The organism is Pseudomonas sp. VE 267-6A (genome assembly GCF_024126555.1).
In the GTDB taxonomy this organism is placed as follows: domain Bacteria; phylum Pseudomonadota; class Gammaproteobacteria; order Pseudomonadales; family Pseudomonadaceae; genus Aquipseudomonas; species Aquipseudomonas palmensis.
Genome location: NZ_JAMYBY010000018.1, coordinates 1 through 111,128, shown reverse-complemented (window position 1 = coordinate 111,128; position 111,128 = coordinate 1). Strand labels below are relative to the sequence as shown.

General features: G+C 63.0%; 114 protein-coding genes and 3 tRNA genes (1 of these 117 running past the window's edge). 38 read left to right on the top strand and 79 right to left on the bottom strand.

From position 1 onward, the window contains the following. Positions 1-560, bottom strand: partial view of a DEAD/DEAH box helicase gene (locus tag NJH59_RS20550; RefSeq protein ID WP_043864144.1) — the beginning only. It extends 769 nt beyond the left edge of the window; 560 of the gene's 1,329 nt are visible here — the first part of the coding sequence; the start codon lies at positions 558-560; its stop codon lies off the left edge, out of view. A 142-nt stretch (positions 561-702) separates the two neighbouring features. Here NJH59_RS20550 and NJH59_RS20545 point away from each other — a divergent pair, with 142 nt between their 5' ends. Next, on the top strand, positions 703-2,004 hold the full coding sequence (locus tag NJH59_RS20545) for a mechanosensitive ion channel family protein (RefSeq protein WP_043864145.1): 1,302 nt from the start codon (positions 703-705) through the stop codon (positions 2,002-2,004). Here NJH59_RS20545 and NJH59_RS20540 read toward each other — a convergent pair. From NJH59_RS20540 to NJH59_RS20520, 5 genes are all read right to left on the bottom strand, one after another. Then, positions 1,945-2,823 carry a carboxylate/amino acid/amine transporter gene (locus NJH59_RS20540; protein WP_123753015.1) on the bottom strand — a complete coding sequence of 293 codons (879 nt, stop codon included), beginning with the start codon at positions 2,821-2,823 and terminating at the stop codon, positions 1,945-1,947. The genes NJH59_RS20545 and NJH59_RS20540 overlap by 60 nt on opposite strands. A 93-nt stretch (positions 2,824-2,916) precedes the next feature. Then, a complete protein-coding gene (locus NJH59_RS20535) occupies positions 2,917-3,855 on the bottom strand; it encodes a hypothetical protein (protein ID WP_054914938.1) in 939 nt (312 codons plus the stop codon). 45 nt (positions 3,856-3,900) lie between these two features. Further along, on the bottom strand, positions 3,901-4,722 hold the full coding sequence (locus NJH59_RS20530; RefSeq protein WP_253087244.1) for a hypothetical protein: 822 nt from the start codon (positions 4,720-4,722) through the stop codon (positions 3,901-3,903). Between the two features lie 249 nt (positions 4,723-4,971). Then, positions 4,972-5,571, bottom strand: a complete 600-nt coding sequence (locus tag NJH59_RS20525) for an FMN-dependent NADH-azoreductase (RefSeq protein WP_054914940.1) — start codon at positions 5,569-5,571, stop codon at positions 4,972-4,974. Positions 5,572-5,678: 107 nt separating this feature from the next. Further along, a complete protein-coding gene (locus NJH59_RS20520; RefSeq protein ID WP_043864149.1) occupies positions 5,679-5,993 on the bottom strand; it encodes a hypothetical protein in 315 nt (104 codons plus the stop codon). A gap of 50 nt (positions 5,994-6,043) precedes the next feature. Here NJH59_RS20520 and NJH59_RS20515 point away from each other — a divergent pair, with 50 nt between their 5' ends. From NJH59_RS20515 to NJH59_RS20500, 4 genes are all read left to right on the top strand, one after another. Continuing rightward, positions 6,044-6,967, top strand: coding sequence for a LysR family transcriptional regulator (locus NJH59_RS20515; RefSeq protein WP_043864150.1), 924 nt, complete (start codon positions 6,044-6,046; stop codon positions 6,965-6,967). 12 nt (positions 6,968-6,979) lie between these two features. After that, on the top strand, positions 6,980-7,795 hold the full coding sequence (locus tag NJH59_RS20510) for an alpha/beta hydrolase (protein WP_253087243.1): 816 nt from the start codon (positions 6,980-6,982) through the stop codon (positions 7,793-7,795). Then, the gene (locus NJH59_RS20505) at positions 7,789-8,346 is read left to right on the top strand and encodes a peptidylprolyl isomerase (protein ID WP_196932143.1); all 558 of its coding nucleotides are present in this window, start codon (positions 7,789-7,791) and stop codon (positions 8,344-8,346) included. The genes NJH59_RS20510 and NJH59_RS20505 overlap by 7 nt, the downstream gene beginning before the upstream one ends. A 68-nt stretch (positions 8,347-8,414) precedes the next feature. Beyond that, positions 8,415-10,244 (top strand): ABC transporter ATP-binding protein, encoded by a 1,830-nt coding sequence (locus tag NJH59_RS20500; protein WP_196932161.1) that lies wholly within the window; start codon positions 8,415-8,417, stop codon positions 10,242-10,244. Positions 10,245-10,321: 77 nt separating this feature from the next. On the opposite strand, the gene NJH59_RS20495 is transcribed toward NJH59_RS20500, so the two are convergent. The 6 genes from NJH59_RS20495 to hrpA form a co-directional block, all read right to left on the bottom strand. Then, complete coding sequence (locus tag NJH59_RS20495) at positions 10,322-11,446, bottom strand: GNAT family N-acetyltransferase (RefSeq protein ID WP_253087242.1); 1,125 nt, start codon at positions 11,444-11,446, stop codon at positions 10,322-10,324. A gap of 94 nt (positions 11,447-11,540) precedes the next feature. Further along, positions 11,541-12,854 carry a porin gene (locus NJH59_RS20490; RefSeq protein WP_043864155.1) on the bottom strand — a complete coding sequence of 438 codons (1,314 nt, stop codon included), beginning with the start codon at positions 12,852-12,854 and terminating at the stop codon, positions 11,541-11,543. A 206-nt stretch (positions 12,855-13,060) separates the two neighbouring features. Then, positions 13,061-13,294: an anti-sigma factor gene (locus NJH59_RS20485; protein WP_253087241.1), complete on the bottom strand. Its 234-nt coding sequence runs from the start codon at positions 13,292-13,294 to the stop codon at positions 13,061-13,063. Beyond that, positions 13,288-13,896 carry a sigma-70 family RNA polymerase sigma factor gene (locus tag NJH59_RS20480; RefSeq protein ID WP_043864157.1) on the bottom strand — a complete coding sequence of 203 codons (609 nt, stop codon included), beginning with the start codon at positions 13,894-13,896 and terminating at the stop codon, positions 13,288-13,290. Before NJH59_RS20480 ends, NJH59_RS20485 begins: the two co-directional genes overlap by 7 nt. 12 nt (positions 13,897-13,908) lie before the next feature. Beyond that, the gene (locus NJH59_RS20475) at positions 13,909-15,030 is read right to left on the bottom strand and encodes a beta-ketoacyl-ACP synthase III (protein ID WP_043864158.1); all 1,122 of its coding nucleotides are present in this window, start codon (positions 15,028-15,030) and stop codon (positions 13,909-13,911) included. 194 nt (positions 15,031-15,224) lie between these two features. Then, positions 15,225-19,136, bottom strand: a complete 3,912-nt coding sequence (gene hrpA, locus NJH59_RS20470; RefSeq protein ID WP_100634637.1) for an ATP-dependent RNA helicase HrpA — start codon at positions 19,134-19,136, stop codon at positions 15,225-15,227. A 443-nt stretch (positions 19,137-19,579) separates the two neighbouring features. Between hrpA and NJH59_RS20465 the strand changes: the two genes are divergently transcribed. Together NJH59_RS20465 and NJH59_RS20460 are read left to right on the top strand one after the other, a co-directional pair. Beyond that, positions 19,580-20,944 (top strand): glutamine synthetase family protein, encoded by a 1,365-nt coding sequence (locus NJH59_RS20465; protein WP_253087240.1) that lies wholly within the window; start codon positions 19,580-19,582, stop codon positions 20,942-20,944. Between the two features lie 28 nt (positions 20,945-20,972). Next, positions 20,973-22,280: an FAD-binding oxidoreductase gene (locus NJH59_RS20460; protein ID WP_054914947.1), complete on the top strand. Its 1,308-nt coding sequence runs from the start codon at positions 20,973-20,975 to the stop codon at positions 22,278-22,280. Between the two features lie 90 nt (positions 22,281-22,370). Here the strand turns inward: NJH59_RS20460 and fadD1 are convergent, their stop codons facing one another. Together fadD1 and fadD2 are read right to left on the bottom strand one after the other, a co-directional pair. Next, positions 22,371-24,068 (bottom strand): long-chain-fatty-acid--CoA ligase FadD1, encoded by a 1,698-nt coding sequence (fadD1, locus tag NJH59_RS20455; protein ID WP_043864162.1) that lies wholly within the window; start codon positions 24,066-24,068, stop codon positions 22,371-22,373. Positions 24,069-24,351: 283 nt separating this feature from the next. Beyond that, the gene (fadD2, locus tag NJH59_RS20450; protein WP_043864163.1) at positions 24,352-26,040 is read right to left on the bottom strand and encodes a long-chain-fatty-acid--CoA ligase FadD2; all 1,689 of its coding nucleotides are present in this window, start codon (positions 26,038-26,040) and stop codon (positions 24,352-24,354) included. Positions 26,041-26,241: 201 nt separating this feature from the next. On the opposite strand from fadD2, the gene NJH59_RS20445 reads away from it, so the two are divergent. Genes NJH59_RS20445 through NJH59_RS20435 form a run of 3 tightly spaced genes read left to right on the top strand, consistent with a single transcriptional unit; the run spans position 26,242 to position 28,488 of the window. Beyond that, entirely contained in the window at positions 26,242-27,186 is a 945-nt protein-coding gene (locus tag NJH59_RS20445) for an alpha/beta hydrolase (protein WP_253087245.1), read from the top strand. A 42-nt stretch (positions 27,187-27,228) separates the two neighbouring features. Further along, positions 27,229-27,699 carry a MaoC family dehydratase gene (locus NJH59_RS20440; protein ID WP_043864165.1) on the top strand — a complete coding sequence of 157 codons (471 nt, stop codon included), beginning with the start codon at positions 27,229-27,231 and terminating at the stop codon, positions 27,697-27,699. Positions 27,700-27,708: 9 nt separating this feature from the next. Then, a complete protein-coding gene (locus NJH59_RS20435) occupies positions 27,709-28,488 on the top strand; it encodes an AraC family transcriptional regulator (RefSeq protein WP_054914949.1) in 780 nt (259 codons plus the stop codon). A 193-nt stretch (positions 28,489-28,681) separates the two neighbouring features. On the opposite strand, the gene NJH59_RS20430 is transcribed toward NJH59_RS20435, so the two are convergent. The 4 genes from NJH59_RS20430 to NJH59_RS20415 all read right to left on the bottom strand — a co-directional run bounded on the left by NJH59_RS20430 (position 28,682) and on the right by NJH59_RS20415 (position 31,021). Continuing rightward, positions 28,682-29,341 (bottom strand): LysE family translocator, encoded by a 660-nt coding sequence (locus tag NJH59_RS20430; RefSeq protein WP_078481629.1) that lies wholly within the window; start codon positions 29,339-29,341, stop codon positions 28,682-28,684. A gap of 82 nt (positions 29,342-29,423) precedes the next feature. Further along, positions 29,424-29,756 carry a type II toxin-antitoxin system HicB family antitoxin gene (locus NJH59_RS20425; protein ID WP_043864168.1) on the bottom strand — a complete coding sequence of 111 codons (333 nt, stop codon included), beginning with the start codon at positions 29,754-29,756 and terminating at the stop codon, positions 29,424-29,426. Then, a complete protein-coding gene (locus tag NJH59_RS20420; protein WP_253087239.1) occupies positions 29,753-30,007 on the bottom strand; it encodes a type II toxin-antitoxin system HicA family toxin in 255 nt (84 codons plus the stop codon). The genes NJH59_RS20425 and NJH59_RS20420 overlap by 4 nt, the downstream gene beginning before the upstream one ends. A gap of 57 nt (positions 30,008-30,064) precedes the next feature. Further along, positions 30,065-31,021, bottom strand: a complete 957-nt coding sequence (locus NJH59_RS20415; protein ID WP_210015450.1) for a threonine dehydratase — start codon at positions 31,019-31,021, stop codon at positions 30,065-30,067. 88 nt (positions 31,022-31,109) lie between these two features. Here NJH59_RS20415 and NJH59_RS20410 point away from each other — a divergent pair, with 88 nt between their 5' ends. The 3 genes from NJH59_RS20410 (at position 31,110) to ada (ending at position 34,375) form a co-directional block, all read left to right on the top strand. Next, entirely contained in the window at positions 31,110-32,435 is a 1,326-nt protein-coding gene (locus tag NJH59_RS20410) for a PLP-dependent aminotransferase family protein (RefSeq protein ID WP_253087238.1), read from the top strand. A gap of 152 nt (positions 32,436-32,587) precedes the next feature. Next, the gene (locus NJH59_RS20405) at positions 32,588-33,211 is read left to right on the top strand and encodes a DNA-3-methyladenine glycosylase (protein ID WP_229589622.1); all 624 of its coding nucleotides are present in this window, start codon (positions 32,588-32,590) and stop codon (positions 33,209-33,211) included. Positions 33,212-33,304: 93 nt separating this feature from the next. After that, positions 33,305-34,375, top strand: a complete 1,071-nt coding sequence (gene ada / locus NJH59_RS20400) for a bifunctional DNA-binding transcriptional regulator/O6-methylguanine-DNA methyltransferase Ada (protein ID WP_043864172.1) — start codon at positions 33,305-33,307, stop codon at positions 34,373-34,375. Positions 34,376-34,378: 3 nt separating this feature from the next. Here the strand turns inward: ada and NJH59_RS20395 are convergent, their stop codons facing one another. Next, the gene (locus tag NJH59_RS20395; RefSeq protein WP_043864173.1) at positions 34,379-34,636 is read right to left on the bottom strand and encodes a DUF2790 domain-containing protein; all 258 of its coding nucleotides are present in this window, start codon (positions 34,634-34,636) and stop codon (positions 34,379-34,381) included. Positions 34,637-34,918: 282 nt separating this feature from the next. On the opposite strand from NJH59_RS20395, the gene NJH59_RS20390 reads away from it, so the two are divergent. Next, positions 34,919-35,371, top strand: a complete 453-nt coding sequence (locus NJH59_RS20390; protein ID WP_043864174.1) for a GNAT family N-acetyltransferase — start codon at positions 34,919-34,921, stop codon at positions 35,369-35,371. Here the strand turns inward: NJH59_RS20390 and def are convergent. The 3 genes from def to NJH59_RS20375 all read right to left on the bottom strand — a co-directional run bounded on the left by def (position 35,323) and on the right by NJH59_RS20375 (position 37,194). After that, complete coding sequence (gene def, locus NJH59_RS20385; protein WP_043864175.1) at positions 35,323-35,862, bottom strand: peptide deformylase; 540 nt, start codon at positions 35,860-35,862, stop codon at positions 35,323-35,325. The genes NJH59_RS20390 and def overlap by 49 nt on opposite strands. Continuing rightward, positions 35,852-36,835 (bottom strand): YihY/virulence factor BrkB family protein, encoded by a 984-nt coding sequence (locus NJH59_RS20380; protein WP_043864176.1) that lies wholly within the window; start codon positions 36,833-36,835, stop codon positions 35,852-35,854. Before NJH59_RS20380 ends, def begins: the two co-directional genes overlap by 11 nt. A 167-nt stretch (positions 36,836-37,002) precedes the next feature. Continuing rightward, on the bottom strand, positions 37,003-37,194 hold the full coding sequence (locus NJH59_RS20375; protein ID WP_043864177.1) for a CsbD family protein: 192 nt from the start codon (positions 37,192-37,194) through the stop codon (positions 37,003-37,005). 242 nt (positions 37,195-37,436) lie between these two features. On the opposite strand from NJH59_RS20375, the gene NJH59_RS20370 reads away from it, so the two are divergent. Beyond that, entirely contained in the window at positions 37,437-38,921 is a 1,485-nt protein-coding gene (locus NJH59_RS20370) for a nitrous oxide reductase family maturation protein NosD (protein WP_253087237.1), read from the top strand. A 132-nt stretch (positions 38,922-39,053) separates the two neighbouring features. After that, positions 39,054-39,437: a hypothetical protein gene (locus tag NJH59_RS20365; protein WP_043864179.1), complete on the top strand. Its 384-nt coding sequence runs from the start codon at positions 39,054-39,056 to the stop codon at positions 39,435-39,437. Here NJH59_RS20365 and NJH59_RS20360 read toward each other — a convergent pair whose 3' ends face one another. Then, the gene (locus NJH59_RS20360; protein ID WP_043864180.1) at positions 39,438-40,274 is read right to left on the bottom strand and encodes a S1-like domain-containing RNA-binding protein; all 837 of its coding nucleotides are present in this window, start codon (positions 40,272-40,274) and stop codon (positions 39,438-39,440) included. Positions 40,275-40,379: 105 nt separating this feature from the next. On the opposite strand from NJH59_RS20360, the gene NJH59_RS20355 reads away from it, so the two are divergent. Continuing rightward, positions 40,380-41,246, top strand: a complete 867-nt coding sequence (locus NJH59_RS20355; RefSeq protein ID WP_253087236.1) for a DUF6279 family lipoprotein — start codon at positions 40,380-40,382, stop codon at positions 41,244-41,246. 76 nt (positions 41,247-41,322) lie between these two features. Here the strand turns inward: NJH59_RS20355 and aceK are convergent, their stop codons facing one another. Continuing rightward, positions 41,323-43,044, bottom strand: coding sequence for a bifunctional isocitrate dehydrogenase kinase/phosphatase (aceK, locus tag NJH59_RS20350; protein ID WP_043864182.1), 1,722 nt, complete (start codon positions 43,042-43,044; stop codon positions 41,323-41,325). Between the two features lie 245 nt (positions 43,045-43,289). Here aceK and NJH59_RS20345 point away from each other — a divergent pair, with 245 nt between their 5' ends. Beyond that, positions 43,290-44,195, top strand: a complete 906-nt coding sequence (locus NJH59_RS20345) for a DMT family transporter (protein ID WP_054914956.1) — start codon at positions 43,290-43,292, stop codon at positions 44,193-44,195. On the opposite strand, the gene NJH59_RS20340 is transcribed toward NJH59_RS20345, so the two are convergent. From NJH59_RS20340 to cysK, 3 genes are all read right to left on the bottom strand, one after another. Continuing rightward, complete coding sequence (locus NJH59_RS20340) at positions 44,177-45,076, bottom strand: DMT family transporter (RefSeq protein ID WP_123752997.1); 900 nt, start codon at positions 45,074-45,076, stop codon at positions 44,177-44,179. The genes NJH59_RS20345 and NJH59_RS20340 overlap by 19 nt on opposite strands. A 372-nt stretch (positions 45,077-45,448) precedes the next feature. After that, a complete protein-coding gene (locus NJH59_RS20335; protein WP_043864185.1) occupies positions 45,449-46,384 on the bottom strand; it encodes an aspartyl/asparaginyl beta-hydroxylase domain-containing protein in 936 nt (311 codons plus the stop codon). Positions 46,385-46,555: 171 nt separating this feature from the next. Beyond that, complete coding sequence (cysK, locus tag NJH59_RS20330) at positions 46,556-47,530, bottom strand: cysteine synthase A (RefSeq protein ID WP_043864186.1); 975 nt, start codon at positions 47,528-47,530, stop codon at positions 46,556-46,558. Positions 47,531-47,660: 130 nt separating this feature from the next. On the opposite strand from cysK, the gene NJH59_RS20325 reads away from it, so the two are divergent. The 3 genes from NJH59_RS20325 to NJH59_RS20315 all read left to right on the top strand — a co-directional run bounded on the left by NJH59_RS20325 (position 47,661) and on the right by NJH59_RS20315 (position 50,955). Continuing rightward, on the top strand, positions 47,661-48,734 hold the full coding sequence (locus tag NJH59_RS20325; RefSeq protein WP_054914958.1) for a DUF748 domain-containing protein: 1,074 nt from the start codon (positions 47,661-47,663) through the stop codon (positions 48,732-48,734). A 178-nt stretch (positions 48,735-48,912) separates the two neighbouring features. Beyond that, the gene (locus NJH59_RS20320) at positions 48,913-49,758 is read left to right on the top strand and encodes a MoxR family ATPase (RefSeq protein ID WP_043864188.1); all 846 of its coding nucleotides are present in this window, start codon (positions 48,913-48,915) and stop codon (positions 49,756-49,758) included. Positions 49,759-49,776: 18 nt separating this feature from the next. Next, positions 49,777-50,955 (top strand): VWA domain-containing protein, encoded by a 1,179-nt coding sequence (locus NJH59_RS20315; protein WP_253087235.1) that lies wholly within the window; start codon positions 49,777-49,779, stop codon positions 50,953-50,955. Between the two features lie 40 nt (positions 50,956-50,995). Here the strand turns inward: NJH59_RS20315 and NJH59_RS20310 are convergent, their stop codons facing one another. The 6 genes from NJH59_RS20310 to NJH59_RS20285 are packed head-to-tail and all read right to left on the bottom strand — an operon-like array spanning position 50,996 to position 55,228. Then, positions 50,996-51,916, bottom strand: coding sequence for a biotin-dependent carboxyltransferase family protein (locus NJH59_RS20310; protein ID WP_253087234.1), 921 nt, complete (start codon positions 51,914-51,916; stop codon positions 50,996-50,998). Further along, positions 51,913-52,608, bottom strand: coding sequence for a 5-oxoprolinase subunit PxpB (pxpB, locus tag NJH59_RS20305; protein ID WP_253087233.1), 696 nt, complete (start codon positions 52,606-52,608; stop codon positions 51,913-51,915). Before pxpB ends, NJH59_RS20310 begins: the two co-directional genes overlap by 4 nt. Then, positions 52,605-53,357 carry a 5-oxoprolinase subunit PxpA gene (locus NJH59_RS20300; RefSeq protein WP_043864192.1) on the bottom strand — a complete coding sequence of 251 codons (753 nt, stop codon included), beginning with the start codon at positions 53,355-53,357 and terminating at the stop codon, positions 52,605-52,607. The genes pxpB and NJH59_RS20300 overlap by 4 nt, the downstream gene beginning before the upstream one ends. Positions 53,358-53,401: 44 nt before the next feature. Beyond that, positions 53,402-53,923 carry a DUF2937 family protein gene (locus NJH59_RS20295; RefSeq protein WP_054914961.1) on the bottom strand — a complete coding sequence of 174 codons (522 nt, stop codon included), beginning with the start codon at positions 53,921-53,923 and terminating at the stop codon, positions 53,402-53,404. Positions 53,924-53,935: 12 nt separating this feature from the next. Continuing rightward, complete coding sequence (locus tag NJH59_RS20290; RefSeq protein WP_043864194.1) at positions 53,936-54,712, bottom strand: class II glutamine amidotransferase; 777 nt, start codon at positions 54,710-54,712, stop codon at positions 53,936-53,938. 24 nt (positions 54,713-54,736) lie between these two features. Then, positions 54,737-55,228 (bottom strand): MFS transporter, encoded by a 492-nt coding sequence (locus NJH59_RS20285; protein WP_100634621.1) that lies wholly within the window; start codon positions 55,226-55,228, stop codon positions 54,737-54,739. A gap of 84 nt (positions 55,229-55,312) precedes the next feature. Between NJH59_RS20285 and NJH59_RS20280 the strand changes: the two genes are divergently transcribed. Next, entirely contained in the window at positions 55,313-57,364 is a 2,052-nt protein-coding gene (locus NJH59_RS20280) for a S9 family peptidase (protein WP_100634618.1), read from the top strand. 136 nt (positions 57,365-57,500) lie between these two features. Then, the gene (locus tag NJH59_RS20275) at positions 57,501-57,974 is read left to right on the top strand and encodes a cyclic nucleotide-binding domain-containing protein (protein ID WP_043864197.1); all 474 of its coding nucleotides are present in this window, start codon (positions 57,501-57,503) and stop codon (positions 57,972-57,974) included. Here NJH59_RS20275 and NJH59_RS20270 read toward each other — a convergent pair. Next, positions 57,971-58,249: a hypothetical protein gene (locus NJH59_RS20270; RefSeq protein ID WP_043864198.1), complete on the bottom strand. Its 279-nt coding sequence runs from the start codon at positions 58,247-58,249 to the stop codon at positions 57,971-57,973. The genes NJH59_RS20275 and NJH59_RS20270 overlap by 4 nt on opposite strands. 126 nt (positions 58,250-58,375) lie before the next feature. Here NJH59_RS20270 and NJH59_RS20265 point away from each other — a divergent pair, with 126 nt between their 5' ends. From NJH59_RS20265 to NJH59_RS20255, 3 genes are all read left to right on the top strand, one after another. Continuing rightward, positions 58,376-58,750, top strand: coding sequence for a YajD family HNH nuclease (locus tag NJH59_RS20265; protein ID WP_043864199.1), 375 nt, complete (start codon positions 58,376-58,378; stop codon positions 58,748-58,750). 65 nt (positions 58,751-58,815) lie between these two features. After that, complete coding sequence (locus NJH59_RS20260; RefSeq protein WP_043864200.1) at positions 58,816-59,286, top strand: RNA methyltransferase; 471 nt, start codon at positions 58,816-58,818, stop codon at positions 59,284-59,286. A 66-nt stretch (positions 59,287-59,352) separates the two neighbouring features. Beyond that, positions 59,353-59,718 (top strand): DUF2892 domain-containing protein, encoded by a 366-nt coding sequence (locus NJH59_RS20255; RefSeq protein WP_043864201.1) that lies wholly within the window; start codon positions 59,353-59,355, stop codon positions 59,716-59,718. Here the strand turns inward: NJH59_RS20255 and NJH59_RS20250 are convergent. Together NJH59_RS20250 and NJH59_RS20245 are read right to left on the bottom strand one after the other, a co-directional pair. Next, a complete protein-coding gene (locus NJH59_RS20250; protein WP_043864202.1) occupies positions 59,715-60,935 on the bottom strand; it encodes a hypothetical protein in 1,221 nt (406 codons plus the stop codon). The two genes, NJH59_RS20255 and NJH59_RS20250, sit on opposite strands and share 4 nt — an antisense overlap. 23 nt (positions 60,936-60,958) lie before the next feature. Next, positions 60,959-61,405 (bottom strand): YcgN family cysteine cluster protein, encoded by a 447-nt coding sequence (locus NJH59_RS20245; protein ID WP_043864203.1) that lies wholly within the window; start codon positions 61,403-61,405, stop codon positions 60,959-60,961. Between the two features lie 152 nt (positions 61,406-61,557). Between NJH59_RS20245 and NJH59_RS20240 the strand changes: the two genes are divergently transcribed. Further along, a complete protein-coding gene (locus tag NJH59_RS20240) occupies positions 61,558-62,151 on the top strand; it encodes a nitroreductase family protein (protein WP_043864204.1) in 594 nt (197 codons plus the stop codon). A gap of 100 nt (positions 62,152-62,251) precedes the next feature. Here the strand turns inward: NJH59_RS20240 and NJH59_RS20235 are convergent, their stop codons facing one another. The 5 genes from NJH59_RS20235 to NJH59_RS20215 all read right to left on the bottom strand — a co-directional run bounded on the left by NJH59_RS20235 (position 62,252) and on the right by NJH59_RS20215 (position 66,983). Then, the gene (locus tag NJH59_RS20235; RefSeq protein ID WP_043864205.1) at positions 62,252-63,184 is read right to left on the bottom strand and encodes a D-2-hydroxyacid dehydrogenase; all 933 of its coding nucleotides are present in this window, start codon (positions 63,182-63,184) and stop codon (positions 62,252-62,254) included. Positions 63,185-63,262: 78 nt separating this feature from the next. Continuing rightward, positions 63,263-63,556, bottom strand: coding sequence for a YcgL domain-containing protein (locus NJH59_RS20230; protein WP_043864206.1), 294 nt, complete (start codon positions 63,554-63,556; stop codon positions 63,263-63,265). Then, complete coding sequence (gene rnd / locus NJH59_RS20225) at positions 63,553-64,686, bottom strand: ribonuclease D (protein WP_043864207.1); 1,134 nt, start codon at positions 64,684-64,686, stop codon at positions 63,553-63,555. Before rnd ends, NJH59_RS20230 begins: the two co-directional genes overlap by 4 nt. Before the next feature lie 97 nt (positions 64,687-64,783). Further along, positions 64,784-66,418, bottom strand: coding sequence for a phosphoethanolamine transferase (locus NJH59_RS20220; protein ID WP_078481643.1), 1,635 nt, complete (start codon positions 66,416-66,418; stop codon positions 64,784-64,786). Positions 66,419-66,617: 199 nt separating this feature from the next. After that, positions 66,618-66,983: a 5-carboxymethyl-2-hydroxymuconate Delta-isomerase gene (locus NJH59_RS20215; RefSeq protein ID WP_058541519.1), complete on the bottom strand. Its 366-nt coding sequence runs from the start codon at positions 66,981-66,983 to the stop codon at positions 66,618-66,620. Positions 66,984-67,097: 114 nt separating this feature from the next. On the opposite strand from NJH59_RS20215, the gene NJH59_RS20210 reads away from it, so the two are divergent. Continuing rightward, positions 67,098-67,325: a YdcH family protein gene (locus NJH59_RS20210; RefSeq protein ID WP_043864210.1), complete on the top strand. Its 228-nt coding sequence runs from the start codon at positions 67,098-67,100 to the stop codon at positions 67,323-67,325. Positions 67,326-67,488: 163 nt separating this feature from the next. On the opposite strand, the gene NJH59_RS20205 is transcribed toward NJH59_RS20210, so the two are convergent. The 9 genes from NJH59_RS20205 to dapA form a co-directional block, all read right to left on the bottom strand. Further along, the gene (locus NJH59_RS20205; protein WP_043864211.1) at positions 67,489-67,680 is read right to left on the bottom strand and encodes a YhfL family protein; all 192 of its coding nucleotides are present in this window, start codon (positions 67,678-67,680) and stop codon (positions 67,489-67,491) included. A 188-nt stretch (positions 67,681-67,868) separates the two neighbouring features. Beyond that, entirely contained in the window at positions 67,869-69,134 is a 1,266-nt protein-coding gene (locus NJH59_RS20200) for a PLP-dependent aspartate aminotransferase family protein (RefSeq protein ID WP_253087232.1), read from the bottom strand. An 80-nt stretch (positions 69,135-69,214) separates the two neighbouring features. Next, positions 69,215-70,432: a YcaO-like family protein gene (locus NJH59_RS20195; RefSeq protein WP_054914966.1), complete on the bottom strand. Its 1,218-nt coding sequence runs from the start codon at positions 70,430-70,432 to the stop codon at positions 69,215-69,217. Positions 70,433-70,496: 64 nt separating this feature from the next. After that, complete coding sequence (locus tag NJH59_RS25535) at positions 70,497-70,622, bottom strand: hypothetical protein (RefSeq protein WP_254996984.1); 126 nt, start codon at positions 70,620-70,622, stop codon at positions 70,497-70,499. A gap of 249 nt (positions 70,623-70,871) precedes the next feature. Further along, positions 70,872-70,961, bottom strand: a tRNA-Ser gene (locus NJH59_RS20190). Positions 70,962-71,053: 92 nt separating this feature from the next. After that, positions 71,054-71,764 carry a phosphoribosylaminoimidazolesuccinocarboxamide synthase gene (purC, locus tag NJH59_RS20185; protein WP_010223163.1) on the bottom strand — a complete coding sequence of 237 codons (711 nt, stop codon included), beginning with the start codon at positions 71,762-71,764 and terminating at the stop codon, positions 71,054-71,056. A 30-nt stretch (positions 71,765-71,794) separates the two neighbouring features. Next, the gene (locus NJH59_RS20180) at positions 71,795-72,553 is read right to left on the bottom strand and encodes an MBL fold metallo-hydrolase (RefSeq protein ID WP_043864220.1); all 759 of its coding nucleotides are present in this window, start codon (positions 72,551-72,553) and stop codon (positions 71,795-71,797) included. Further along, on the bottom strand, positions 72,554-73,669 hold the full coding sequence (gene bamC / locus NJH59_RS20175; protein ID WP_213607179.1) for an outer membrane protein assembly factor BamC: 1,116 nt from the start codon (positions 73,667-73,669) through the stop codon (positions 72,554-72,556). A 17-nt stretch (positions 73,670-73,686) separates the two neighbouring features. Then, positions 73,687-74,565, bottom strand: coding sequence for a 4-hydroxy-tetrahydrodipicolinate synthase (gene dapA, locus NJH59_RS20170; protein WP_043864222.1), 879 nt, complete (start codon positions 74,563-74,565; stop codon positions 73,687-73,689). A gap of 260 nt (positions 74,566-74,825) precedes the next feature. Here dapA and NJH59_RS20165 point away from each other — a divergent pair, with 260 nt between their 5' ends. After that, positions 74,826-75,386, top strand: coding sequence for a glycine cleavage system protein R (locus NJH59_RS20165; RefSeq protein ID WP_043864223.1), 561 nt, complete (start codon positions 74,826-74,828; stop codon positions 75,384-75,386). A gap of 11 nt (positions 75,387-75,397) precedes the next feature. Next, positions 75,398-75,871 carry a peroxiredoxin gene (locus tag NJH59_RS20160; protein ID WP_043864224.1) on the top strand — a complete coding sequence of 158 codons (474 nt, stop codon included), beginning with the start codon at positions 75,398-75,400 and terminating at the stop codon, positions 75,869-75,871. A gap of 30 nt (positions 75,872-75,901) precedes the next feature. On the opposite strand, the gene NJH59_RS20155 is transcribed toward NJH59_RS20160, so the two are convergent. Together NJH59_RS20155 and NJH59_RS20150 are read right to left on the bottom strand one after the other, a co-directional pair. Further along, positions 75,902-76,972 carry an AI-2E family transporter gene (locus NJH59_RS20155; RefSeq protein ID WP_043864225.1) on the bottom strand — a complete coding sequence of 357 codons (1,071 nt, stop codon included), beginning with the start codon at positions 76,970-76,972 and terminating at the stop codon, positions 75,902-75,904. Positions 76,973-76,995: 23 nt separating this feature from the next. Further along, positions 76,996-77,235: a sulfurtransferase TusA family protein gene (locus NJH59_RS20150; RefSeq protein ID WP_253087231.1), complete on the bottom strand. Its 240-nt coding sequence runs from the start codon at positions 77,233-77,235 to the stop codon at positions 76,996-76,998. A 128-nt stretch (positions 77,236-77,363) separates the two neighbouring features. Between NJH59_RS20150 and NJH59_RS20145 the strand changes: the two genes are divergently transcribed. Then, the gene (locus tag NJH59_RS20145; RefSeq protein WP_253087230.1) at positions 77,364-78,797 is read left to right on the top strand and encodes a M48 family metalloprotease; all 1,434 of its coding nucleotides are present in this window, start codon (positions 77,364-77,366) and stop codon (positions 78,795-78,797) included. 82 nt (positions 78,798-78,879) lie between these two features. Here NJH59_RS20145 and nadA read toward each other — a convergent pair whose 3' ends face one another. From nadA to NJH59_RS20115, 6 genes are all read right to left on the bottom strand, one after another. Next, the gene (nadA, locus tag NJH59_RS20140; protein ID WP_253087229.1) at positions 78,880-79,938 is read right to left on the bottom strand and encodes a quinolinate synthase NadA; all 1,059 of its coding nucleotides are present in this window, start codon (positions 79,936-79,938) and stop codon (positions 78,880-78,882) included. A gap of 209 nt (positions 79,939-80,147) precedes the next feature. After that, entirely contained in the window at positions 80,148-81,638 is a 1,491-nt protein-coding gene (locus tag NJH59_RS20135; RefSeq protein ID WP_058541515.1) for a YdgA family protein, read from the bottom strand. 40 nt (positions 81,639-81,678) lie between these two features. Further along, entirely contained in the window at positions 81,679-82,548 is an 870-nt protein-coding gene (locus NJH59_RS20130) for an oxaloacetate decarboxylase (protein WP_043864299.1), read from the bottom strand. Between the two features lie 216 nt (positions 82,549-82,764). After that, positions 82,765-83,583: a methyltransferase domain-containing protein gene (locus tag NJH59_RS20125; RefSeq protein WP_043864230.1), complete on the bottom strand. Its 819-nt coding sequence runs from the start codon at positions 83,581-83,583 to the stop codon at positions 82,765-82,767. 26 nt (positions 83,584-83,609) lie between these two features. Continuing rightward, entirely contained in the window at positions 83,610-83,972 is a 363-nt protein-coding gene (locus tag NJH59_RS20120) for a DUF1641 domain-containing protein (protein WP_078480035.1), read from the bottom strand. Between the two features lie 26 nt (positions 83,973-83,998). After that, positions 83,999-85,189, bottom strand: coding sequence for an FAD/NAD(P)-binding oxidoreductase (locus NJH59_RS20115; protein ID WP_058541512.1), 1,191 nt, complete (start codon positions 85,187-85,189; stop codon positions 83,999-84,001). Between the two features lie 1,054 nt (positions 85,190-86,243). Between NJH59_RS20115 and mgtA the strand changes: the two genes are divergently transcribed. Together mgtA and NJH59_RS20105 are read left to right on the top strand one after the other, a co-directional pair. After that, positions 86,244-88,955, top strand: a complete 2,712-nt coding sequence (gene mgtA, locus NJH59_RS20110; protein ID WP_253087228.1) for a magnesium-translocating P-type ATPase — start codon at positions 86,244-86,246, stop codon at positions 88,953-88,955. A gap of 25 nt (positions 88,956-88,980) precedes the next feature. Next, positions 88,981-89,331 carry a DUF2493 domain-containing protein gene (locus NJH59_RS20105; RefSeq protein WP_043864234.1) on the top strand — a complete coding sequence of 117 codons (351 nt, stop codon included), beginning with the start codon at positions 88,981-88,983 and terminating at the stop codon, positions 89,329-89,331. Between the two features lie 158 nt (positions 89,332-89,489). On the opposite strand, the gene NJH59_RS20100 is transcribed toward NJH59_RS20105, so the two are convergent. The 18 genes from NJH59_RS20100 to NJH59_RS20015 form a co-directional block, all read right to left on the bottom strand. Further along, positions 89,490-89,565, bottom strand: a tRNA-Lys gene (locus NJH59_RS20100). Between the two features lie 61 nt (positions 89,566-89,626). Next, positions 89,627-90,301 (bottom strand): 7-cyano-7-deazaguanine synthase QueC, encoded by a 675-nt coding sequence (gene queC, locus NJH59_RS20095; protein ID WP_123752985.1) that lies wholly within the window; start codon positions 90,299-90,301, stop codon positions 89,627-89,629. A gap of 15 nt (positions 90,302-90,316) precedes the next feature. Then, complete coding sequence (gene queE, locus NJH59_RS20090; protein WP_043864236.1) at positions 90,317-90,964, bottom strand: 7-carboxy-7-deazaguanine synthase QueE; 648 nt, start codon at positions 90,962-90,964, stop codon at positions 90,317-90,319. Between the two features lie 158 nt (positions 90,965-91,122). Continuing rightward, on the bottom strand, positions 91,123-91,935 hold the full coding sequence (gene ybgF, locus NJH59_RS20085; protein WP_054914972.1) for a tol-pal system protein YbgF: 813 nt from the start codon (positions 91,933-91,935) through the stop codon (positions 91,123-91,125). A gap of 6 nt (positions 91,936-91,941) precedes the next feature. After that, complete coding sequence (gene pal, locus NJH59_RS20080) at positions 91,942-92,439, bottom strand: peptidoglycan-associated lipoprotein Pal (RefSeq protein WP_042121796.1); 498 nt, start codon at positions 92,437-92,439, stop codon at positions 91,942-91,944. 52 nt (positions 92,440-92,491) lie between these two features. Beyond that, positions 92,492-93,742 (bottom strand): Tol-Pal system beta propeller repeat protein TolB, encoded by a 1,251-nt coding sequence (tolB, locus tag NJH59_RS20075; protein WP_236171536.1) that lies wholly within the window; start codon positions 93,740-93,742, stop codon positions 92,492-92,494. A 47-nt stretch (positions 93,743-93,789) separates the two neighbouring features. After that, positions 93,790-94,875 carry a cell envelope integrity protein TolA gene (gene tolA, locus NJH59_RS20070; RefSeq protein WP_043864239.1) on the bottom strand — a complete coding sequence of 362 codons (1,086 nt, stop codon included), beginning with the start codon at positions 94,873-94,875 and terminating at the stop codon, positions 93,790-93,792. Then, positions 94,875-95,327 (bottom strand): protein TolR, encoded by a 453-nt coding sequence (gene tolR, locus NJH59_RS20065; RefSeq protein ID WP_043864240.1) that lies wholly within the window; start codon positions 95,325-95,327, stop codon positions 94,875-94,877. The genes tolA and tolR overlap by 1 nt, the downstream gene beginning before the upstream one ends. A gap of 14 nt (positions 95,328-95,341) precedes the next feature. Further along, entirely contained in the window at positions 95,342-96,037 is a 696-nt protein-coding gene (gene tolQ, locus NJH59_RS20060) for a protein TolQ (protein ID WP_043864241.1), read from the bottom strand. A 2-nt stretch (positions 96,038-96,039) separates the two neighbouring features. Next, positions 96,040-96,495 carry a tol-pal system-associated acyl-CoA thioesterase gene (ybgC, locus tag NJH59_RS20055; protein WP_043864242.1) on the bottom strand — a complete coding sequence of 152 codons (456 nt, stop codon included), beginning with the start codon at positions 96,493-96,495 and terminating at the stop codon, positions 96,040-96,042. A gap of 125 nt (positions 96,496-96,620) precedes the next feature. Continuing rightward, the gene (gene ruvB, locus NJH59_RS20050; protein WP_043864243.1) at positions 96,621-97,676 is read right to left on the bottom strand and encodes a Holliday junction branch migration DNA helicase RuvB; all 1,056 of its coding nucleotides are present in this window, start codon (positions 97,674-97,676) and stop codon (positions 96,621-96,623) included. After that, positions 97,677-98,285: a Holliday junction branch migration protein RuvA gene (gene ruvA, locus NJH59_RS20045; protein ID WP_043864300.1), complete on the bottom strand. Its 609-nt coding sequence runs from the start codon at positions 98,283-98,285 to the stop codon at positions 97,677-97,679. A 108-nt stretch (positions 98,286-98,393) separates the two neighbouring features. Beyond that, on the bottom strand, positions 98,394-98,918 hold the full coding sequence (ruvC, locus tag NJH59_RS20040; protein ID WP_043864244.1) for a crossover junction endodeoxyribonuclease RuvC: 525 nt from the start codon (positions 98,916-98,918) through the stop codon (positions 98,394-98,396). A 116-nt stretch (positions 98,919-99,034) separates the two neighbouring features. Then, complete coding sequence (locus NJH59_RS20035) at positions 99,035-99,781, bottom strand: YebC/PmpR family DNA-binding transcriptional regulator (RefSeq protein WP_043864245.1); 747 nt, start codon at positions 99,779-99,781, stop codon at positions 99,035-99,037. 122 nt (positions 99,782-99,903) lie between these two features. Then, complete coding sequence (gene aspS, locus NJH59_RS20030; RefSeq protein ID WP_043864301.1) at positions 99,904-101,679, bottom strand: aspartate--tRNA ligase; 1,776 nt, start codon at positions 101,677-101,679, stop codon at positions 99,904-99,906. Between the two features lie 96 nt (positions 101,680-101,775). Continuing rightward, complete coding sequence (locus tag NJH59_RS20025) at positions 101,776-101,997, bottom strand: FmdB family zinc ribbon protein (RefSeq protein WP_043864246.1); 222 nt, start codon at positions 101,995-101,997, stop codon at positions 101,776-101,778. A 110-nt stretch (positions 101,998-102,107) separates the two neighbouring features. Next, positions 102,108-102,437, bottom strand: coding sequence for a ribbon-helix-helix domain-containing protein (locus NJH59_RS20020; protein WP_054914974.1), 330 nt, complete (start codon positions 102,435-102,437; stop codon positions 102,108-102,110). A 274-nt stretch (positions 102,438-102,711) separates the two neighbouring features. Continuing rightward, positions 102,712-103,182, bottom strand: coding sequence for a Dps family protein (locus tag NJH59_RS20015; RefSeq protein ID WP_043864248.1), 471 nt, complete (start codon positions 103,180-103,182; stop codon positions 102,712-102,714). A gap of 303 nt (positions 103,183-103,485) precedes the next feature. Between NJH59_RS20015 and NJH59_RS25530 the strand changes: the two genes are divergently transcribed. Continuing rightward, positions 103,486-104,073, top strand: coding sequence for a cold-shock protein (locus NJH59_RS25530; protein WP_043864302.1), 588 nt, complete (start codon positions 103,486-103,488; stop codon positions 104,071-104,073). A 122-nt stretch (positions 104,074-104,195) separates the two neighbouring features. Here the strand turns inward: NJH59_RS25530 and NJH59_RS20005 are convergent, their stop codons facing one another. Both NJH59_RS20005 and NJH59_RS20000 read right to left on the bottom strand, forming a co-directional pair. After that, positions 104,196-104,402, bottom strand: coding sequence for a SlyX family protein (locus NJH59_RS20005; RefSeq protein WP_043864249.1), 207 nt, complete (start codon positions 104,400-104,402; stop codon positions 104,196-104,198). A gap of 3 nt (positions 104,403-104,405) precedes the next feature. Then, complete coding sequence (locus tag NJH59_RS20000; protein ID WP_043864250.1) at positions 104,406-104,831, bottom strand: HIT domain-containing protein; 426 nt, start codon at positions 104,829-104,831, stop codon at positions 104,406-104,408. Between the two features lie 771 nt (positions 104,832-105,602). Here NJH59_RS20000 and NJH59_RS19995 point away from each other — a divergent pair. The 3 genes from NJH59_RS19995 (at position 105,603) to NJH59_RS19985 (ending at position 109,727) form a co-directional block, all read left to right on the top strand. Then, positions 105,603-106,877, top strand: coding sequence for an OprD family porin (locus NJH59_RS19995; RefSeq protein ID WP_043864251.1), 1,275 nt, complete (start codon positions 105,603-105,605; stop codon positions 106,875-106,877). A gap of 166 nt (positions 106,878-107,043) precedes the next feature. Next, on the top strand, positions 107,044-108,759 hold the full coding sequence (locus NJH59_RS19990) for a proline--tRNA ligase (RefSeq protein WP_043864252.1): 1,716 nt from the start codon (positions 107,044-107,046) through the stop codon (positions 108,757-108,759). Positions 108,760-108,779: 20 nt separating this feature from the next. Further along, positions 108,780-109,727 (top strand): hypothetical protein, encoded by a 948-nt coding sequence (locus NJH59_RS19985; protein WP_253087227.1) that lies wholly within the window; start codon positions 108,780-108,782, stop codon positions 109,725-109,727. Positions 109,728-109,772: 45 nt separating this feature from the next. On the opposite strand, the gene dinB is transcribed toward NJH59_RS19985, so the two are convergent. After that, positions 109,773-110,837 carry a DNA polymerase IV gene (dinB, locus tag NJH59_RS19980; RefSeq protein WP_043864254.1) on the bottom strand — a complete coding sequence of 355 codons (1,065 nt, stop codon included), beginning with the start codon at positions 110,835-110,837 and terminating at the stop codon, positions 109,773-109,775. 213 nt (positions 110,838-111,050) lie between these two features. On the opposite strand from dinB, the gene NJH59_RS19975 reads away from it, so the two are divergent. After that, positions 111,051-111,127: transfer RNA gene (locus NJH59_RS19975), tRNA-Met, on the top strand. Position 111,128 lies beyond the last annotated feature (1 nt).

Below are 111,128 nucleotides of genomic sequence, written 5' to 3'. Positions count from 1 at the left end.
CCAGTGGTAGCCGAGAACAGCAGGGTCTGCTCGCGGTTCGCGCACTCGTTGCACAGACGCTCGACGTCTTCGGAAAAGCCCATGTCGAGCATGCGGTCGGCTTCGTCCAGCACCACCGCCTGCACATGTTCAAGGTGCAGGTTGCCGGCATTGAGGTGCTCGAGCATGCGCCCCGGGGTGCCGACCAGGATGTCCGGCACCTTGCGCAGCATGGCGGCCTGTTCCTTGAAGTCTTCACCACCGGTGATCATGCCGGCCTTGATGTAGGTGAACTGGGCGAAACGCTCGATTTCCTTGAGGGTCTGCTGGGCCAGCTCGCGGGTCGGCAGCAGCACCAGGGCACGGATCTCGACACGGCTCTGCTTCAGGTCCACCAGGCGGTTGAGCACGGGCAGCATGAAGGCGGCGGTCTTGCCGCTACCGGTTTTCGCCGTCACCCGCAGGTCACGCCCTTGCAGCGCCAGGGGGATGGCCGCCGCCTGCACAGGCGTGGGCTCGACAAAGTTCAGTGCGGCCACGGCTTTGAGCAGGCGTTCGTGCAGGGCGAATTGGGAAAACACGGGTGTACCTCGGGCAAGTGCAGAAATTCAGCCATATAGGGTAACGTTTTCCGGCGCTCACGCCGAATTTCTTTTGGCATTGTCACGACTTTCCGCGTTCTAATTGCACTTCCACTCTTTTTGCGGACACCTTTACTAAGGCATGGATATTCAATTGTTCTGGCAAAACGCCCTGGATCTGTGGGGCACCCTCGATCAGCACCCGCTGCTGCACGCCGGCCTGGGCCTGGCGGTACTGCTGCTGGCCGCCCTGGTACTGGGGCGTGTGGCACGCTTCATGATCCTGCACGCCGTCCGGCTGCTGAGCCGCCAGCCAGCCCTGCACTGGCTCAACGACCTGCTGCACAACAAGGTTTTCCAGCGCCTGGCGCAGATGGTGCCCTCGCTGGTGGTGCAGTTCGGCCTCAAGCTGGTGCCGGAGCTCAGCGCCACCAGCCAGCATTTTCTGGGCAACGTGGCGCTGGCGTTCACCATTCTGTTCCTGGTGCTGGCCATCAGTGCACTGCTCGATGCCCTGCTCGATATCTATGCCCGCACCGAACATGCGCGTACCCGTTCGATCAAGGGCTATGTGCAACTGGCCAAGATGGTGCTGTTCGTGTTCGGCGCGATCATCATCGTCGCCACCCTGATCGACCGCTCGCCGTTGTTGCTGCTGTCGGGCCTGGGTGCGATGTCGGCGGTGATCCTGCTGGTGTACAAGGACACCCTGCTGTCGTTCGTGGCCAGCGTGCAACTGACCAGCAACGACATGCTGCGCGTCGGCGACTGGATCGAGATGCCCCAGGTGGGCGCCGACGGCGACGTGGTGGACATCACCCTGCACACGGTCAAGGTGCAGAACTTCGACAAGACCATTGTCTCGATCCCCACCTGGCGCTTGATGTCCGAATCGTTCAAGAACTGGCGTGGCATGCAGCAGGCCGGCGGTCGGCGCATCAAGCGCAGCCTGTTCATCGATGCTGGCGGCGTGCGCTTTCTGACCGATGAAGAAGAGCAACGCCTGGGCAAGGTGCGCCTGCTCACCGACTACATGACCCGCAAGCGCAGCGAACTGCAGGCCTGGAACGAAGCCCAGGGCCCTGTGGCAGCACTGTCGGCCAACCGCCGGCGCATGACCAACATCGGCACCTTCCGCGCCTATGCCCTGGCGTACCTGAAAAGCCACCCGGACATCCAGCCGAACATGACCTGCATGGTGCGTCAGATGCAGACCACCGCCCAGGGCGTGCCCCTGGAAATCTACTGCTTCACCCGCACCACCGCCTGGGCCGATTATGAACGTATCCAGGGCGATATCTTCGACTACCTGCTGGCCGTGATGCCCGAGTTCGGTCTGGGCCTGTACCAGCAACCCAGCGGCAGCGACCTGCGCGCCGGGCTGCTACCGGCCGGTGCCGTTCGCGAGCAACGGGCGTTGAGCACCGAGTCGGCTGAGCCATAGCGAGGCCAGTATCACCGCACCACCGATGAACAGCCGGCCCAGCGGCTCGTGCTGGTTCCAGATCAGCAGGTTGAGCAACAGCCCGACCGGCACATGCAGGTTGTTCATCACCGCCAGGGTGCCGCCTGAAACCAGGCAGGCGCCCTTGTTCCACCAGTACAGCCCCAGCGCCGTCGGGCAAAATCCCAGAAACAGCAGCACCAGCCACTGCACGTCGGTGCTGGGCAGATGCTGCGCGTTGCCGAACAGCAGGAAGGCCGGCAGCACCACCAGCAGGGCGCCCAGGTAGAAGTAGCCGAAGCGTCGGTAGTGCGGCAGGTCACTGGGGTAACGGGCAACCAGGTGCTTGTACAGCACCTGACCGGCGGCATAGGTGAAGTTGGCCAGTTGCAGCAGCACAAAGCCCATGAAGAAGTCCGGGCTGATGCGGTCGAAGCGAATCACCGCTGCGCCCCCCACCGCCACCAGTGCGGCCACCAGTGCCCACGGGTTGAAGCGCCGGTTCAGGGCATCCTCGATCAGGGTCACGTGCAAGGGTGTAAGAATGGTGAACAGCAGCACTTCGGGCACGCTCAGCACACGAAAGCTCAAATACAGGCACACATAGGTGATGCCGAACTGCAACGCGCCGATCAGCAGCATGGCCCGCATGAAGCGCGGCTCGACCTTGCGCCAGCGGGTCAACGGCAAAAACACCAGGCCGGCCAGCAGTACCCGCGCCAGCACCGCGAAGTAGCTGTCGACATGCCCGGCCAGGTATTCGCCGATCAGGCTGAAGGAAAACGCCTGGATCAGCGCGACGATCAATAAGTAGCCCATGTATGCCCCCTGATATGCAGGCGGCGACCTTAGCGGTTGACCAACGGGCCGGCAACCGCTTTTGAAACGCCTGCACTCAAGGTGCCAGCAGGCTCAACGGGTCTGATCGGCCGTGATGAACTGGAAGCGTGCGGGGGTGGCGCCAGAGGGCAAGGTCACCGCGATGATCGGCACCAGGATGCCCGTCTGGCTGAAGAAGTCCCGCTGATCCGCCTGCGCCCCCGCCCTTCCGCTCGCGCTCCCGCCAATATAGAAGAAGGCTTCCATCGGCAATTGCCGACCGATGTTCTGCGGCCACAGGGCCATGCGCACTTCGTTCTGGATGCCGCCAAGGTTGGCGCCGGGCAGGTTTCTGGCACGCAGGCTCTGATAGAACGCGATGGCGCCTTCTTTGTTGAGTTCATCGCGAACATTGAAGCCGCACTGGCGTGCATTGATCCGGTTGGCGTTGTAATGCGCCAGCCATTGTTCGGCTGTACCGATGCCCTGCGCCCTGCACTCGCGACTCACCGTGGGATAACCGACATTCTGCCCGCACCCCTGCGATTCTCGCCTGTTGGAATCGGCGTCCACAGGAAACGAGCACAACACACGGGGCTTGTATTGATTGTTGGCGTACAAGATAGGCACGAAGATGAAGCCGTTAGTGTACCCATAGGCCAACCGACTGAACGCAGAGTCGGCGCGCAGGTAGGAGAACGACACGCCCGAGGCGGTAGGGTTCGGGTTCCACGAATGAAACGCCGGGCTGTTCTGCGTAGCGCGCATGAGGATGCCGCTGCACAGAAAGGCCGGCGCGCTGGAGGCGTTACAGTTCTGTCGGGTGTCGCGGTAACGTTCCTGCAGGTGGCGTGCAACCGTGGCTCCGGAAACAGCCGCCGTACCTGCACGGGACTGCAACGCAGCGGCCTGGACCGTTGGCGGCACCGAGCTTGCCTGCGCAACCTCGTCATTGGCAGGCTGCACCGGCGCCCGGTTGGCGCAGGCTGTCATCAGGCTGATCAACAGCAACAGTGTGAACGTGTTCAACATGGTGCCTCCCTGCGCTCGCGCCGGCTTTGAACCCTTGCTTGCGGGTCACGCCTTGCTTGGCGGGCGTTTCGCAGGTTTGTCAGGCACTTTCGCAGGTGCCTCTGACGCTTTTGCAGGTTTTTTCACCGGCACTTTCGCAGGGCCCTCAGGCGCCTTCGCAGATGCCGGGGGCACCTCCAGGCTCGGGATATAAAGCAGCCTGGAAAACTGCCAGTCCGAGCCCGTAACCGCTTCAAGCGCATAATTGAGCCACACTTGCTTGCCTCTGTTCTGCTGAAACCAGCTCAGTGGAATTTCAAACTGGGCAGTACCACCCGTCATGGGTTTCCACCCCAGGTCCTCATGCCCTGTCATGGTGAAACCTCTTAGACGAACCTTGTGTGAAGGTTGCCATTGGGGATAGGTAATCTGGACCCAGCGAGAACCGCGATCAAGTCTTGGCCGGGTCAATGGATCTAAACTTTGGCGTTCCACCGAAAAGTAACGACTCTGCGAAACCACCCAGGGTCCGCCATCCCTGCTCAGCGCGAAATTCACCTGTGCCGTTTGGCCGGAACTGCTGTACATCAGCGCTTTTGGACAAGAAGAGTACAGCGCTTCCGGCGGGTTACTGATGGGTTGCACGGGCAAATCGAAAATGATACCGGAAGGTTCGACAATTCTTACCCTGACCCTGTCACCGGGGTACATACCGGCTGATATAAGCGTCCTGACTGACAAAAAATCCGTATTGCTGCCGCAGTTGAAGATCGCCGATATCTTGAAATACTTTCTCGACGGGTCTTTGGGGTAATCGGGATGTGGAATCGAACAGTCGATCGTCGGGGCATCCCAGGCATATAGTTTGGACCCTACTTTAGCAGGCATAGGTACGCATCCTTATATCCGCGAGGCAAGTTACAAACTTTCACTGCGGAAAGTCTGTCCGTCACCTGTATATAAACAGATAGGAATTCAAGCGCGCACCTGACAAAACTGTCAGTTCTCTATAAACAATCAACCTGGCAATGACAAGTTTTATAACCACCCACAAAAAAGCCCGGTCAAACCAGTGTCTGACCGGGCAGGTACACCCAAAGGAGCAAAGGTGTCAGGCGGGGGGAAAATCGGTACGGCTCAAGCTACCGCAGCCAGCAGCGCCTTGGCCTGGTTCAGGCCTTTTTCGTGGAAGTCGCCGCCCATGTTCAGGCCCTCGGCGTGAATGAACGTCACCTCGTGAATGCCGATGAAGGCCATCACCTGGCGCAGGTAGGGCTCCTGATGGTCGCTACCGGCCCCGGCGTGGATACCGCCGCGGGCCGTCAGCACATAGGCGCGCTTGCCGGTCAGCAAGCCCTGCGGGCCGGTGGGGGTGTATTTGAAGGTGACGCCGGCACGCAGCACATGGTCGAGCCAGGCCTTCAGCGTACTGGGGATGGTGAAGTTGTACATCGGCGCCGCCAGCACCAGTACATCGGCGGCCAGCACTTCGTCGGTCAGTTCGTTGGAACGTGCCAGTGCCTGCACTTCTTCGGCGCTGCGCTGGGCTTCGGGCTTCATCCAGCCACCCAGCAGATGGCTGTCCAGGTGGGGTACCGGGTTCAATGCCAGGTCGCGCACGCTGATCTGGTCGGCCGGGTTGGCCGCCTGCCACTGGCTGATGAAATCACGGGTCAGCTGACGAGACACGGAGTCCTGCAGGCGGGCGCTGCTTTCGATGATCAGTACGCGGGACATGGGTTGCCTCCATCGGCAAGTTCGCTAAGTCGATGGAGGCAAGATTAGAGATTGACCTATCGATAAAAAAGCGTAAAAACTGGGTTAAATCTATCAGTTAACCTGTTTTATTGCGGTTTGCAGTCCAGCGCGATGCGCAGCTTGAGGATTTCGCGGTTGAATTTGGCCGTCACGTCGACGCTCTTTTTCGCCGGTACCTGTATGCGCCGTACCCTGGGGGCCTCCGGGCCGTTGCGGAAGGTGACCTTGCACGTCGCTGCCACATCGCCGTAGTTGTTCAGGCTGATCGAGCCGATGTCACGGTCGGTGTCGTAGGTGGTGTAGTCAAGCTTCACCCCGTCGGTGTTCTTGGTCACGTCGATGGGGTAGGCCAGGGCCGTCAGCGGCAGCAGGGCCAGCAGTGCAACACAGATTTTCTTCATAACGGCGCTCTCCATGAAAGTGCGCCAGCTTAGGACAACAGGAGCCGAAGATGAAAGCGCCGCGCGTTACCCTGGATCAGTGGCGGACTCTGCAGGCGGTGGTCGACCACGGCGGCTTTGCCCAGGCCGCCGAAGCCCTGCACCGCTCCCAATCGTCGGTGAGCTATACCGTGGCCCGCATGCAGGACCAGCTCGGCGTGCCGTTGCTGCGCATCGACGGGCGCAAGGCGGTGCTCACCGATGCCGGCAGCGTGCTGCTGCGCCGCTCGCGCCAGTTGGTCAAGCAGGCCAGCCAGCTCGAAGACCTCGCCCATCACATGGAGCAGGGTTGGGAAGCCGAGGTGCGCCTGGTGGTCGATGCCGCCTACCCCAATGCCCGACTGGTACGTGCCCTGAGTGCGTTCATGCCGCAAAGTCGCGGCTGCCGGGTGCGCCTGCGCGAGGAGGTGCTGTCAGGGGTCGAGGAAGTGCTGCACGAAGGGGTGGCGGACCTTGCCATCAGCGGCTTCAGCATCCCCGGCTACCTGGGCACCGAATTGAGCGCGGTGGAGTTCGTGGCCGTTGCACACCCCGAGCACAGCCTGCACCGCCTGGGCCGCGAGCTCAGTTTCCAGGACCTGGAGAGCCAGTTGCAGGTGGTGATCCGCGACTCTGGCCGGGCACAACCGCGGGATGTGGGCTGGCTGGGCGCCGAACAGCGCTGGACGGTCGGCAGCCTGGCCACCGCCGCCACCTTCGTCAGCAGCGGCCTGGGCTTTGCCTGGCTGCCACGCCACCTGATCGAGCGCGAACTGCGCGAAGGCGTGCTCAAGCCACTGCCGCTGGACCAGGGTGGCAGCCGTCACCCGCTGTTCTACCTTTACTCGAACAAGGACAAACCCCTGGGCCCGGCCACGCAGATCCTCATCGAGTTGCTGCGCAACTTCGACACTGCGCCGCTGGACGTGCCCTTCGCCGCCCCCGCCCAAGCCTGACAGGTAACGCCCATGGCCTATTTCGAACATGAAGGTTGCACCCTGCATTACGAGGAATATGGCCAGGGCGAGCCCCTGGTACTGCTGCACGGCCTGGGCTCGAGCTGCCAGGACTGGGAATACCAGGTACCGGAGCTGGCCCGTCAGTACCGCGTGATCCTGCTCGATGTGCGCGGCCACGGGCGCTCCGACAAGCCTCGCGAGCGCTACAGCATCGCCGGCTTCAGCGCCGACCTGCTGGCCCTGCTGGAGCACCTGAACACCGGCCCGGTGCACCTGGCTGGCCTGTCGATGGGCGGCATGATCGGCTTCCAGTTTGCCGTCGACCATCCCCACCGGTTGCGCAGCCTGTGCATCGTCAACAGCGCACCCGAGCTCAAGCTGCGCAGCCGCGACGATTACTGGCAATGGTTCAAGCGCTGGAGCCTGGCCCGCCTGCTGAGCCTGGAGACCATCGGCAAAGGCCTGGCCGCACGCCTGTTTCCCAAGCCGGAGCAGGCCGAGTTGCGACGCAAGATGGCCGAGCGCTGGGCGCGCAACGACAAGCGTGCGTACCTGGCCAGCTTCGATGCCATCGTCGGCTGGGGGGTACAGGAACGCCTGGGCCAGATCCGCTGTCCTACGCTGGTCATCAGCGCCGACCACGATTACACCCCGATACAGCTCAAGCAGCGCTACGTCGCGCTTATTCCTCAAGCTCGACTGGCGGTCATCGACGATTCACGGCACGCTACACCGCTGGATCAACCCCGGCTGTTCAACCAGACCCTGCTGCAGTTTCTGGCAACGGCTTCAACCACTTCTCAAGGATCATTGAGTTCATGCTGAAAAAACTTCTGCTTGGCGCCTGCTCGGTCGTCTTCGCCACCAGCCTGATGGCTGCCGAAAAAGCCCCGCACGTACTGCTCGACACCAGCTTCGGCCAGATCGAAGTGGAACTGGACCCGGTCAAGGCGCCCATCTCGACCAAGAACTTCCTCGAGTATGTCGACAGCGGCTTCTACACCAACACCATCTTCCACCGCGTGATCCCGGGCTTCATGGTCCAGGGCGGCGGCTTCACCGCGCAGATGCAACAGAAGTCGACCAAGGACCCGATCCGCAACGAGGCCAGCAACGGCCTGCACAACACCCGCGGCACCCTGTCGATGGCCCGCACATCCAACCCGAACTCGGCCACCAGCCAGTTCTTCATCAACGTGGCCGACAACGCCTTCCTCGATCCGGGCCGCGATGCCGGCTACGCCGTGTTCGCCAAGGTGGTCAAGGGTATGGACGTGGTCGACCAGATCGTCAACTCGCCGACCACGCGCAAGAACGGCATGGCCGATGTACCGGCCGATCCCGTACTGATCAAGTCCGCCAAACGCATTGACTGAGCCCGTGTTCACAGGGACGTGAACCACGACCGGCCCGGTCGAGTCAGACAGGAGTTAGAGTTTTGAGGTTGTATCGCTATTTCGAAAAGCTGATCGATATCTTTCGCGAAGCACCGACCGCATCGCCGCCGGGCAAGGTCCTGCCGTTCTATTTCTACTACCTGCGCCAGGTGTGGCCCAGCTTTGCCGCACTGCTGGTGGTGGGGCTGGTGGCTTCGCTCATCGAAGTGGCGCTGTTCAGTTACCTGAGCCGCATCATCGACCTGGCCCAGGGCACGCCAAACCCCGATTTCTTCAGCGATCACGCCAGCGAGCTGATCTGGATGGTGGTGGTCACGCTGCTGCTGCGCCCGCTGTTCTTCGGCCTGCACGACCTGCTGGTGCACCAGACCATCAGCCCGGGCATGACCAGCATGATCCGCTGGCAGAACCACACCCATGTGCTCAAGCAGAGCCTCAATTTCTTCCAGAGCGATTTTGCCGGGCGCATCGCCCAGCGCATCATGCAGACCGGCAACTCGCTGCGCGATTCGGCCGTGCAGGCGGTGGACGCCCTGTGGCACGTGCTGATCTACGCGATCAGCTCGCTGGTGCTGTTCGCCGAGGCCGACTGGCGCCTGATGCTGCCCCTGACCGTCTGGATCTTCGCCTACATCGGCGCACTGTGCTATTTCGTGCCCAGGGTCAAGGAGCGCTCGGTGGTGTCATCGGATGCGCGCTCCAAGCTGATGGGCCGCATTGTCGATGGCTACACCAACATCGCCACCCTCAAGCTGTTCGCCCACACCGACTTCGAGCGCCAGTACGCCCGCGAAGCGATTCGCGAGCAGACCGAAAAGACCCAGCTGGCCTCGCGGGTGATCACCAGCATGGATGTGGTCATCACCAGCCTCAACGGGCTGCTGATCGTCACCACCACCGGCCTGGCGCTGTGGCTGTGGAGCCAGTCGCTGATCACCGTGGGCGCCATCGCCCTGGCCACCGGCCTGGTGATCCGCATCGTCAACATGTCGGGCTGGATCATGTGGGTGGTCAACGGCATCTTCGAGAACATCGGCATGGTGCAGGATGGCCTCAAGACCATCGCCCAGCCGGTCACCGTCACCGATCCGCCAGATGCTCCGGCGCTCAAGGTCGATCGCGGCGCGGTGCGCTTCGACAACGTCGACTTTCATTACGGTCAGGGCAGCCGGATCATCAGCAACCTGACCCTGGACATTCGCCCCGGCGAGAAGATCGGCCTGATCGGCCCCTCGGGCGCCGGCAAGTCCACCCTGGTCAACCTGCTGCTGCGCCTGTACGACCTGGAAAGTGGCCGTATCCTGATCGACGGCCAGGACATTGCCCAGGTGAGCCAGGCCAGCCTGCGCGCACAGATCGGCATGATCACCCAGGACACCTCGCTGCTGCACCGCTCGATTCGCGACAACCTGCTGTATGGCCGGCCGGATGCGACAGAAGAGGAGTTGTGGGAGGCGGTGCGCCGGGCGCGGGCCGATGAGTTCATCCCTCAGCTGTCCGATGCCCAGGGGCGCACCGGTTTCGATGCGCATGTGGGCGAGCGTGGCGTGAAACTGTCCGGCGGCCAGCGCCAGCGCATCGCGATTGCGCGGGTGCTGCTCAAGAATGCGCCGATCCTGATCATGGACGAAGCCACTTCGGCGCTGGATTCGGAAGTGGAGGCAGCCATCCAGGAGAGCCTGGAGACCCTGATGCAGGGCAAGACGGTGATCGCCATTGCGCACCGCCTGTCGACCATCGCGCGGATGGACCGGCTGGTGGTGCTGGAGCAGGGGCGGATTGCCGAGATGGGCACCCATGCCGAACTGCTGGCGCACCAGGGGCTGTACGCACGGCTGTGGCATCACCAGACGGGTGGGTTTGTCGGGGTCGATTGAACACCGCGGCGACGGTATCGCGGGTCAAGCCCGCTCCCACAGGGATTTCACTGCGCCTGCGAGAGCGGGCTTGGCGTTCAGACTTGCCTGAAGGGCAGCGCCGTACGCGCCTCCTCGGCATACCCCAGCACCCCCACCCGCTCCTGCGCCAGAAAGTCCTGCACGGCCGCCTTCAACCCCGGATGCAGCAGGTAATGCCAGGACCGCGTGATCACCGGTTCGAACCCGCGAATCAGCTTGTGCTCGCCCTGCGCCCCGGCATCGAAACGCTGCAACCCTTCGGCAATGGCAACGTCCATGCCCTGATAGAAGCACGTCTCGAAATGCAACCGGTCGAACTCCGCCAGGCAGCCCCAGTAGCGCCCATACAGGCTGTCACCGCCCACCAGGCTGAACGCCATCGCCACCGCCCGCCCGCCCTGATGCGCCATCACCACGCGGATCGACGCGGGCATGCGTTCGGCCAGCAGGCTGAAAAACGCCCGGGTAAGGTACGGGGCACGGCGGCGCACGGCGTAGGTGTTGGCATAGCATGCGTACACGAAATCCCACTGCGCCTCACTCAGCTCATGGCCGTGGTACCACTGAAACTCGATACCCTGCCCCGCCACCTGCTCGCGTTCCTTGCGCATCTGCTTGCGCTTGCGCGAACTGAGGCTGTCGAGAAAATCCTGGAAGTCCCGATAACCCTGGTTGCGCCAGTGAAACTGACACCCCAGGCGCTCCATCCAGCCCGCACGCCCACGCAATACTTCGTCGCTGGCCGGGTCGGTGAAGTTCACGTGCAGGCCCGACAGCCCCTGTTCGAGCAGGGCATCGCTGACGCCGTCGATCAGCTCACCCGCCGCCTGCGCATCACCCAGCAGGCGCGCGCCGCTGACCGGTGAAAACGGCACCGCACACAGCAGCTTGGGGTAGTAGTCGATACCGGCGCGGTCGCAGGCGTCGGCCCAGCCGTGATCGAACACGTACTCGCCGAACGAATGGGTCTTCACGTAGGCCGGCATGGCCGCCCGTACCTGGCCCTGAGTGTCGGTCAGGACCTGGTGGGCCGGCGCCCAACCGGTGCGCGGGGTGACGCTGGCGCTGTCTTCCAGGCTGCGCAGGAAGGCTTGGCGCAGGAACGGCTGGGCATCCGGCACCAGGGCATCCCAGGTGGCGGCGTCGATATCGGCAAGGTGCGGCAGAATTGAGATGGGCATGCGCGCAGTCTGCCCCCTCGTGCGAGCAAAAAAAAGCCCCGCAGGTGCGGGGCGAAGATCTAACGGATGAAGGAGTGTGTTGCAGGGGTAACGCTTAGAACACGTACTGCGCGCGCATCACGAAACCGTCGCCGCTGTCGTCGCCGGCAGCGTTCTGCGCGTTGTCGGTCTTGGCCTTGACGTACACGCCGCTGAGCTTGATCGACTCGTTGGCGTACCAGTTCACACCCAGGTTGTGCACTTTGGCTTCCACGTCACCGATGTCGGCAAATGCGCCGTTGTTGTCGTCGACGCTCAGGTGGTCGTAGCGGTAGAACACTTCCCACGCACCAATCTGCTTGTTGGAAGGCTTGATGCTGTCGAACTTGCCGAGTTTGTAGCCACGCGCTTCACCGGTGATGGTGTAGGCCACCTGGCCGTAGTAACCCTTGGCCTTGATGTCGGAGAAGGCCGAGTCGTCTGCCTGAACATCACGCTTGATGTACTCGCCCTGCACCGAGAACGGGCCCAGCGCGTAGGCGGCTTCCAGGCCCCAGGCCTTGTCGGTGTCGTAGGCACCGGCCGGGGTGGTGGCGTTGCCGCCCAGCACCAGGCGGTTGCCGTTGTTGCCGGCGTCCTGGCCACCGTCGGTGCTCACCCCACGCATGCCCAGGCGGCTGCGGATACGGCCGTCGAACGCGGTGTCGGAAAGGTCGCGCTGGGCGTAGTTCAGGCCAACGTGCAGTACGTTGCCGGCCTCGTGCATCGGTGCGAACACACCGCGCAGGTTGAACTGCTTGGAGCTGTCGCCGTCCTTGTCCTGGTTGGTGGCGTCCTTGGCGAACAGGCCGGCCGAACCGTACAGCGAGTCACCGGCGTTACCCGATGCCTGGATACCGAAGCCGCCGTTGTGCGAGTTGGTCCAGTCCACCAGGTCGTAGGCAGCGGTTCGCTCCTGGGCAGTCACCCACTTGGAGCTGGTGGCTTTTTCCAGGCCGAACTCGGGGTCGAAGCGACCGACCTTGATCGATACCGGCTTGAAGCCGTTGTAGGCCAGCGACGCTTCGTCGAAGTAACCGTCTTCGGAACGGTTGTCGCCACCGGAGTTATGCGAGAAGTCGTAGGCGATCTGGTAGGCCCAGTCGGTGTACATCACACCGCCCAGTTCCAGGTAGGCACGGCGGAAGTAGCCCGCATCGGCGGTATCGCCGTTCTTGGTGTAGAAACCGTCGAAGCGGCTGTAGTCGGCCTGGACCCGGCCACCCAGCTTGAAGCTGAATTCCTTGTCAGCGGTAGCGACCTCCAGGCCACCCTTGGTCTTGACTACGATATCGGCGCCGTCAGTAGTCACGGTGCCCGCGAAAGCCTGGGCGGTAACGGCCATTGCCAAGGCGCTGGCTGCGAAACCTGCGAAGTGCTTACGGATCATCGAAGGAACTCCCCTACGTTCATAACGTTTATGGTCTTGATTACGTTGAAAAAACACGCGGCTCAGGCCACTTGTGCTGGGGACGAATCTTGGCGGGGGGTTATTTCAGATCAGTGGCTGTTAGATAAATATTTAGTGACAGGGGAACTTTTTACTTCGAATGTGAATAAGACAATCAGCCCCGTTGCAGGGCTGGTTGCGGGGTTTCAGCGCGTTGCCCGGCGCTCGGCGGCCAGCCGCGCCGCAAGGGCATCGGCCCCCTCAACAGGCGCCGGCGGCAGCGCCTTGAGGGTTGCCTGGGCCAGGCGCAACTGCTTGATGAAGCGACGACAATTGCGACAGAACAGCAGGTGCTGGCGCGTCATCAGGCGCTCGCCCAGGGTCAGTTGCCCGTCCAGGTAATCACTGGAGCAGGCGACCAGTTGCTTGCAGTTCAGCATTGGCCGGTGTCCTCGAAATGTTCCAGGGTCGCGAAGACCTTGAGGCGTGCACGGTGCAGCAGCACACGTACATTGGAGAGCGACAGGTCGAGCAGATTACAGATTTCCACCAGTTCGAGGCCCTGGCGCTCACGCAACAACAGCACACTGCTCTGCAGTTGCGACAGGCTGAGCAGGGTGTGCTCCAGGCATTCGCGCAACTGCTCCTGGCTGAGCAGGGCCTCGGGGCTGTCTTCGTGCCATGCCGAAGGCGCCAGCAGCCAGTGACCGTCGCTGGCAAAACGCGCGTCGTCGATGCTGCCATGGGGGGCCGGCAGGTCGTCGAGCAGCACCTCGCGGCGGTTTTGCCGGTAACGGGTCTTGGCCGTATTGGCGGTGATGGTCAGCAGCCAGGTCTTGAGGCTGGAGCGGCGCTGGAAGCCCGCCAGACCGCGTACCGCCGCCAGCCAGGCATCCTGCACCACCTCGTCGGCGCCACGTTCGCCGACGATGGCATAGGCCACCGCGCGCATGGCGCCCTGGCAGGTCTGAACCAGTTCGGCGAACGCGCGCTGCTCTCCCGCCAGCAGGCGGTCGAGCAAACGCTGTTCGTCAGCCGTCACTGGCGTGGGCGATCAACGTTTGCGCAGGATCACGCTGCCGATCGAGTAGCCGGCACCGAACGAACTGAGCACCCCGAGGGCACCCTTGGGCAGGTCGTCCTGATGCTTGTGCAGCGCGATCACCGAGCCGGCCGAACTGGTGTTGGCGTAGGTATCTAGAATCACCGGGGCCTCCTCGACCAGCGCGTCGCGGCCCAGCAGCTTCTTGACGATCAGGTGGTTCATGCTCAGGTTGGCCTGGTGCAGCCAGAAGCGCTTGACGTCACTGACGTTGAGGTTGTTTTCGCTCAGGTGCTGGCCGATCAGCTCGGCCACCATCGGGCACACCTCGCGGAACACCTTGCGGCCTTCCTGCACGAACAGCTTGTCCGGCGCACCGATACCCTCTTCCGCCGCGCGGTTGAGGAAGCCGAAGTTGTTGCGGATGTTGTTGGAGAACTGGGTCAGCAGCTTGGTGCTGACGATATCGAACTGGTGCGCAGAGGTAGCGAGGTCGGCACGTTCGACCAGCACCGCCGTGGCGGCGTCGCCGAAGATGAAGTGGCTGTCACGGTCACGGAAGTTCAGGTGGCCGGTGCAGATCTCGGGGCTGATCACCAGCACCGAACGGGCCTGCCCCAGTTGCACGCTGTTGCAGGCGACCTGAATGCCGAAGGTCGCCGACGAACACGCCACGTTCATGTCGAAACCGAAACCGGCGATGCCCAAAGCCTGCTGCACTTCGATGGCGATGGCCGGGTAAGGGCGCTGCAGGTTGGAGCAGGCGACGATGACCGCGTCGACATCGGCTGCGGTGCGCCCGGCACGCGCCAGGGCCTGTTCGGCGGCTGCCACGCCCATCTGGCAGAGGATCGACGGCTCGTCGTTGCTACGCTCCGGCAGGCGCGGCTTCATGCGCTGCGGATCGAGGATGCCGGCCTTGTCCATCACGAAGCGGCTCTTGATGCCCGAGGCCTTCTCGATGAACGCAGCGCTCGACTCGGCCAGTGCCTGCACTTCGCCCCGTTCGATGGCAGCGGCATTGTCGGCGTTGAACTGCTGCACATAGGTGTTGAAAGACTCGACCAGCTCTTCGTTGGAAATGCTGTTGGCCGGGGTGTACAGGCCGGTGCCGCTGATGACGACGTTATGCACGGTCGTTCCTCTGTTCGGGGCCGCTGCCTGCCGGGCAACGGCCTGTTCTGTCGGTCAAATGGCACGAAAGTACCAATTAATACAGGCAATGCACCCGGCAAGCGGGGCAGTACGCTGTGCTGCATTCTGTAGCTACCGTGGCAGGTACCTGACACGGTAGCGAAGTTCGCCAAGTGTGCCACAAGTTCCGGGGATTAGGCTTCCACCAGACTCCATTGCTTGGCCAGGCGCTTGTCGGAAATCGGTACCTTGGTACCCAACTGCTGGGCAAACAGCGACACGCGGTATTCCTCGATCCACCAGCGGTACAGCACCAGTTGCTCGTCGCGCTTGCCCTCCTGGGCATGCTTGTCGGCACGCGCCTTGTACTGTGCCCACAGACCGCTCAGCTCGCCGCTCCACACGCGGTCCTTCTGCACCTGCGAACCGAGTTTTTCCAGACGCAGCTCCACTGCCTTGAGGTAGCGCGGCAGTTCCTTGAGCCAGATGCCCGGGGTTTCCCGCACAAAACCCGGGTACACCAGGTTGGCCAGTTGCTGCTTGATGTCGTTGAGCGCCACGGCCTGGGCCAGGTCGATCTTGCCCTTGAAGCGCTTCTGCAGACCGTGCCAGAGCTTGAGTATCTCGAGGGTCAGGCGGGCCAGGCGCTCGGCGTGATCGGCCCAGTGGCCGCGCTTGCGTTCGGCCAGCGAAGCAAGCCCGGCACCGTCGCGCGGCAGGCTGCTCTCGCCGTCGAGGATGCAGGTGTCCAGGCTGGCCAGCAGGATGTCCTCGACCAGCGCATCGACACGCCCCAGCTCGCGGTACAGCAGGCCCAGTTCGGTCAGCCCCGGCAGCTTGCCGCGCAGGAACTTCGCCGGCTCGGCCAGTTGCTGCAGCAGCAGCCGCTGCAAGGCTCGGCGGTGCTGGAACTCGGCTTCGGCCTGGGTCGAGAAGCGCCCTTCCTTGACCGTACCGCCCTCTTCCACCAGCGCCGGGTACACCGTCATAGACAGCCCGGCGATCTTCTGCTGGGCGGTCTGGGCCACCTCGGCAAACACCTTGGCTTGCACCGGCTGCTGGGCCTTGGCCGATTGCGGCACGGCCAGCGCGGCCTGGCTGGCAGCAACGAAGCGCGCCGTCAGCTCGGTCAGGTCGCGGCCTTCACCCAGGAACTTGCCCTGGGCATCGACCACTTCGATGTTCATGCGCAAATGGCCTTCCACCTGCGCAGCCGCCTCGGCCCAGGCCTCGTCGCTGACCCGCGCACCGGTCATGCGCAGCAGTTCGCGGCCCAGCGCCTGGGGCAGCGAGCCGTCGGCGAAGGTCATGCGCTGCAAGGCGGCCTTGACGAAGTCGGGCACCGGCACGAAGTTCTTGCGCAAGGCCTTGGGCAGGTTGCGTACCAGCGCAATGCACTTGGCTTCCAGCAACCCCGGCACCAGCCATTCCAGGCGCTCGCCCGGCAGGCTGGGCAGCAGCGGCGCCGGCACCCTCACGGTAACGCCGTCGCGGGGGTGGTTGGGTTCGAAGTGATAGCTCAGCGCCAGGCTCAGGTCGCCGATGCGCAGGGTATCGGGGTACTGCGTGGCGGTGACTTCACTGGCCTCGCGGGCCAGCACGTCCTCCTCGCGCATGATCAGCAACTGCGGGTCTTTCTGGCTGGTGACGCGGTACCAGCTGTCGAAGGTCGCGGTCTGGTGGATCTCGGCCGGCAGGCGCGCCTCGTAGTAGGCGTACAGGGTCTCTTCATCAGCCAGGATGTCGCGCCGGCGGGCCTTGGCCTCCAGCTCGTCGAGCTGCTCGAGCAGGCGCGTGTTGGCCGCCAGGCACTTGGCCCGCGACTGGATCTCACCGCCCACCAGGGCCTGACGGATAAACAGCTCGCGCGAGGCCTGCGGGTCGATCGGCCCGTAGTGCACCGGGCGCCGGCCAACCACGATCATGCCGTACAGCGTGACCTGCTCGAAGGCCACCACCTGGCCGCGCTTCTTCTCCCAGTGCGGTTCGAAGTGGTTCTTCTTGATCAGGTGCCCGGCCAGCGGCTCGATCCAGTCCGGCTCGATCTTGGCCACCATGCGCGCATACAGCTTGGTGGTCTCGACCAGTTCGGCGGTCATCAGCCATTGCGGGCGTTTCTTGCCCAGGCCCGAGGACGGGTGTACCCAGAAGCGCCGCTGGCGCGCGCCCAGGTAGTCGCCGTCCTCGGTCTTCTGGCCGATCTGGCTGAGCAGCCCGGACAGAATCGCCTTGTGCAGGCGCGGGTAGTCGGCCGGCTCCTTGTTGATGCTCAACTGCAGGTCGCGGCAGATCAGGCTCAGTTGCCGGTGTGCATCGCGCCATTCGCGCAGACGCAGGTAATTCAGGAAATTCTTGCGGCACCAGTTGCGCAGTGGGCTGGCCGTCAGGGCCTGACGCTGTTCTTCGAACCCACGCCACAGGTTGACCAGCGCGGCGAAGTCCGAGTCGCTGTCCTTCCACTGCGCATGGGCCTGGTCGGCAGCCTGCTGGCGCTCGGGTGGACGCTCGCGGGGGTCCTGCACCGACAGTGCACTGGCCACGATCAGCAGTTCCTGCAGGCTGCCCTGCTTGGCGCCTTCGAGCAGCATGCGGCCCAGACGCGGGTCCACCGGCAGGCGCGCCAGCTGGCGGCCCAGCGGGGTCAGCTGGTTCTCGCGATTGACTGCCGAGAGCTCCTGCAGCAGGTTGAAGCCGTCGCTGATTGCCTTGCCATCCGGCGGCTCGATGAACGGGAAGGCGTCGATCTCGCCCAGGCGCAGGTGCAGCATCTGCAGGATCACCGCAGCCAGGTTGGTGCGCAGGATCTCGGGGTCGGTAAAGGCGGGCCGACCATTGAAGTCGTCCTCGCTGTACAGGCGCACGCAGATGCCCGGTTCGACCCGCCCGCAACGGCCCTTGCGCTGGTTGGCACTGGCCTGGGACACCGCCTCGATGGGCAGGCGCTGCACCTTGGCACGGTAGCTGTAGCGGCTGATGCGAGCCGTGCCGCTGTCGATCACGTAGCGAATGCCCGGTACGGTCAGCGAGGTTTCCGCAACGTTGGTGGCCAGCACCACGCGCCGCCCCGGATGGGACTGGAAGATCTTCTGCTGCTCGGCCGGCGACAGCCGTGCATACAACGGCAGGATTTCGGTGTGGCGTAGCTGTGCCTTGCGCAGCATCTCGGCGGCATCGCGAATTTCGCGCTCGCCGGGCAGGAACACCAGCACGTCGCCCGGGCCCTTGCCGATGCTGCGCTCATGGGCGGCAATCTCGTCGAGGGTGGCCAGGATCGCCTGGTCGACGGTCAGATCGTCCTCGACGCGGTTGCCCTCCTCGTCCTGCTCGCTGGTCAGCGGCCGGTACCAGGTCTCGACCGGGTAGGTACGCCCGGACACCTCGATGATCGGCGCATCGTTGAAGTGCCTGGAAAAGCGCTCCAGGTCGATGGTCGCGGAGGTGATGATGACCTTGAGGTCGGGGCGCCGCGGCAGCAGGGTCTTGAGGTAGCCGAGCAGGAAGTCGATGTTCAGGCTGCGTTCGTGGGCTTCGTCGACGATGATCGTGTCGTAGCGTTCCAGAAAGCGGTCGTGCTGGGTTTCGGCCAGCAGGATGCCGTCGGTCATCAGCTTGACCAGGGTGTTGGCATCGCTCTGGTCTTCGAAGCGCACCTGGTAGCCGACCAGCGCGCCCAGCGGCGTACCCAGCTCTTCGGCCACGCGGGTGGCCACGCTGCGCGCGGCAATCCGGCGCGGCTGGGTGTGGGCGATCTGGCCATGCTGGCCGCGGCCCAGTTCCAGGCAGATCTTGGGCAACTGGGTGGTCTTGCCCGAGCCGGTTTCGCCCGCGATGATCAGCACCTGGTGGGCGGCCAGCACCTTCTTGATTTCGTCACGCTTGGCCGCGATCGGCAGGCTGTCGTCGTAGCGGATGCGCGGCACGCTGGCCTTGCGCGCGGCGACCTGATCGCAGGAGGCCTGTACCCGGGCGGCCCACTGGGCCAGCTTGGCCTCGTCGGGGCGCTTGCGCAGGTCATGCAGTTGCCGACGCAGGCGATGACGCTCGGCGATCATGGCATGGTCAAGGTTTTTCAGCAGTTGCTCGATGGCGGCGTTCTGGTCAGTCATGACGTCTTTTTAATAATGCAGGTGAGCCTGCTTTCACATGATCGGCGTAGTTTGGTCGGGGATTGTCGCAGATTTGCCCTGCCACGGCACGGTTCGCCATGCAGGGCCATTGTTTAGCCATTGATTAACTGAAGGTATACAAAGGCCGATTTAATGAACCTTCCCACGCGTGGGAGTATCCGTGCATGACTTTGCCAGCGTGTACGCCCCGCCCCCTGATGCGCCCTTCGTTCCCGAAGGTGCGGGCGCGCCCCGGTGAAAATCCGCTGTTCAATAGCATCCTCGCGTTCTGGGCCTTGTGGCATTGCCGCCATGCCCGCCCACCAGATACCGCCCTCGCACCCCACTGATACCGCTGGCCCGGTTGCGGCCACCCTGTCGACCGATCGACGTGCCCACTGGCGCGCGATCCTGTACGCCGCCACGGCGTAAGCGAGTGCACCATGCAGTTTGCCCCTGTTTCCGAGGCCGAGGATTTCCTGGCCGCCAACCCCGATATCGAGATGATCGAGTTGTTCATCCTCGACGCCAACGGCATGCCCCGCGGCAAGCTGCTGCACCGCGAGGAGTTGCTGGCCGTGTACGAAAGCGGGCGGCCGCTGCCCAGCACCATCCTCGGCCTGACCCTCAATGGCGACGATGTGGAGAACTCGGGGCTGGTATGGGACGTGGGCGATATCGACTGCCGCGCATACCCGCTGGCCGGCAGCCTGGTGCGCATGCCGTGGCGGCAGATCCCCACGGCGGCAGTGCAGGTGAGCATGCACCCCAGCGAAGGCCTGCCGGCCACCGTCGCCGATCCACGCCAACTACTGGCCAAGGTGGTCGACGCGCTCAAGGCCGATGGCTATGAGCCGGTAATGGCCTGCGAGCTGGAGTTCTACCTGCTCGACCAGAAGCGCGATCACCTGGGCCACCCGCAACCGGCACTGGATACCGACGGCGGTCGCCCCCGCGCCACCCAGGTATACGGCCTGCGCGAGCTGGAGCAGATCGAACCGTTTCTGGCCGACCTGTACAGCGCCTGCAAGGCCCAGGGCATCCCTGCGCGTACCGCGATTTCCGAATACGCCCCCGGCCAGGTGGAGATCACCCTGGAGCACGGCGACGCCTTGCTGGCCATGGACCAGGCGGTGCGCTACAAGCGCCTGGTCAAGGGCGTGGCACACAAGCACGGCATGCAGGCCTGCTTCATGGCCAAGCCGTTCGAGCACCTGGCCGGCACCGGCATGCACATGCACGTGAGCCTGGCCGACGCCGCCGGCCACAACCTGTACGCCAGCGAAGACAAGGCCGGCACGCCCCTGCTGCGCCAGTCGGTGGGCGGCATGTTGGCCATGCTGCTCGACTCGCTGCTGCTGTTCTGCCCCAACGCCAACTCCTATCGCCGCTTCCAGGCCAACAGCTATGCACCGCTGGCGCCGACCTGGGGTGTGGACAACCGTACCGTGAGCCTGCGCGTGCCCGGCGGGCCGGCCAATACCCGACATATCGAACACCGCATCTGCGGCGCCGATGCCAACCCGTACCTGGCAGCCGCAGCCATTCTGGCCAGCATCCACCATGGCATCCGCCAGCAACTGGACCCCGGCGCCCCGGTGCAGGGCAACGGCTACGCCCAGGCCAAGACGCTGCTGCCCACCGACTGGCTGACCTCGCTGACCGCGCTGGAGCGCTCCAGCTGGGCGCGCGAAGCGTTCGGCGAGGCCTTCCTCGGGGTGTACCTGGCGGTCAAGCGCGCCGAGTACCGCCAGTTCATGGCCGAGGTCGGCGAGCAGGACTGGCGCTGGTACCTGACCCAGGCCTGAGCCCCCTTATTCTTCAAGGAACACACCCATGAATGCAGCCCTCAACCACGGCACCGCCCAGCGCAGCGCCTCCTACTACACCGCCAGCCTGAACGACACCACCCAGTACCCGACCCTGCAGGGCACGGTCGAGGTCGACGTGGTGATCATCGGTGGCGGCTTCACCGGCGTGGCCAGCGCGGTGGAACTGGCCGAGCGCGGCCTGAAGGTGGCCATCGTCGAAACCAACCGTATCGGCTGGGGCGCCAGCGGGCGCAACGGCGGCCAGGTCACCGGCAGCCTGTCGGGTGACGAGGCCATGCGCAAACAGATGCGCAAGCGCCTGGGCGATGACGTGGACGATTTCATCTGGCAACTGCGCTTTCGCGGCCACGACATCATCCAGCAACGGGTCGAACGCTATGCCATCGACTGCGACCTCAAGCACGGTCACCTGCACGCGGCCATGAAGCCTGCGCACATGACCGAACTGCAGGCCTTCGCCGACGAAGCCCAGCGGCGCGGCATGGGCGAGCAGGTGCAGATGCTCGACCGCGAGGCGGTGCGCCAGCACCTGGACAGCCCGTTGTACCTGGGCGCGCTGAAGAACCTGCGCAACCTGCACCTGCACCCGCTCAACCTGTGCCTGGGCGAGGCGCGGGCGGCGCACCAGCTGGGGGCGCTGATCTTCGAAAACTCCGAAGTGCTGGAGATCGTGCATGGCGACAAACCTGCGGTTGTCACGGCCAAGGGCCGGGTCAACGCACGCCAGGTGATGCTGGCCGGCGACGTGTACCACAAGCTGGAAAAGCCCCAGCTCAAGGGCAAGATCTTCCCGGCCATGGGCGGCATCGTGACCACCACCCCACTGGGCGAGCTGGCCCGCAAGCTCAACCCGCAGGACCTGGCGGTGTACGACTGCCGCTTCGTGCTCGACTATTACCGCATGACCGCAGACGGGCGCCTGCTGTTCGGTGGCGGGGCCAATTATTCGGGACGTGATTCGCGGGATATCGCGGGGGAGCTGCGCCCGTGCATCGAGGCAACCTTTCCGGCGCTCAAGGGCGTGCCGATCGAGTTCCAGTGGAGCTGCGCGATGGGCATCGTGGTCAACCGCATTCCGCAGTTGGGCAAGCTGTCGGACAACGTGTGGTACTGCCAGGGGTATTCGGGGCATGGCATTGCCACCAGCCACATCATGGGCGAGATCATGGCCGAAGCGATCACCGGCACATTGAGCCGATTCGATACCTTTGCCGGCTGCAGCCACATCAAGGTGCCGATGGGCGATGTGCTAGGCAACCCATTGCTGGCGGCGGGGATGTGGTACTACCAGATGCTTGAGAAACTGCGTTGAAAACATCGCGGGTCAAGCCCGCTCCCACAGGGATCACTACTGTCCTTGTGGGAGCGGGCTTGACCCGCGATGAGGCCCGAAGGTTAAACCTCAGGCGATCTTCTTGAGGCCCAGCTTCTTCAACTCCTCATCGCGCAACTCGCGCCGCAGGATCTTGCCCACGTTGGTGGTCGGCAAGGCATCGCGGAACTCGATCAGACGCGGCACCTTGTACGCCGTGACATTGGCGCGCATGTGCTCCATCACCTGGTCCTTGGTCAGGGTCACACCCGGCCGCGCCACGATGAAGATCTTGATCAGTTCGCCCGATTTCTCGTCCGGCACGCCAATGGCGGCGCACTGCAACACGCCCGGCAGGGTCGCCAGCACGTCTTCGAGTTCGTTCGGGTAAACGTTGAAGCCGGACACCAGAATCATGTCCTTCTTGCGGTCGACGATGCGCATGTAGCCATCGGTCTGGATCACCGCGATATCACCGGTCTTGAGCCAGCCGTCGGCATCCAGGATCTCGGTGGTCGCCTCTTCGCGCTGCCAGTAGCCCTTCATCACCTGCGGGCCCTTGATGCACAGCTCGCCGATCTCGCCCAGCGCCAGCTCCTTGCCATTGTCGTCGATCACCTTGCACAGGGTCGACGGCAGCGGAATGCCGATGGTACCGATCTGGTTGTGCTCGGCCGGGTTGACCGCCGCCACCGGGCTGGTCTCGGTCATGCCGTAGCCTTCGCAGATGGAGCAACCGGTGACGCTCTTCCAGCGTTCGGCCACCGCCACCTGCAGGGCCATGCCGCCCGACAGGGTGAGCTTGAGCCCCGAGAAGTCCATCTTGCGGAAGGTCTCGTTGTTGCACAGGGCCACGAACAGGGTATTCAGGCCGACGAAGCCGGTGAACTTCCACTTGGACAGTTCCTTGACCATCGCCGGCAGGTCGCGCGGGTTGCTGATCAGGATGTTGTGGCTGCCGATCAGCATCATCGCCATGCAATGGAAGGTGAAGGCATAGATGTGGTACAGCGGCAGCGGCGTGATCAGGACCTCGCAGCCCTCGCCCAGGTTCGAGCCCATCAGCGCACGGCATTGCAGCATGTTGGCCACCAGGTTGCGGTGGGTCAGCATCGCACCCTTGGCCACACCCGTGGTGCCACCGGTGTACTGCAGCACGGCGACATCGCCGCTGTCGGGGCTGACTTCGTTGACCGCCTTGCCCTGCCCCTTGGCCAGCGCATCGTTGAACTTGACGGCCTTGGGCAGGTGGTAGGCCGGCACCATCTTTTTCACGTACTTGATCACACTATTGATCAGCAGACGCTTGAGCGGTGGCAGCAGGTCGGCCACTTCGGTGACAATGATGTGCTTGACCTGGGTCTTGGGAACGACCTTTTCGGCCAGGTGGGCCATGTTGGCCAGGCACACCAGCGCCTTGGCACCGGAATCGTTGAACTGGTGTTCCAGCTCCCGCGCGGTGTACAGCGGGTTGGTGTTGACCACGATGAGCCCGGCGCGCATCGCACCGAAGACGGCCACGGGGTATTGCAATACGTTTGGCAGTTGTACCGCGATGCGGTCACCGGGCTGCAGGTCGGTATGCTGCTGCAGGTAGGCGGCAAACGCCCCCGACAGCTCATACAGCTCGCCATAGGTGAGGGTCTTGCCCAGGTTGCTGAACGCCGGCTTGTCGGCGAAACGCTGGCAGGACTGCTTCAATACCGCTTGAATGTTCGGATACTCATCAGGATTGATTTGCGAGGCAACCCCGGCTGGGTACTTATCCTTCCAAAAGTGTTCGATCATGGAAGCCCACTCCTCCAGCAACAGCGAAATCTTCTCCGCAGTCGACGCGATTATTATTGATATGTGATGACGGATTGCTACAAACCGAAGCATCAGAAGCGCGCCGAGAGTAGCAGCTTTGCCAGAGGGCGCCTAGAGCCAAAGTGGGCCGCAAAGTCACATAAATGACTAACGAATACCCAGTAGTCATTTTTAGAGTAAAGGGTCTATTCAGCAAAAGCTTCGCCGGCAAGGCCGGCTCCTACACGGCAAAGTAGGAGCCAGCCTGGCCGGCGAATGGCTTTCAGGCGATATCGCGCAATTCCCGGCGCAGGATCTTGCCCACCGGGGTCATCGGCAGCGAATCGCGCAGCACGATCTGCTTGGGCACCTTGTAGCCGGTGAAGTTGGCCTTGCAGTAGGCCTTGAGCTCCTCGACGCTCACGCCGCCATCGCGTGGCACCACGAACAGTTTCACCGCCTCGCCGGAACGCTCGTCCGGCACTCCGATGGCCGCGCAGTTGGCCACCTTGGGGTGCGCCATCACCACGTCCTCGATCTCGTTGGGGTACACGTTGAAGCCCGACACGATGATCATGTCCTTCTTGCGGTCGACGATGCGCGTGAAGCCGTCCGGGTCGATCACTGCAATATCGCCGGTCTTGAGCCAGCCCTGCGCATCGAGCACCTCGGCGGTGGCGTCCGGACGCTGCCAGTAGCCCTTCATCACCTGCGGCCCCTTGATGCACAGCTCGCCGCGCTCGCCCAGGGCCAGCTCGTTGCCGTCATCATCGATCACCTTGTACGCGGTATCGGGCAGCGGTATGCCGACCGTACCCAGGCGCGCCTGCTGGCCGTAGGGGTTGGTGCTGGCCACCGGCGAGGTTTCGGTCAGGCCATAGCCTTCGACGATGCGACACCCCGTGATGCTCTCCCAGCGCTCGGCAGTGGCCTTGACCAGCGCCGTGCCGCCGGAGTTGGTGACCTTCAGCGAGGAGAAGTCCAGGTTCTTGAAATCCGGATTTTCCATCAGTGCCACGAACAGCGTGTTCAGGCCCAGCAATGCCGAGAAGCGCCACTTTTTCAGCTCTTTGACAAAGCCCGGTATGTCGCGCGGGTTGGTGATCAGCACGTTGTGATTGCCGGTGACCATCATGCACATGCAGTTCGCGGTGAAGGCATAGATGTGATACAGCGGCAGCGGCGCGATCATCACCTCCTGGCCTTCCTTGATCATTCTCTGCCCGTCCGGCCCCAACTGCGAAAAGCACGCCAGCACCTGCAGCATGTTGGCCACCAGGTTGCCGTGGGTGAGCATCGCGCCCTTGGGCAGGCCGGTGGTGCCGCCGGTGTACTGCAGCACCGCCACGTCATCGAGCGTCACTTGCACCGGCTTGAGCGCATGGCCACGGCCCTGGCGCATCACCTGCCGGAACGGCACCGCCTGGGGCAGATGATACGCCGGCACCATCTTCTTGACCCGCGCCACCACGGTGTTCACCAGCCAGCCCTTGGCCAGCGGCAGCAGGTCGCCCATCTTCGCCTCGATCAGCACCTCGATGCCGGTATCGGGCAGCACCTCCTGTACCAGCTTGCCGAACATGTTCAGGTACACCAGGGCACGGGCGCCGGAGTCCTTGAACTGGTGGCGCATCTCGCGCGCGGTGTACAGCGGGTTGGTGTTGACCACGATCAGCCCGGCTCGCATCGCGCCGAACACGGCAATCGGGTACTGCAGCACGTTGGGCATCTGCACCGCGATGCGATCACCCGGCACCAGGTCGGTGTGCTGTTGCAGGTAGCCGGCAAAGGCCGCGGACTGGCGATCCAGATCGGCGTAGGTCAGGGTGACGCCCAGGTTGGTGAACGCCGGGCGGTCGGCGAAGCGCTTGCAGGAGCGCTCGAACACCTCCAGCACCGACTTGTAGACAGTCAGGTCGATATGTGAGGGCACGCCCGCGGGGCGCTTGTCATTCCAGAAGTCAGCTTGCATTTATTCTTGTCCTCATTCCTGAGCCTGTGGGCTGCCTGCATGCAGAAAATCGCATCGTGTGCCGACGTTAGCAGTTAAGCCGCAGGGGGCAAACATGCCAAGACCTGTCATTAACATTCTGAATCTTGTTGCCATCATCCGTTCAATTACACAAATGGGCTATACACTTGCAGGATCAGCCACTTGCGCAAGGGAACCGCCATGAACCACGACGTGTTCTGGCTGCCGGCCAGCAACCATTGCAGCCTGCATGTGTATCAATGGCTGCCCGCCGCGCCGATCCGGGCCGTGGTGCTGCTGGCCCATGGCATGGCCGAGCATGCCGGGCGCTACCAGCGCCTCGGGCAGGCCCTGAGCGCTGCCGGCTTCGCGCTGTATGCCCACGACCAGCGCGGCCACGGGTGCACCGCCGAACACGGCACCCTGGGGCTGTTCGCAAGCCACCAGGGCTGGGACAGCGTGGTCAACGACCTGGCCAGCCTGGCCCAGCACATCGGCCAGCAGCACCCGGGCGCCCCGCTGTTCCTGTTCGGCCACAGCATGGGCAGCTACATCGTCCAGGCCTACCTGCTGCACCACAGCGCCAGCCTGCAGGGGGCGGTGCTCAGCGGCTCCAACTTCCAGCCACCGGCGCTGTACCGCGCGGCCTGCGTGATCGCCCGCCTCGAAGCCTGGCGCCAGGGCCCGCTGGGACGCAGCGCCCTGATCGACTGGCTGTCGTTCGGTTCGTTCAACAAGGCGTTCAAGCCCAACCGCACGGCCTTCGACTGGCTCAGCCGCGACAGCGCCGAGGTCGACGCCTACGTGGCCGACCCGCTGTGCGGGTTTCGCTGCACCAACCGCCTGTGGGTCGACCTGCTGATGGGCCTGGAACACATCAGCCAGCCGCGGCACCTGGCACAGATCGATCCCAACCTGCCGATCCTGGTGATGGGCGGCGAATGTGATCCGGTGAGCGCCGGCAAGCGTCTGAAGGATCTGGTCGGCGCCCTGCGCCTTGCCGGCAATCAGCGCGTGCAATTGCAGCTCTACCCGCAGGCACGCCATGAACTGCTCAACGAAACCAACCGTGACGAGGTGACGGCGGCGCTCATCGCCTGGCTCGAGCAGGCGCTGACCCAGGGCCGCCCGGCCCGCAGCGAGTGATACAGTACGCACCTTGTCCGAACCTTGAAGGAAACAGCCTGCATGACCCAGGTCACCAACACGCCTTACGAAGCCCTCGAAGTGGGCCAGACCGCCAGCTTCAGCAAGACGGTCGAAGAACGCGACATCCAGCTGTTCGCCGCGATGTCCGGTGACCACAACCCGGTGCACCTGGATGCCGAATTCGCGGCCAGGAGCATGTTCAAGGAACGCATTGCCCACGGCATGTTCAGCGGCGCGCTGATCAGTGCCGCAGTGGCCTGCGAACTGCCCGGCCCCGGCACCATCTACCTGGGCCAGCAGATGAGCTTCCAGAAGCCGGTGAAGATCGGCGACACCCTGACCGTGCGCCTGGAAATCCTCGAGAAGCTGCCCAAGTTCCGCGTGCGCATTGCCACCCGCGTGTTCAACCAGCACGACGAACTGGTGGTGGACGGCGAAGCCGAGATCCTCGCCCCGCGCAAGCAGCAGAGCGTCGACCTGGTGAGCCCGCCGCCGATCACCATCGGCTGATAGCGGCCCATGGCGCTGGTTACCGAGCACCTGCAGGCGGGCGGCCTGGTCGAGGCCTACTGGGTCAGGGCCAGCGCCGCCAGCTTTCCGCGTCATGCCCATGACGAGTATGTGCTGGGCGTTAACCTGAGCGGTTGCGAGCAGATCTGGCTGGACGGACGTGAGCTGCAGGCGGCGCCGGGTCAGGTGACCCTGTACAACCCGCTGGCGGTGCAGGCCTCCACCTTCGACCCGGCAGGCGTGGAGTACATCAGCCTGCACATGGCGCCCGAGGCGATAGCCCGGTTGGTCAGCCAGAACAACCTGAACAGCCCGCTGTTCGAGCAAGGCGTGTTCGACCAGCCTGCGCTGTGCCAGGCGATCGTGGCCTTCGCCCGTGCGCCGGCACACTCCGGCCATCAGGAGGAAGCCTTGTTGGCCCTGCTGGCGCAATGGCTGGAGCAGTCGCCCGGCAGGCCCGGCGAATACAGCCACGCATTGGCCCAGGCGCTGCAGTTCATGCGCCAGCACCTGGGGCACAAGCTTGAGCTGGACGAGCTTGCGCAGGTGGCCGGGTTGAGCAAGTACCACTTCGTGCGCAGCTTCAAGAAGGCCACAGGGCTGGCACCCCTGCAGTACCACATGCAACTGCGCCTGATCGAGGCACGCCGTTGCCTGCGCGCCGGCCTGCACCCGCTGGACGTGGCCCAGCTTCTGGGCTTCTACGACCAGAGCCATTTCATCAACAGTTTTCGCCGGGTAATGGGCGCCACGCCCCATCATTACTGGCAGGCGTTCAAGCCTTCATAAGCAAAAGAGCTGCTGGCGCAGCCCTGACCGGTCAATGCGGCAAAAAGCCTGCCGTCCCGTCCTTGGAACGTTTTGCCGTGCGCTTTTCCTTGGCGGTTTTGGCGGGTTTCTTCTTGACCGATTTTTTCGCATCCAGACCTTTCATGACAGGCCCTCCGCTGAGCGCGACACCTGCTTGCCGGTGACCGACTGATTATAGACCCGCCCCGGCGACCGGCGCGGCGAGGATGAATTCGCGATAGCCCGATACGATCACGTACACCGCGAAATAGCAGAAGATGCCCGCCGAGGCCAGGTACGACCAGGTCAGCAGACGGTCGCCCAGCAGGCGCCCGCCGTGGCTGGCCAAGGTGCACAGCGACGCGCACCACAGCAGCCCGGCAATGAAGAACCCGCTGAGAAACAACCCGGCCTCGAGCATGCCGCCTGCGCCGGAGCGCGAGATCAGCACCCCGCCGACCGCGGCAAACCACAGGATCGCGCTGGGCGAAGACATGGCCAGAAAGATGCCGCGCAGAAACTCGCGCCAGGGCGATTCGCGCACCACCTGCTGGCTGGTGTCCATATGCGCATTGCCGCGCCAGGCGGCCAGCAGCATCTTCAGTGCAAACCACACCAGCAAAAGCGAACCGCCCACCCACAACACCCAGCGCACGCTGGTGAACTGCAGCAGCACGGTCATGCCGAGCAATGCCGCCACGGCATAGATCAGATCCCCCACACAGGTGCCCAGCCCCAGCCAGAAGCCCTGCAGAAAGCCGCGCTGCATGGCCAGGGTGATCATGGCGATATTGGCCACGCCGATATCCAGGCACAACGACAGGCTGAGAAGAAATCCGTTGGAAAATGGCATGAACGCTCGACTACCGACGATGAAGGGCAGGCGCCATTAGACTCAGTGATGGAGGGTGTTGTATTGGAAGAAATTGCCGTGCTCAGGCCCGCGCGGCCCGCTCGAAGACCTCATCGGCCCATTGATTGAGACTCTTGCCTGCAGCCTGCGCCGCGATGCTGGCAGCGGCGTGCACCTCTGGCCGGATACGCAGCATCACCTTGCCAGAAGCCGGTTTCTCGGGAGCGATGCCCTGTTCAGCACAATCGGCCAGGTAGTCTTCAAGCGCCAGGCTAAACGCTTCATGCAGCGCACTCACGGAGCTTGCGTGAAAACTGATGATGTCTCGAACCCCGAGTACCCGCCCGACGAAGATATCGTCGCGTGCGTCGTATTCGACACGGGCCGAATAGCCCTTGTAAGTCATGCTGCTCATACCTGAACTCCTGCCCGCGAGAGAAATTCACGAGCTTCTTCAACCTGATATCGCTTGGCCTCTTTGCCTGGGTGCGGGCGGTGGCAGCGCCACTGCTGATCGCCCAGCACCAGCTTGAGCCTTGAGCCCTCACGCTCGATGACCCGCCCCCCAAGATGGAGAACCAGCGCTTCAATATCGGAGAAGCCCACAGAAGAAAGGGTCGGTATCCGAAAAATGGCATCGAGGGTCTTTCGATATCGATTGTTCATCGGAAAATGCTATCAAAATAAGATAGCATTTTTTCCAAAGGAGTCATTCAGGATCTTTCAGTGACCCGCCAGCACCTGCGCATACCGCTCCCGGTCGATATTGGCGCCACTGAGCACCACTGCCACCTTGCGCCCCTGCTGATGCTCGCGCTCCTGCAACAACGCCGCCAGCCCCGCCGCACCGGCACCTTCGGCGGTGTTGTGCGTGTCTTCGTGGAAGATGCGCATGGCGTTGGCGATTTCAGGGTCGCTGACGCGCACCACCCGCGCCGCGCCCTGGCGGATGATCTCGAACGCCTCGGGCAAGGGCATGCGGCATGCCATGCCGTCGGCGAAGGTGTTGGCGGTTTCGGTGGTGACGATGCGGTTCTGCTCGAAACTCGAGGCAAAGGCATCGGCCTCGGTGGACACCACCCCGACGATCTCGGTGTGCAGCCCCAGCAGGTCACGGGTACGAATCAGCCCGCAGATGCCCGAGCCCATGCCGATCGGCACGTACACGCAGTCCAGCGCCGGTACGGCCTCGAACAGCTCCAGCGCGTAGGTGGCCACGCCGCGGATCAGGTCCGGGTGGAACGGCGGCACGCTTTCATAGCCGTGCACCTGCGCCAGTCGCGCCGCCTCGGCCCGCGCCAGGTCGAAATCGGCGCCATGCTCCACCAGTTGCGCACCCAGCGCGCGCATGGCGGCATTCTTTTCTCGCGAGTTGCCCTCGGGCACCACGATGATGATCGGCAACCCGGCACTGCGCGCCGCCAGCGCCAGGCTCTGCCCGTGGTTGCCACGGGTGGCGGTGACCAGCCCGCGCACCGTGGGTGAGCGCGCCAGCAGCGCCTGCACGTACAGCAGCCCGCCGCGAACCTTGAAGGCACCGGTGGGCGCGTGATTCTCGTGCTTGACCCACACCTGGCAGCCCACGCGTTCGGCCAGGCGTGGCCAGGCGTACTGGGGCGTGGCAGGAACGCGGGTGTGTACCAGGCGGGCAGCGTCGCGCAGGGCGGACAGGTCGAACATGAGGCACCTCGATGGCCAGGGGAATTGACCTGATCCTAGTCGCGCCGCATTGTATGGGTGAACCCTTATATTGCATGGCCAACAATAAATGTGGACCCCCACCCTAGGCGACACCTCCCTGCCCCGCTACCTCGAACTGGTCGAGGCGATTGCGCGGGCGATCGAAAGCGGCGAGCTGAAAGTGGGCGAGCGCCTGCCGCCGCAGCGGCGCCTGGCCTGGAACCTGGGCCTGAACCCCAGCACCACCCAGCAGGCGTACCGCGAGGCAGCGGCCCGGCACCTGGTGTCCGGTGAGGTAGGGCGCGGCACCTACGTGCTGGCGGGCAGCAAGGAAGCCACGCTGTTCCGCCTCAAGCAACCCGGCCAGCAAGCGACGCAGATCGACCTGTCGACCAATGTGCCGGTGGCCGACGACAGCAACCCCGACCTGGCGCATGCCTTGCGCCATCTGCTGGAACAAGGCCCTGCCGGCCAGCTCGAGCATTACCTGGGTGCCGAACAGTTGCTGCGCGGGCGCCTTCAGGGCGCCGCCTGGCTGCGCCGGCGCGGCCTGCAACTGGACGAGCGCCAGGTGCTGCTGTGCGGCGGTGCCCAGCTGGGGTTGTTCAACGTGCTGCTTTCGCTGTGCCAGCCAGGAGACGCCGTGATGGTCGAGGCCTTGACCGCACCCGGCATCAAGGCGGCCTGTCGACAATTGCGCCTGCCGTTGCACGAGGTTGCGCTGGACGGCCAGGGCATCCAGCCCGACGACCTGGACCGTGTCGCACGTGCCACCGGCGCGCGGGTCGTGGTGCTGACGCCGACCCTGCAGAACCCCACCGGCGCCTGCATGGGAGCAGCGCGCCAGGCCGCCATTGCCGCAGTGATCGAGCGCCATGCCCTGATCTTGATCGAGGATGATGTCTACGGTGCCCTGGCCGATACCCCGGCGCTGCTGGCACAGGTGGGCGGGCGCGGCGTGCTGGTCACCAGCCTGTCGAAGAGCGTCGCGGCCGGTTTGCGCCTGGGCTGGATCGTCGGCAGCGCCGAGTTGCTGGCGCGCATCGACCCGCATGCCCAGGCAACACACTGGCCGGTGTCGCCGCTGGACCTGGAGATCGCCTGCCGCTGGATCGATGACGGCACCGCGGCGCGACGCGTGGCCTGGCAGCGTGAAGAAGTGGGTCAGCGCTGGCGGATGGCCAGGCGGATACTGGGCAAGGCATTGGTGGGGGATGTGCCTTCGCCGCATGTCTGGGTCAACGGTGTGCACGCCACAGCGTGCCGTGATGCCGGCGTGGCAGTGGTGCCAGCCGAGGTGTTCGCGGTGCGCCAGGGCGACCGGGCAGCGGTGCGCATCAGCCTGTCGGCGGCGCAGAGCCGGGTGCAGTTGAAGCAGGCGCTGGAAAGGGTGGCGGCAGTGGTTTCAGGGTGAGCGGGCCGCCCCTTCGCCGGCAAGGCCGGCTCCTGCAGAGAACGCGGTACCGGTGCCGGCGAAGAGGCCCTCCAATTCAATCGCAACATCCGGAGTGAAACCCCAGTCACCTTTTCTACACTGAACCTGCTCCCTTACCCACGGAAACCGGCATGAACCCGCTGTTCTATACCCAGGCCTGCGCCCACCTGGCCAGCCTCGACCCGAAGTGGGCCGCGCATATCGAGCGCATCGGCCCATGCCTGCACCAAACGCTGCCCACCCGCGACCCGTATCAGGCGCTGGTCAGGTCGATTGCCTACCAGCAATTGCACGCCAGGGCCGCCGAAGCGATCCTGCGGCGGTTCCTGGCGCTGTACCCCGGGCAGGCCTTCCCCACCCCCGAGCAACTGCTGGCCACCGCGCCCGAGCAACTGCGTGCCTGCGGGTTTTCCGCGAGCAAGCTGGCCACTATCCAGGGCATCGCCCAGGCTCGCCTCGACGGCCTGGTACCCGACCATGAGCTGGCCCGCCGTCTCGACGAAACCAGCCTGATCGAGCGCCTGACGCAACTGCGCGGGGTTGGACGCTGGACCGTGGAGATGCTGCTGATCTACACCCTTGAACACATGGACACCCTGCCCGCCGATGACTTCGGCGTGCGCGAAGGCTACCGTCGCCTGTTCGCCCTGCCCGCCCAGCCCACGCGCAAACAGATGCTGGAACTGGGCGCCCCGTGGAGCCCGTATCGCACCGTGGCCGCCTGGTACCTGTGGCGCGTACCCGCCACCGGATGAAACCCGGGCGAATTCCACCGCAAGACCCGGAGTGCCGCCCCGCACGGCACCACCTACCCTCACCACATCGCCCTCAGCCAAGAGCCACTCGCCATGCCCCGCACACCTTCGATCGATGTCAACGACCCACGCTGGCAAGCCGTGCTAGCCCGCGACGCCGCGGCGGATGATGATTTCGTCTATGGGGTTCGCACCACCGGGGTCTACTGCCGCGCCTCCAGCCCGTCACGGTTGCCGCGCCCGGAGAACGTCGAGTTCTTCGACACTGCCGCCCAGGCCGAGGCCGCCGGCTATCGCCCCAGCCGGCACTACGCCGCCGACCCGCGCCAACTGGCCGAGCAGCATGCCACCCAGGTCACCCGGGCCTGCCAGCTGATCGAAACGGCCGAGGTCGAGCCCAGCCTCAAGCAAGTGGCCGCCCATGTCGGCATGAGCCCGTATCACTTCCACCGGGTGTTCAAGGCCGCGACCGGCCTCACCCCCAAGGCCTACGCCAATGCCAGACGCGCGCACAAGGTACGCCGGCAGCTTGAGCAGCCGGGCTCGATCACCGACGCCCTGTACAAGGCTGGCTACAACTCCAACAGCCGTTTCTACGAAGACAGCAACGCCCGGCTGGGCATGACCCCGGCCGCCTATCGCGCGGGCGGCGCCAATGCCTCGATCCGCTTTGCCATTGCCCAGTGCTCACTCGGCGCGCTGTTGGTGGCCCAAAGCGAGCGCGGAGTGTGCGCCATCCTGCTCGGCGACGACCCCGAGGCGTTGCTGCACGACCTGCAGGACAAGTTTCCCAAGGCCGAACTGATTGGCGCCGACGCCGAATTCGAGCAGTGGGTGGCCAAGGTGGTGGGGTTCATAGAAGCGCCCGCCCTGGGCCTGGACCTGCCACTGGACCTGCGCGGCACGGCCTTCCAGGAGCGGGTGTGGCAGGCGTTGCGCAGCATCCCGGCAGGCAGCACCGCCAGCTACGCCGAGATCGCCCAGCGCATTGGCGCGCCCAGGGCAGTCAGGGCGGTGGCCCAGGCGTGCGCCGCCAACAGCCTGGCGGTGGCAGTGCCCTGTCATCGGGTCGTACGCAGTGATGGCAACCTGTCCGGCTACCGCTGGGGCGTGGAGCGCAAGCAGGCGCTCCTGGCCCGGGAACAACAGCCCAGTGACCTGTAATGATCAGCCCTGGCTGCAGCCGTCGCCCATGGCGCGGTATTCGATGGTGTGGCGCTGGCCCTGATGGTCTTCATAGGTCATGGTGGCCGGCACCACTTCGCAGACATTGGGCAGGGTCGAGAGGCTTATCACCCGGGCGATGTCCAGGTTGGTCGAATAGTCATATTGCTCGACCACCGGCTGCGCAGCAGCGGTCTTGACCTCGTCCGCTAGGGCGAACGAAGAGACACCCACCAATACAAGTGCAAGTAAGGTTTTCATGGTATTAGGCCTGCAAAGCAATCAAACGAAGTGTTTGACTTCATCAGCCGAGTTGGCGCGGAGAAGTTGTCATATCAACGAATGGACATAACACGAAGTACCGATCCCGTTACGCTTCTAGTTGCTGGGATGGGTCAAGTTTATAAGGTTGCGAAGGTGGTTGAAGCCCGAAGCCGGACATTCACTGTTACCGCCTCGGTAACAATAACCGCACGGCAAGCCCTCGACAGCCTACCCAAGCCCGTGTAAAAGCCCGTGCCAGAGCCCTTGCTGGAAACCGCCGTGAGTGAAATACGCTACAGCCTGCTAAGCGCTGCCGAGCGCCCTTTGCTGAACAAATTCTATCGCGCCGAAGGTACGGCCATGCGTGCCAGTGCCAAGGGCGAGGCCTGGGTGGCGCGTGCGGGTGAGCTTGTCGCCGCAGTGAACATGAGCGCGGTACCCGAGGGGTTCTGGCTGACCGGCTTGCTGGTGGCACCCGCCTGGCGCGGCCGGCGCATTGCACGACAACTGATCGAGCATGCCTGCGCCGGCAAGCCGGGCACGGTGTGGCTGTTCTGCCACCCGGACCTGCTGGCCTTCTACCAGCCACTGGGGTTCAGCCCTGCCGGCGCACTGCCGCTGCAGCTCAATGAGCGTCTGGCGCGCTATCAGCGCAGCAAATCGTTGATCGCGTTGGCGCGGGATCAGTCGTCGCTGGCCGGGTCCAGCCCCGGGAACAGCACCTCGGTATAACCGAACTTGCTGAAGTCATGAATGCGCGAGGGGTACAGGCGACCGATCAGGTGATCGCATTCGTGCTGCACCACCCGCGCATGAAAACCCTCTGCCGAGCGCTCGATGGGCTGGCCCTGCGGGTCGACCCCGCTGTAGCGAATGTGCCGGTAGCGGCTGACCACGCCGCGCAGGCCGGGCACCGACAGGCAGCCCTCCCAGCCATCCTCGACCTCGGTGCCCACCGGGGTGATCACCGGGTTGAGCAGAATGGTCTGTGGCACGGGCTCGGCATCCGGGTAGCGCTCGCTACGCTCGAAGCCGAAGATCACCAGTTGCAGGTCGACCCCGATCTGCGGCGCCGCCAGCCCCACGCCGCCCACGTGCTGCATGGTGTCGAACATGTCGGCAATCAGCTGCTCCAGCTCGGCAGTGCCGAACAGGCGGGCCGGTACGGGCGGTGCAACGCGCAACAGGCGCTCGTCGCCCATCTTCAGGATGTCACGAATCATGCGGGGCTCGGCTCACGGGTTCAGGCGCGGAATCGGACGGGATGGAGTGATCGCGCCCCAACCCGGAAACATGCTTTTTATCATGTTCCGGCGCATCGTCGTCGGGCATTTCCTTCTCGCCAGGGTCCTTGCCTTCGGCCGACATGTGCTCGATCACCGCATTCATCTCCGCCCCCAGCAGCAATACTGCGGCAGAAATATAGAAGTACAGCAACAGCACGATGATCGCACCGATGCTGCCGTACATCGCGTTGTAGTCGGCAAACGTCTTGACGTAGTAGCCAAACCCCAGCGACGCGATGATCCACACCACCACCGCCAGTACCGAGCCGGGGGTGATGAAGCGAAATTCCTGCTCCACATCGGGCATCACGTAATAGATCAATGCCACCGCCACCATCATCAGGATGATGATGGCCGGCCAGCGCAGGATGGTCCACAGCGTGACGATGAACTCCTGCATGCCTACCTGCGAGGCGATCCATTCCATCACCTGCGGGCCGAGCACCATCAAGGCGGCGGCGGCCAGCAGCATGCCGGCGATTCCGACGGTATACAGCACCGAGAGCGGGATGCGCTTCCACACCGGGCGCCCTTCCACCACGTCATAGGCGGCGTTCATCGCGCTCATCATCAGGCGCACGCCCGCCGACGCGGTCCACAGGGCGATCACGATACCTACCGAGAGCAGCCCGCCCTTGGATTGCTGCAACTGGTCGATCACCGGGTTGACCTGCTCCAGCGCCTGGGGCGGCAACACCAGTTCCGACTGCAGGCGCAGCCAGGTGAAGAAGTCGGGCAGATGCAGGAACCCGATCAGGGCGATCAGGAACAGCAGGAAGGGGAACAGCGAAAACAGCATCTGGTAGGCCAGGGCCGACGCATAGGTGGACATCTCGTCATCGAGAAACTCGCTTACCGTGCGCACCAGAACACGATGCAACGGCAGGCCGTGCAAGTTGGGGAAAATCATAGCGTCTCCTTTCGCCGCTCCACTGTCATAGGCAGTAATCCAAGCGTTGGGGGGGTGTTTTACCTGACGGTAGTCTAGTAGACCACGTCTGTGAGGTTACGATTGATTGCCACAGACAGCAGAACGGCCACCCGAAGATGGCCGTTATCGGCTACACGCGCAGCCGGTCAGGGCTTTTTCACAGCATCCTTGACCGCATCCTTGGCCTTGCCCACTGCCTGCTGGGTTTCGCCCTTGACTTCCTGGGCCTTGCCCTCGGCGCGCAGTTTATCGTTATCGGTCACCTTGCCCACGCCTTGCTTGATGTTGCCTACCGCTTCGTTGGCCAAGCCTTTTGCTTTGTCCGAAGTGCTGCTCATGGCATTTCTCCTGAAAGGGAACAGATAGCTGTCAGTGTCGACAGTCAGTGGACCCGCCCGCTTCTGCGAGAGTTTCAAATATTTTTGGGCGGTGTGTATTCCCACAATGGATAAACAGCGGGCGAATATCGCACCCAATCGTGCCTGGCCTGCGCCAGGGGCTGTCGGCTTTGCCTAGAATCGGGCACCAGCGCCCTGCAGCCCGGGCGCGATAAAAACAACAGACACAGCGATCACTACCCATGCGTATCTCCCCCTTGCTGGCAGCCCTGCTGCTGGCCGTACCTGCCCATGCCCTGCACGCAGCACCTGCCGTACAGCCCGCCGCCCTGACCACCCTGGTGGTCGATCGCTATGCCGACGACGAGCAGCCCGGCAGCCTGCGCTGGGCCATCGAGCGCAACAACCAGGCGCCCGGCACCTACCGGATCGAGATCCGCCCGGTCGGCCAGCCGCCCTACGTGATCAAGCCCGCTTCGGCCCTGCCGCCGATTCTCGGCCCGGTCAGCCTCGAAGGTGCGGCCTGGAAGCGCAGCGGCGAGTACATCGCCATCGACGGTTCGGCCTATATCGTCGGCAACGGCACGCGCGCATGCCCTGGCGCCGTGCCCGGACAGTTCGGCACCAATGTGCGCACCACCACCGGCCCGGGGCTGGTGATACGCGATACCCAGGGCGTGGAGATTTCCGGCCTGGATGTGCGTAATTTCTGCATCGGCATCCTGGTCAACCGCGCCAGCCACACCGTCATCCAGGACAACCGCATCACCGCCAACAAGGGTGGCGCCGGCATCATGCTGACCGGCGACGACGGCCAGGGCAATTCGACCGCCACCACCACGGTGAACAACAAGGTGCTGCGCAACCAGCTGGTGGACAACGGCGACGGCCTGGAGCTGACCCGCGGCGCGGCGTTCAACCTGGTGGCCGACAACCTGTTTCGCTCCACCCCGGCCAACGCGGAGCCCTCCCAGGGCATCGAGATCCTGTGGGGCAATGACAACACGGTGGTGCGCAACCGCTTCGAGGACTATTCCGACGGCCTGCAGATCAACTGGGGCCAGCGCAATTACCTGGGGGCCAACACCTTTACCGGCAACTCCATTGGCGTGAGCGTCAGCGGTGCGGGCAACATCCTCGATGGCAACCTGATCCACGGCAACCGCATCGGCGTGGCGCTGCGCCCGGAGCCGACCTCCACCAGCAACCGCCTGACCGCCAACCGCATCTGGAACAACAGCCAGGATATCCGGCGCTGCGAAGCGGGCGGTTCGTGCGTGCCCGATCAGCGCACCGGTGCCATCGTGTTTTCGGTGCCGGCGCTGGAGCATGCGATCTATGTGGGTTCGCGCGGCATCGGTGTCGACCCGTCGGGCACCAACCGGGCGATCATCTGCACCGACAAGGCCGCACCGCAGGGTTGCCAGCCGGTACCCAATCACGATCAGGCGGCCCCGCTGCTCAAGGCAGTCAAAGGTGACCGCTTGCTGGGCCAGGTGAGTGGCGAGCCCGACAGCCTGTTGCGGGTGGAGGTGTTCGGCAATGCTGACTCAAAGGCCAGTGAAGCGGAGCAGTATCTGGGCGAAGTGATGGTGGCGACGGATGCCAAGGGTCAGGCGCAGTTCGAGTATGTATTGCCGCAAGCAGATGGGCTGCAGGCGTTCACCGCGACGGTCACCCGGACCGACGGGGCCACCTCGGAGTTGAGCAAGGCGCTGGCGCGCTGAGGACCGCGGGGCGGCCATTCGTCGGCAGGGATTGTCTGCGAATGGTCGGCCCTGTCAGCAGGCCCCGCTTTAGTTTTCAGCGCAATCCCAGCACAATGGCCGACCTTTCAAGCGTCACCCGTAGGAACCTGCATGAAACTCGACAAACCCACCGCCATCGCCCGTCGCAACCAGGCGCTGGAACGCCCTGTGCTCAACAGCGACAACACCCTGTTTGCCGTGCTCGATACCAAGCGCAGCCTGTGGTGGTTCGATGTGCCGGTGAAGCTGGTGCTGCCCAAGAGCGTGGCCGACTGGGTCAACCTACTGCTCTACACCCCGGAGACCGACCAGTTGCAGCACCTCAAGGTGCCGGTCAACTTCCTGCGTGCGCACCTGGAGAAGATGGAAGTACGCAAGCCGGGCAAGCGTCGCTCGACCATCAGTCTGGCGCTGAGCGCCGACCGCGACTCGCTGCTGCAGGACTTGCGTCCGGGCGGCGAAAACCTGAGCTTTGCCGCCTTCGTGCAGGTCTGATCAGACCAGTTCGATGCGGTCGGCGTGAATCACGATGCGCCCGTCCTTGTACAGGGCGCCGATCGCTTTCTTGAAATTGCCCTTGCTCACCCCGAACAGGTCGCTGATCACCTGCGGGTCGCTCTTGTCGCTGACCGGCAGCACGCCGTTGGCGGCCTTGAGCTTGTCGAGGATCTTGTCGTTCAGCGTGCTGGCCAGGGCCTGGCCGACCGGCTGCAGGCTCAGGGCGATCTTGCCGTCGCTGCGCAGCTCCTTGATGTAGCCCTTCTCCTGCTTGCCCGAACGCAAGAACTTGAACACTTCGTTCTTGTGGATCAGGCCCCAGTGCTTGTTGTTGATGATGGCCTTGAACCCCATCGGGGTTTCCTCGACCACCAGCAGGTCGACTTCCTGGCCCACGCTGTAGTTGGCCGGCAGCTTGTCGAGGTAGCGGTCCAGGCGCGCGGTGGCGGTGATGCGCCGGGTGCGCTTGTCGAGGTAGGCATGCACCACGCAGTACTCGCCCGCCTTCATCTGGCGTTTTTCTTCGGAGTACGGCATCAACAGGTCCTTGGGCAGGCCCCAGTCGAGGAAGATGCCGATGCTGTTGATTTCCACCACCTTGAGGCTGGCGAACTCGCCCACCTGCAGTTTGGTCTTCTCGGTGGTGGCGATCAGCTTGTCTTCGCTGTCGAGGTAGACGAAGACGTTGAGCCAGTCCTCGACCTCGGTGGGCGTGTCCTTGGGGATGTAACGGTTGGGCAGCAGGATCTCGCCGTCCGCCCCGCCGTCCAGGTACAGACCGAAATCCGTGTGCTTGACCACTTGCAAAGTGTTGTAACGCCCAACTAAAGCCATTTGCTGAAATCCTCGTTGCGAGGCTGGCATTCTACACGCTACGGGAACCGCCAGGCGCGCCGTTGTTCTATAAACACAAGCACGCCCCTGCAAGGATATGCACCCATGGATGCCTGCCTGTCCACGTTGTTTCGCTGCCTTTCGCTGCTGGTGCTGTCGACGCTGCTGGTCGGCTGCAACCGCATGGACCTCGCCTACCGCAACCTCGATGTACTGGTGCCCTGGTCTCTGAGCGATTACCTGAGCATGAATCGCCAGCAGAAAGGCTGGCTGGACGAACGACTCAAGGCGCACCTGGCATGGCATTGTCGTACACAGCTGCCGGGCTATCTGACATGGCTGGGCGATATTCGACAGATGGTCGCGCACAACGAGGTCACCGACGCGCAGCTAAGGCTGCGCACCGAGCAGGCCAAGCAGGCCATCGCCGAGGTGGCCGACCAGATCATGCCGTCGGCCACGCAGCTGCTGCGCGGCATGGACGACGAACAGGTCAGCGACATGCGCGAGGCGTTTGCCGAAGACATTCGCGAGCGCGAGGCCAAGTATGTGAAGACGCCGCTGGCCAGGCAGATCGAGCAGCGCCAGCAGCGCATGGAAAAACGCCTGACGCCATGGCTGGGCGAACTGAACCCGCAGCAGCGCCTGCGCGTGGCGCAGTGGTCACAGGCGTTGGGCGAACAGAACCGTCAGTGGATCGCCAACCGCGCACACTGGCAGGCGCAGTTCAGCGCGGCGATGGAGCAACGGCGCAGCGAGGCATTCGAACCAAGGCTGGAACAACTGCTCAAGCAGCGCGAAAGCCTGTGGACGCCGGAGTACCGAATGGCCTACCAGCGTACCGAACAGGAGGCGCGCAGCCTGCTGGTGGACCTGATGGCGCAGAGCAGCGAGCAGCAACGTCAGCACCTGCAGGGCAGGCTGGCCAAGGTGCAGCAGGACTTCAGCAAGCTCAAGTGCCTGCAATCCTGAACCGATTCGCCGGCAAGGCCGGCTCCTACAGGCGCGACGCGCTTCCCCTTGGCGCCGGCAAGGCCGGCGAAGCTGCTCAGTTCTCCCGGCACTTGCGCCGGTACGGGAACACATCGATCACCTTCCCCTCCCGTATCGCCGCCTGCAGCCCCTTCCAGTAATCGGCGTCATACAACTCGCCATGCAGCTGGCTGAACAGCCGCCGCTGACCGATGTCGGCAAACAGAAACGGCGGGAACTCCTCGGGGAACACGTCCAGCGGCCCTATCGAGTACCACGGCTCGCTGGCCATCTCGTCCTCGGGGAAACGCGGCGGCGGGATATAGCGGAAGTTGGCTTCGGTCAGAAAGCAGATCTCGTCATAGTCATAGAACACCACCCGCCCATGCCGGGTAACGCCAAAGTTCTTCAGCAGCATGTCGCCGGGGAAGATGTTCGCCGCCGCCAGTTGCTTGATCGCCAGCCCGTAGTCCTCCAGCGCCTCGCGCACCTGGGCCTCGTTGGCGTTTTCCAGGTACAGGTTCAGCGGGGTCATGCGCCGCTCGGTCCAGCAGTGGCGGATAAGCACCGTGTCGCCCTCCACCACCACGGTCGACGGCGCCACTTCCAGCAGCTCGGCCAGGCACTCGGGCTCGAACTTGCCCAGCGGGAAGCGAAAGTCGGCGAACTCCTGGGTATCGGCCATGCGCCCCACGCGGTCGACGCTCTTTACCAGGCGGTACTTCTCGATGACCGTGGCGCGGTCGACACTCTTGGACGGCGAGAAGCGGTCCTTGATGATCTTGAACACGGTGTTGAAGCCCGGCAGGGTGAACACGCTCATGACCATGCCGCGCACGCCGGGGGCCATGATGAAGCGGTCATCGGTACTGGCCAGATGATTGATCAGCGCCCGGTAGAACTCGGACTTGCCGTGCTTGTAGAAACCGATGGAGGTGTACAGCTCGGCGATGTGCTTGCCCGGCAGGATGCGCTTGAGAAAGCCCACGAACTCGGCCGGCACCGGCACATCGACCATGAAGTACGAGCGAGTGAACGAGAAGATGATCGACACATCGGCTTCATCGGTGATCAGCGCATCGATTTCGATGCCGTGGCCTTCGTGGTGCAGCAGCGGAATCACCAGCGGCCACTGTTCATCGTGGGTGAACAGCCGGCCCACCAGGTAGGCCCCCTTGTTGCGATAGAGCACCGAGGAAAACAGCTCCACCTGCAGTTGCGGGTCCTTGCACACCCAATCGGGCAGGTTCTCGCGCAACTGCGCCTCCAGGCGCGCCAGGTCGCCGGGCAGGTCGGCGAAGGGCACCGCGAAGGCGTAGTCGGCGAAAACCTGCGCGAGCATCTCGCCCAGCCCGCCCTGGGGGCGGTAGGTGCGGGTCTGCGCTGCGCGCTCATGGGCGCGCAGTGCCGGGCGCGTGGTATGGATGAACATGCAGCCGTCGCTGATCAGGTCATGGCTGAACAGGCTGCAGAAAATCGAGTTGTACCAGGTTTCGGAAAGCTCATCGTCCAGCCGCGGGTCGATCAGGCTGATGTAGGCGCTCTTGACCAGCGGCCAGAACGTCGCATCCAGCAGAACCTCGGGCTCGAAAGCGCCGGCCAGCCAGCCGCTGACCTCGCTGACCTTTTCCTCGTAGAGATTGATACGTGCCGCCGAGGCCGTCTGGATCTGCTGCCATTGCGCGAGCTCGAAGCGTTGGCGTGCCCCGTCGGTGATCTGGCGAAAGTGCTCACGGTAGCTGTCGAAGCCATCGAGAATCATCCGGGCGATGGCGGCGGCCGGCCATTGTTGGGGCATGGGTAAGACCTCTGCGGGAATTTCAAAGACCTGAGCTTAGCCAGTCACGCAAGGCTGCGATAGCCTACTTAGGAACCGTTTCGCGCCCTTCGCCGGCAAGGCCGGCTCCTACAGATACCGCCCCCACAGCAGGAGCCAGCGGTGCTGGCGAAAGCGCCCGAATTGACACCGCAAGAAAGCGAGAGAGCCCACCCTGGCTTTTACCGTAAACTCCCGCCCCTGCCCCTGTTACCCGGAGAACCCCCGTGAGCCCCATCGCCATCACCCGACTGTTGATTCTCGCTGCCGTGTGGGGGGCCAGTTTTCTGTTCATGCGCATCATTGCGCCGGTGCTGGGCACCCTGCCCACCGCCTTCTTTCGCGTCTCAATCGCCTGCGCCGGGTTGCTGGTGATTCTCGCCCTGCTGCGCGTGCGCTGGGACTTCCAGGGCAAACTCAAGGCCTGCCTGTTTCTGGGCATGATCAACTCGGGAATACCCGCAACGCTCTACTCGGTGGCCGCACAGGTGCTGCCCGCCGGCTACTCGGCGATCTTCAACGCCACCACGCCGCTGATGGGCGTGCTGATCGGCGCGCTGTTCTTTCGCGAGGCCATGACCCTGCCCAAGCTGGGCGGCATCTTCCTGGGCCTGTTCGGGGTCGGGATTCTCAGTGGCGCGGGGCCGGTGGCCTTCGACGCCAGGCTCATGCAGGGCGCCCTCTCGTGTCTGGCGGCCACCACCTGCTATGGCTTCTCGGGGTATCTGGCGCGGCGCTGGCTCGACCAGCAGGGCGGCCTGGACAGTCGCCTGTCGGCGCTGGGCAGCATGATGGGCGCCACCTTGCTGTTGCTGCCGCTGTTCGGCTTCAGCGTGATCACCCAGCCACCTGCCAGCTGGGGCGGCTGGCAGGTGTGGTTGTCGCTGCTGGGGCTGGGCCTGTTGTGCACCGCCTTCGCCTACATCCTGTACTTTCGCCTGATCAGCGAAATCGGCCCGGTAAAATCCACCACCGTGACCTTCATGATCCCGGCCTTCGGCGTGCTGTGGGGCGCGTGGCTGCTGGACGAGCCCCTGTCGATGGCGCACCTGTATGGCGGGCTGCTGATTGCCGTGGCCTTGTGGCTGGTGCTCAAGCCGGCCCGCCAGGCCCGTCAGCTGGCCAGCGACTGATCCACCGTGTCAGGCTTGGTCGCGGGCTTGCGGAACACGAACAGCAGGCCCACCACGATCAAGCCCATGCCCAGCAGGCTCAAGGCCGCCAGGCGATTGCCGAAGATCAGGTAGTCCATCACCGCCGTCACCGCCGGCACCAGGTAGAACAGGCTGGTGACATTGACCAGGTTGCCCTTGGCGATCAGCCGGTACAGCAGCAAGGTCGCCAGCAACGACACCACCAGGCCCATCCACAGCACCGAGAACACAAAGCTGGTATTGGGGTTGACCGCCAGCGGCTGGAACGGTGCAAACAGCGCGCACATCAGCAGCCCCGCCAGGTACTGCAAGGGCAGCGTGCCCACCGGGTTGCTGGTGATGCGCTTCTGCATGATCGAGCCGAACGTCATGCTGGCCAGCGCCAGCAGCGCGAACAGCATGCCCGCCAGCGAGATGCCGCCCAGGCCGATGCCCTGGTACACCACCATCACCAGCCCGATCAGCCCCAGGCTCAGGCCGAACAGCCGGCTGAACGAACGCTTGCGCTCCATCAGCACCACCGTGAGGATAGGCTGCACGCCCATCACGGTGGCCATGATGCCGGGCGTCACCTTCAGGTCCAGCGCCAGCAGGTAGAAGATCTGGTAGGCACCGAGCAGCACGCAGCCGGTGGCGATGGCTTGCAGCAACGGGCCGCGACCGCGTGGCCAGTGCAGGCGCAGCAACGGGCCGAGCAGCAGCAGGCCGACAAAGGCAATCGCAAAGCGGATCAGCAGAAAGGCAAAGGGCGAGGCCTGCGCCAGGCCGAGCTTGGAGACGATGGCGCCGCTGCTCCAGAGCAGGACGAACAGGCTGGTGGTGGCCGCCGAGGCCACGGATTGTTTCGAGATAACTGACATGAAATGCCACCTGTATTCGGGCAAGTAAGCCGAACGGTCGAGCTGCGCGGTGCAGCCGGCCGTATTCAGTAGGGTTCAGGTGTGGTGGGGGCGCAGCCAGTGGCCGCTCAGCCCAGCACTACAACCACGCCGGGTGGTGCGACAACGCACGCCACGGGGCTACTGACAGGTGGTGGGTAGTGACTGATCATGACCGGCTGCTGGGACCCACGCACGACCACGACCGCGTCGGGCGCGGTAGCGAATACGGTGGTGGGGCGGGAAGCTGGCATGTGCAGGTCTTCGGTGAGGTGAACTGTGGGTGAATATAGCCACACTCGCGACACGGTGCAAGGCCCGCCCCGGCAGGGGCCAACCTTGCACCGAGTGTGGTCAGAACAGCCAGCGGTACAGCAGGTAAGCAACCAGCACCGCCAGCACCGGGCGCAGCACGCGGTAGGCCTTGGGGTTGGCGCGCTTGAAGGTCTTGACCCGGCTGCTGATCACGGTACTGAAGCGTTTGCTCCAGGCATACGCCTGGTTGATGCCGCCCACGCGCTCGTCGTCGGTGTTCTGCGGCGCGGTGGCCCGGCCCAGGAAGGCACTGACCTTGCGGTTGATGCGGGTCATCAGCGGGCTGGTCAGCGGTCGCTCGATATCGCAGAACAGGATCACCCGGGTGGTCTCGGTTTCGTTCTTCACCCAGTGCACGTAGGTTTCATCGAACATCACGTCTTCGCCATCGCGCCAGGCGTAAACCTGGCCGTCGACATAGATGCGGCAGTCGTCCGAGTTCGGCGTGGACAGCCCCAGGTGATAGCGCAGCGAACCGCCGAATGGGTCGCGGTGCGGGTTCAGGTGGCTGCCACCCGGCAGCAGGGCGAACATCGCGCCCTTGACGTTGGGGATGCTGTTGACCAGCTCGACGGTGCGGGGGCACAGCGCCTCGGCCGATGGCAGCGCCTTGTCGTACCACTTCAGGTAGAAGCGCTTCCAACCCTTCTTGAAGAACGAACCGAAGCCGGCATCGTTGTCTTTTTCGGCGGCTCGGATGTAGCCCTCGTCGAACAGGTGCATGGCCTCCTCGCGGATCACCTGCCAGTTGTCCTTGAGCACGTCCAGCTCGGGGAAGCGGCTACGGTCCAGGTAGGGCTTGGAAGGCACCCCCGAAAACAGGTACATAAGGGCGTTATAGGGGGCGAACAGCGCCGAATGGTTGACGAACTGGCGCAACACGGGCAAACGCGCCTTGCCGCGCAGGTGCACGTACAGGGTGCTGCCGAAGAACAGCAGCAGTACACCTGCCTTGGCGACAAAGGAAAAGGTCATGCAACACTCCTTGAATTTCGATCAGGCCATCGCTGCCGGATAATCGGACATGATAAACCGATCCGGCCCCGGTAAAAACAACCGGGGCCGGACATTCAGTGTTGGCAATTGTGCAACAACGCAGTGCGCCGAACATTGAGGCGGATCAGCCTCGGTGGAGCCTGGCGGTGGTTACTGCTGGTTTTCCTGCTCGGTGAACAGGTCGCTGAAGAGCATGCTCGACAGGTAGCGCTCGCCCGAATCGGGCAGGATCACCACGATGGTCTTGCCCTGCATTTCCGGCTTTTCGGCCAGGCGTACCGCCACGGCCATCGCCGCGCCACAGGAGATACCGCACAGGATGCCCTCCTCCTGCATCAGTCGCAGGGCCATGGCCTTGGACTCCTCGTCGCTGGCCAGCTCGACCTGGTCGACCATCGACAGGTCCAGGTTGTTGGGTACGAAACCTGCGCCGATGCCCTGGATCTTGTGCGGGTTGGGCTTGATTTCCTGGCCGGCCAGGGCCTGGGTGATCACCGGAGACACCAGCGGCTCGACCGCCACCGACAGAATCGGCTTGCCCTGGGTGTTCTTGATGTAGCGCGACACACCGGTGATGGTGCCGCCGGTGCCCACGCCGGCAACCAGCACGTCGACCCCGCCGTCGGTGTCGTTCCAGATTTCCGGACCGGTGGTCTTCTCGTGAATGGCCGGGTTGGCCGGGTTGTCGAACTGCGCCGGCATGAAGTAGGTGGCCGGGTCGCTGGCTACGATTTCGGCGGCCTTCTCGATCGCGCCCTTCATGCCCTTGGCAGGCTCGGTCAGCACCAGCTCGGCACCCAGCGCCTTGAGTACCTTGCGCCGCTCGATGCTCATCGAGGCCGGCATGGTCAGCATCAGCTTGTAGCCGCGCGCAGCGGCCACGAAGGCCAGGCCGATACCGGTGTTGCCCGAGGTCGGCTCGACGATGGTCATGCCCGGCTTGAGCCGGCCGCTGCTTTCGGCGTCCCAGATCATGTTCGCGCCGATCCGGCACTTGACCGAATAGCCGGGGTTGCGCCCCTCGATCTTGGCCAGGATGGTCACGCCCCGCGGGGCGATGCGGTTGATCTGCACCAGCGGCGTGTTGCCGATGGAGTGCGCGTTGTCAGCGAAGATACGGCTCATGGCTTGGGTCCTTTTGGCACCGTGCGAAAACTTCAAGGGTATGCCTGCCCCTGCGGTGCGTCCACCCCGAACGAACCGATGCGCCCGTGCGGCGGTCAACCGATCATCCTCAATCACGGAACCCACGCCGATGAAACGCCGCTACCGCTGGCCCCTGTGGGGGCTGCTGGGCATTGCACTGTTGCTGCTGGCCCTGCACCTGACGCTGCCGATCCTGGTACGCAACTACTTGAACGAAAAGCTCGCCGACATGGGCGACTACCGCGGCCAGGTCACCGATGTCGACCTGGCCCTGTGGCGGGGTGCCTACAAGATCAACGGCCTGACCATCGTCAAGACCACGGGCAAGGTGCCGGTGCCGTTTCTGGAGGCGCCGCTGATCGACCTGTCGGTGAGCTGGCATTCACTGTGGTACGACCATGCCGTGGTGGCCGAAGTGACCTTCCTGCGCCCGAAACTGAACTTCGTCGATGGCGGCAACACCCAGGCGTCGCAGACCGGTAAGGGCACCGACTGGCGCGCGCAGCTGAGCAAGCTGCTGCCGATCACCCTCAACGAGCTGCGCATAGACGACGGCACCCTGACCTTTCGCAACTTCAATTCCAAACCGCCGGTCAGCCTTGAAGCGACCCAGCTCAACGCCAGCGTCTACAACCTGACCAACGTGGTGGACGTCGAAGGCAAGCGCGACGCCCGCTTCGAGGGCAAGGCCCGGCTGCTGGGCGACGCGCGGGTGGAAAGCACGGCCACCTTCGACCCGCTGAGCAACTTCGAGGACTTCCAGTTCCGCCTGCGCGCCACCGGCATCCAGCTGCGCCAGATGAACGACTTTGCCAGCGCTTACGGCAAGTTCGACTTCAATGCCGGGCACGGCGACGTGGTGATCGAGGCCGAGGCGAACAAGGGCCAGCTCAAGGGCTACATCAAGCCGTTGTTGCGCGATGTCGAAGTGTTCAACTGGCAGCAGGACGTGGAGAACAAGGACAAGGGGTTTCTGCGCTCGATCTGGGAAGCCCTGGTGGGCGGTACCGAAACGGTGCTCAAGAACCAGCGCAAGAACCAGTTCGCCACGCGCGTGGAACTTAGCGGCAGCGTGCATCACAGCGATATCAGCGCGTTCGAGGCGTTTTTGCAGATTCTGCGCAACGGCTTCGTGCAGGCATTCAATGCGCGGTATGAACAGGGGCCGCCGAAAGCTGACTGATCCATGGCGGTACTGGCCCTTTCGCTGGCAAGCCAGCGACTAGGCCAGGCCTGCCACCCCGGTTCCATGACCAATCATCCACAGACTGAATACCCCGTCCGCGTTCACAGCCACGCAAGCCCCGCGTTATAGTCGTCGCATGATAGTCACCGCATGACCATTTTTTGAGGATCGGTACATGAAGTTCGAAGGCACCAGCGCATACGTCGCCACAGATGACCTGAAACTGGCCGTCAACGCGGCGATCACCCTGGAGCGCCCGCTGCTGGTCAAGGGCGAACCCGGCACCGGCAAGACCATGCTCGCCGAGCAACTGGCCGAAGCCTTCGGTGCCAAGCTGATCACCTGGCACATCAAGTCCACCACCAAGGCCCACCAGGGCCTCTACGAGTACGATGCGGTCAGCCGCCTGCGCGACTCGCAGCTGGGCGTGGACAAGGTGCACGACGTGCGCAACTACCTGAAAAAGGGCAAGTTGTGGGAGGCCTTCGAAGCCGAGGAGCGGGTCATCCTGCTGATCGACGAAATCGACAAGGCCGACATCGAGTTCCCCAACGACCTGCTGCAGGAACTCGACAAGATGGAGTTCTACGTCTACGAGATCGACGAGACCATCAAGGCCAAACAGCGTCCGATCATCATCATTACCTCCAACAACGAGAAGGAACTGCCCGACGCCTTCCTGCGCCGCTGCTTCTTCCACTACATCGCCTTCCCCGATCGCGCCACGCTGCAGCAGATCGTCGACGTGCACTACCCCAACATCAAGCAGGACCTGGTCAGCGAGGCGCTGGACGTGTTCTTCGACGTGCGCAAGGTGCCGGGCCTGAAGAAAAAACCCTCCACCTCCGAGCTGGTCGACTGGCTCAAGCTGCTGATGGCCGACAACATCGGCGAAGCGGTATTGCGCGAGCGCGACCCGACCAAGGCCATCCCGCCGCTGGCCGGTGCACTGGTCAAGAACGAGCAGGACGTGCAGTTGCTGGAGCGCCTGGCGTTCATGAGCCGGCGCGGCAACCGCTGAGCCAACGGGGTCATTGCCATGCTGCTGAACCTGTTCAATGAAATGCGCGCGGCCAAGGTGCCGGTGTCGGTACGCGAGTTGCTCGACCTGCTCAATGCCTTGAAGCAGCGGGTGACCTTCGCCGACATGGACGAGTTCTACTATTTGGCGCGCGCCATCCTGGTCAAGGACGAGCGCCACTTCGACAAGTTCGACCGGGCCTTCTCGGCCTACTTCAAGGGCCTTGAAAACCTCGACCACCACCTGGAGGCGCTGATCCCCGAAGACTGGCTGCGCAAGGAATTCGAGCGTTCCCTGACGGATGAAGAGCGTGCGCAGATCCAGTCTCTGGGCGGTCTGGACAAGCTGATCGAAGCGTTCAAGAAACGCCTGGAAGAACAGAAGGAACGCCATGCCGGCGGCAACAAATGGATCGGCACCGGCGGTACCAGCCCGTTCGGCTCGGGCGGCTTCAACCCCGAGGGCATTCGCGTGGGCGATGCCGGCAAGCGCCAGGGCAAGGCGGTCAAGGTATGGGACCAGCGCGAGTACAAGAACCTCGACGACGGGGTGGAACTGGGCACGCGCAACATCAAGCTGGCCTTGCGCCGGCTGCGCAAGTTCGCCCGTCAGGGCGCGGCCGAAGAGCTGGATATCGACGGCACCATCGACCACACCGCGCGCGATGCCGGGCTGCTCAACATCCAGATGCGTCCGGAGCGGCGCAACAGCGTGAAGTTGCTGCTGCTGTTCGACATCGGCGGTTCGATGGACGCCCACGTGAAGATCTGCGAAGAGCTGTTTTCGGCCTGCAAGACCGAGTTCAAGCACCTGGAGTACTACTACTTCCACAACTTCGTGTACGAGTCGGTGTGGAAGAACAACCTGCGCCGCACCTCCGAGCGCACCTCGACCATGGACCTGCTGCACAAGTACGGCGCCGACTACAAGGTGGTGTTCGTTGGCGATGCGGCCATGGCGCCCTACGAGATCACCCAGCCCGGTGGCAGCGTGGAGCACTGGAACGAGGAAGCCGGGTATGTGTGGATGCGCCGCTTCATGGAGAAGTACAAGAAGCTGATCTGGATAAACCCCTACCCCAAGGACACCTGGGGCTATACCGCTTCGACCAACATCGTGCGCGAGCTGGTCGAGGACCGGATGTTCCCGCTGACCTTGCGCGGGCTGGAGGAAGGGATGCGGTTTCTCTCCAAGTAGCGGTGAACCCTTCGCCGGCCTTGCCGGCGAAGAGGCCCTGTCAGTCGGCAAACCTCTGCAGATAAACCTGCTGCTCTCGCCATGCCATCTCCTGCACCACGGCCCGCAACCGCACCACACGCCCCGGCAGCAACTGCGCCAGGCCGGCCAGCGCCAGCGGGGTCAGCGCCCCCAATCGCGGATAGCCGCCAATCGTCTGCCGATCATTGAGCAACACGATCGGCTGCCCATCCGGCGGTACCTGCACCGCGCCCAGCGGTATCCCCTCCGAGATCATCGGCTGCCCCTGATACTGCAACGCCGGGCCCAGCAGGCGCATGCCCATGCGGTCGGCGCGGGTGTCCAGGGTCCAGTCGCGGTTGAAGGCATCGAACAGGCTCTGCCCGGCAAACTCGCCGATCTGCGCCCCCATCACCAGGTCCAGCACGGTGCAGGTGCCAGGCACGGGTCGAAGCCCTTCGGGCACCTCACGCACACCCGGCGCGTTGCCGGCGTAGCCCAGGCACTCGCCTCGGGCCAATGCCCTGCCCAGTCCCGTCAGCCCGCCCAGCTCCTCGCGCACCACCGTAGCGCAACTGCCCAGCACCTGCGGCGCAGCGAATCCCCCTGGCGCCGCCAGGTAGGCCCGCACACCCTGCAGCGGCTGGGTGAACTGCAGGCGCTGCCCCTTGGCCATCACGAAACTGCGCCACGGCGCCAGCGGCTGGTCGTCGAGCCGTGCGCCCAGGTCAGCACCGGCCAGTGCCAGGCAGCACGCCTGCTCGGCCACCAGCGTCAGCCCGCCCAGGGTGATCTCCACCACCGCCGCCTGCGGTGCATTGCCCAGCAGCCAGTTGGCCCAGCGCATCGATACCCAGTCCAGACCACCGCCCTGGGTCACGCCCAGGTGGCGCACGCCAAAGCGCCCGGAATCCTGCAACAGGCACAGCGGCGTGCTGGCCTCGATCAGCAAGCGGCTCACGGCGACACCTGCAGGGGCGTGTCGTTGCCGCCGAGTGCAAGGAATTCGGCACGCTCCACCGCCACGAAGCGCACCCGGTCGCCCGGCTGCAGCAGGCTGTAGCCCTCGCGCTGGCGATCGAACAGGCGGCTGGGGGTACGCCCGATCAGGTTCCAGCCCCCGGGCGACACCGCCGGGTAGGCCGCCGTCTGGCGCTCGGCGATGCCCACACTGCCGGCTGCCACGCGCTTGCGCGGGGTGGCCAGGCGCGGCGCGGCCAGCGCCTCCTCGACCAGCCCCATGAACGCGAAACCCGGGGCGAAGCCCAGGGCGAACACCTGGTACTCGCGCGCGCTGTGGCGGCGGATCACCCCCGCCACGCAATCGCCGCTGCGCTGCGCCAGCAAGGCCAGCTCGGGCCCGACGCTGGGGTCGTACCACACCGGAATGTCGTGGCGCTGCCCTGCCCCGCCCTCGTCGGGGCGAAGACCTTCGAGCGCCTGCGCGATACGCTCGCGGGCCTGGGTGGGCGACAGGTCGAAATGCACCATCACGGTGGTGTACGACGGCACCAGATCGATCAGCTGCGCCGCAAAGGCTGCGCGCAGACGCTGGGTGGCAGCGAGCATCCAGGGCATGTTGGACTCATCGATCGCATCGAACAGGCGCACCATCAGGCAATCGACAGCAACCACCTCGACGCGCCACTTCATGGCGCCGCCTGCGCATCGAGAGCCTGACGAATCTGCCGCACCGCAGCCACCGAGCTGGCATTGTCGCCATGCACACACAGCGTATGAGCCTGCAGGCGCAGTGCGCTGCCATCACTGGCAACCAGCGGCTCGCCCCGTGCCAGGCGCAGGGCCTGCTCGACGATCAGGGCCGGGTCGTGGTGCACGGCACCGGGCAGGCGCCGCGACAGCAGGCGTCCGGCGGGGTCGTAGGCACGGTCGGCAAAGGCCTCGAACCACAACGTGACGCCATATTCGTCACCCAGTGCCTGGGCCGCGCGATTGTCGGCCGTGGCCATCAGCATCAGCGGCAGGCTGCGGTCGTAGGCGGCCACCGCCTCGATCACCGCACGCAGCTTGCCCGGCTCGGCCATCATGTCGTTGTACAGCGCCCCGTGGGGTTTGACGTAGGCCACCTGGGTCTTCTGGGTACGGCAGATACCGTCCAGCGCGCCGATCTGGTAATGCAGCAGGTCGCGAATCTCTTCATTGCTGCAGGCCATCGAGCGGCGCCCGAAACCGGCCAGGTCCTGGTACGCCGGGTGCGCCCCCACCAGCACGCCCCCGGCCACGGCCAGCGCCACGGTGGTGCGCATGATGCCCGGGTCGCCAGCATGAAAACCGCAGGCGATGTTGGCGCAATCGATAAAGGGCATCACTTCGGCATCCAGCCCCATGCTCCAGCTGCCGAAACTTTCACCCATGTCGCAATTGAGTAGCAGGCGGCTCACGCGCGTTGCTCCTGTGTCGGGTGGGGGGGCGGCCCGGAGGCCGTCTAGCGCCAGCTCGGCTCCACCGGCTTGCGCCGACCGCCGAGGATCGCCCAGCCGATCAGCATCAGCAGGCTCTCGATCACCAGTGCCAGCAGCATGGCGCTGGCCAGGCCCCAGGCCATCGCCTCGGGCGCCAGCAGGATCTGGTAGCTGTAGCCCTTGAGGGTTTCCTCGCGCAAGGCCGGGTCGGCCGCCACCAGTACGTGCCAGGTGCGTACCAGCCACGGGCGCTGCAGGGTCTGCCACTCTTCTTCGAGCAGGCGATTGCGCGCCACCAGGCTGTCGATGCTGTCGGCATCGCTGTTGAACACCGGATCGTCGCTGGCACGGTAGTGACGTACCAGCGCCTGCAGGTCGCCATTGAAAAAGCGCTGCGCGGTCTGGTTGAAGCCCTTGAGACCCTCGCGCGATTCGAGCAGGTGCGCCTCGACCCGCTGGGTGTAATCGTTGATCAGCCCGGGGATCTGCACACCGACCAGCAGGCCGAAGGTAAACAACAGCAAACGCAGGTAACTTCTGAACATGAAGGCTGATCCTTAGCTGGCCTGACCCTGGGCAATGCATTCACCGCGCCGCCACAGGCCCCACTGGCCAGGCTCGTAGCGGTGCCAGATCTCGTCCTCGGTCAAGGCCTCGGTGGCAATGACGGTGACCACGTCGTTGGGCGTGGTCTCGGCCTGGAAGTCGACGATCATGTCCACGTCCTTGAGCCGCGCCGGGCCGAACGGTGCACGCCGGGTGATGTGTACCAGCTTGGTCGAACAGAAGCAGAACAGCCAGTCGCCATCGCTGAGCAGGCAGTTGAACACGCCCTTGCCACGGAACTCGGCGCAGGCCTGCACCAGCACCGGGATCAGCTCCTCGACCTCGACCGGTTCGGGGAATGCCTCGCGGATGCGGTTGAGCAGGTCGCAGAAGGCGGCCTCGCTGTCGGTATCGCCCACCGGGCGGTAGAAGGTGCGTTGCCCCTGGAAGTCGCCCAGCTGGCCGTTGTGTGCGAAGCACCAGTTGCGCCCCCACAGTTCGCGCACGAACGGGTGGGTGTTGGACAGGCACACCTTGCCCACGTTGGCCTGGCGAATGTGGCCGATGACCACCTCGCTCTTGATCGGATAACGCTGCACCAGGTTGGCGACTTCCGACTCGCAGCTGGCCGCCGGGTCCTGGAACAGGCGCAGGCCACGGCCTTCATAGAAGCCGATGCCCCAGCCGTCACGGTGCGGCCCGGTACGTCCGCCACGCTGCATCAGCCCGGTGAAGCTGAACACGATATCGGTAGGGACATTGGCGCTCATGCCCAGTAATTCACACATGCAGGGGTCGCTCCAGGGCGGATCTTACAAACGCGGTTCGAGGCGCTCGCGGCTGCCGCCGGCGGGTGCTTCAGGGGGTTCGCTGCGGTAGCGGTCACGGCTGTCGGCGGCGAACGGCTGGTCGTCCAGCGGCTCGTCGGCATCGCGCCTGGCGGCGGCTTCGGCAGCGGCGCGGCGGGCCTTGGCACGGCGCTCCAGCGGCCAGCGCAGCAGCACGAACACGGCATACAGGATGAACGCGATCATGCCGTACATGGCCAGGTCGGACGCGGCGCGCAGCACGTTGTTGCCGACCTTGAAGGCCAGGTCCAGGGCAGTGATGGCAATGGCCGGGGCAAACTTCTCCTTCACCGGGTCGATGATGGTCGGGGTCAGCAGCAGCACTGCCATGATCACCCGCAGCGGCTCGCGCAACCAGCGCCACATCCACGCGGTCAGGCGAAAGCCCACCAGCAGGCAACCCAGGGCGGCCAGGGCATAGAGTCCCCAGGCGAGCAGATAATCGTTCTCGGTCATGGCGTCCGTGGCAAGCTAGGCAAATAGATGCTTATGATAACGACTTTTCAGCGCGCAGGCGCGCCCCAGCAAAGAGAACCCCGCATGTCCGCAGCTGCCAACGCCCCCCAAGCCCCGATCGCCCGCCAGGATGCCGGCACCGATCCCTATGCCTGGTTGCAGGCCCGGGACACCCCCGAGGTGCTGGCCTACCTGAACGCGGAAAACGCCTATCAGGAGGCGCAACTGGCCGACCAGGCCGGGTTGCGCGAGCAGCTGTTCGAAGAGATCCGTGGCCGCATTCTCGAAACCGACCTGTCGCTGGCCTCGCCCTGGGGCCCCTACCTTTACTACACCCGCACCACCGCCGGCGACGAGTACCCGCGTCATTACCGCTGCCCACGCCCGGCCGACGATTCGCCGACGGTCGATGAAAGCCGCGAAGAGCTGCTGCTGGACCCCAACCTGCTGGCCGCCGGCGGCTTCCTCAGCCTGGGCGCCTTCAACATCAGCCCCGACCACCAGCGCCTGGCCTACAGCCTGGATACCAGCGGCGACGAGGTCTACACCCTGTACGTCAAGGACCTGGCCAGCGGCGCGGTCGAGCAGCTGCCGTTCGAAGACTGCGACGGCAGCATGACCTGGGCCAACGACAGCCAGACGCTGTTCTTCGCCGAACTGGACGACACCCACCGCCCGCACCGGCTGATGCGTCATCGCCTGGGCACCCAAGGGGCGGTGCAGGTGTTCGAGGAGGCCGACGGTCGCTTCTTCCTGCACTGCTACCGCGCCAGCTCCGAGCGCCAGCTGATCCTGCTGCTCAACAGCAAGACCACCAGCGAGGCCTGGGTACTGGATGCGCACACCCCGGAACAGGCGTTCACCTGCCTGGCACCACGGGTCGAAGGCCATGAGTACTACCCTGACCATGGCCAGTTGAACGGCCACTGGCACTGGTTCATCCGCAGCAACCAGCAAGGCATCAATTTCGCCCTGTTCCACGGCCCGGCCGACACCCTGCCAACCCACGAGCAGTGGCAGGTACTTGTGCCGCACCGCGACACCGTGATGCTCGAGGGGCTGACCCTGAACGCCAGCGCCCTGACCCTGAGCCTGCGCGAGGGCGGCCTGCCGATCATCGAGGTGCGCCCCCACGGCCTGCCCGCCTACCGCGTCGAGCTGCCGGATGCAGCCTACAGCCTGTACGTGCAGGACAGCCTGGAGTTCGACAGCCCACGCATCCGCCTGCGCTACGAGGCGCTGAACCGCCCTGCGCAGGTACGCCAGCTGACGCTTGCCGATGGTCAGCAGCAGGTGCTCAAGCAGACCCCGGTGCTCGGCCCGTTCGACCCCGACGCCTACGTCAGCCAGCGCCTGTGGGCCACCGCCGGCGACGGCACGCAGGTACCGATCAGCCTGGTTCAGCGCCGTGAGGACCTCGGCAAGCCGGTGCCGCTGTACCTGTACGGCTACGGTGCCTACGGCGAAAGCCTGGACCCGTGGTTTTCCCATGCGCGCCTGAGCCTGCTGGAGCGCGGCGTGGCCTTCGCCATTGCCCACGTGCGCGGCGGCGGCGAACTGGGCGAGGCCTGGTACCGGGCCGGCAAGCAGGAGCACAAGCCCAACACCTTCAGCGACTTCATCGCCTGCGCCGAACACCTGATCGCCACCGGCGTGACCGATGCCGAGCACCTGGCGATCAGTGGCGGCAGTGCCGGCGGGCTGCTGATCGGCGCGGTGCTCAACCAGCGTCCCGAGCTGTTCAAGGCGGCGATTGCCGAGGTGCCGTTCGTCGACGTGCTCAACACCATGCTCGACCCCGATCTGCCGCTGACTGTCACCGAGTATGACGAGTGGGGCAACCCGCAGGAGCCCGAGGTGTATGCGCGCATCAAGGCGTATGCGCCCTACGAGAACGTGAAGGCCCAGGCCTACCCTGCCCTGCTGGTGGTGGCCGGTTACAATGACAGCCGCGTGCAGTACTGGGAGGCGGCCAAGTGGGTGGCCAAGCTGCGCGTGCACAAGACCGATGACAACCTGCTGCTGCTCAAGACCGAGCTGGGCGCCGGGCATGGCGGCATGAGCGGGCGCTACCAGGGGCTCAAGGACGTGGCACTGGAGTACGCGTTCGTATTTAAAGTGCTGGGCCTGGTGTAATTCAGGATTTCTGTTGTCTGAATCAGCAATTCGCCGGTAACGCCGGCTCCTGCAAGCTATGCACTGGCCATTGCAGGAGCCGGCCTTGCCGGCGAAAACCAGACACCACAAACCTCCAAGAAAAAGACCAACCGCGATGCCCGACCCGACCTCCCTGAACAACGAAATTCGCGACATGCTCATGGACTGCGGCCTGTTCGACCAACTGCTGCCGCCTGACTTTCAGACCGCTGCCGGCTACTTCAGCATCAGCACCATCGCCCAGGGCGAGGAAATCTTCCACGAAGGCGATGCCGGCACCTTCATGTGCATCATCCACGCGGGCCAGGTATCGGTACGCAAGACCGACCCCGACGAGCATCAGGTGGAGATCGCCACCCTGCGCAAGGGCCGCGCCTTTGGCGAGATGGCCGTGCTGGACGGCGAACGCCGATCGGCCAGCTGCGTGGCCGCCAGCGACTGTCAACTGCTCAACCTGGGCAAGGACTCACTGGAAAAAATGCTCAACGAAACGCCCAAGGTGGCCGCCAAGATCATCCGCGCCCTGGCCGTGGCACTGTCGCGTCGCCTGCGCATGCTCGACGGCCAGCGTCTCTCGCAGCAGGTCTAGCCCTCGCGCGGTTTGTCCTTGCCGGCATCCGGCGCAAGCCCTGGCAGCGGCTGGTCCTTCGGCGGGCTGGGCAAGGGAATCGGCGGCAACAGCGGCGCACCCGACGAGCCTTGCCCTGCACGGGGGATGGTCGACGGGGCCACCTGCGGGTAAGGGGTGGGCGTGGGCGTACCCGGTGCACCCGGTACCGGTGCGAGGGTGCGTGGCTGCAGGTCCGCAGCCTGGGCCTGGCCGAGCCAGGCAATCAACAGCAGGGCAATGCTCGCATGGCGCATGGGGCGGGCTCCTGGAGAGTGCTGCCTACAGGCTACGCGCAAGCGCTGCGGTTTGCCTGTCCGAAATGCCCGTCATGGCGCTAAACTTCACGGCATAACCGTAACAAGCCCGAGAAAGGTACAACCATGAGTTCGGCAACCTCTTCCGCCGCCGCCACCGCGCGGCTGGACCGCATCCTCGCCGATGCCAAGCGCGACAAGGAAATGGGCTACCGCGACAAGGCCCTGCGCATGTACCCCCACGTGTGCGGCCGCTGCGCCCGCGAATTCGCCGGCAAGCGCCTGAGCGAACTGACCGTGCACCACCGCGACCACAACCACGACAACAACCCCCAGGACGGTTCGAACTGGGAACTGCTGTGCCTGTACTGCCACGACAACGAGCACTCGCGCTACACCGACCAGCAGTACTTCAGCGAAGGCTCCACCGCCAGCCCAAGCATCGCCAAGGCCACCCATAACCCGTTCGCCGGGCTGGCCGGGCTGCTCAAGAAAGACTGACCCTGCGCCCCACCCGTGCCGGCAAGCCCGTATAATCGCGTCTTTTTTCTCAAGGGCCCCGGCACGTGGCGAACAAACGGTACAGCTGCATTGGTCTGTTCAACCCCAAATCAGCGGAGAACGTCGGTTCGGTGATGCGTGCGGCGGGTTGCTATGGCGTGAACTCGGTGTTCTACACCGGCAAGCGCTACGAGCGCGCCCGCGACTTCGTCACCGACACCAAGCGGGTGCACTACGACATCCCGCTGATCGGCATCGACGACCTGCAGAAGATCATCCCGCTGGGCTGCACACCGGTTGCCGTCGAACTGGTCGAGGGCGCCCGCCCGCTGCCCGAATACACTCACCCCGACCGCGCGATCTACATCTTCGGCCCTGAAGACGGCTCGCTGGATGCCGACGTGCGCGCCTGGTGCGAAGAGACCATCTACATCCCGACCAATGGCTGCATGAACCTCGCTGCCACCGTCAACGTGGTGCTCTACGACCGCATGGCCAAGGGCCTGAACACCCGCTCCGGGCCCAAATTCAAGTAATCCGCGGGAACGTCCTGGCGGCCCTGGCGGTCTGCTGACTATCCATGCCCCCACAGGAGTACGACCATGTCCCAGAACAAGACCCTGACCCTGGCCACACCGTTTCAGAGCAAGACCGAACACAACGTGCAAGGCTGGGAGCGCGCTGGCTCCCTGGCCACGGGTGTGGTGATGGTCGGCAAGGGACTGCGTCGCGGCGGTTTCTTCGGCCTGATCCAGATCGCCATCGGCGGCGTGGCGCTGGCCCGGGGCATCACCGGACACAGTTCGGCCAAGAGCCTGATCGAGCGCGGGCGCCGCGACCTGGATCAGATCCGCAGCAAGATCGAACGCACCGGTGAAGAGCTCAGCGTGCTGAAGGCCAATGCGCAAGCGGCCACCCACAGCGCCACGGTCACCGGCAACGATTCGCTCAAAAGCCCCAAGGCCTAACGCAACAGCTTGGTGTCCAGCACCTCGGAGCCACGTCCCAGCACGTTTTCACTGAGCTGGATGAACTCCGCAGTGCTGACGCTGTTGAGGCGCATCAGGCCCTGGGTCACGTCGTCCAGCGAACGCTGGTTATGCGTGTGCAGGCGGATCTCGCGGTCCAGCGCCTGCAGCAGCAACACCGCACGGGCCACCCCCGCATCGGTGATCTGCTCGCCGCGCAGCGTGGTGACCTTTTCGCCCTGCCTGGCCAACCGGGCCTGCACCGCCTGGTAGCGGTCCTCGGTGATGCCGCCGGCACGGCGCAGCAGTTCGATGCCGTAGTATTCGGCCAGCCCCTCGCCAATCCAGTCACTGCGCTCCTGGTCGTTGACCTGGGCGAACACCCGCACCAGTTCGCGCAACAACGGGCTGCTGCCGTTCTCGTTGACCAACGGGCGATTGCTGTTGAGGTAGATCGAGTGGTAGCCGGCCCGGGTGCCGCGCCACAACTGGTCGCGGGCGCCCACCAGCAGCAGCTTGGGCGGGTTGCGCGGGAACACGCTCTGCAGCTGTGGCCACACGAAGGTCAGCAGGGTCAGGGTGTCCATGCGCCGCAGGCCCTGGCCCTGGGGCCCGGCGACGGTGACCTCGGTCTCGCCCAGACGGGTGCGCCGGCTGCCCAGGTTGCCGGCGAGCATCCAGCCGGTAGGTCGGTCGAACAACCGCGAAGGGTTGTCGATGCGGAAACGCTGCTTGCCAATCCGCGGCCAGGGCGTTTCGACACTCTTCCAGTCGCCCGGCAACTCGAACACCAGGCGCGCGACCAGCTCGGTGCCGTCCTGCTGGTCGAGGCGCGCGGCAGGCACCAGGTCATCGCCCCGGAACAAGGCCCATTGCGCAGTGATGCGGCTGTCGTAGCCGGCGTTCTTCAGGGCATGGTTAAGCTGTACCCGGTAGCTCAGGCTGGACACTCCCGCCCCCGGCTGCCACAGGCCACGGCGTGCTCCGGCCTGCAACTGCCAGGCGCCATCGGCCTTGAAATCGCTGTAGACGGCTTCCTTGCCCAGGTCGAAATCCAGGCTGCGCACCGCTGCGCCGTCGGCCAGGGTCAGGCGCACCTCGGCCTGCCCGCTCTGGGGCAGCAGGCGCACGTGGTAATCCAGATCGACCTTCTTCGCCCAGGCGCCATGGCTCGCCAGCAACAGCGCAGCCCCCAGCAAACAGCGACGTATCTCCATTCACATCCCCTTGCGCCGCAGCCTCAGCCGGCGCGGAAAATCAGATAGTCTTCCCAATCGTCTTCGGCCACGCTGTCTTCACTGAGCATGCGGCCAGACCACGAAATGCGTTGCTTGTGCACCTGCTCGCGATCGCCACTGACCAGGTGATGCCAGCTGGGCAGGTCCTTGCCCTCGCTGACCAGCCGATAGCCACAGGTGGGCGGCAGCCACTTGAACTGGTCGGCCTTGCCCGGGGTGAGCTGGATGCAGTCGGGTACCGAGGCAAAGCGGTTGGGGTAATCGCTGCACTGGCAGGTCTTGAGGTCGAGCAGCTTGCAGGCAATGCTGGTGTAGTAGACGCTGTTGTCGTCTTCGTCCTCGAGCTTTTGCAGGCAGCACAGGCCGCACCCATCGCACAGCGACTCCCACTCCTGGCGATCGAGCTGATCGAGGGGCTTGCTGATCCAGAAGGGTTGGGTGGCAGGCATGGTGCGTTTTGTCCTGTTTCAATTCAAGTGCGCGCGCGTGGCGGCGCCAGTCTAGGGCGTGTGGCCGGGCTTTGCCAGACCGCTTGTCAGGGCTGGCGCCACGCAGTAGTTTGACAGGCTGTGTGTTTTCCCACCCTGTCAGGAACCCCTCCATGAGTGCCAACCCTCGCGTTGCCGACTATGCCATTGCCGAGCAGTTCATCCAGCGCTGGTCGCCCCGGGCGTTTACCGCCGAACCGATTGCCGAAGACACCCTGCTGAGCTTCTTCGAAGCGGCGCGCTGGGCCCCCTCGGCCTACAACTCGCAGCCGTGGCGCTTTCTGTTCGCGCGCCGTGACACGCCGAACTGGGAGCGCTTCCTGGGCCTGCTCAACGAATTCAACCGCAGCTGGGCCCAGCACGCCTCGGCGCTGGTGCTGGTGATTTCCAAGACCACCTTTACCGCCCCTGGCGCCAGCGAAGAAACCCCGGCGCTGTGGCACACCTTCGACACCGGCTCGGCCTGGGGCCACCTGGCGTTGCAGGCCAGCATCAGTGGCTGGCATACCCACGGCATGGCCGGGTTCGACCAGGCGCTGGCGCGCAAGGAGCTGAAGATTCCGGACGGCTATGAACTGCATGCGATGGTCGCCATCGGCAAGCTGGGCGACAAGGCCAGCCTGGCCGAGTACCTGCAGGCCCGCGAAGTTCCAAGCCCGCGCAAGCCGTTGAGCGAGCTGGCGGCCGAGGGTGATTTCAGCCTGTAGGGCTGAAGTTCGCGGCGCCCCGTTCGCCGGCAAGGCCGGCTCCTGCAGGCATCTCCTGTAGGCGCCGGCCTTGCCAACGACGGCTGCGACGCGGTTTCAGTCAGTAGCCCCGCTCGAAATCCACCTCGCCACGCAACGCCTGCCCCGCCTCGTATGCCCGCAGATTCTCCACGAACAAACGCACCATCGCCGTCGGCGAGGTCGGCGCCGAGCTGTGCCCGGTCAGCAGCAGGCCCCAGGCGGTCCAGAACGGATGACGCTGCGGCAGCGGCTCCTGGCGGCATACATCGATCACCGCGCCCGCCAGGTGCCCCAGCTTCAGCGCCTCGACCAGGTCGGCATCGACCACCGACACCCCACGCCCGGCATTGATGAACAGCGCCTGGGGGTTGAACCTGGCGAACAGCGCGGCGTTGTACAGGTCGTGGGTGGCAGGCGTGTCGGGCAGCAGGTTGACCACATAATCCACCTCGCCCACCAACCGTCCCAGCTCATCCAGGCCGGCCACCTCGACAAACGGCGCCTGTACGCGGGCCTGGCTGGCCACGCCATACAAGGTGACACCGAAGGGCAGCAGGAACTCGGCAACCTGCTGGCCGATGTCACCGGTGCCCACGATCAGCACGCGCCGCCCTTCCAGGCTGCGCCCCAGGCGCCCGTCCCACTTGCGTTCCACCTGGCTGAGCACGCGCGCGAGCACCTCGCGCTCATGGCCGAGCATGTAGGTGAGCACGTACTCGGCCATCACCTGGCCAAAGATGCCCACCGCCCGCGTCAGGCGATAGCCACGCGGCAAGCCGTCGACCAACAGCGGGGTGATGCCGGCCCAGGTCGACTGCACCCAGGCAGGGCCGTGGCCCTGACGCAGCAGGGTGGCCAGCAGATCGGGCTGGCCGAGCCACACCGGGCACTCTGCTGCCAGCTTCGACAGTTCGGCAGAGTCGCCGCTGGTCACTACCTCGAGGTCCGGTGCCATCTCGCGCAGCAGGCGAGCGTAAAGGGCATGATCCTGTTCAACGATCAGAACGCGCATGTTTTGGATAACCTTGGCATAAACCACGGCGCTGGCCCGCTCACTGCGCGGGCCGCGCCATGCAAGACAGAAAAAAGCTCAGACCGGGTCGTTGCGCCGCAACAGCTCTTCGGGAAGATGCTCGATGTACTCGTCTTCAAGTGGCGGCATCTGCAGGTGGTAGCCCTGCTTCTCCAGATTGGCCAGCACCTGGGTGATGTCTTCGCGGGCCAGTTGGCGTTCGGGGGTCAACACCAGGTCGAAGGCATGCACCGGCTTGCCAAAGGCCGGCAGCAGCCCCTCGGGCACGCGCTCCAGGCCATCGGCCTTGAGCACGTAGAGGTACATTTCATTCTTGCGCGGGCTCTTGTAGATCGAGCAGATACGTTTCATGGCTGGTCTCCGGTGCCGGCCAGGCAATCGAGCAGCGCCTGGCCCATCCGCTCGCGGCGCCAGCCGCGCAACGAATCAGGCAGTTGATAGGGCCCGTTGGGGTAGCCGCTCTTGAGCAGCGCCTCGAGGGTTTTCTTTCGCAGCATCAGTTCGGGCGCGATGCCCAGGCGCTCGCCTTCGGCCTGGCCGATGGCACGCAGCTGCTTGAGCAGCGCCGAAGCCTCGATCGGCAAGGGCTCGGGCAGGGCCGGCGGCCACTCGCTGGGCGGCACGCTGGCGGCCTTCTTGATCAGCTCGAGCAGGAACTCGCCATCCTGGCGAATGGTGCGCGGGTGCATGTCTTCGATCTTGGCCAGGGCCGACAGATTGTCGGGCTGGGTACGGGCCAGAGGCCACAGCGATTGCTCGCGCAGCACCCGGTTGCGCGGCAGGTTGCGCGCACGCGCCTCGCGTTCGCGCCAGGCGCACAGCTCGCGCAGCACCGCCAGTTGCGCACGCGACAGCTTCCAGGCCAGCTTGGCATCACGGTACAGCTCGTAGGGGTCGGTTTCGCGGCGCAGTTGGGCTACCAGCTCGGCGCCGTCTTCCAGCACCCAGGCATTCTTGTCTTCGGACAGCTGCGGGCGCAGGCGCTCGTAGACTTCGGCCAGGTGCACGGCATCTTCGGCGGCGTAGCTGACCTGGGTTTCCGACAGCGGGCGCTGCAGCCAGTCCGAACGGGTCTCGCCCTTGGGCAGCTCGATGCCGAGTACTTCCTGCACCAGTCGCGAGTAGCCCATGGAGAACCCGAGATTCAGGTAGCCGGCGGCCAGTTGGGTGTCGAACAGCGGCGCCGGCAGGCTGCCGGTCAGGCGCATCAGCACTTCGAGATCTTCGCTGCAGGCATGCAGCACCTTGGTCACGGCGCTGTCTTCGAGCAGCTCGGCCAGCGGCTGCCAGTCGCCGATCAGCAACGGATCGATCAGAAAGGCACGCTGCCCGTCGCCGACCTGGATCAAACCGGCGATGGGGTAAAACGTGTCAACCCGCATGAATTCGGTATCAAGCGCTACATAAGGCAACTGCCGCCACTGTCGGCAGTGCTCGGCCAGGCTGCGGTCGTCGCAAATCCAGTGAATATCGATGGCCACAAGGCTCTCCCACGAACAATGGCGCGCAGTATATACGGCGCAGGCCACCGCCGGGAAACCGCTCGACCGCCGTTCCCTCGCCAGCCTGCGCACGCGGTCAGTGTGTAGCGACCACCGGACGGCAACTGGCGAACATGTCCAGTTGCGGGTCGTACACCGAGGTGTGCACCCGCAGCAGGCCGAGCATTGAATGGAACAGGTTGTCCTGGCTCAGCGGCTGGTTGCGCGAGCGCTGCAGACAGTCGGTATCGACGGCATAGTCCTTGCGATAGCCATCGGAAAACCACGCCAGCATCGGTATGTGCTTCTGCTGCTCGGGAGCGAGCATGTAGGGCGTGCCGTGCAGGAACAGGTTGTACTCACCCAGCGACTCGCCATGGTCGGACAGGTACAGCATGGCGGTGTCGACCTTGTCCTGGCGGCTGCGCAGGACGTCGATCAGCGTGGCCAGCACGTGGTCGGTGTACACCAGGGTGTTGTCGTAGCCATTGATGATGCTCTGGCGGTCGCACTTGTCCAGGGCATTGCTGCGGCACACCGGGGTGAAACGCTCGTAGGCCTTGGGGTAGCGCTTGAAGTACTCCGGCCCGTGGCTGCCCATCTGGTGCAGTACCAGCACGGTGTCCTGCTGCAGGTTGTCGAGCATCGCCTCCAGCCCCTTCAACAGGATTTCGTCGTGGCATTCGCTGTCGGCGCACAGGGCCGGGTCCTTGAGGTTGCTGACATCCTCGAACGCCACGCGATCGCAGGTGCCCTTGCAGCCGGACTGGTTGTCGCGCCAGTGCACCGCGATGCCGGCACGCTGCAGCACGTCGAGCAGGCCCTCCTGGTTCCTGGCCTTGCTGGCGTCATACTGCTTGCGGGTGAAGGTGGAGAACATGCAGGGTACCGACACCGCCGTTTCGGTGCCGCACGAATGCACGTCGCTGAAGGCCACCAGCCCCGCCTCCTTGCTCAGCTGAGGCGTGGTATCGCGGTCGTAACCGAGCAGGCCGAAGTTCTGTGCGCGGGCGCTCTCGCCCACCACCAGCACGGTCAACGACTTGCGGGCCTGGGGCGTTACCGCCAGCGGGCGCACGGCATCTTCGCCAATGCGGCGCAACGGTACATGCGCGCTGCCTAGCTGCTCGCTGACATAGGCTACTGCGGCGCCGACATAGTTGCTGGGCACGACCATCAGGTGCAGTTCATGGTGATTGCGAAACAACGAGGAAAGCCCCTGGTAATTGAGCAATGCCACCGCGCCCAGTACTGTTGCGCTGGCCGTACCGACCACCAACTTGCTCAACAACTCGCGGGGGAAGGTGCGATAAAGAATCGGGGTTTTATATAAAAGAATACTCGGCACTACGCCCAGTAACAGGATATAGCCGGCCAACGTGAACGAGAGCAGATCACGCACTTCGGTGGCATTGGTTTCCATGGTATTGCGCAACATGCCCACATCGATCAGCACGCCGTAGCGATTCATGAAGTAGGCCACCCCCGCGCTGACAAGGAACAACCCCGCCAGCACCGGCTTGAACACGGGCCGGAAGGCCACCAGGGTCAGCACCAGGTTGAACGCGCAGAACACCAGCACGGCAAACGCCAGGCGCAGCACCAGGCCCGGGGCATCCCCCGGCACGATACTGAAAACATGCTGCCACAGTACCGCGTTGAAACCGATCAACAGGTACAGGCTGGCAATCAACGTTACCCATTCGGCACGCAGGGGTTTTAACTTGAACATGGCGCTTCGCTTCTTGAAAGTCCGGGACGATGTCATTGCAACATCAATTAAAAACAAGGCGGACTGTAGGCAGGGTGCCATCAATTTTTCGTGAAAAAGACGCCAACAAATAATTGCACTTTATTGAGCGAAGGGCAGAACACTTCTTGTTCAGCCTTTATTCAGGAGCAGGGCCTGTCGCCCTGCTCCCGAACAGCGGTCAGGCGGGCAACAGTACCTTGGCGTAGCTGTCGCGGTCCATGTCGACCAGCTCGACGCTCAACTGAAGCTCGCGACCGCTCACCTCGACCACCGCATCCTTGAGCACCTCGAGCAGGCTGCCCGAGAGCTGCTTCTTGACCTCCGGGGAGCGGCCGCTGAGCAGCGACAGCCGCACACAGACAAATGCCCGCTCGACCGGGGCCACGCCCACACGAAAATGTTCGAAGGCGCGCGCGCGACTCTTGATATCCAGTTCCTGGGCGAACTGACCACTGCCGACCAGCGCGTGATTCAGGCGCAGCAGAACCTTGTCGACTTCAAGCTCGCGCAGGTTGGCGCTGTATTCCAGGTGCAGATGGGGCATGACTCGGGCGTCCGTCGGGGGAAATGATTCGACAGACTACCCCATCTGCGGGTGGCGGCAAACGCGTCTATCCTGAAGGTTCATGCCCACCAACCTATCAGCAGAGGTGAAGAGATGCCGGTCAAACACGATTTGCTTGCAGACCTGAATCTGACCAGGGAAGCCTTCGACGAAAAAAAGAAAACCGACCCGCGGCTCAGTACGTTGCACGAGAAGTACAACGCGATCGACGCCCAAGTGGTCGAGGCAGAAAGCGGCAGCGCCACGGACGATCAGGTGACGGAACTGCGCAAGAAACGGCTGCTGACCAAGGATGAGATCGTCGACCATCTCAAAGCCTAGGCGTTGTACCGCTTGCCATGCTGGATAAATCTTGGTTGACCACAACAGTTAATATCATTTTGATATCAACTTTTTGCCAGGTAATTGGCAAGCCAAAAAAAACCCCGACACTTGGCGTGTCGGGGTTTCTTGATCAGGCCGCAATGGCCTGATCACGCCAAACTTACTGCTGCTGCGGCAGTTTGTCGATTGGACCGCAGCCACCAATAACCTTGGAGATGGAAACCGAAGGGTGGAACAGGTAATCGTACGAGCAGTTCTTTGGCTGGTTGTACACTTGGCCAGTGCAACCGGACAGCAGGGCAACACCCGAAACAACAGCGATTGCGACCGATGCCTTGATAAACTTTTTCATTCTAAATCCCTTAAATTACGATTCGCCGTCTTACTGATGGCGCGGCGATTGTAGGGAGGTCAGCACAATAAATCAAAAGATTTGTTACACCTTTCAAAGTCTTATGGAACGTTCGTGCTAGTTGCCCGGGCAGGGCCTGCGAATCGACTTCGACGGTCATTCTGATTTTCGGCTCAGATTCTCGAGCTTCACACCAGCGACACTTCGCCTGCTGCCGAGGCTTGGGTGAGCATGGCAAGGCGCAGTGCGCGCCTGATGTCTGCATTGATATCGTCGGTGTCTTCCAGCCCCACAGAGATCCGGACCAACCCGCGAGGTACGCCCATTCGCTCCAGGTCGGTGCCGCCTGCTCGGGCAAAACTACCGTAGTGATAACACAGGGATTCAATGTTCCCGAAGGTGGTACCTGTTCGTATCAATTGCAGTTGACTAACAAAGATTGTGCCCGCTTCCTGCGAAGGCAACACAATGGCAATAAGACCTGTATGCAATGACGGATCAATGCCGTTGGCCTGTGCGCTCCTGGTCGACCATACGGCACGCCATTGCAACGTGGGAAACTCCTGATTCAACATGGCAATGACAGCAAGTGCATTGTCGGCATGCTTTTTCAATCTGAGCGCAAGTGTTCTCAAACCACGCACCGTAAGCCAGGCCGAAAACGGGTCGAGGATCAGCCCGGCACTTTCCCTGTGAGACTTCAATGCCTTGAACAGATCCGGGTCATTGGTACTTACCATCCCGCCCATTACATCACCGTGCCCATTGATATGCTTGGTGGTGGAATACAAGGTCACTGCCGCCCCCAGCGACAACGGCTTCTGGCAAAGTGGCGTTAGAAAGGTATTGTCGACAACCAGAAGAACGGCGTTCTTCATGCAAAGTTTCGCCAGTTCCGCAATATTGATGTCCAGAAAAGCCGGGTTGGTGGGTGCCTCGATAAAGATCATTCTGGTGTCGGGCCGCAGGGCCGCCTGAAACGCCGCCGTTTCGTACGCTTCAATGACCGACAGCGTCATGCCACGCTGACGTGTTTCATCCTCAAGCTGTTCGATCACTTCATAGAACAGGCCGCGGGGCACGATGACGTGGTCACCTGCGCCCAGCAGCGCACGAAAGACCAGCAGGCAGGCGGTCATTCCGCTGTTGACTGCCAGACTGTAGGCGCAGTGTTCGATGGCACGAAACTTCGCCTCCAGGACGGAAACGGTGGGGTTGGCGTAGCGCTGGTAGGCAAAGTTTTCCCCCTCTGCATTGCCGAGCATGTCCCTCCCCGCTTCAACGGAGTCCAACAGTGCCGCGGAATTGCAGATCAGTGCGGGCACTGGAAACTGATCCAGGCCCGCCTCATGTTGCCCCAGGTGGATCGCGCGGGTAGCAGCGCCGAGTGGCGAAGACAGCAGATAATCACGGCGCTGCCGTTCACGCGGGCTCACGTTTTTGGTTGGGCTCATGAATGGCCTGATTCCGAAAGAGAGGGCTGATCCAGCCCGTTGATGATGACCTGCCCCTGGCGACCTGAGGGTGGTGCCGTTTACTCGTACTTGTAGCAAGGCACCACTTTTCCACCCAGCGAGACGATGGAGAACCTTTCCATTTTCGGCATGACGGCACAGGCCAGGCTCACTTGGGCCGCGCTGCAATGCAGCTCCTTTACCCAGATGGGATGATCCGCCTTGAAGCACTCGTGCTTCAGGTGCAGCAAATGTTGATCCAGTGGCATTCTGTCCGGGTCGCGTGGCATGGGGGCAGATGTCATCCTGGCGCGCTGCGTCGAATCAAACGCCAGGCGCAGGCACCGCAGCAGCCGTGGGTGCCGTGCCAGGTTGTTCCTTGAACCTGTCCATTCCCGGGTGACCTCTTCCAGGCCTTCGGCGACTTTGTATTGCTGCACCAGCTCCTTGATGGCGCGTGCTGCGGCGTGGCTCGGGTACAGCGAACAGCCACCGCCAACCACATGCACATCGGCGATTGTCTTGTCTGGGCAATAGGCAATGAAAACGGGATAGGGTATCTGGCTGGTGGCGTCGAACACTTCGATCGAGGCCCCGATGGCACCTTGCGCATCGCGCAAGGTTTGCAGCAATGCTTGCGGCATCGAGGCGTGAGCGATCTTTCTTATGGGTGTTTTGCACTCGTAAAAGAAGTGCTGTGCAATAAAGCGGCCGATACCGTGGCGCTCTATGACTTCGCTCGCGGCATGTATCGCCGCCTCGGCGAACCCGTAGCCTGCTGCCACACCCGTACCACAGGAATATCGGCGCGCAGCGCCATAGTCGGTATCATCGCCAGCGATGGCTTCATTGGCATACTGATGATTGATCAGGAATGACGGGTAGTGCAGATCAGCGCCGCCTGATGCTTCATGCGCCGCAAAGTGGATGACAGCCATCTGTGCAGTCTTCGAATGACGAAGCATCTGCACCGGCAGTACGTCCTGCAGGGCCGGTTGGGAAACAACCGAATCAAAACACTGCAAGGCGCTATGGGAGCGTAGTTGAAGTGGCCCCATGCTATGTTCATACGCTTCATACTTGGCGCCGATGCGCGCCTCTGCTTCATACCCTTTTCCGCAGCCGACAGACTCCATGTCACGGCTGTCAAAGGGGAATTCAAGCGTGGCCACAGTGCTGGACAGCGGGCTACCGTAACGGTTCAGGGTTACCTGTATTCCTTCGTTGATAAAGTGCTGATCTATCACACTTTCTGCATCTTGCAATGACAACGTTCGTTCGGGAGCAATCATGTTCATCGGCTGGAATTTCCATATACGCTGAAAGAAAAATGAGGCGCAGCAAGCGCCTCATTCATTTTCATCACTCAGCCAGTACAGCAGCTTCTTCTGGCGTGAACTCTTCTTCCAGCTTGACGCTATCCACTTCGTCTTCAGCAGGTTGGTCGACCTTGAACTCGTTGATATACATGCAGCAGTACTTACCCATGGAAATATCCTTTTCATGATGGATTCATGTGCGCACTTGTTTTCAGGTGCAGGTCGAGAGTAATACCGGCCACTTTCACTGCCCATAGGAAAAGTCCTGACTCCAGGCGTGAATACGTGGTTTATGGGGTGTTACTTGAGTGCCAGAATGCGCCGAAACAGGGAACAGTGTTTCCTACGCACAATTGCTGTGCGCACGCGAAAAGCAAAAAGCCCCTGAAACCGTAGGTTTCAGGGGCTCTTGCATGTATGGCGGAGAGATAGGGATTTGAACCCTAGGTACTGTTGCCAGTACAACGGATTTCGAATCCGTCCCGTTCGGCCACTCCGGCATCTCTCCAGTGGCGCGCATGATACCAGCAGTTTTCCCAAACGCAAAGCTTCTTGTGAAAAAAATTCGCGTGGTATCAGGCGCTTGCGTCAGTCACGCGCTTACAGCGGCACGCCCAGACGCTTGGCAACTTCTTCGTAGGCTTCGATCACGTCGCCCAGCCCCTGACGGAAGCGGTCCTTGTCCATCTTCTTGCGGGTTTCCTTGTCCCACAGGCGGCAACCATCCGGGCTGAACTCGTCACCCAGCACGATCTCGCCATGGAACACGCCGAACTCGAGCTTGAAGTCCACCAGCAGCAGACCAGCGTCGTCGAACAGCTTGCTCAGCACTTCGTTGACCTTCAACGACAGCGCCTTCATTTTCACCAGCTGCTCGGCGGTGCCCCAGCCGAACGCAACCACGTGGGATTCATTGATGAACGGGTCGCCCTTCTCGTCGTTCTTGAGGAACAGCTCGAACGTCGACGGCTCCAGCTTGATGCCCTCCTCCACGCCCAGGCGCTTGACCAGGCTGCCGGCTGCGTAGTTGCGCACCACGCACTCGACCGGAATCATGTCGAGCTTCTTGACCAGGCATTCGTTGTCGCCCAGCAGCTTGTCGAACTGGGTTGGAATGCCGGCTTCTTCAAGCTTCTGCATGATGAAGGCGTTGAACTTGTTGTTCACCATGCCCTTGCGGTCGAGCTGTTCGATACGCTTGCCGTCGAACGCCGAGGTGTCGTTGCGAAACAGCAGGATCAAGCGGTCGGCGTCGTCGGTCTTGTACACCGACTTGGCTTTGCCGCGGTAGAGTTCTTCACGTTTTTCCATGATGGGCTCCGCTTGCTAAATTGAAATGGGCTAGGCGATTTCGCGCCAGTCGAGCCCGTAATCCTGATTCGCCACTTGCAGCCAGTCCGGGTCACACCCGAGGGCGTCGACGAAACATTGCCGGGCCAGCTGTGGCAGGTTGTTCTTGCTGCTGAGGTGGGCCAGCACCAGGTGCTGCAGGTTCTGCCAGCCCAACTCCGACACCAGGCGCGCGGCCTGGTGGTTGTTCAAATGTCCGTAGTCGCCACCCACGCGCTGCTTGAGGAACATCGGGTAATGCCCGCGGCCCAGCATGTCGCGACAATGGTTGGCTTCGATCAGCAAGGCGTCCAGGCCCTGATAGCTGTCGAGCAGGGCCGCGTCGTACGAGCCCAGGTCGGTCAGCACGCCAAACCGGCGGCGGCCATCGCTGAACACATACTGCAAGGGCTCCAGCGCATCGTGGCTGACGCCAACGGCGGCAATGCTCAATGCACCCAGCTGCAGGGTATCGCCAGCTGCCAGGAAGCCGCTGGGCTCCACGGGCTTGCGCATCCCGCGCAAGGTGCCACGACTGAGGTACACCGGCACATTGTAGCGCCGCGCCAGCAAACCCACCCCATGCACGTGGTCGGCATGCTCGTGGGTCACCAGCACCGCGCTCAACTGCGCCGCCGACACGCCGAGCAGCGCCAGACGCCGCTCGGTTTCGCGCAGGGAGAACCCGCAATCGACCAGTACGCAGGTACTGCCACTGACAATCAGCGTGCCATTTCCCTGGCTGCCACTTCCGAGTACGGCGAAGCGCACTTAACCCAGGTTGTCCTGGATGACGCTCAGCACGCGACGGGCCACATCGGCCGGGGCCACGGTGTTGATGTTCTTCTCGACCGTCACCTGCACGCTGTCACCCACCTTGCTCAGGCGTACCTGATAGCGCTCGGCGCGGGCTTCACGCTCTTCCTTGCTCGGCGCGCTGCCGAACAGGCGGCTGAAGAAACCAGGCTCCTGGTCCTTGGCCTCGGCTTTTTCGGCAAGGTTGATGTAGTACAGGCCCAGGCTGCGGTTGATATCCTCAACCCGCCATTCGCCCTGTTCCAGGGCACGGCCGACGCTGGACCACGCGCGATCGAGGTCGGCGCCCAGGTTCAGTACCGGGTTGCCGCTGCCGTCTTCGCTCAGGCTGACACGGCTCGGGGTATCGAAGTCACGGGCCGCCAGCAGCGATACCGAACCGCCCTTCTCGGCGCTGCGGGTCATGCTGGCAAGCATTTCGTCGACCAGTGCAGCGTCCACACCGGTGTTCTCGGCGCGTGCCGGAAAGTCCTGTTCGGTGGCGCTGCCGGCAGCACGCTCGACGGTCACCACATAGACTTCACTGGTATTGCGCTGTACGCCCGGCTCGATGCGAACCCGGGCACGGATTTCATTGTTGCTGCTGCCTGCAACACCGCCCAGGCGCTGGGCCATGGACGCCGACAACTCGTCGAAACGCTGCCAGGTGGTGCTGAACTCGCCGGTCTGCGGGCGCTCTTCGGCGATGCGGAAGCCGTTGTCCTCGAAGAACTGGTGGGCCACCGGCCACACCTCGGCCGGGGCGCGCTGGGCCAGGACCCAACGCGAAGCGCCGCTCTTCTGCAGGCTGAAATCGCTGATGTCGGCACCTGCCGCCAACGGCTGTGGACGCGGCACTTCGAACTCGCCCTTGACGTTGTCGTCGGCGACGTTGCGCGGAATCGGCAGCAGCGGGTCAAGACGCTTGACGTTGCTGACATCCGGCGGCAGCTGCATCGGCGGCTTTTGAGTGGCCTCCAGATAATCGCTGCCCCGGTCACGGAAGTAACCCTCTTCGCCCCAGAGCCAGCCACAACCACTGGTGCTGGAGATGATCAAGGCAAGGGCGGAAAGACCAGCCAATCGCTTCATGCGGTGTACGTCCTCAATTAAAACTTCAGGCCGCACTGGCGCATGGCCTGGCGTACCGTATCGTGACAGGATTCGCTCAGCCAGGTCAGCGGCAGGCGGATGCCTTTGTGCATCAGGCCCATTTCGACCAAAGCCCACTTCACCGGAATCGGGTTGGCTTCGACGAACAGGTCCTTGTGCAGGGGCATCAGTTTTTCGTTGATGGCGCGGGCCTCGTCGGCCTTGCCTTCGAGTGCGGCGTTGCACAGGTCGGCCATTTCGCGCGGGGCGACGTTGGCGGTCACCGAGATGTTGCCTTTACCGCCCAGCAGGATCAGTTCGACGGCGGTCGGATCATCGCCGGACAGCACGATGAAATCCTTGCTCACGCCATCCAGGATCGCCTTGGCACGCTTGAGGTCGCCGGTGGCTTCCTTGATGCCGATGATGTTCGGCACGCTCGAGAGACGAATCACGGTCTCGGCCTGCATGTCACAGGCGGTACGGCCGGGCACGTTGTAGAGGATCTGCGGGATGTCGACGGCTTCGGCAATGTGCTTGAAGTGCTGGTACAGGCCTTCCTGGGTCGGCTTGTTGTAGTAAGGCACCACCAGCAGGCAGGCGTCGGCACCGGCGTCCTTGGCATTGCGGGTCAGGTGCACCGCTTCGCTGGTGGAGTTGGCACCCGTACCGGCGATCACCGGAATACGGCCGTTGACCTGCTTGACCACGGCCTTGATGACTTCGATGTGCTCATTGACATCCAGGGTCGCCGATTCGCCGGTGGTACCGACCGCAACGATGGCGTGGGTGCCGTTTTCCAGGTGGAAGTCCACGAGTTTGCTGAGGCTGTCCCAGTCAAGACGCCCTTGTGCATCCATGGGTGTGACCAATGCCACCATACTGCCCGCAATCATGAAGCTGCTCCTGCCGGAAAAAGAGAGCGGTAATGGTACTGGCGCCACAGGGCTTGCACAAGCGAAGCAGGCGGCAGGAGCATTCCCCTCGGCGACCATTTTCGCTACCCTTCTCTCTTTGATCGGTACACAGCGGCCCGCCGGGCTGCCGACAACGCGCCCCGACAGTGCCCGAGCCCTCGATCCTGAGCCACGGAACCACGCCGACAAGCCTATTTGCCCCGTCACGTACCGACCGCTCATCGCTTTAGGAATGCTGCATGTCCACCCCCACCGTTCGCGAACAATTCCTTGTCATCAGTGCCCTGGGCGCAAACCCCATGGAACTGACCAACATTCTGTGCCGGGCCAGCAACGACAATCGCTGCTCGGTCGTCACCTCGCGCCTGACCCGCCACGGCGAGTGCAGCGCACTGGTGCTGCAGGTCACCGGTAGCTGGGACGCCCTGGCGCGTTTCGAAGCGGCGCTGCCGACCCTGGCCAAGAAGCACACCTTCACCGTGAATGTGGTGCGTAGCGCCGAACTCGAAGTGCGCCCGCTGTCGCTGCCCTACGTCGCCTATGTCAGTGCCGCGTACCGCCCCGACATCATCAACGAGCTGTGCCAGTTCTTCATCGACCACAACGTCGAGCTGGAGAACCTGACCTGCGACACCTATCAGGCACCACAGACCGGCGGCACCATGCTCAACGCCACGTTCACCGTGACCCTGCCGGCCGGAACCCAGATCAGCTGGCTGCGTGACCAGTTCCTGGACTTCTCCGACGCCCTGAACCTGGATGCGCTGATCGAACCGTGGCGCCCACAGAACCCCATGTAAGGAAACCCGCAATGGCCGTAGCACTCGACCAACCCGTCGCCGATTTCGAGGCGCAAGCCACCGGCGCCAAGACCGTCAGCCTGAGCGGCCTGAAGGGTCGCCAAGTGGTGATCTACTTCTACCCCAAGGACAGCACCCCGGGCTGCACCACCGAAGGCCAGGGCTTTCGCGACCAGTACGCGGCGTTCCAGGCGGCCAACACCGAGGTGTTCGGCGTATCGCGTGACGGGCTCAAGTCCCACGAGAACTTCAAGGCCAAGCAGGGCTTCCCGTTCGAGCTGATCAGCGACAAGGACGAAGCCCTGTGCCAGCTGTTCGACGTGATCAAGCTCAAGAAGCTGTACGGCAAGGAATACATGGGTGTGGACCGCAGCACCTTCCTGATCGACAGCGAGGGTGTGCTGCGCAAGGAATGGCGCGGCGTGAAGGTGCCCGGGCATGTGGAAGCGGTGCTGGCGCAGGCGCAAGCATTGAACAAGGGCTGAAGCGCTTCGCCGGCGAAGCGTGCGCCGCGGCTAGAGCAGCGGCGCCACCACCGGCTCACGCCGCGGCCAGGCGTCGAGCACCGCCTTGAACAGCGTAGCCAGCGGGATCGCGAAGAAGATCCCCCAGAAGCCCCACAATCCGCCAAACAGCAGTACTGCGCAGATGATCGCCACCGGGTGCAGGCTGACCGCTTCGGAGAACAGCAGCGGCACCAGCACGTTGCCGTCCAGCGCCTGGATGATCGCGTACACCGCCATCAGGTAGATGAACTGGTCGCCCCAGCCCCACTGGAACAGGGCAATCAGGGTCACCGGTACGGTTACCACCACCGCCCCCACATACGGCACCACCACCGACAACCCCACCAGCAGCGCAAGCAGCGCCGCATAATTCAGGCCCAGTGCGATGAACGCGATGTAGGTGGCCACGCCGCAGATCAGGATCTCGATGCCCTTGCCGCGAATGTAGTTGGCGATCTGGCGGTTCATCTCCTCGGCCACGCGGGTCATCAGGGCCCGCTCGCGCGGCAGGTAGCCGCTGACCCAGCGCGCGATCTGCTCGCGGTCCTTGAGAAAGAAGAACACCAGGATCGGCACCAGCACCAGGTAGATCATGATGTTGACCAGCAACGGCAGGCTCGACAGCGAGAAGGTCAGCGCCCATTGACCGAACTTGCCGATCTCGCCGCGCATCGCCTCGATGGCCTGCAGCACCTGCTCATCCGAGACCAGATGCGGGTAGCGCTCCGGCAGCAGCAACAGCAGCGACTGCCACTTGCCAAGCATGCCCGGCAGTTCGTTGAACAGGGTGATCAACTGGTGCCAGAGCAACGGCACCAGCACCAGCAGGAACACCGCCAGCGCGCTCAAGAACAGCAGGAACACCAGCCCCACCGCCACCTTGCTGGGCACCCGCAGGCGCTCCAGCGCATTGACCAGGCCCTGCATCAGGAACGCCAGCACCATGCCCGCCAGCACCGGCGCCAGCATGCCGCCCAGGGTCAGTATCGCGGTGAACCCCAGAAACAGCAGGACCGCCAGCACCACCGCTTCTTCATCCGAGAAATAGCGGTGCAGCCAGCCACGAAGCACTTTGAACATCGGTGATCCTTAAAGAGAAAGGTTCAGGCTTTCTTGAGCCAGTAGGTGTAGACCCCGGCGTCGGCCTGCTCATGCAGCAGCGTATGACCGGCCAGGCGGGCAAAAGTGCGGAAGTCGCGCTGCGAGCCGGCATCGGTGGCCACCACCTTGAGTACTGCACCACTGCCCAGGCGGTTGAGCTCCATCTTGGCCTTGAGCAACGGCAAGGGGCAATTCAGGCCGCTGGTATCCAGTTCGGCGTCGCAGGGTACGGCATCGGTCATCGGGCTTCTCCAGGCAGGTACATGCCCACGGCAGGTAGCGGCATGCACAGACCTCGTAGGATACCGCCACTGGTCGTCAACGTGTGAGCCGGCTACAGTAAGGTTCTTTGTCGACCCGAGCTTCGTGCATGAATTTTCTGCGCCCTACCCTGCTGACGCTGGCTTGCCTGCTGGCTCTACCGAGCCATGCCGACGACCTGCCGTCACTCGGCGACGCCAGCTCGGCCATCGTTTCCCCGCAACAGGAACACCAACTGGGCCGCGCCTGGTTGAGCCTGCTGCGCGGCAACGTGCGCCAGTTGTCGGACCCCCAGCTCAAGGACTACGTCGAAACCAGCGTCTACCGCCTTGCCGAAACCAGCCAGCTGCAGGACCGGCGCCTGGAGTTCATCCTGATCGACAGCAAGGAGCTCAACGCCTTCGCCGCCCCTGGCGGGATCGTGGGGGTCAACGGCGGCCTGTTCCTGAACGCCCAGACCGAGGGCGAGTACGCCTCGGTGCTGGCCCACGAACTGGCGCACTTGTCGCAACGCCACTTCGCCCGCGGCGTGGAAGCCCAGCAACGCATGCAACTGCCGATGATGGGCGCCCTGCTGGTGGGCATCATTGCCGCCGCTGCCGGGGCCGGCGATGCCGGCATCGCGGCGATTGCCGGCACCCAGGCCGCCGCCATCCAGGAACAACGGCGCTTCTCGCGCCAGAACGAACAGGAAGCCGACCGCATCGGCATCCTCAACCTGGAAAAGGCCGGCTACGATCCACGCAACATGCCGACCATGTTCGAACGGCTGATGCGCCAGTACCAGTACAGCGCCAAGCCACCGGAATTTCTGCTGACTCACCCGGTTACCGAGTCGCGGGTCGCCGACACCCGCAACCGTGCCGAACAGGCCCCCAAGGGCGGTGTGGACGACAGCCTGCGCTACCAGTTGATTCGTGCACGCCTGCAACTGACCTACGAAGGCACGCCGGGCCTGGGTGCCAAGCGCTTCCGCGCCCTGCTGGACGAAAACCCCAACCTGGATGCGGCGCGTTACGGCCTGGCACTGGCGCAGATCAAGGGCGGCCAGCTCAACGAGGCCCGCGAGAGCCTCAAGCCCTTGCTCGCCAAGGCACCCAACGACATCACCTACAACCTTGCGCAGATCGACCTGGACGTCACCAACAACCGCCTGGCCGATGCCCAGCAACGGATGGAGAAGATGCGATCCCTGTACCCGGGCAACTACCCGCTGCAGCAGTCACGCATCGACCTGCTGCTCAAGCAGAACCGCCCGGCCGAGGCAGAGAAGGCGCTGGATGCGCTGCTCAAGAATCGGCCGCAAGACCCGGATGTCTGGTATGAGGTGGCGGAGGTTCGCGGCCTGTCGGGCAACACAATCGGCCTGCACCAGGCTCGCGCCGAGTACTTTGCCCTGGTGGGCGACTTCGACCAGGCCTTGCAGCAGCTCGACTACGCCAAGCAGCGGGCGGGCAACAACTTTGTGCTGTCGTCGAAGATCGATGCCCGTCAGCGCGAGCTGATGGAACAGCAGCGGATGGTCAAGGACATGATGCGCTGACACGCATCAAGGTAGCGCGCACACCATATCGCAGGTCAGCCCCGCCCCCTTGTGGGAGCGGGCTCGACCCGCGACGCTGCTTTCAGGCGTTGCCGGAGAGCTTGAGTCGCGCCGCCTGGGTGAAGTCCAGCATGCGCTTGAGTGGCTTGAGTGCCTGCGGGATAAGCGCCGGCTCGACGAAGATCTCGTTGCTGCCCTCGCGCAGGCACTGCAAGGTGCGCTCAAGCGTGTTCATCGCCATCCACGGGCAGTGCGCGCAACTGCGGCACGCCGCGCCGTTGCCGGCAGTGGGCGCCTCGACAAAGACCTTGTCCGGGCACAGCTGCTGCATCTTGTAGAAAATGCCGCGGTCGGTGGCCACGATGAAGGTCTTGTTCGGCATGCGCTGCGCAGCCGCAATCAGCTGGCTGGTGGAACCCACCGCATCGGCCAGGTCGATCACCGCCTCTGGCGACTCGGGGTGCACCAGGATCGCCGCGTCCGGGTACAGCGCCTTCATGTCCAGCAACTGACGCGACTTGAACTCCTCGTGAACGATGCAGGCACCGTCCCACAGCAACATGTCGGCGCCGGTGTTCTTCTGGATGTAACGGCCCAGGTGCTGGTCAGGCCCCCAGATGATGGTCTCGCCGTTGTCCATCAGGCTTTCGACGATCTCCAGCGCACAGCTGGAGGTCACCACCCAGTCGGCCCGCGCCTTGACCGCCGCCGACGTGTTGGCATACACCACAACGGTGCGCTCGGGGTACTTGTCGCAGAACGCCGAAAAGTCCTCCACCGGGCAACCCAGGTCGAGCGAGCAGGTAGCCTCCAGGGTCGGCATCAGCACGCGCTTTTCGGGGTTGAGGATCTTCGCCGTCTCACCCATGAAGCGTACACCGGCCACCACCACGGTCTTGGCCGGATGCTGGTTGCCGAAACGGGCCATCTCCAGCGAGTCGGACACGCAACCGCCGGTCTCCTCGGCCAGGGCCTGGATCACCGGATCACAGTAGAAGTGGGCCACCAGCACGGCGTCCTGAGCCTTGAGCTCGGCGGCGATGGCGGCACGGTAGTCAGCCTCTTGCTCGGGCGTCAGCGGCTTGGGCTGCTTGGCGTCGAGGTGGGCCTGGACCAGAAGGCGTTCGGAAATCTGGGTCATGTTCGCAAGACCTGCAGGCGCTAGTGCGCGTAAGTCGAGTGTATCACCGAGCCCTGGCAAATCGGATAACGGTTCAGCCTGTACGACAGAACCAAAGACCCTCTGCGGCCTCGGGTTTTATGGGTTGCCGAAGGCTACAGATAATCGAATGAATTCTAAAGGGTTTTTTGCCAAACCAGGCTGGCGGGGCAAGCCCGCCAGCCCAGCGGTCAGTTGCCTGCCGGTTGCAGGCCGCCGAGGCTGGACATCACCAGCGCGGCGAACTCTTCAACGGTCATCTTCTGCCCGTTGAAGGCCACCTGGCCATCGGCATAGTGCAGGTTGGCAATGATGTCATTGCCCTTGAGCGTGGCCAGCTTGGAATACAAGGCCATCTGCCCGACCATCTCGCCGGCCATTGCGGCCTGCTTGACCTGCGCCTCGTCCTGCCCTTCCAGGCTGGCCTGCAAGGCTGCCAGGTCACCGATCATCGGCTTGGACAGCGACAAGCTGCTCTGCAGTTTCTCGATCATCTGGCGCACCAGTTGATCGGAAGGCAGGTCGGCCGACGTCGGCTTGGCCAGGTCCAGGGTGAGGTTGAAGCGACTTTCACCGTTGGCGGTCTTGAAGGAAAGGTCCTCCACGGCCACCTGAGGCTTGCCCGCCAGCAACTGCATCATCTGCACCTGCATCAGCGCCTGCTCTTCGGCATTCAGCTCCAGCTCGGGCGGTTGGCCGGCAGCGGCCGTCTCCTGCAACTGGGGCATGTGCTTCTCATAGATCGCCATGATCGCCTGCAGCGCAGGGATATCGAAGCGGTTGACCGCCACCACCAGTTGCCCGCCGCCCACGGCCTTGCCGTCATAGGTGATGGCGTCGACCTTGTAGGCGGCCCTGGCATCGACCTTGTCGCCGTTGACCTTGTAGGTGTTGCGTTGCTCCACACCCTTGACGGTCAGCGGTACCTGGCGATCGCCAAAGGTGAAGGCGCTGTCGTCCAGGGTCACGTCGGCCTGGCCTTCATAGAAGTCGTAGGGCGTCAGGGTGAGGTCTGCAACCAGTTTCAGGCCCTTGAGGTCGAACTTGAGCGGCGGCGTCTCGCTATCGACCATCGACACCTGCAAGGTGCCCATGCTGCCGTCGAGCTTGAGGCGCTTGCCTTCGAAGTCACCGCTCATGCCCAGGTCGAAGCCGGAGAACTTCACCGACGAACCGTCCTTGGCGATGTCCAGCGGCATCAGCCTCAACGTGCCGTCATACGACTGGTCATAGCCCAGGCTGAACTCGCCCTGCACCGGCGAGACATCACCGCTGGCCGCATACCACTCGGCTGTGGTGGCATCCTTCTCGATCGAGGTGCTGGATGCCGCCATCACCGGCATCAGCTTGAATGCCTTGACCCGCTGCCAGGGAAACGGCCCGTGCTCGATGCGATCGACCAGGGTCAGTTCCAGGTTGCTCGGCTCATCGCCCAGCTCCAGGTTCTGCACGGTGAACCTGTAACGCGCGACACTGCTGAACAGGTGTTGCTCCAGCGATACCAGCTCAAGCCGCGCCGTGGCACCCAGGCCCTTGAACGACTTTTGCATCTGCAGATTGGACTGTGCGGTAGCGTGCTCCAGCACGCCAGGCAACTGCTTGCCCGTATACCACGCCCCGGCCGTGCATACGGCCGCTACGGCGACGGCAAGCCCGCACACCACTCCCAGTGTTTTCTTCATGAATTGATCCGTTTGCTATCCATATTGAGGTGAAGCGATGTTACTCGTTGACGTCCATGAACTCCCGCGCCCAGACGATGTAGTCGCCGGGTACGGTGTAGGTATGGGTGAGTTCGGTGGCACTGAGGTCCGAGGCGCTGCTGGTGATGCGGCGCTGCTCGCGCAGGCAGTCGTAGGTGGCCTTGATCGCGGCGAAGTAGGCGCCATGGCCATCCACGGCGATACGCACGCCCAGCTCGGCCAGGCGCGTGTCGTCGTGCAGCTGCGGGTTGCCGTAGGTCACCAGCATCAGCGGCACGCTGACGTGGCGGGCAATCTCTTCGAGGTGATCGAAATCGCGGATGCCGACCATGCACACGCCGTCGGCGCCAGCATTCTGGTACGCGACCACGCGGGCAATGACTTCTTCGACCGGGATCAGCGCGGCATTGGTGCGCGCGATGATCGACAGCTCCTGGTCGACGCGAGCCTCCAGGGCAGCGCGGATCTTGCCCACGCCTTCGTCGATGCTGATCAGGTCGGTGGACTTGCGCCCGAACTGGGCAGGCAGCAGGGTGTCTTCGATGGTCAGCGCAGCCACGCCGGCGCGCTCGAGCTCGGTGACGGTGCGCATCACGTTCAGCGCGTTGCCGTAGCCGTGGTCGGCGTCGGCGATCACCGGCAGCTGTGCGACACGCCCGATGCGCGTGGCCTGCTCGGCAAATTCACTCAAGGTGATCAGGGCAAAGTCCGGAGCCGCCAGCACCTGTAACGAAGCCACCGAGCCGCCCAGGATGCCGACTTCGAAGCCGAGGTCGGCGGCGATTCGCGCAGACATCGGGTCGAACACGGAAGCCGTGTGATAGCAGACCGGGGAGGCCAGGAGTTTACGAAAGGCACGGCGCAAATCTTGGTGGGAGGCTCTAGGCATGATCATTCCAGTTTCTTCATCTTCATTCTGGAGGAGAACATACCATTCCTGCCCGACACTCCGACAGTCGCCAGACCCGAACCCAAACAAAAATAAGCGAACAGAAAACGAAAACGCCCCCCCTCCAGAAGCCCTGCACGCGCTGCCCCCCTCATTCTCAGGGAGAGACCAGTCGCGGCTTGCAGGGCTGTCGAGAGTGACCGCCCAAGGGCAATCTCAGACCGAGGCCACGATGAAGGTGCGCTTGAACGGGAACAGCGTGCGCCCGTCGTCCTCACGCGGGTAGTGCGCTTCCAGAAGCCTGAGGTACTTGCGCAGAAAGGCCTCACGGTCCTCGTCATCCAGGGAGCTGAGCACCGGGCGCAGTGCCGAAACCTTGACCCAGTCGAACACCGGCGACTGGCCTTCGACCACCTGCAGATGCTCGGTTTCCCAGATATCCAGCTTGCTGGTAAGCGGCGCCAGCAACCGGTAGTAGCAGTCCAGGGACAGGACATTGCGCGCCGACATGAACTTGCGCAGCTCCAGCGTGCCGATCACCCGGCCCGCAGGCCCGCATTCGCTCAGGGCCCTGAGCATCAGGTGGTACCAGGGTGCATCCCGCCAGTTGGGCATGTGCAGCGCCAGGTAGCCGCCGGCGTGCAGATTGCCGAGCAGCCGCGGCAGCAGGTTTTCGTGGTCCTCCATGAAATGCAGCACGGCAGCGGCGAACAGCAGGCTTGCCGGCTGCTTGGGCTCCCACTGGCCTATGTCGCTGTTCAGCCATTGGGCATTGACCGGCAGGGCTCGGGCCTCGGCGAGCATTTCCGCCGAGCTGTCGACGCCGAACAACTGTGCCTCCGGCCAGCGTTCGGCCAGCAGCCGGGTGGCGATTCCGGTACCACAGCCCAAATCATAGATGGACGCTGGTGCCTGCAACGGCAGGTGATCGAGCAGCTCGATCACCGGACGCTCCCTCAAACGCGAAAACTGCTGATAGCCTTGCGGGTCCCAGGTCGTACTCCCGCGCAGACCCTGTTGCTGTTTTACAAGCATTGCCACGTTCCTCTCGCTCCATGCGATCAATATTGCCGTCCAAGATTGTTCAACACCCTCAACACCAGCGCGATACCACGTCGCGTTTGCGGCTCGCGCAGCAGTTGCACCAGGCCCAGCAGGCTTGGTGGCTGGGTATCGCTGCTCTGCGCCTGCGCCATGCGCAGCGCGTTGCCCACGGTCCAGGTCAAGGCTGTCACGTCCTCGAACCCATGGGCCAGCTTGTCCACCATCGCGGTGTCGAGCAGGTCGACCAGGTCGGACCCCAGCGACAGCAAGTCGATGATGTTGTCCATGCGACCACTGACCAGCAGCGGTTCGAGTTTTTTCATCAGGGCGTCAACGCCCGGGTGAGCAAGGTGTTCCACGGTAGGTTCGAAGGTTTCCATATCGACGTACTCCTGCACCGCTCGACTCAGATCATTCCACGGGCAACCGCCCAGTAGAGGCCCCGGTTGAATCCATTGCGCAACAGGCCGCCCAGCTTGGTCGGCGGGGTGGGCACCACATCCTGCTGATAGTTGTAGGTCAGTGGCATGCCGGCGTTGAGGCCCATCTGCGCAACGGCCTGGACCTTCCCGTCGTAGACGGCGCAGGGGGTGCCCAGGCGGATCTCGCCGGCGATGTTGTTGGCCACCACCGGTGCCTGGTTATGGCAGGCACCGCCCGCCTTGCTGATGGGCAGGTCCATGGTGTCGCCGATCACGTAGACGTTCTCCAGGCCGTAGACCTGCAGGGTCTCGTGGTTGGTCGGCAACCAGCCCTCGTTGTTGGGGGCCTGGGACGCACCGCTCTGTATCACCGCGTCCACTGCACGAATGGGTGGGGTCGCCATCAGGATGTCGAACGGCTGCGCCTGGCCTTCGGCCGAATAGGCAATACGTTGATCCGGGTCCACGCGGTCCAGGGTGAAGCCACGCTGAAACCTGATGTTCTTCTGTTCAAAAAGGGTGGGCAACAGTTCTCCGGTTGGCCGCTGCATGAACAGACAGTTTCTGAGCAATTGCGCAGTGGTCGGATAGGTATAAACAATTTCAATGTTATTGCGAACACCGCGACGGCGCAGCAAGTCATCCAGCATCAAGGTAGTTTCCACCGGCGCAATACCGCACTGATGCGGAACATTGGGCGTCTGTGGGAAAGAAACGGATATGAAGATGCGCCCTTTTTCAATCGTCATCAGACGTTGCGCCAATTGTCGCGCCGCCTTGTATTGATAGAAATGATCCCCCGCCTCCTGCAGCCCCTCGATGCGCTCGGGAGCGGGTACGCAGCCCGTCGCGATCACCAGAAAGTCATAGCCCACGCGCCTTCCAGAGCGGGTGTGCAGGGTTTGCCCGGTGAAGTCGAAGCGGGTCACCTCCTCCACCTGGAAGTCGATTTCAGGCCGCAACAGCGAACGCTCGGGCCGTTTCAGGTCTTCCTGGAAATAGCTGTTGAAGGCAACGTACATGAAGGCAGGTTTGTAATAATGATCCGGCGAATTCGACAGCAGTTTGACCGTGACCTGATGCTTGAGTATTTCCGGGTATAGTTGTCTGACCAATTGATTGGCGAGCATCGTGCCGCCTACACCTCCCCCCACGACGACAATAGTTTTAGACATAGCCCCACTCCCTGGCTGGTTTTGAATCCATGCCAAGTACCATAGCAATTATAAAAAAATGCCATATACAGAATCGCTATAGCAAAACAGACATTAATTGCTACTTCAAAAAATATTACCCTTCCACCAGTGAAACTCTGCCCACTTAGCATTATTCCTTGGCACAGGCAGACTCTCCTCTGCCGCTGACTGCTTTGTGTGAAATTTTATTAACGTTTCAATTTTCACGCCTGATTGCTGTTGACTTCGCTCCCCCTCCTGAGTAAATTGCGCGGGCCGGAAATCCGGCCTTTTTTCAACTCACCAAAGAAGCCAATGGACATAGTATCTAGACGCTGTCTGGTCATTGCCGCTGCGCAACGCCAGGCACTTAACCCTGAAAATGACGGGACTCGACTCCGCGGTCGGGTAAGCTGCGCTAGGGCTTGATGCTCCAACGTGGCTTGCCTCCCCGGTTCGTCCGGTCGCGAGGCACACGTTATGTACTTCACTTCTTCTGCAATACCGGGCGTACGCGCCTTCACTTCAGCCCTGCGGGCCAGGCTTCTGCGCGCGCCCAGGCTGCCCGTGCGTGCGCCAAGCCTCCCCTGCGACTCCCCTGCCAGCAGCGCCTTGCGGGCCCGTTGGCGCGTCTGCTCCACAAGCGGCCAACGCCAGCAGCGCTGGAGCCTGGACGACAGTCAGGACCCACCGAGTCGGGGCGCCGCCCTGTTTCTGCAGCACGCCTGATCCAGGTTTGCATGCATTCGGGGTGCGTACTTCCCCTTGAATAAACGGCAACTTTGCGCTTATTAAAAAACGAATTTCCTAGTTGGAAAATTCGCCGGCACTTTATTGCCTTCGCATTAATAAAAATCTGTGGAGCACATTATGGAAGAGGCCAGTAGTCGGTTCGCTGCCTGTGCACGTTCATTCAACAGGCAGCGAACGTCACCGCTAAAGATTCCACTCTTCGAATCGATCGCCTGCCCGCGACTCGACATACTTTCACTCGCCTATGATTAGTTGAGTTGTCGGTGTGTCGTGCCGCGAGCAGGCGGCAGGAGCACAGACCATGACTGTAAAAAACCCAACACCCCGCCACACCCACCCCACCCGTGACAGCAACAAGCTGTCGATGCGCGCCGCGCGCGAGGCCCAGAACGGCCTGGCCGTTACCCTGGCCAACGTCAACTCCAGCCCCGCCGGTCTCACCGAAGAAGAAGCCCAGGGCCGCCTGCAACGGGACGGCCACAACGAAGTCGCCCATGACCGTCCGCCCCATGCACTGGTGCAGTTGCTGCACGCTTTCAACAACCCCTTCATCTATGTGCTGATGACCTTGACGGGTATCAGTTTCTTCACCGACTTCTGGCTGCCGCTGCAGGCCGGCGAAGAAACCGACCTGACCGGCGTGATCATCGTGCTGGTGATGGTGTTGGCGAGCGGTGTGATGCGTTTCTGGCAGGAACACCGATCGGCCAAGGCCGCCGAAGCCCTGAAGGCGATGGTGCGCACCACCGCAGCCGTGCTGCGGCGCGAGCAGCTAGGGGCCCAGGCGCGGGTTCGAGAACTACCCATGCGCGAACTGGTGGTGGGCGACATCATCCAGCTGTCTGCCGGCGACATGATCCCCGCAGACATTCGCCTGATCGAGTCCCGCGACCTGTTCATCAGCCAGGCGGTACTGACCGGCGAAGCCTTGCCAGTGGAAAAGTACGACACCCTGGGTGCGGTGCAGGAAAAATCCGCCAAGGCCCAGGCCGCCGACCAACAGGACCTGCTGGACCTTCCCAACATCTGCTTCATGGGCACCAACGTGGTCAGCGGGACCGCCACGGCCGTGGTGGTCGCCACCGGGGCTCGTACCTATTTCGGCTCACTGGCCCGCTCCATCGTCGGCTCCCGCGCGCAGACCGCCTTCGACCGCGGGGTCAACAGCGTGAGCTGGCTGCTGATCCGCTTCATGCTGGTGATGGTGCCCATCGTGCTGCTGATCAACGGCTTCACCAAGGGGGACTGGGCCGAAGCCTTCATGTTCGCCCTGGCGGTAGCGGTTGGCCTGACCCCGGAAATGCTGCCGATGATCGTCAGCGCCAACCTGGCCAAGGGCGCGGCCGCCATGGCCAGGCGCAAGGTAGTGGTCAAGCGCCTGAACGCGATCCAGAACTTCGGCGCCATGGACGTGCTGTGCACCGACAAGACCGGCACCCTGACCCAGGACCGCATCATCCTCGAACACCATGTCGATGTCGGCGGCAACCGCTGCGACGAGGTGCTGCAACTGGCATGGCTCAACAGCCACCACCAGAGCGGCATGAAAAACCTCATGGACCGCGCCGTGGTCAGTTTCGCCGAGGACAATCCGCAGTTCACCCCTCCGGCAGCCTGGCGCAAGGTCGACGAGCTGCCCTTCGACTTCGTACGTCGGCGCCTGTCGGTGATCCTGGCCGATGCCAGTGGTGGTCACCTGCTGGTGTGCAAGGGCGCCGTGGAAGAGATGCTGGAGACCGCCAGCCGGGTCCGCCAGCAGGGCACTGCCGTAAGCCTGGATGCCGAGCGCCGTTCGGCCCTGCTCAAACTCGCCGAGGCCTATAACCGCGACGGCTTTCGCGTGCTGCTGGTGGGTACCCGCCAAATAGCCGCAGGCGAGACGCAGACCCAGTACAGCGCCAGTGATGAGCGCGAGCTGATCATCGAAGGCTTGCTGACCTTCCTCGACCCGCCCAAGGAAAGCGCCGGCCCGGCCATCGCCGCACTGCGCGACAACGGCGTGACGGTCAAGGTACTCACCGGCGACAACCCCACCGTTACCGCCAAGATCTGCCGGGAAGTGGGCCTGGAGGCAGGCGAGCCGCTACTGGGCCGCGACATCGAGCACATGGACGATGAGGTGCTCGCGCGCCGGGTGGAAGAGCGCACGGTGTTCGCCAAGCTCACGCCACTGCAGAAGTCCCGCGTACTCAAGGCCCTTCAAGCCAACGGCCACACCGTCGGGTTTCTGGGTGACGGGATCAACGACGCCCCTGCCTTGCGCGACGCCGACGTCGGCATCTCGGTGGACAGCGGCACCGACATTGCCAAGGAGTCGGCAGACATCATCCTGCTGGAAAAGAGCCTGATGGTACTGGAGGAAGGGGTGATCAAGGGTCGCGAGACCTTCGGCAACATCATGAAGTACCTGAACATGACCGCCAGCTCCAACTTCGGCAACGTGTTCTCGGTGCTGGTCGCCAGTGCCTTCATCCCCTTCCTGCCGATGCTGGCGATTCACCTGTTGCTGCAGAACCTGATGTACGACTTCTCCCAGCTGGCGCTGCCATGGGACAAGATGGACAAGGAGTACCTGGCCAAGCCACGCAAATGGGATGCCCGGAACATCGGGCGGTTCATGCTGTGGATAGGGCCAACCTCATCCATTTTCGACATCACCACCTTCGCGCTGATGTGGTACGTGTTCGCCGCCAACAGCGTGGAAATGGCCAGCCTGTTCCAGTCGGGCTGGTTCATCGAAGGGCTGCTGTCCCAGACCCTGGTGGTGCACATGCTGCGCACCCGCAAGATCCCGTTCATCCAGAGCACTGCAGCCTTGCCGGTAATGCTGGCGACGGGGCTGGTGATGGCGCTGGGAATCTACGTGCCCTTCTCGCCGCTGGGCAGCATGGTCGGCCTGGTTCCGCTGCCGTGGGAATACTTCCCTTGGCTGGTGGGCACACTGCTCAGCTACTGCGTGGTCGCCCAGACCATGAAGACCTTGTACATCCACCGCTTCAAGCAGTGGTTCTGAAGAACGTGGCTCAGGGAGAACGCCTATGCGCGTACTGATTTGCGCCGGCCGCCATTACGCCGACAGCCGGGTGTGCCGGCAGGTTCTGGAAGCTTTCCAGCGCCTGCACCCGGTGCAGGTGGTCATCCACGGTGGCAGTCAGTTCCTCGGTGCACATATCGAGGACTGGGCCCGGGAAAACGCAGCCCACATCGTGCGCTACCCACCCAACTGGCAGCACCACGGCAAACAGGCCGAACGCCTGCGCAACCGCTTCATGCTGGCCGATAGCCGACCGGACATCGTGCTCGCGCTGCCCGGCGGGGCAGACACCGAAGAACTGCTCGAGCAGGCCCGAAGCCAGGGCCTGCAGACACTCTCGGCAGGCAACCCGTAAACCGGTGACCCCCTCCCGCGCCAGCTCGCACCCAGCCGAGCTGGCGCGAACGCAATCTCCAGGTCAACCCGCAGATCACGGTTCAGTTGCTGAACAGGGAGGGAAATTCAACAGACGAAAAAAAACCCGCTTTCTCATGGAAAGCGGGTTTTTCGAAATGGTGGGTCGTGTAGGATTCGAACCTACGACCAATTGGTTAAAAGCCAACTGCTCTACCAACTGAGCTAACGACCCGTTGCGTGGGGCGTATAATACTGATTTCCTTAAGGAAATCAACACCCCACCGTAAAAAAAATCAAAAATATCGGGTTGGGTCGGTCACGCCGGCTGCCCGGAAGCCATCTGCACGCAGGCGGCAGCTGTCGCACTTGCCACAGGCACGGCCTTGGTCGTCAGCCTGATAGCACGACACAGTGAGGCTGTAGTCGACACCACGCGCCATGCCCGCCTGAACGATCTGCGCCTTGCTCAGGTTCTGCAACGGTGCCTGGATGCGAAAGCCCTGCCCCTCGACACCGGCCTTGGTGGCCAGGTTGGCCATGCGCTCGAATGCCTCGACGAACTCGGGACGGCAATCCGGGTAGCCCGAGTAATCCACCGCGTTCACGCCGATGAAGATATCCCGCGCCTGCAACACCTCGGCCCAGCCCAGCGCCAACGACAGGAACACGGTATTGCGCGCCGGTACGTAGGTCACTGGAATGCCGTCACCCGGCGTCTCGGGTACATCGATGCTGCTGTCGGTCAGCGCCGAACCACCAATGCCATCCAGGCTCAGGCCGATCACCTTGTGCTCGACTGCACCCAGGTCACGGGCAACTCGCGCAGCGGCGTCCAGTTCGGCGCGATGACGCTGGCCGTAGTCGAAACTCATGGTATAGCAGCTGTAGCCTTCGGCCTTGGCCATCGCGACCACCGTGGCCGAGTCCAGGCCACCAGACAGCAGGATTACCGCACGTTTATCAGTCATGACATCACTCCCCAATCAGCGTCCCGGCTCGTCGTTCCACAATTGCTTGTGCAACTGCAGTTGAAAACGAACCGGCAAATTATCGGCCACGATCCAGTCAGCCAGGTCGCTGGCCTTGACCTGATGGTGGCTCGGCGAAAACAGCACCTCCCCGGCACGCTTCTCCAGACCATACTGGATCAGCTTGGATACCGCCCAGTCATAGTCTTCACGGGAACAGATGACGAACTTGACCTGATCGTTCGGGGTCAGCAGCTCGATATTCTCGTAGAGGTTGCGGTGCATCTCTTCGGAGCCCGGCGTCTTGAGGTCCACCACCCGGCTGACGCGCTGGTCGACCTTCGAGATGTCCAGTGCTCCGCTGGTTTCCAGCGAAACCTCATAGCCGGCGTCGCACAATTGCTTGAGCAAGGGGATGGCGTTGGGTTGGGCCAATGGCTCACCGCCAGTGACGCACACGTAACGCGGGCGAAAACCAGCCACCTGCTCGAGAATCGAGTCGAGGCTGCGCACGGTGCCACCACTGAAGGCATAGGCACTGTCGCAATACTGGCAACGCAAAGGGCAGCCGGTGAGACGTACAAATACCGTGGGCAGCCCAGCGGTACGCGTTTCACCCTGCAACGAGTAAAAAACTTCGGTAATTCGTAATGTGTCTTGCATAGTCGCCACGGGCGTAACAGCTAAACAGGCTGTCCGCCTCCGTCAGGCACTGCAGCGAACCCGGCATCGCGTAGTTCGCAGCAGCGTGTGTCAATAAAAGGGCATCGATTCTAACGAAAAAACCCGCGACTAGCGCGGGTTTCTTCCAGGCGGGCAGCTCAGAGCTTCTGCAGGTCGCGCTGGGCCAACTGTGCGGCGGAGGTACCCGGGTACTGGGTGACCACCTGCTGCAGAATACCCTTGACCCGGTCGGTGTGACCCAGGCGGCGCTCGACATCGGCCAGCTTGTACAGCGAGTCCGGCACCTTGCTGTGCTTCGGATACAGCTGGCTGACCTTGGCAAACGCCTGGCCGGCGCCCTGCAGGTCGCCCTTGGCAAGGTTCACTTCACCCAGCCAGTACTGGGCATTGCCGGCGTACTGACTGTTGGGGTACTTGCGCAGGAAGGCATTGAATGCCTGGCTGGCCTTGTCGAAATCCTTGGCCTTGATCAGGTCGAAAGCAGCGTCGTAATAGAGCTTTTCTTTCGCCGGGTCGCCAGGTTCGCTACTGGCTGCAGGGGCGGTGGCCGCGCCTGCAGCGGCACCGGCGGCTACATCACCACCGGTGGAAGAATTCTCGGGAGTTGCAGCGGGTGCACCGCCGGCTCCGATACGCCGATCCAGGTCCTGGTAACGCTCCAGGCCTTCCTGTTTCAGGCGGGCTACATCGTTTTGCAGTTCTTCGATCACGCCTTGCTGACGCGAAATCTGATCCTGCATCTGCTGCAATTGCATGAACAGCTGACCCTGCGCCGAGGCAGGGGCCGAAACCCCTCCCCCGGCGTAGGCGCCGCTCGTACCATAACCCGCTGGCGGATAACTGCTTGCGCCGTTATAGCCAGCGTTGTCATCAACAACAGGAACCTCGGCCCAGGCCACGAGTGGCAGGGCGAGAGCCAGGACGGTTACAGCACGGCGGCACGTTCGCATATCGAATTACTTACGCAGTTCGACGCGACGGTTCTGAGCCCAGGATTGCTCGTCGTTACCGGTAGCAACTGGACGCTCTTCGCCGTAGGAAACCAGTTCCAGTTGGGCTGGGGAAACGCCTTGCAGTACCAGGTAGCGCTGTACGGCTTTAGCACGACGCTCGCCCAGGGCCATGTTGTATTCGCGAGTACCACGCTCGTCGGTGTTGCCTTCCAGGACGACGCGAGCGCCATTGCCTTTCAGGTCTTTGGCGTGAACGTCCAGAGCGCGCATGGCTTCTGGCTTCAGGTCCGAGCTGTCGTATTCGAAGTAGAAGGTGGTGATTGCGCGCAGAGCGGCTTCTTCGCTCAGGGAACCGTCAACAGCACCGGTGTTAGCGCCGTAACCAGCGTTTGGATCAACAGCGCCTTCACCAGCGTTGTCGCCGCCCTTGGAGGAGCAACCTACAGCTACAGCCATGGCCAGAGCCAGCGCAGCAAACTTACCAAACTTCAGCATTTCCATCGTGAAACTCCTAATGAACCCCAATGTGTTAAGTGTTACGTAAAGCGCCGCGTCAGTTCAGGTAAGGGGACCAGGACGGTTCTCTGACTTCGCCTTGAGCGGTAGGAAGCGGGAGCCTCACGCGTCCGTTGAGAGAGACGAGCATCAAGACTCCCCGGCCCTGCTGGCGGGTGGCGTAGATTAGCATGGTGCCGTTGGGCGCAACAGTGGGTGACTCATCAAGACTTGTTTCAGAGAGGATTTTTACACTTCCTCGCTGCAAATCCTGCGCGGCCACCTTGAAGTTGGTGAAACCTTGCTGGCGATGAATCATTACCAGGGTCTTTTCATCCGCCGACAGTTTAGGGTTGGCGTTGTAGTTACCCACGAAAGTTACACGCTCGGCACCACCACCCGAAACGTTGGTTTTGTAGATCTGCGGCTTGCCGCCACGATCCGACGTGAAATAGATGGTCGAACCATCCTTGCCCCAGAACGGCTCGGTGTTGATACCCGGACCGGCCGTGACACGCGACATCTGGCGCGAAGCCATGTTCATCACATAGATGTCAGGGTTGCCGTCCTTGGACAGCACGAACGCCAGGCGCGAACCATCGGGCGACCAGGCTGGTGCACCGTTGAGGCCTTCGAAGTTGGTGATCTGCTCACGACGGCCAGTGTCGATGTGCTGTACGAAGATACGCGGACGACGCTGTTCGAACGACACATAGGCAATGCGCTTGCCGTCTGGCGCGAAGCGCGGCGACAGGATCGGCTCGCGCGACTGCAGCAGGGTCACGGCGCGGGCGCCGTCGTAGTCCGAACGCTGCAACGTGTAACGAGTGTTGTCCTTGGAGAAGCGTTCGGCGGTGACGTACAGCATGCGCGTGGAGAACGCACCCTTGATGCCGGTGAGCTTCTCGAACGACTGGTCGGCAATGTAGTGCGACATGTCACGCAGCTGGTCGGCAGTGCCCGAGACGCTGCCGGTCAGCACTTGCTGCTCGGTGGCGACGTTGAACAGCGCATATTGCACCTGCAGGCGACCGCCCGCTGGCACGATGCTGCCTACCATCACGTACTGGGCGCCCAGGGCCTTCCAGTCGCGGAAGATGACTTCGCTGGCCTGGCTAGGCTGGCTGATCATGTTCTGGCGCGGAATCGGCGCGTAGTAGCCGGAGTTGCGCAGGTCATTGCCAATGATATCGGCCATGTCCTCGGGCAGCACACTGCCACCCTGCAGGGCGAACGGCACGACCGCGATCGGCGTGGCACGGTCACTGCCGCTGGTGACCAGGATGTTCTTTTCTTCTGCAACGGCCATCCCTGCTGCGCAGCAGAGAACGACCAGCAGTCCTCTAAGAAGGTTAATCACAAGGCTAGATCCTCAGGTGTGAATGTCATCTTGAATGAACGATAGGGATTGAATTCGCTCGGTTTCAAGCCCTGCATTTCGGTCAGGCGGCCAATGTTCTTGACCGCTGCTACCGCAGAAGCATCGAACGGACCATCACCACTGGAGCGTGCAACGCTCACCGTGGTCACGGTGCCATCGGGCAACATGCCAATCTGCAGGACCACCGTCATGTTCTTGCGTGCAGAAGGTGGGCGCGCCCAGCCTTCGGCTGCGCGGGCACGTATCAGGTCGTCGAAGTCGCCGGCCACCTGGTCACCCTGCTCGTCGGCCAGCGCCTGCTGCCGTTCGGTGGAGTCGGACAACAGCTCGGCCAGGGCCTGGGCTTTCTTGTCTTCCGCCGCCTTGCGCGCCGCTTCTGCTGACTTCTTCTTGGCCGCATCGGCTGCGGCTTTCTTCTTGGCATCCTCGGCGGCCTTTTTCTTGGCCTCTTCGGCTGCCGCTTTTTTCTTCGCATCCTCGGCTGCCTTTTTCTTGGCATCCTCGGCGGCTTTCTTCTTGGCGTCTTCAGCGGCCTGCTTCTTGGCCTCTTCTGCTGCCTGTTTCTTGGCCTCTTCCTCGGCTTTCTTCTTGGCGAGGTCGGCCTGCTGTTTCTCTTCGACCTTCTTGGCTTCCTCGGCTTTCTTGGCCGCGTCGGCCTTTTTGGCCTCGTCGGCTTTCTTGGCCTCGTCGGCCTTCTTGGCTTCGGCCGCCTCGCGGGCTTCTTCGGCCTTTTGAGCCGCCTCTTCTTTCTTTTGTTCCGCAGCCTTCACCGCTTCCTGCTTCTGCTGCTCGACCTTCTTCTGTTCCATCTGCTCGACTTCGGTCTGACGCGCCGCGGTTTTCTTCGCTTCACCCGCAATCTTCTGATTGGTCTGGGTGGTGGCCTGACTTTTGGACTTCAGCTGGTACAGGGTCGCCTGGACAATAGGCTTGGCCGGCGGCAGTTCCGGGGTCATGGCAAAGCTGACGAACAGCATGCCGAACACCAGAACGTGCAGCGCGATGGCCCAGACGCTGGGCCAGAAATAGCTTTCCGAGGCGGATGGCTCTCGCTGTTGCATCAGGGCGCCTCGGTAATCAGGCCAACGTTACCGACACCGGCCTTCTGCAACCCGCCCATGGCGCCCATCACCGCGCCATAGTCGACGGCCTTGTCGCCACGGATGAACACCTGGGTCTGTTTGCCCTGGTCACGTCCGGCCGCGATGATCTTGGTCACCGCGTCGGTCATTTGCGGCAAGGTCATGGCCTTGTCCATCTGCTTTTCGGTGTCGACTTCGCTGCCAAGGTTCCAGAAATAGGTCTTGTCGGCCTTGATCGAAATGGTAAGGATCTGGACGTTGTTGTCCTGCGGCAAGGCTTCGCTGGAAACCTTGGGCAGGTCGACCTTCACGCCCTGGTTGAGCATCGGTGCGGTCACCATGAAGATGACCAGCAGTACCAACATCACATCGATGTAGGGCACCACGTTCATCTCCGCGACCGGCTTGCGTTTGTGTCGAACTCGAGCCATGGGCTTTTACCTGATCACTCTTCGCTGGTGTGCACTTTACGGTGCAGGATGGCCTGGAACTCGTCGGCGAACGTGTAGTAGCGGCCGATCAAGACTTCACTGCGTGCAGCGAAACGGTTGTAGGCAATAACTGCCGGGATTGCGGCGAACAGGCCGATCGCGGTGGCGATCAGTGCCTCGGCGATACCCGGAGCCACAGTGGCCAGGGTCGCCTGCTGGGCCGAAGCCAAGCCGCGGAAGGAGTTCATGATGCCCCATACAGTACCGAACAGACCGATGTACGGGCTGGTGGAACCGACGGTGGCAAGGAACGGCAGGCTCTGTTCGAGCTTCTCTTCTTCACGCGAGATGGCCACGCGCATGGCCCGGCCAACGCCTTCCATCACGGCGTCAGGGTCGACACCCGGTTGCTGGCGCAGGCGCGAGAACTCCTTGAAGCCGGCACGGAAGACCTGCTCCACACCCGAGTCCGGGTCCGGGTTGCTGCCGGCCTGGCGGTACAGCTTGGACAGGTCGATACCCGACCAGAAGCGCTCCTCGAAGCTTTCCAGCGCACGACGACCGGCACGCAGCATGGTGCTGCGCTGAAAAATCATGATCCACGAGGTCACCGATGCGGCCACCAGAATCAGCATGACCAGCTGCACCACGATGCTGGCATTACTGACCAGGCTCCACATGGAGGTATGGTCGACGACGTTAGCTTCCACGCTTAATCTCCTGCAATTGTTTGGTTACCCGCACCATCCGCCGCCACAAAGGCTGCACGCAGCTCGGAAGGAATGGCCCGGGGTTTGAACGTATCGGCGCGCACACAGGCCACCAGGAACTGCCCCTCGCAGAGCAGCGTTGCATCACGCTCGCGCCAGACCTGCTGCACGAAGCGCAGGCTGGCACGATTCAATTCAAGCACTTGTGCGGTGACCCGCAATTCATCGTCCAGGCGGGCCGGCGCGTGGTAGCGCGCCTCGCTGGAATGAACGACGAACAAGGTGTTCTGTTCTGCCATCGCAGACTGGGCAAAGCCCAGCTCGCGCAACCGCTCGGTGCGGGCACGCTCCATGAATTTCAGATAATTGACGTAATACACCACGCCGCCCGCATCGGTGTCCTCGTAATAGACGCGACAGCGATGTGCGAACGACTCAACCCCATTTTGCGCGCGCATACTCTAGTGCTAACTCCTCAGCTTGCCAATCCGCCCCACCAACTGTTTTTAACGGATTATGTCGTATTGCCAGCGCGACTCATGCGTGTCCGCCGATAGGACCACGAAAACGCCGGATAAGTCTGTCATTCATCGGCCAGGTCGGAAAAACCCTCGCCGTTGACCGACTCGCCCATGCGGCCCGGAATGTTCAGGCCAAAGTGCAGGTAGGCGTGCCGGGTCACCACGCGCCCACGGGGTGTGCGCATGATGTAGCCCTGCTGGATCAGGTAGGGCTCCAGCACGTCCTCGATGGTGTGACGTTCTTCGCTGATCGCCGCCGCCAGGCTGTCAACACCCACCGGGCCACCGTCGAACTTCTCGATCATGGTCAGCAGCAGGCGCCGGTCCTGGTGATCGAAACCACGCTCGTCCACGTCCAGCAGGTTCAGCGCCAGGTCGGCGATGGCCTTGGTGATGTCACCTTTGCCACGCACCTCGGCGTAGTCGCGTACACGACGCAGCAGACGGTTGGCGATACGCGGGGTGCCGCGGGCGCGCCGGGCGATCTCGAAGGCGCCCTCGTCCTCGATCGGCAGGCCCAGAATCCCGCCCGAGCGGCTGACGATGGTGGCCAGGTCTGCGGTGTTGTAGAACTCCAGGCGCTGCACGATACCGAAACGGTCGCGCAGCGGATTGGTCAGCATGCCGGCGCGGGTGGTTGCCCCGACCAGAGTGAACGGCGGCAAATCGAGCTTGATCGAACGTGCGGCCGGCCCCTCGCCGATCATGATATCCAGCTGGAAGTCTTCCATGGCCGGGTACAGCACTTCCTCGACGATCGGCGAAAGCCGGTGAATCTCGTCGATGAACAGTACATCGTGGGGTTCCAGGTTGGTCAGCAGCGCCGCCAGATCGCCCGGACGCTCAAGGATCGGCCCGGAGGTGCTCTTGATCGAAACGCCCATCTCCTGCGCGATGATGTTGGCCAGGGTGGTCTTGCCCAGGCCCGGCGGGCCGAAGATCAGCGTATGGTCCAGCGACTCGCTGCGCCCACGTGCCGCCTGGATGAAAAGCGCCATCTGCTCGCGCACCACTGGCTGCCCGATGTACTCGTCCAGGCGCAATGGCCGGATCGCCCGGTCCTGGACCTCTTCGCGGTCGCGCCCGGTAGCGGCTATGAGTCGGTCGGCTTCGATCACTTAAATCATCCCCTTGAGGCTGCGCCGGATCAGCTCTTCGCTGCTCAGGCCCTTGGCATCGATGGCCGCCACGGCGCGGCTGGCTTCCTGCGGCTTGTAGCCCAGCGAGATCAGCGCGCTGACCGCATCGGTTTCGGCAGTGGAGGCACTTGCCACCGGCTGCGGGCCGTCGGACACCAGGGTAAACAGGCTTGGCGCGGTTTCCCAGGCCTTGAAGCGGTCCTTGAGTTCGACCAGCAGGCGCTCGGCGGTCTTCTTGCCCACCCCCGGCACCTTGACCAGCGCCGAGGTGTCCTGGGCCTGCACGCAGCGTATCAGGTCGTCGACCTCCAGGCCCGACATCAATGCCAGGGCCAGCTTGGGCCCTACGCCGTTGAGGCGGATCAGCTCGCGGAACAGCTCGCGCTCGCGCTTTTCGTGAAAGCCATACAGCAGGTGCGCGTCTTCACGTACCACCAGGTGGGTGTGCAGCGTCACTGCCTCGCCAACCTTGGGTAGGCGATACAGGGTGGTCATCGGCACCTCGAGCTCGTAGCCCAGGCCGTTGACATCGACAATCAGGTGCGGCGGCTGCTTTTCAGCCAGGGTACCGCGCAAACGTCCAATCACGTTCAGGTCCTTTATCCAGGGCGCCGGGGCGATCAAGCCCGCCATCAGCCGCCATGATTGCAAGCCGGCGGTGGCCGGCAAGCGAAATTGTGTTAACCGATGATGCTATCAGAGCCTTAGGCGGCCACTGCGGCTGCGTGCAGCGCCCAGCCCGTGCGGCACCAGGCTGGAACGGGTATGGGCATGGCACAGGGCGATGGCCAGGGCATCGGAGGCGTCTATCTGCGGCTTCTGGGTGAGCTTGAGCAGGTGCATGACCATCATCTGCACCTGTTCCTTGTTGGCCCCGCCCGTACCGGCGACCGCCTGCTTGACCTGGGTGGCACTGTACTCGGCGATCTCCAGGCCCTCTTCGACCCCGGCGACGATGGCGGCGCCGCGCGCCTGGCCGAGCTTGAGCGCCGAGTCGGCGTTGCGCGCCATGAACACCCGCTCGATACCCATGGTCACCGGCCCGTGCAACTGGATGATTTCGCGCACGCTGCGGTATACCACCTGCAGGCGCTCGGGCAGCTCGCCGCTGCCGGTACGGATGCAACCGGAGGCCACGTACTCGCACCCGCGCGCCGTGTGGCGCACCACACCATAGCCGGTAATCCGCGAGCCGGGGTCAATACCAAGAATCAGAGTCATATCGCCTGCGCAACCAGTGGCGCACCGGGGCGCCATTAAAAAGACAGAAGCCGGACCCGTCACGGGCACAAGGTGCCTGCGGACGAATCCGGCCTCGAGTACGCCAGAACTGAACCTTAGCCGAGTTGTTCCATGACTTCGTCAGGAATTTCGGCGTTGGAATACACATTCTGCACATCGTCCAGGTCTTCAAGCATGTCGATCAGCTTGAGCACCTTCTGTGCGCCCTCCAGGTCGAGTTCGGCGCTGGTGGTCGGCTGCATGACGATTTCCGCGTCCGCAGCCTTGAAGCCGGCAGCCTCCAGGGCAGTACGCACCGCATAGAAGCTGGCAAACGAGGTGAACACGTCGAACGAGCCATCTTCGTTGCTGACCACGTCGTCGGCATCGGCCTCCATCGCCGCTTCCATCAGCGCGTCTTCATCGACACCGGCGGCAAAGCTGATCTGCCCCTTGCGCTCGAACAGATAGGCCACCGAGCCATCGGTGCCCAGGTTGCCACCGCACTTGCTGAAGGCATGGCGCACGGCCGCGGCGGTGCGGTTGCGGTTGTCGGTCATGGCCTCGACCATGATCGCCACGCCGCCCGGGCCGTAGCCTTCGTAGCTGAGCTCTTCGACATTGTCAGCTTCGGTTGCGCCTGCACCACGGGCCACGGCGCGATCGATGATGTCGCGGCTCATGTTCGCGCCCAAGGCCTTGTCCAGCGCCAGGCGCAGGCGCGGGTTGGAATTCGGGTCACCACCGCCCTGCTTGGCGGCGACGGTCAGCTCACGAATCCACTTGGTGAAGATCTTGCCTCTCTTGGCATCCTGGCGCTCTTTGCGGTGCTTGATGTTCGCCCACTTGGAATGACCCGCCATAACTGACTCCAGAAATCCTTGAAACAAAACCACGCCCCCGCCAGAAGAAAACCTGGCGTGGGCAATCAATTCGGTATGCCGTAACGCAAAGGCGCATCCAAGTGGATGCGCCCCGGGCCCGCTTACTCAGCCTTGGGCTGTTCGCGCAGACGGATGTGCAGCTCACGCAGTGCCTTGGCATCGACCAGGCCTGGGGCCTGGGTCATGACGCACGCAGCACTCTGGGTTTTCGGGAAGGCGATCACTTCGCGAATCGACTGGGCGCCGGTCATCAGCATCACCAGGCGGTCCAGACCGAAGGCCAGGCCACCGTGCGGCGGTGCACCGAACTTCAGCGCGTCGAGCAGGAAGCCGAACTTCTCTTCCTGTTCCGCCGCCTCGATGCCCAACAGGCGGAACACGGCCTGCTGCATCTCTTTGCGGTGGATACGGATCGAACCGCCACCCAGTTCGGTGCCGTTGAGCACCATGTCATAGGCGCGCGACAGCGCGGTGGCCGGGTTGGCCTCCAGCTCTTCAGGGGAGCATTTTGGCGCGGTGAACGGGTGGTGCAGCGCCGTGAAGCTGCCGTCGTCGTTCTCTTCGAACATCGGGAAGTCGACAACCCACATCGGTGCCCATTCGCAGGTCAGCAGGTTGAAGTCGTTGCCGACCTTGATGCGCAGCGCGCCCAGGGCTTCGCTGACGATCTTGGACTTGTCGGCACCGAAGAACACGATGTCGCCATCGACCGCGCCCACGCGATCGAGGATCACGTTCAGGTTGGCCTCGGGGATGTTCTTGACGATTGGCGACTGCAGGCCCTCGACGCCCTTGGCGCGCTCGTTGACCTTGATGTACGCCAGGCCCTTGGCACCGTAGATGCCGACGAACTTGGTGTACTCGTCGATACGGCTGCGCGGCATGCTCGCCCCGCCCGGTACACGCAGTGCGGCAACGCGGCATTTCGGGTCGTTGGCCGGGCCGCTGAACACCTTGAAGTCGACCGCTTGCAGCTGGTCGGCCACATCCACCAGTTCCAGCGGGTTGCGCAGGTCAGGCTTGTCCGAACCGTAGCGGCGCATGGCCTCTTCGAAGGTCATGTGCGGGAATTCGCCGAACTCCAGGTCCAGGACTTCCTTGAACAGTTTGCGGATCATGCTTTCGGTCAGGCCCATGATCTCGGTCTCGTCCAGGAAGCTGGTCTCGATATCGATCTGGGTGAATTCCGGCTGGCGGTCGGCGCGCAGGTCTTCGTCGCGGAAGCACTTGGCGATCTGGTAGTAGCGATCGAAACCGGCCACCATCAGCAGTTGCTTGAACAGCTGGGGCGATTGCGGCAGGGCAAAGAAGCTGCCAGCGTGGGTACGGCTTGGCACCAGGTAGTCACGCGCGCCTTCCGGGGTAGCGCGGGTCAGGATCGGCGTCTCGACGTCGAGGAAGCCGTTTTCGTCAAGGAAGCGACGGATGCTGGTGGTGATGCGCGAGCGCAGACGCAGCTTCTCGGCCATCTCCGGACGACGCAGGTCGATGAAGCGATAGCGCAGGCGGGTCTCTTCACCCACGTCGGAGTACTCGTTGAGCGGGAACGGCGGGGTTTCCGCTTCGTTCAGCACTTCGAGCTCGTAGCCCAGCACTTCGATGGCGCCCGAGGCCATGTTGGCGTTGACTGCGCCTGCAGGGCGCGGACGCACCTTGCCGGTGATCTTCACCACGTACTCGCTGCGCACGCGGTCGGCGGCAGCAAAGCTTTCTGCGCGGTCCGGGTCGAACACGACCTGAGCCATGCCTTCGCGATCACGGATGTCGAGGAAAATCACCCCGCCGTGGTCGCGACGACGATGGACCCAGCCGCAAAGGGTAATTTCCTGACCTTCCAGGCTCTCGTTCAGTTGGCCGCAATAGTGGCTGCGCATCATGATGGTGGTTTCGCTTCTCGTCATTCGTGAATTCGGGTGTGGGCCTTGCCGGCCCCAGGGGGCCCATAGTGCAAGACCCTGGCAGTACAGTTCAACTCAGTCGGCCTTGTCGGCGCCCGCCAGGTTCTTTTTGGTGCCGGTCTTGAAGTCGGTTTCATACCAGCCGGTGCCGCCCAGGCGGAAGCCCGGGGCAGAAATCAGCTTCTTCAGGGCAGGTGCCTGGCAGGCCGGGCAATCGGTCAGCGGCGCTGCGCTGATCTTCTGCAGAACTTCCATCTGGTGGCTGCAGGAACCGCATTGATAGTCGTACAGGGGCATTGGCGTATCTCGTTGACCACTGCGCGGGCCGCGCCACGCAGCAAAAAGCGGGATTATATATGGTTAACCGGGGCTGTGCAGCCCGCCCGCCGTGCCAGCGCACGAATGGTTCAGGGCTTGGCGCCGCCCCCCAGCACGTAGACCACGCAGATCACCCGCACCAGGCCGCTGAAATTCTTGACGCCGCCGTGGCGAAGGTGGACTTCGCGGTCCACATGGGACAGCACCGCATTGACCGTACACCGGTTGGCGGCGGCAATGCGCTCGAGGATTTTCCAGTAGACCTCTTCCAGGCGCAAGCAGGTGGCGAAGCCGTTGAGTCGCACCGAACGCGACAGCGGGCGCGCCAGGCCCATATTGAAATCTGCCTGAAAAGGATCACCAGGGGCCATACGAAGTTGCTCGGCGGTGCATGCACGTTCATTCACGACTCGCGACATATTCATCCCACGCATTGACTGACAGGAAGTTCATCACCGGGATACTTGCTATCCAGGTACCTGCCTATGAAGCGCTGTTCATCGTATTGCAACCAGCAGACCGCGAGCCTGCGCAGCGTAGGAATAACCTTTTAGTTGAGTTCATGTACCACACCTGCTGAAACTGTTCCACGCCGGCCGCAGCACGCAGGAAGTACCCATTAAAAAGCCCGATTCCTCTAAGGAAGAATCGGGCTTGCGTCTTTCAACAGGCGCCTTTACAGGCGCCGAACACTCACTTGGCCAACAGCGAGCGCAGCATCCAGGCAGTCTTTTCATGGGCCTGCATGCGCTGGGTCAACAGGTCGGCGGTCGGCTCGTCGCTGACCTTGTCCAGCAACGGGAACAGGCTGCGCGCGGTACGCACCACGGCTTCCTGGCCATCGACCAGTTGCTTGATCATCTCTTCAGCCGCCGGCACACCTGGCTCCTCCTTGATCGAGGACAACTTGGCGTAGGTGGAATAAGTACCCGGCGCCGGGAAGCCCAGTGCACGAATTCGCTCGGCGATGGCATCGACTGCCAGGGCCAGTTCGTTGTACTGGCCTTCGAACATCAAGTGCAGTGTATTGAACATCGGCCCGGTCACGTTCCAGTGGAAGTTATGGGTCTTCAAGTACAGTACATATGTATCCGATAACAGATGCGACAAGCCGTCAACAATGGACTTGCGATCTTCTTCACTGATACCAATATCAATTGCCATGTACATTTCCTTCCTGTGATGTCAGTTCAACATGCTGGAAGCACTGTACCAAGAGTTGCGCGTGCCTGCAGCTCCGATTGCCGGTCTGGCGTGCGACACAGGGCTGCAGCCGCGCGGCCCGTTTGGCCCGCTGATTTGAGAAGCACCCGGCTTTGCTGTTAAATAGGCACTGTGCCGTCATTGCGCATTTTTTGTGCAATGGCGCATAGGCTGCAGCCACGCTTTGGCGACTCATCGGTAACCGCGCACCGTGGGTTCAGCTCTTCCTGTGATATGCCTGAATAAAATGTGAGCCAAACCACCATGTTCAAGATCGTTCACCTGTTGACGGGCGCAGCTGCCTTGCTGCTGTCCCTGATTCCTAGCCTGAGGGGCGAAGCTGTCCCTTTCCTGCAACAACCCGATGCCATCTACCTGGCGCTGTTCGGGCTGCTCAACCTGATCCTGGTGCCTGTGCTGCCAATGCACTACCGCGGCGCGCGCCAGTACCTGCAACACACTGCCAGCGCGCTGCTGGTGCTTGCAGTGGTATTGCAAGCGGTCACTGTGCTGCTGCGCCCGGAGCTGGGCAATGTCGCGGCCATGGTCTGCGCCCTGCTGGCCGTGCTGCTGCATCTGGTGGCGGGCCTGGCCAAGGTTGGCCGTGCGCGCAGCCAGGCACCTGCCTACGACATGAGCAACCGCGACACGGGCACCGTGAAGTGGTTCAACACGTCCAAGGGCTTTGGATTCATTTCGCGGGATTCCGGCGATGACATCTTCGTGCACTTCCGGGCCATTCGTGGCGAGGGTCACCGGGTGCTGGTGGAGGGTCAGCGTGTGGAGTTTTCGGTGATGAACCGGGACAAGGGCCTGCAGGCCGAGGATGTGATTGCGGCACCGCGTCGCTGATCCTAGCGTGAAGAACCGCGACGGCCACTCGGCCGATCGCGGTTTTTTTACGCCTACTCACCCGCCCTGCTCTGCTGTCGATCTGCACTGAGCCTTTAAGCCCGCTGCGCGAGGCGCATGCATCAATAGTGCGGGGGCGGCGCTTCTTCCTCGTTGGACTCGTACTGCCCCACCATCTCCTCATAACGCTTGAGCAGCGCGCCCATCTGCAGCTGCAGCCGTTCAACCACCCGCTGCTGCTCCACCAGCACATCGTTCAGCGCCAGCAGCGTATCGTCCTGAAATGCCAGACGACTCTCCAACTCGGTTACCCGTGCTTCCAGGGTCATGATTCAAGCCTCGATCGGTTGAAGATAATCACCAAGCTCACGCTCGACGATGCGGCGCACATGAGCCAGCGCCTCGGCTGTATAAACCAGCGCCGGCACGCGCCCCCACACCGGGCCAGGCCATGCCACATCGCTCTGGCGTCGCACGATCACATGCATGTGCAACTGGCTCACGACGTTGCCCAGGGTCGCGACATTCATCTTGTCGGCATCGAACAGCCCGTCGAGCAACTTGGCCAGCAACGTGGTCTCTTGCCAGAGTTGCTGCTGCGCCTCTTCATCAAGTTCGAATACTTCGCTGACAGCAGGACGCCGCGGCACCAGAATGAACCACGGATAGTTAGCATCCTTACTAAGTAACAAGCGACAAAGAGGTAAGTCCCCCAACGCAATCGTGTCTTGTTGCAAACGTGAATCAAGAGCAAACACAGAACAATCTCCTCGCACCTTTCAATCCCGATACCTGCACCCGGCAGGTGATTGACGCAAGGATACTCCCGATTGGAGTCACAGGCATGAGTACATGGCGCTCCATCCCGGGGCAGGCAGACCACACTGCACGCAGGAGGTCCGCTCACGCCGGTAACAAAACGCTACTTTTCGCACCAAAATAGCGCCTCGCGAACACAATCAGCACCGCCTCCTACCGAAAACTACTCACTTGTCCTACAAGCCGGTAACGTTTTGACTTCAAAGTCGATTTTTTGCTTATTCCGCGACGGCATCGACCCTCAAACCAAAAGATCTGTACACCCCCGGTTTTCGGGCACCACGCGCCCTTTGGCCAACGAAATGTGAAAATTTCATCAACGCACCGCGCAATTGAGCACGCTTGTTGCATTCATCTCTGCCCAACGTCGGCATGGCGCCTGCATAAGCAAGCCAAGTGCGACAAATAACAACAGCTGCAGGGGCAACCAGGGAGTTTTGGCATCAAAGGCTTGGCGTGATTGCGCTGCCTTTGCTGCTCTGCGAAACAGCGCTGTAGTTGAACGCACCGGTCATGCCGGGGCGTAATTTGCGACAGGGATTTAACCGTTTGCGACGGGACCATAAAGTTAATGAAAGGTTCCTTTCGCAAGTATCGCCAACGACAGTCAGCGTGATATACATTTCGCCGACTCAAAAAAGAAAGAGCCGCCCCATAAAAAAACCAGGGGGCAAGGCCGTAATCTTCCAAAACCAAAGGAGCAAATCACGATGCGCGTGATGAAGTGGAGCATAATCGCCCTGGCCGTAGCGGCAGGCACCTCGCAGCTGGCCATGGCGTCTTCTCAGGATGAATCCAAGGGGTTTGTAGAAGACAGCAGCTTGAACGTCAAACTTCGCAACCTGTACTTCAGCCGTGACTACCGCAACGTCCCCAACACCGAGCAGAGCCGCGCTGCAGAGTGGGGCCAAGGCTTCATCGGCACCTTCGAATCGGGCTTCACCCAAGGCACCATCGGCGTCGGCGTCGACGCAATCGGCATGCTGGGTCTGAAACTGGACGGCGGCAAGGGCACTGCCGGCACCGGCCTGTTCCCGACCGGCTCCGACGAACGCTCGCAGGACGACTACTCCAAAGGCGGCGCAGCCATCAAGTTCCGGATTTCCGACACCGTCCTGAAAGTGGGTGACCAGTTCACCTCGCTGCCAGTGCTGGCCACCGACGACAGCCGCTTGCTGCCTGAAATGGCCCAGGGCGCGTTGATCACCAGCAACGAAATCAAGGGGCTGACGCTCAACGCCGGTCGCTTCACCAGCATCACCGCACAAGACCAGACCAACCGTGACGGCGGCATCCACCTGACCAAGGCCGACGTACTGGGCGGCACCTACGCGTTCAGCGACGAGCTCAGCACCAGCCTCTACTACTCCAAGGTCGAAGACTACTGGCGCAAATACTACGCCAACGTGAACTGGAGCCTGCCGATCAACGACGAGCAGGGCCTGGTGTTCGACTTCAACTTCTACAACACCAAGAGCACCGGCGCCGCGCTGGAAAAAGCCTACGACGGCGACAAGATCGACAGCCGTGCATTCAGCCTGTCCGCCGCCTACACCATCGGCGCGCACACCTTCACCCTGGCGCACCAGCGCATCAGCGGCGACGGCGGCTACGCCTACGGCGTCGACGGCGGCGGTACCGTGTTCCTGGCCAACTCGGTGGCACGTTCGGACTTCAACTCCGAAGACGAGAAATCCTGGCAGGCTCGCTACGACATCAACATGGCCACCTTCGGCGTACCGGGCCTGAGCTTCATGACCCGCTACATCCGTGGTACCGATGCCAACGTTTCCTCCGGCAACAACGGCAAAGAGTGGGAACGCGACATCGAAGCCAAGTACGTACTGCAGGAAGGCCCGGCCAAAGACCTGAGCTTCCGCGTTCGCCAGGCCACCTACCGCTCCAGCGATGCGGTGTACAACAACTCGTCGCCTTCGATCGACGAACTGCGCCTGATCGTCGAGTACCCGCTGAGCATCCTGTAAGCCTTCCGGCTCACGGACCCCAGCTCGAAAAAGCCCGGCCCTGCCGGGCTTTTTCTTTTGTGTTGATGCACTTGGCGCAGTTTCCCGCGCCACCATCCTATACGTCACCGAATCGCCCCCGTACAATGCGGGGTCATTTCAGTTAAGCAACCGACAACGGCCTACCATGCGCACCAGTCAATATTTGCTCGCCACACAGAAAGAAACCCCTTCCGACGCGGTCGTCATCAGCCACCAGCTCATGCTGCGTGCCGGCATGATCCGCAAGCTCGCATCCGGCCTTTATACCTGGCTGCCGATGGGCCTTCGCGTGATGCGCAAGGTCGAAGCCGTGGTACGCGAGGAAATGAACGCCGCAGGCGCCCTGGAAGTGCTGATGCCGGCCATTCAGCCCGCTGAACTGTGGCAGGAGTCCGGCCGCTGGGAGCAGTACGGCCCCGAGCTGCTGCGCTTGAAGGACCGCCATGGTCGCGAGTTCTGCGTGGGGCCTACCCACGAAGAGGTCATCACCGATCTCGCGCGCAACGAGCTGAGCAGCTATAAACAGCTGCCACTGAACATGTACCAGATCCAGACCAAGTTCCGCGACGAGATCCGTCCGCGCTTCGGCCTGATGCGCGGTCGCGAGTTCATCATGAAGGATGCCTACTCCTTCCATGCCGACCAGGCGTCCCTGCAACAAACCTATGACCGCATGCACCAGGCGTACTGCAATGTGTTCACCCGCCTGGGCCTGGATTTCCGCCCCGTGCAGGCCGACACCGGCTCGATCGGTGGCAGCTGGTCCCACGAATTCCACGTGCTGGCCGAGTCCGGTGAAGACGACGTGATCTTCAGCGACAGCTCCGACTACGCCGCCAACATCGAGAAGGCCGAAGCGATCCCGCGGGAAACCGTGCGCCCTGCCCCCACCGAGGAGCTGCGCCTGGTCGATACCCCGGACGCGAAAACCATCGCCGCCCTGGTCGAAAACTACGGCGTGCCGATCGAGCGCACCGTCAAGACCCTGATCGTGCATGCCGCCGAAGAAGGCAAGCTGATTGCCCTGATCGTCCGTGGCGACCACGAACTCAACGAAATCAAGGCTGCCAACCTGCCACAGGTGGCCAGCCCGCTGGTGATGGCCAGCGACGCCGAACTGCGCGACGCCATCGGCGCCGGCGCCGGCTCCCTGGGCCCGCTGAACCTGCCGCTGCCGTGCATCATCGACCGTTCCGTGGCCTTCATGAGCGACTTCGGCATCGGTGCCAACATCGACGACAAGCACTACTTCGGCGTGAACTGGGAGCGCGACCTGCCCGTACCGGAAATCGCCGACCTGCGCAACGTGGTAGCCGGCGACCCGAGCCCGGACGGCAAGGGTACGCTGATGATCAAGCGCGGCATCGAAGTCGGGCACATCTTCCAGCTGGGCACCAAGTACAGTGAAGCACTCAAGTGCCAGGTGCTGGGCGAGAACGGCAAGCCGGTGACCCTGGCCATGGGCTGCTATGGCATTGGTGTTTCGCGCGTGGTCGCCGCTGCCATCGAGCAGAACTACGACGACAAGGGCATCATCTGGAGCGATAGCCTCGCGCCATTCCAGATCGCCCTGGTACCGCTGCGCTACGAAACCGCCGAAGTGCGCGAAGCCACCGACAAGCTCTACGCCGAGCTGACCGCCGCCGGTTTCGAAGTGCTGCTGGACGACCGTGACAAGAAAACCAGCCCGGGGATCAAGTTCGCCGACATGGAACTGATCGGCATCCCGCACCGCATCGTGGTCAGCGACCGGGGCCTGGCCGAAGGCAACCTGGAATACAAGTACCGCAAGGACAGCGAGGCCCAGGCCTTGCCCGTGGCCGAGGTGCTGTCGTTCCTGCAAGCCCGTATTCGTCGCTGATAGCCAACACAAGAGTAGCCATGTTCAAGCGAATCACCTTCGGAGGCGCCGCCCTGTGCGGCGCCGTGCTGCTCAGCGGCTGCGCCAACCAGATGTCCCAGCGCAGCGAGCATGAGGAGCGGATCGAGCGCAAGCTGCTCGAGCACAGCCTGCAGATCGATGTCGGAGAGCCCAAGGTACTCGAGCTGCCGCAACGGCGCGTGCGCGTTCACGAACAGAAGAACTTCGAAGTCACCGAATTCGAAGTGACCCGTCGTTATGATCGCTACACGCCCTACCAACCCTGGCGCGAAATCTACGAGATCCCGCTGGGCGCAGTGGCCGTGGTTGCCGGTATCGGCGCCAATGTGGTCAATGTGTTCGCACTGGGCAACCTGCCCGACAGCGTGACCCATGACTGGCTCAGCTATGGCGTGGCCGGGCTCAACCCGTTCATGAACGTGCAGTCCAACGGCCGCGCACAACAGAACCTGGCCAGTATCAGCGAAGTGCAGAAGGACAAACGCCAGGAGTACACCAGCCTGCCGTGGGGCGAACGCCCGGTCGAGGTCAAGGCTGGCAAGCTCACCCACGAGCTGACCACCGACCGCAATGGTGTGTTGCGCCTGAACCTGCTCGACAGCCCGTTCACCGAACAGAACCTGACCCAGGTGGGCACCTTGCACCTGGCCGTGGCCGATGAAGAAAACAACGTGCGTGCCGACGCCAGCCTGCTGCTCAGCCCAACGCTGCGCGGCAAACTGGTCGAAGCCCATGAGCTGATCTACGACGACCTTGAAGACGACGAGGTGGGCGAGTGGGTGCACCGGGTCAAGCGCTTGTCCGAACTCGGCCTGGAAGAGGAAGCCAGCGAGCTGGAACAGAGCCTGATCGAGCTGACCCGCAATGATCCGGAGCTGCAACAGGAGTTTCTCAAGGCGCTGACCAGGGATGCCGGCCGCCTGGTGGCAGACCCCGGCGCGAAGTAGCTCCAGCACCATGAACGCCAGGCATCGACCACGATGCCTGGCGTTTCACTCGGGCGTGAACAGCTCCAGCTGAACATGCGCCCCACGCAAGTCGTGCAACCGCACGCCAATTCCCAGCAACCTGACCGGCTTGGCGCCACGCGCGAAAGCCTGGCTGAGCAGTTGCCGGTAGCTTTCAAGATCACGCCCCGCCCCCGCCTGCTCCAGGGTGGTCTGGGTGAAGTCATGGAACTTGACCTTGACGAACGGCTTGCCCGGCCGGTAACTGTCGTCGATCCGGGCCATGCGACCGCCCAGCGATTCCAGCAGTTCAGGCAGTTTTTCAAGGCAGCTGGCCAGGTCCGGCAGGTCGCTGTCGTAGGTGTTCTCGACGCTCACCGACTGGCGCCGGCTGTCGTTGTGCACCACCCGCTCGTCAATGCCGCGCGCCAGCCCGTAAAGACGCTCGCCGAAACTGCCGAACTCGCGGACCAGGGCCAGGCGGTCCCACTCGCGCAGATCCTTGCAATCGACAATGCCCAGGCGCCCCAGCTTGTCAGCCGTGACCTTGCCAACCCCATGCAGCTTGGTCACTGGCAAGCAGGCGACGAAGTCTTGCACCTGTGCCGGGGTAATCACGAACAAGCCGTTGGGTTTGCGCCAGTCACTGGCAATCTTGGCCAGGAACTTGTTGGGCGCCACCCCCGCCGATACCGTGATGTGCAGGCGCTGGGACACCCGCCGGCGAATGTCGTCGGCAATGCGCGTGGCACTGCCGGAAAACTTCGGGCTGTCGGATACGTCCAGATAGGCTTCATCCAGCGACAATGGCTCGATCAGCTCGGTGTACTCGCGGAAGATGTTGTGAATCTCCCGCGAGGCTTCCTTATAGGCATCCATGCGCGGCTTGACGATGGTCAGGTCGGGGCACAGCTTCAACGCGTGGTGCGACGACATCGCAGAGCGTACGCCAAAGGCCCGCGCTTCGTAGTTGCAGGTAGCAATCACCCCGCGCCGGTCGGCCGAGCCACCCACGGCCAGAGGCTTGCCGGCCAGCCGCGGGTCGTCGCGCATCTCGATGGCTGCGTAGAAACAGTCGCAATCGATGTGGATGATCTTGCGTTGGGACATGGATGACCGTTAACACCGTTGATTCGTACGCGCAGTATCTCACTCGTCACCACCGGCTGCACCCTGCACCCGTCACCCCGGGCAAATGCCCTGCAGCCCCCGCCTTAGCGCGCCCGCAGCCAGATCACAAACGCTAAGCAATTGAACAAAAAAGGATTTCTGGATTTTAGCGGTTGACACGTTCTGAGATATCTGTAGAATCCACTCCACAGACGCGGGATGGAGCAGTCTGGTAGCTCGTCGGGCTCATAACCCGAAGGTCGTCGGTTCAAATCCGGCTCCCGCAACCAA

What these genes read in the sequence shown, in the direction of transcription:
- NJH59_RS19990 (WP_043864252.1), top strand. Translation starts at nt 107,044, where the DNA reads ATGCGCACCAGTCAATATTTGCTCGCCACACAGAAAGAAACCCCTTCC.
- NJH59_RS20240 (WP_043864204.1), top strand. Translation starts at nt 61,558, where the DNA reads ATGAGTGCCAACCCTCGCGTTGCCGACTATGCCATTGCCGAGCAGTTC.
- NJH59_RS20265 (WP_043864199.1), top strand. Translation starts at nt 58,376, where the DNA reads ATGAGTTCGGCAACCTCTTCCGCCGCCGCCACCGCGCGGCTGGACCGC.
- aceK (WP_043864182.1), bottom strand. Translation starts at nt 43,044, where the DNA reads ATGCCCCAACAATGGCCGGCCGCCGCCATCGCCCGGATGATTCTCGAT.
- ada (WP_043864172.1), top strand. Translation starts at nt 33,305, where the DNA reads ATGCCCCGCACACCTTCGATCGATGTCAACGACCCACGCTGGCAAGCC.
- NJH59_RS20445 (WP_253087245.1), top strand. Translation starts at nt 26,242, where the DNA reads ATGAACCACGACGTGTTCTGGCTGCCGGCCAGCAACCATTGCAGCCTG.
- NJH59_RS20495 (WP_253087242.1), bottom strand. Translation starts at nt 11,446, where the DNA reads ATGCCCATCTCAATTCTGCCGCACCTTGCCGATATCGACGCCGCCACC.
- NJH59_RS20365 (WP_043864179.1), top strand. Translation starts at nt 39,054, where the DNA reads ATGAAACTCGACAAACCCACCGCCATCGCCCGTCGCAACCAGGCGCTG.
- NJH59_RS20425 (WP_043864168.1), bottom strand. Translation starts at nt 29,756, where the DNA reads ATGAGCAGCATGACTTACAAGGGCTATTCGGCCCGTGTCGAATACGAC.
- NJH59_RS20245 (WP_043864203.1), bottom strand. Translation starts at nt 61,405, where the DNA reads ATGCCTGCCACCCAACCCTTCTGGATCAGCAAGCCCCTCGATCAGCTC.
- queC (WP_123752985.1), bottom strand. Translation starts at nt 90,301, where the DNA reads ATGACTGATAAACGTGCGGTAATCCTGCTGTCTGGTGGCCTGGACTCG.
- NJH59_RS20160 (WP_043864224.1), top strand. Translation starts at nt 75,398, where the DNA reads ATGGCCGTAGCACTCGACCAACCCGTCGCCGATTTCGAGGCGCAAGCC.
- aspS (WP_043864301.1), bottom strand. Translation starts at nt 101,679, where the DNA reads ATGATGCGCAGCCACTATTGCGGCCAACTGAACGAGAGCCTGGAAGGT.
- NJH59_RS20295 (WP_054914961.1), bottom strand. Translation starts at nt 53,923, where the DNA reads ATGTTCAGAAGTTACCTGCGTTTGCTGTTGTTTACCTTCGGCCTGCTG.
- NJH59_RS20135 (WP_058541515.1), bottom strand. Translation starts at nt 81,638, where the DNA reads ATGAAGAAAACACTGGGAGTGGTGTGCGGGCTTGCCGTCGCCGTAGCG.
- pal (WP_042121796.1), bottom strand. Translation starts at nt 92,439, where the DNA reads ATGGAAATGCTGAAGTTTGGTAAGTTTGCTGCGCTGGCTCTGGCCATG.
- NJH59_RS20420 (WP_253087239.1), bottom strand. Translation starts at nt 30,007, where the DNA reads ATGAACAATCGATATCGAAAGACCCTCGATGCCATTTTTCGGATACCG.
- NJH59_RS20210 (WP_043864210.1), top strand. Translation starts at nt 67,098, where the DNA reads ATGCCGGTCAAACACGATTTGCTTGCAGACCTGAATCTGACCAGGGAA.
- dapA (WP_043864222.1), bottom strand. Translation starts at nt 74,565, where the DNA reads ATGATTGCGGGCAGTATGGTGGCATTGGTCACACCCATGGATGCACAA.
- NJH59_RS20005 (WP_043864249.1), bottom strand. Translation starts at nt 104,402, where the DNA reads ATGACCCTGGAAGCACGGGTAACCGAGTTGGAGAGTCGTCTGGCATTT.
- NJH59_RS20125 (WP_043864230.1), bottom strand. Translation starts at nt 83,583, where the DNA reads ATGCTTGTAAAACAGCAACAGGGTCTGCGCGGGAGTACGACCTGGGAC.
- NJH59_RS20105 (WP_043864234.1), top strand. Translation starts at nt 88,981, where the DNA reads ATGCGCGTACTGATTTGCGCCGGCCGCCATTACGCCGACAGCCGGGTG.
- NJH59_RS20465 (WP_253087240.1), top strand. Translation starts at nt 19,580, where the DNA reads ATGCAGTTTGCCCCTGTTTCCGAGGCCGAGGATTTCCTGGCCGCCAAC.
- NJH59_RS20540 (WP_123753015.1), bottom strand. Translation starts at nt 2,823, where the DNA reads ATGGGCTACTTATTGATCGTCGCGCTGATCCAGGCGTTTTCCTTCAGC.
- NJH59_RS20235 (WP_043864205.1), bottom strand. Translation starts at nt 63,184, where the DNA reads ATGCGCGTTCTGATCGTTGAACAGGATCATGCCCTTTACGCTCGCCTG.
- NJH59_RS20020 (WP_054914974.1), bottom strand. Translation starts at nt 102,437, where the DNA reads ATGTCGCGAGTCGTGAATGAACGTGCATGCACCGCCGAGCAACTTCGT.
- pxpB (WP_253087233.1), bottom strand. Translation starts at nt 52,608, where the DNA reads ATGAAGTGGCGCGTCGAGGTGGTTGCTGTCGATTGCCTGATGGTGCGC.
- NJH59_RS20485 (WP_253087241.1), bottom strand. Translation starts at nt 13,294, where the DNA reads ATGCTGAACTGCAAGCAACTGGTCGCCTGCTCCAGTGATTACCTGGAC.
- NJH59_RS20355 (WP_253087236.1), top strand. Translation starts at nt 40,380, where the DNA reads ATGGATGCCTGCCTGTCCACGTTGTTTCGCTGCCTTTCGCTGCTGGTG.
- NJH59_RS20250 (WP_043864202.1), bottom strand. Translation starts at nt 60,935, where the DNA reads ATGGAGATACGTCGCTGTTTGCTGGGGGCTGCGCTGTTGCTGGCGAGC.
- NJH59_RS20280 (WP_100634618.1), top strand. Translation starts at nt 55,313, where the DNA reads ATGTCCGCAGCTGCCAACGCCCCCCAAGCCCCGATCGCCCGCCAGGAT.
- NJH59_RS25535 (WP_254996984.1), bottom strand. Translation starts at nt 70,622, where the DNA reads ATGGGTAAGTACTGCTGCATGTATATCAACGAGTTCAAGGTCGACCAA.
- dinB (WP_043864254.1), bottom strand. Translation starts at nt 110,837, where the DNA reads ATGTCCCAACGCAAGATCATCCACATCGATTGCGACTGTTTCTACGCA.
- tolR (WP_043864240.1), bottom strand. Translation starts at nt 95,327, where the DNA reads ATGGCTCGAGTTCGACACAAACGCAAGCCGGTCGCGGAGATGAACGTG.
- NJH59_RS20315 (WP_253087235.1), top strand. Translation starts at nt 49,777, where the DNA reads ATGCTGCTGAACCTGTTCAATGAAATGCGCGCGGCCAAGGTGCCGGTG.
- NJH59_RS20205 (WP_043864211.1), bottom strand. Translation starts at nt 67,680, where the DNA reads ATGAAAAAGTTTATCAAGGCATCGGTCGCAATCGCTGTTGTTTCGGGT.
- NJH59_RS19985 (WP_253087227.1), top strand. Translation starts at nt 108,780, where the DNA reads ATGTTCAAGCGAATCACCTTCGGAGGCGCCGCCCTGTGCGGCGCCGTG.
- NJH59_RS20395 (WP_043864173.1), bottom strand. Translation starts at nt 34,636, where the DNA reads ATGAAAACCTTACTTGCACTTGTATTGGTGGGTGTCTCTTCGTTCGCC.
- NJH59_RS20120 (WP_078480035.1), bottom strand. Translation starts at nt 83,972, where the DNA reads ATGGAAACCTTCGAACCTACCGTGGAACACCTTGCTCACCCGGGCGTT.
- ruvC (WP_043864244.1), bottom strand. Translation starts at nt 98,918, where the DNA reads ATGACTCTGATTCTTGGTATTGACCCCGGCTCGCGGATTACCGGCTAT.
- NJH59_RS20130 (WP_043864299.1), bottom strand. Translation starts at nt 82,548, where the DNA reads ATGCCTAGAGCCTCCCACCAAGATTTGCGCCGTGCCTTTCGTAAACTC.
- NJH59_RS20510 (WP_253087243.1), top strand. Translation starts at nt 6,980, where the DNA reads ATGGCCTATTTCGAACATGAAGGTTGCACCCTGCATTACGAGGAATAT.
- ybgF (WP_054914972.1), bottom strand. Translation starts at nt 91,935, where the DNA reads ATGCGAACGTGCCGCCGTGCTGTAACCGTCCTGGCTCTCGCCCTGCCA.
- NJH59_RS20380 (WP_043864176.1), bottom strand. Translation starts at nt 36,835, where the DNA reads ATGATTTTCCCCAACTTGCACGGCCTGCCGTTGCATCGTGTTCTGGTG.
- NJH59_RS20015 (WP_043864248.1), bottom strand. Translation starts at nt 103,182, where the DNA reads ATGGCAATTGATATTGGTATCAGTGAAGAAGATCGCAAGTCCATTGTT.
- NJH59_RS20535 (WP_054914938.1), bottom strand. Translation starts at nt 3,855, where the DNA reads ATGTTGAACACGTTCACACTGTTGCTGTTGATCAGCCTGATGACAGCC.
- NJH59_RS20255 (WP_043864201.1), top strand. Translation starts at nt 59,353, where the DNA reads ATGTCCCAGAACAAGACCCTGACCCTGGCCACACCGTTTCAGAGCAAG.
- NJH59_RS20220 (WP_078481643.1), bottom strand. Translation starts at nt 66,418, where the DNA reads ATGTTCAAGTTAAAACCCCTGCGTGCCGAATGGGTAACGTTGATTGCC.
- NJH59_RS20145 (WP_253087230.1), top strand. Translation starts at nt 77,364, where the DNA reads ATGAATTTTCTGCGCCCTACCCTGCTGACGCTGGCTTGCCTGCTGGCT.
- NJH59_RS20230 (WP_043864206.1), bottom strand. Translation starts at nt 63,556, where the DNA reads ATGAAACGTATCTGCTCGATCTACAAGAGCCCGCGCAAGAATGAAATG.
- NJH59_RS20525 (WP_054914940.1), bottom strand. Translation starts at nt 5,571, where the DNA reads ATGTCCCGCGTACTGATCATCGAAAGCAGCGCCCGCCTGCAGGACTCC.
- NJH59_RS20515 (WP_043864150.1), top strand. Translation starts at nt 6,044, where the DNA reads ATGAAAGCGCCGCGCGTTACCCTGGATCAGTGGCGGACTCTGCAGGCG.
- NJH59_RS20195 (WP_054914966.1), bottom strand. Translation starts at nt 70,432, where the DNA reads ATGAACATGATTGCTCCCGAACGAACGTTGTCATTGCAAGATGCAGAA.
- mgtA (WP_253087228.1), top strand. Translation starts at nt 86,244, where the DNA reads ATGACTGTAAAAAACCCAACACCCCGCCACACCCACCCCACCCGTGAC.
- NJH59_RS20150 (WP_253087231.1), bottom strand. Translation starts at nt 77,235, where the DNA reads ATGACCGATGCCGTACCCTGCGACGCCGAACTGGATACCAGCGGCCTG.
- tolA (WP_043864239.1), bottom strand. Translation starts at nt 94,875, where the DNA reads ATGCAACAGCGAGAGCCATCCGCCTCGGAAAGCTATTTCTGGCCCAGC.
- fadD1 (WP_043864162.1), bottom strand. Translation starts at nt 24,068, where the DNA reads ATGATCGAACACTTTTGGAAGGATAAGTACCCAGCCGGGGTTGCCTCG.
- NJH59_RS20415 (WP_210015450.1), bottom strand. Translation starts at nt 31,021, where the DNA reads ATGTTCGACCTGTCCGCCCTGCGCGACGCTGCCCGCCTGGTACACACC.
- queE (WP_043864236.1), bottom strand. Translation starts at nt 90,964, where the DNA reads ATGCAAGACACATTACGAATTACCGAAGTTTTTTACTCGTTGCAGGGT.
- NJH59_RS20320 (WP_043864188.1), top strand. Translation starts at nt 48,913, where the DNA reads ATGAAGTTCGAAGGCACCAGCGCATACGTCGCCACAGATGACCTGAAA.
- NJH59_RS20200 (WP_253087232.1), bottom strand. Translation starts at nt 69,134, where the DNA reads ATGAGCCCAACCAAAAACGTGAGCCCGCGTGAACGGCAGCGCCGTGAT.
- nadA (WP_253087229.1), bottom strand. Translation starts at nt 79,938, where the DNA reads ATGACCCAGATTTCCGAACGCCTTCTGGTCCAGGCCCACCTCGACGCC.
- NJH59_RS25530 (WP_043864302.1), top strand. Translation starts at nt 103,486, where the DNA reads ATGTTCAAGATCGTTCACCTGTTGACGGGCGCAGCTGCCTTGCTGCTG.
- NJH59_RS20520 (WP_043864149.1), bottom strand. Translation starts at nt 5,993, where the DNA reads ATGAAGAAAATCTGTGTTGCACTGCTGGCCCTGCTGCCGCTGACGGCC.
- NJH59_RS20275 (WP_043864197.1), top strand. Translation starts at nt 57,501, where the DNA reads ATGCCCGACCCGACCTCCCTGAACAACGAAATTCGCGACATGCTCATG.
- NJH59_RS20370 (WP_253087237.1), top strand. Translation starts at nt 37,437, where the DNA reads ATGCGTATCTCCCCCTTGCTGGCAGCCCTGCTGCTGGCCGTACCTGCC.
- bamC (WP_213607179.1), bottom strand. Translation starts at nt 73,669, where the DNA reads ATGAAGCGATTGGCTGGTCTTTCCGCCCTTGCCTTGATCATCTCCAGC.
- cysK (WP_043864186.1), bottom strand. Translation starts at nt 47,530, where the DNA reads ATGAGCCGTATCTTCGCTGACAACGCGCACTCCATCGGCAACACGCCG.
- NJH59_RS20335 (WP_043864185.1), bottom strand. Translation starts at nt 46,384, where the DNA reads ATGACCTTTTCCTTTGTCGCCAAGGCAGGTGTACTGCTGCTGTTCTTC.
- NJH59_RS20375 (WP_043864177.1), bottom strand. Translation starts at nt 37,194, where the DNA reads ATGAGCAGCACTTCGGACAAAGCAAAAGGCTTGGCCAACGAAGCGGTA.
- NJH59_RS20115 (WP_058541512.1), bottom strand. Translation starts at nt 85,189, where the DNA reads ATGTCTAAAACTATTGTCGTCGTGGGGGGAGGTGTAGGCGGCACGATG.
- NJH59_RS20215 (WP_058541519.1), bottom strand. Translation starts at nt 66,983, where the DNA reads ATGCCCCATCTGCACCTGGAATACAGCGCCAACCTGCGCGAGCTTGAA.
- NJH59_RS20035 (WP_043864245.1), bottom strand. Translation starts at nt 99,781, where the DNA reads ATGGCGGGTCATTCCAAGTGGGCGAACATCAAGCACCGCAAAGAGCGC.
- NJH59_RS20435 (WP_054914949.1), top strand. Translation starts at nt 27,709, where the DNA reads ATGGCGCTGGTTACCGAGCACCTGCAGGCGGGCGGCCTGGTCGAGGCC.
- NJH59_RS20325 (WP_054914958.1), top strand. Translation starts at nt 47,661, where the DNA reads ATGAAACGCCGCTACCGCTGGCCCCTGTGGGGGCTGCTGGGCATTGCA.
- hrpA (WP_100634637.1), bottom strand. Translation starts at nt 19,136, where the DNA reads ATGACTGACCAGAACGCCGCCATCGAGCAACTGCTGAAAAACCTTGAC.
- tolB (WP_236171536.1), bottom strand. Translation starts at nt 93,742, where the DNA reads ATGGCCGTTGCAGAAGAAAAGAACATCCTGGTCACCAGCGGCAGTGAC.
- purC (WP_010223163.1), bottom strand. Translation starts at nt 71,764, where the DNA reads ATGGAAAAACGTGAAGAACTCTACCGCGGCAAAGCCAAGTCGGTGTAC.
- NJH59_RS20405 (WP_229589622.1), top strand. Translation starts at nt 32,588, where the DNA reads ATGAACCCGCTGTTCTATACCCAGGCCTGCGCCCACCTGGCCAGCCTC.
- fadD2 (WP_043864163.1), bottom strand. Translation starts at nt 26,040, where the DNA reads ATGCAAGCTGACTTCTGGAATGACAAGCGCCCCGCGGGCGTGCCCTCA.
- NJH59_RS20530 (WP_253087244.1), bottom strand. Translation starts at nt 4,722, where the DNA reads ATGCCTGCTAAAGTAGGGTCCAAACTATATGCCTGGGATGCCCCGACG.
- NJH59_RS20360 (WP_043864180.1), bottom strand. Translation starts at nt 40,274, where the DNA reads ATGGCTTTAGTTGGGCGTTACAACACTTTGCAAGTGGTCAAGCACACG.
- NJH59_RS20490 (WP_043864155.1), bottom strand. Translation starts at nt 12,854, where the DNA reads ATGATCCGTAAGCACTTCGCAGGTTTCGCAGCCAGCGCCTTGGCAATG.
- NJH59_RS20430 (WP_078481629.1), bottom strand. Translation starts at nt 29,341, where the DNA reads ATGCCATTTTCCAACGGATTTCTTCTCAGCCTGTCGTTGTGCCTGGAT.
- NJH59_RS20290 (WP_043864194.1), bottom strand. Translation starts at nt 54,712, where the DNA reads ATGTGTGAATTACTGGGCATGAGCGCCAATGTCCCTACCGATATCGTG.
- NJH59_RS20505 (WP_196932143.1), top strand. Translation starts at nt 7,789, where the DNA reads ATGCTGAAAAAACTTCTGCTTGGCGCCTGCTCGGTCGTCTTCGCCACC.
- NJH59_RS20545 (WP_043864145.1), top strand. Translation starts at nt 703, where the DNA reads ATGGATATTCAATTGTTCTGGCAAAACGCCCTGGATCTGTGGGGCACC.
- NJH59_RS20285 (WP_100634621.1), bottom strand. Translation starts at nt 55,228, where the DNA reads ATGACCGAGAACGATTATCTGCTCGCCTGGGGACTCTATGCCCTGGCC.
- NJH59_RS20155 (WP_043864225.1), bottom strand. Translation starts at nt 76,972, where the DNA reads ATGTTCAAAGTGCTTCGTGGCTGGCTGCACCGCTATTTCTCGGATGAA.
- NJH59_RS20460 (WP_054914947.1), top strand. Translation starts at nt 20,973, where the DNA reads ATGAATGCAGCCCTCAACCACGGCACCGCCCAGCGCAGCGCCTCCTAC.
- def (WP_043864175.1), bottom strand. Translation starts at nt 35,862, where the DNA reads ATGATTCGTGACATCCTGAAGATGGGCGACGAGCGCCTGTTGCGCGTT.
- ybgC (WP_043864242.1), bottom strand. Translation starts at nt 96,495, where the DNA reads ATGCGCGCGCAAAATGGGGTTGAGTCGTTCGCACATCGCTGTCGCGTC.
- NJH59_RS20340 (WP_123752997.1), bottom strand. Translation starts at nt 45,076, where the DNA reads ATGTCAGTTATCTCGAAACAATCCGTGGCCTCGGCGGCCACCACCAGC.
- NJH59_RS19995 (WP_043864251.1), top strand. Translation starts at nt 105,603, where the DNA reads ATGCGCGTGATGAAGTGGAGCATAATCGCCCTGGCCGTAGCGGCAGGC.
- NJH59_RS20025 (WP_043864246.1), bottom strand. Translation starts at nt 101,997, where the DNA reads ATGCCCCTGTACGACTATCAATGCGGTTCCTGCAGCCACCAGATGGAA.
- NJH59_RS20270 (WP_043864198.1), bottom strand. Translation starts at nt 58,249, where the DNA reads ATGCGCCATGCGAGCATTGCCCTGCTGTTGATTGCCTGGCTCGGCCAG.
- NJH59_RS20410 (WP_253087238.1), top strand. Translation starts at nt 31,110, where the DNA reads ATGTGGACCCCCACCCTAGGCGACACCTCCCTGCCCCGCTACCTCGAA.
- NJH59_RS20165 (WP_043864223.1), top strand. Translation starts at nt 74,826, where the DNA reads ATGTCCACCCCCACCGTTCGCGAACAATTCCTTGTCATCAGTGCCCTG.
- NJH59_RS20440 (WP_043864165.1), top strand. Translation starts at nt 27,229, where the DNA reads ATGACCCAGGTCACCAACACGCCTTACGAAGCCCTCGAAGTGGGCCAG.